Annotated in this window: 71 protein-coding genes, 1 tRNA gene, 2 pseudogenes and 2 riboswitches (1 of these 76 cut by a window edge); of the genes and pseudogenes, 30 read left to right on the top strand and 44 right to left on the bottom strand. The window is 63.3% G+C overall.

What is annotated here, in order from left to right; translation table 11 throughout:
- Positions 1 to 74: 74 nt before the first annotated feature.
- A complete protein-coding gene (locus FJ548_RS15515; protein WP_140778304.1) occupies positions 75 to 2,639 on the bottom strand; it encodes a mechanosensitive ion channel family protein in 2,565 nt (854 codons plus the stop codon).
- A 213-nt stretch (positions 2,640 to 2,852) separates the two neighbouring features.
- On the opposite strand from FJ548_RS15515, the gene FJ548_RS15510 reads away from it, so the two are divergent.
- The 5 genes from FJ548_RS15510 (at position 2,853) to FJ548_RS15490 (ending at position 9,649) form a co-directional block, all read left to right on the top strand.
- Positions 2,853 to 4,112: a sarcosine oxidase subunit beta gene (locus FJ548_RS15510; protein WP_140778303.1), complete on the top strand. Its 1,260-nt coding sequence runs from the start codon at positions 2,853 to 2,855 to the stop codon at positions 4,110 to 4,112.
- Positions 4,113 to 4,136: 24 nt separating this feature from the next.
- Entirely contained in the window at positions 4,137 to 4,433 is a 297-nt protein-coding gene (locus FJ548_RS15505; protein WP_140612346.1) for a sarcosine oxidase subunit delta, read from the top strand.
- Entirely contained in the window at positions 4,430 to 7,453 is a 3,024-nt protein-coding gene (locus tag FJ548_RS15500; RefSeq protein WP_140778302.1) for a sarcosine oxidase subunit alpha, read from the top strand. Before FJ548_RS15505 ends, FJ548_RS15500 begins: the two co-directional genes overlap by 4 nt.
- Complete coding sequence (locus tag FJ548_RS15495) at positions 7,446 to 8,033, top strand: sarcosine oxidase subunit gamma (RefSeq protein ID WP_140612350.1); 588 nt, start codon at positions 7,446 to 7,448, stop codon at positions 8,031 to 8,033. Before FJ548_RS15500 ends, FJ548_RS15495 begins: the two co-directional genes overlap by 8 nt.
- Before the next feature lie 176 nt (positions 8,034 to 8,209).
- Positions 8,210 to 9,649 carry an MFS transporter gene (locus FJ548_RS15490; RefSeq protein WP_140778301.1) on the top strand — a complete coding sequence of 480 codons (1,440 nt, stop codon included), beginning with the start codon at positions 8,210 to 8,212 and terminating at the stop codon, positions 9,647 to 9,649.
- A gap of 10 nt (positions 9,650 to 9,659) precedes the next feature.
- Here the strand turns inward: FJ548_RS15490 and FJ548_RS15485 are convergent, their stop codons facing one another.
- Positions 9,660 to 10,364, bottom strand: a complete 705-nt coding sequence (locus FJ548_RS15485) for a nitroreductase (protein ID WP_181168800.1) — start codon at positions 10,362 to 10,364, stop codon at positions 9,660 to 9,662.
- A gap of 228 nt (positions 10,365 to 10,592) precedes the next feature.
- On the opposite strand from FJ548_RS15485, the gene FJ548_RS15480 reads away from it, so the two are divergent.
- The 5 genes from FJ548_RS15480 to FJ548_RS15460 all read left to right on the top strand — a co-directional run bounded on the left by FJ548_RS15480 (position 10,593) and on the right by FJ548_RS15460 (position 18,216).
- A complete protein-coding gene (locus FJ548_RS15480) occupies positions 10,593 to 11,135 on the top strand; it encodes an XRE family transcriptional regulator (RefSeq protein WP_181168799.1) in 543 nt (180 codons plus the stop codon).
- A 95-nt stretch (positions 11,136 to 11,230) separates the two neighbouring features.
- Entirely contained in the window at positions 11,231 to 13,684 is a 2,454-nt protein-coding gene (locus FJ548_RS15475) for an FAD-dependent oxidoreductase (protein WP_140778299.1), read from the top strand.
- Positions 13,681 to 14,586: a homocysteine S-methyltransferase family protein gene (locus tag FJ548_RS15470; RefSeq protein WP_140778298.1), complete on the top strand. Its 906-nt coding sequence runs from the start codon at positions 13,681 to 13,683 to the stop codon at positions 14,584 to 14,586. Before FJ548_RS15475 ends, FJ548_RS15470 begins: the two co-directional genes overlap by 4 nt.
- On the top strand, positions 14,579 to 15,760 hold the full coding sequence (locus FJ548_RS15465; protein WP_140778297.1) for a pyridoxal phosphate-dependent aminotransferase: 1,182 nt from the start codon (positions 14,579 to 14,581) through the stop codon (positions 15,758 to 15,760). Before FJ548_RS15470 ends, FJ548_RS15465 begins: the two co-directional genes overlap by 8 nt.
- Positions 15,757 to 18,216: an FAD-dependent oxidoreductase gene (locus FJ548_RS15460; protein WP_140778296.1), complete on the top strand. Its 2,460-nt coding sequence runs from the start codon at positions 15,757 to 15,759 to the stop codon at positions 18,214 to 18,216. The genes FJ548_RS15465 and FJ548_RS15460 overlap by 4 nt, the downstream gene beginning before the upstream one ends.
- Positions 18,217 to 18,382: 166 nt before the next feature.
- On the opposite strand, the gene FJ548_RS15455 is transcribed toward FJ548_RS15460, so the two are convergent.
- The 7 genes from FJ548_RS15455 to FJ548_RS15425 all read right to left on the bottom strand — a co-directional run bounded on the left by FJ548_RS15455 (position 18,383) and on the right by FJ548_RS15425 (position 25,132).
- Positions 18,383 to 18,970: an NAD(P)H-dependent oxidoreductase gene (locus FJ548_RS15455; protein WP_140778295.1), complete on the bottom strand. Its 588-nt coding sequence runs from the start codon at positions 18,968 to 18,970 to the stop codon at positions 18,383 to 18,385.
- Positions 18,970 to 19,551: an NAD(P)H-dependent oxidoreductase gene (locus FJ548_RS15450; RefSeq protein WP_181168798.1), complete on the bottom strand. Its 582-nt coding sequence runs from the start codon at positions 19,549 to 19,551 to the stop codon at positions 18,970 to 18,972. The genes FJ548_RS15455 and FJ548_RS15450 overlap by 1 nt, the downstream gene beginning before the upstream one ends.
- Positions 19,551 to 20,954 carry an FAD-binding oxidoreductase gene (locus FJ548_RS15445; RefSeq protein ID WP_140778306.1) on the bottom strand — a complete coding sequence of 468 codons (1,404 nt, stop codon included), beginning with the start codon at positions 20,952 to 20,954 and terminating at the stop codon, positions 19,551 to 19,553. Before FJ548_RS15445 ends, FJ548_RS15450 begins: the two co-directional genes overlap by 1 nt.
- Positions 20,954 to 22,267: a cytosine deaminase gene (locus tag FJ548_RS15440; RefSeq protein ID WP_140778293.1), complete on the bottom strand. Its 1,314-nt coding sequence runs from the start codon at positions 22,265 to 22,267 to the stop codon at positions 20,954 to 20,956. Before FJ548_RS15440 ends, FJ548_RS15445 begins: the two co-directional genes overlap by 1 nt.
- A 178-nt stretch (positions 22,268 to 22,445) precedes the next feature.
- The gene (locus FJ548_RS15435) at positions 22,446 to 23,297 is read right to left on the bottom strand and encodes an ABC transporter permease (RefSeq protein ID WP_140778292.1); all 852 of its coding nucleotides are present in this window, start codon (positions 23,295 to 23,297) and stop codon (positions 22,446 to 22,448) included.
- Positions 23,284 to 24,114, bottom strand: coding sequence for an ABC transporter ATP-binding protein (locus FJ548_RS15430; RefSeq protein WP_140778291.1), 831 nt, complete (start codon positions 24,112 to 24,114; stop codon positions 23,284 to 23,286). The genes FJ548_RS15435 and FJ548_RS15430 overlap by 14 nt, the downstream gene beginning before the upstream one ends.
- Positions 24,115 to 24,127: 13 nt before the next feature.
- Complete coding sequence (locus tag FJ548_RS15425; protein ID WP_140778290.1) at positions 24,128 to 25,132, bottom strand: ABC transporter substrate-binding protein; 1,005 nt, start codon at positions 25,130 to 25,132, stop codon at positions 24,128 to 24,130.
- Between the two features lie 287 nt (positions 25,133 to 25,419).
- On the opposite strand from FJ548_RS15425, the gene FJ548_RS15420 reads away from it, so the two are divergent.
- Together FJ548_RS15420 and FJ548_RS15415 are read left to right on the top strand one after the other, a co-directional pair.
- Entirely contained in the window at positions 25,420 to 25,803 is a 384-nt protein-coding gene (locus FJ548_RS15420; protein ID WP_140778289.1) for a RidA family protein, read from the top strand.
- A 219-nt stretch (positions 25,804 to 26,022) separates the two neighbouring features.
- Positions 26,023 to 26,826 carry a creatininase family protein gene (locus FJ548_RS15415; protein ID WP_140778288.1) on the top strand — a complete coding sequence of 268 codons (804 nt, stop codon included), beginning with the start codon at positions 26,023 to 26,025 and terminating at the stop codon, positions 26,824 to 26,826.
- Here the strand turns inward: FJ548_RS15415 and FJ548_RS15410 are convergent, their stop codons facing one another.
- Together FJ548_RS15410 and cobD are read right to left on the bottom strand one after the other, a co-directional pair.
- Positions 26,827 to 27,336, bottom strand: a complete 510-nt coding sequence (locus tag FJ548_RS15410) for a tyrosine phosphatase family protein (protein WP_140778305.1) — start codon at positions 27,334 to 27,336, stop codon at positions 26,827 to 26,829.
- Positions 27,336 to 28,382: a threonine-phosphate decarboxylase CobD gene (gene cobD / locus FJ548_RS15405; RefSeq protein WP_140778287.1), complete on the bottom strand. Its 1,047-nt coding sequence runs from the start codon at positions 28,380 to 28,382 to the stop codon at positions 27,336 to 27,338. Before cobD ends, FJ548_RS15410 begins: the two co-directional genes overlap by 1 nt.
- Here cobD and cbiB point away from each other — a divergent pair.
- Positions 28,381 to 29,352 (top strand): adenosylcobinamide-phosphate synthase CbiB, encoded by a 972-nt coding sequence (cbiB, locus tag FJ548_RS15400; protein WP_140696913.1) that lies wholly within the window; start codon positions 28,381 to 28,383, stop codon positions 29,350 to 29,352. The two genes, cobD and cbiB, sit on opposite strands and share 2 nt — an antisense overlap.
- A gap of 52 nt (positions 29,353 to 29,404) precedes the next feature.
- Here cbiB and cobO read toward each other — a convergent pair whose 3' ends face one another.
- The 5 genes from cobO to FJ548_RS15375 form a co-directional block, all read right to left on the bottom strand.
- Positions 29,405 to 30,013, bottom strand: a complete 609-nt coding sequence (cobO, locus tag FJ548_RS15395) for a cob(I)yrinic acid a,c-diamide adenosyltransferase (protein ID WP_140696910.1) — start codon at positions 30,011 to 30,013, stop codon at positions 29,405 to 29,407.
- 1 nt (position 30,014) lies between these two features.
- Positions 30,015 to 30,530, bottom strand: coding sequence for a bifunctional adenosylcobinamide kinase/adenosylcobinamide-phosphate guanylyltransferase (cobU, locus tag FJ548_RS15390; protein ID WP_140696907.1), 516 nt, complete (start codon positions 30,528 to 30,530; stop codon positions 30,015 to 30,017).
- Positions 30,523 to 31,296: a CbtA family protein gene (locus FJ548_RS15385; protein ID WP_140778286.1), complete on the bottom strand. Its 774-nt coding sequence runs from the start codon at positions 31,294 to 31,296 to the stop codon at positions 30,523 to 30,525. The genes cobU and FJ548_RS15385 overlap by 8 nt, the downstream gene beginning before the upstream one ends.
- Positions 31,297 to 31,311: 15 nt before the next feature.
- Positions 31,312 to 31,491 (bottom strand): CbtB-domain containing protein, encoded by a 180-nt coding sequence (locus FJ548_RS15380; protein WP_140610503.1) that lies wholly within the window; start codon positions 31,489 to 31,491, stop codon positions 31,312 to 31,314.
- A gap of 35 nt (positions 31,492 to 31,526) precedes the next feature.
- Positions 31,527 to 31,725: riboswitch (cobalamin riboswitch) on the bottom strand.
- 156 nt (positions 31,726 to 31,881) lie between these two features.
- Positions 31,882 to 33,081: an MFS transporter gene (locus FJ548_RS15375; RefSeq protein ID WP_140778285.1), complete on the bottom strand. Its 1,200-nt coding sequence runs from the start codon at positions 33,079 to 33,081 to the stop codon at positions 31,882 to 31,884.
- Between the two features lie 230 nt (positions 33,082 to 33,311).
- Between FJ548_RS15375 and FJ548_RS15370 the strand changes: the two genes are divergently transcribed.
- On the top strand, positions 33,312 to 34,310 hold the full coding sequence (locus FJ548_RS15370) for a DUF1624 domain-containing protein (RefSeq protein WP_140778284.1): 999 nt from the start codon (positions 33,312 to 33,314) through the stop codon (positions 34,308 to 34,310).
- The gene (locus FJ548_RS15365; RefSeq protein WP_140610500.1) at positions 34,307 to 34,783 is read left to right on the top strand and encodes an isoprenylcysteine carboxylmethyltransferase family protein; all 477 of its coding nucleotides are present in this window, start codon (positions 34,307 to 34,309) and stop codon (positions 34,781 to 34,783) included. The genes FJ548_RS15370 and FJ548_RS15365 overlap by 4 nt, the downstream gene beginning before the upstream one ends.
- Positions 34,784 to 35,130: 347 nt before the next feature.
- Here FJ548_RS15365 and FJ548_RS15360 read toward each other — a convergent pair whose 3' ends face one another.
- On the bottom strand, positions 35,131 to 35,517 hold the full coding sequence (locus tag FJ548_RS15360; RefSeq protein WP_006203215.1) for a MerR family DNA-binding transcriptional regulator: 387 nt from the start codon (positions 35,515 to 35,517) through the stop codon (positions 35,131 to 35,133).
- 137 nt (positions 35,518 to 35,654) lie between these two features.
- Complete coding sequence (gene mgtE / locus FJ548_RS15355; protein WP_140778283.1) at positions 35,655 to 37,073, bottom strand: magnesium transporter; 1,419 nt, start codon at positions 37,071 to 37,073, stop codon at positions 35,655 to 35,657.
- Positions 37,074 to 37,465: 392 nt separating this feature from the next.
- Between mgtE and FJ548_RS15350 the strand changes: the two genes are divergently transcribed.
- From FJ548_RS15350 to FJ548_RS15320, 7 genes are all read left to right on the top strand, one after another.
- The gene (locus tag FJ548_RS15350; protein ID WP_140610498.1) at positions 37,466 to 38,134 is read left to right on the top strand and encodes a response regulator transcription factor; all 669 of its coding nucleotides are present in this window, start codon (positions 37,466 to 37,468) and stop codon (positions 38,132 to 38,134) included.
- Between the two features lie 124 nt (positions 38,135 to 38,258).
- Positions 38,259 to 39,449: an aminotransferase class V-fold PLP-dependent enzyme gene (locus tag FJ548_RS15345; RefSeq protein ID WP_140610497.1), complete on the top strand. Its 1,191-nt coding sequence runs from the start codon at positions 38,259 to 38,261 to the stop codon at positions 39,447 to 39,449.
- 13 nt (positions 39,450 to 39,462) lie between these two features.
- The gene (locus FJ548_RS15340) at positions 39,463 to 40,416 is read left to right on the top strand and encodes a CoA ester lyase (RefSeq protein ID WP_140696881.1); all 954 of its coding nucleotides are present in this window, start codon (positions 39,463 to 39,465) and stop codon (positions 40,414 to 40,416) included.
- Positions 40,417 to 40,460: 44 nt separating this feature from the next.
- Complete coding sequence (locus tag FJ548_RS15335) at positions 40,461 to 41,645, top strand: malate--CoA ligase subunit beta (RefSeq protein ID WP_140778282.1); 1,185 nt, start codon at positions 40,461 to 40,463, stop codon at positions 41,643 to 41,645.
- 14 nt (positions 41,646 to 41,659) lie between these two features.
- Positions 41,660 to 42,559 carry a succinate--CoA ligase subunit alpha gene (sucD, locus tag FJ548_RS15330; RefSeq protein ID WP_140696875.1) on the top strand — a complete coding sequence of 300 codons (900 nt, stop codon included), beginning with the start codon at positions 41,660 to 41,662 and terminating at the stop codon, positions 42,557 to 42,559.
- 229 nt (positions 42,560 to 42,788) lie between these two features.
- Positions 42,789 to 45,473: a phosphoenolpyruvate carboxylase gene (locus FJ548_RS15325; protein WP_140778281.1), complete on the top strand. Its 2,685-nt coding sequence runs from the start codon at positions 42,789 to 42,791 to the stop codon at positions 45,471 to 45,473.
- Positions 45,474 to 45,878: 405 nt separating this feature from the next.
- Positions 45,879 to 46,562, top strand: coding sequence for a hypothetical protein (locus FJ548_RS15320; protein ID WP_140696869.1), 684 nt, complete (start codon positions 45,879 to 45,881; stop codon positions 46,560 to 46,562).
- Positions 46,563 to 46,844: 282 nt separating this feature from the next.
- Here FJ548_RS15320 and FJ548_RS15315 read toward each other — a convergent pair whose 3' ends face one another.
- Positions 46,845 to 47,975 carry an ionic transporter gene (locus FJ548_RS15315; RefSeq protein ID WP_140696866.1) on the bottom strand — a complete coding sequence of 377 codons (1,131 nt, stop codon included), beginning with the start codon at positions 47,973 to 47,975 and terminating at the stop codon, positions 46,845 to 46,847.
- 410 nt (positions 47,976 to 48,385) lie between these two features.
- Here FJ548_RS15315 and FJ548_RS15310 point away from each other — a divergent pair.
- Positions 48,386 to 48,610: pseudogene (locus FJ548_RS15310) on the top strand (tyrosine-type recombinase/integrase); the annotation flags it as partial.
- A gap of 81 nt (positions 48,611 to 48,691) precedes the next feature.
- Here the strand turns inward: FJ548_RS15310 and FJ548_RS15305 are convergent.
- A tRNA-Leu gene (locus FJ548_RS15305) sits at positions 48,692 to 48,776 on the bottom strand.
- A gap of 225 nt (positions 48,777 to 49,001) precedes the next feature.
- Between FJ548_RS15305 and lipB the strand changes: the two genes are divergently transcribed.
- Positions 49,002 to 49,745, top strand: coding sequence for a lipoyl(octanoyl) transferase LipB (lipB, locus tag FJ548_RS15300; RefSeq protein WP_140767059.1), 744 nt, complete (start codon positions 49,002 to 49,004; stop codon positions 49,743 to 49,745).
- Between the two features lie 16 nt (positions 49,746 to 49,761).
- Here lipB and FJ548_RS15295 read toward each other — a convergent pair whose 3' ends face one another.
- Positions 49,762 to 51,012, bottom strand: a complete 1,251-nt coding sequence (locus tag FJ548_RS15295) for a site-2 protease family protein (RefSeq protein ID WP_140767060.1) — start codon at positions 51,010 to 51,012, stop codon at positions 49,762 to 49,764.
- A gap of 816 nt (positions 51,013 to 51,828) precedes the next feature.
- Between FJ548_RS15295 and FJ548_RS15285 the strand changes: the two genes are divergently transcribed.
- Entirely contained in the window at positions 51,829 to 52,680 is an 852-nt protein-coding gene (locus tag FJ548_RS15285; protein WP_140778279.1) for a tetratricopeptide repeat protein, read from the top strand.
- 341 nt (positions 52,681 to 53,021) lie between these two features.
- Here the strand turns inward: FJ548_RS15285 and FJ548_RS15280 are convergent, their stop codons facing one another.
- The 23 genes from FJ548_RS15280 to FJ548_RS15170 all read right to left on the bottom strand — a co-directional run bounded on the left by FJ548_RS15280 (position 53,022) and on the right by FJ548_RS15170 (position 77,002).
- Positions 53,022 to 53,315, bottom strand: coding sequence for a GYD domain-containing protein (locus FJ548_RS15280; RefSeq protein ID WP_140778278.1), 294 nt, complete (start codon positions 53,313 to 53,315; stop codon positions 53,022 to 53,024).
- 129 nt (positions 53,316 to 53,444) lie between these two features.
- A complete protein-coding gene (locus tag FJ548_RS15275; RefSeq protein WP_181165635.1) occupies positions 53,445 to 54,128 on the bottom strand; it encodes an ABC transporter ATP-binding protein in 684 nt (227 codons plus the stop codon).
- Positions 54,125 to 55,411, bottom strand: coding sequence for a lipoprotein-releasing ABC transporter permease subunit (locus FJ548_RS15270; RefSeq protein WP_140610487.1), 1,287 nt, complete (start codon positions 55,409 to 55,411; stop codon positions 54,125 to 54,127). Before FJ548_RS15270 ends, FJ548_RS15275 begins: the two co-directional genes overlap by 4 nt.
- A complete protein-coding gene (gene proS / locus FJ548_RS15265; RefSeq protein ID WP_140610486.1) occupies positions 55,408 to 56,736 on the bottom strand; it encodes a proline--tRNA ligase in 1,329 nt (442 codons plus the stop codon). The genes FJ548_RS15270 and proS overlap by 4 nt, the downstream gene beginning before the upstream one ends.
- A gap of 654 nt (positions 56,737 to 57,390) precedes the next feature.
- Positions 57,391 to 57,675: a DUF1467 family protein gene (locus FJ548_RS15260; protein WP_010910093.1), complete on the bottom strand. Its 285-nt coding sequence runs from the start codon at positions 57,673 to 57,675 to the stop codon at positions 57,391 to 57,393.
- Entirely contained in the window at positions 57,672 to 58,076 is a 405-nt protein-coding gene (mce, locus tag FJ548_RS15255) for a methylmalonyl-CoA epimerase (protein WP_140778277.1), read from the bottom strand. The genes FJ548_RS15260 and mce overlap by 4 nt, the downstream gene beginning before the upstream one ends.
- Before the next feature lie 116 nt (positions 58,077 to 58,192).
- Positions 58,193 to 59,863, bottom strand: a complete 1,671-nt coding sequence (locus tag FJ548_RS15250) for a ribonuclease J (RefSeq protein WP_140778276.1) — start codon at positions 59,861 to 59,863, stop codon at positions 58,193 to 58,195.
- Between the two features lie 21 nt (positions 59,864 to 59,884).
- Positions 59,885 to 60,706, bottom strand: coding sequence for a biotin--[acetyl-CoA-carboxylase] ligase (locus FJ548_RS15245; RefSeq protein WP_140778275.1), 822 nt, complete (start codon positions 60,704 to 60,706; stop codon positions 59,885 to 59,887).
- A 168-nt stretch (positions 60,707 to 60,874) separates the two neighbouring features.
- Entirely contained in the window at positions 60,875 to 62,311 is a 1,437-nt protein-coding gene (gene nuoN / locus FJ548_RS15240) for an NADH-quinone oxidoreductase subunit NuoN (RefSeq protein ID WP_140778274.1), read from the bottom strand.
- A gap of 19 nt (positions 62,312 to 62,330) precedes the next feature.
- Positions 62,331 to 63,836, bottom strand: a complete 1,506-nt coding sequence (locus FJ548_RS15235) for an NADH-quinone oxidoreductase subunit M (protein WP_140610481.1) — start codon at positions 63,834 to 63,836, stop codon at positions 62,331 to 62,333.
- Entirely contained in the window at positions 63,836 to 65,809 is a 1,974-nt protein-coding gene (gene nuoL, locus FJ548_RS15230) for an NADH-quinone oxidoreductase subunit L (RefSeq protein ID WP_140778273.1), read from the bottom strand. Before nuoL ends, FJ548_RS15235 begins: the two co-directional genes overlap by 1 nt.
- Before the next feature lie 9 nt (positions 65,810 to 65,818).
- Positions 65,819 to 66,127: an NADH-quinone oxidoreductase subunit NuoK gene (gene nuoK, locus FJ548_RS15225; protein WP_019858930.1), complete on the bottom strand. Its 309-nt coding sequence runs from the start codon at positions 66,125 to 66,127 to the stop codon at positions 65,819 to 65,821.
- A 1-nt stretch (position 66,128) separates the two neighbouring features.
- Positions 66,129 to 66,749 carry an NADH-quinone oxidoreductase subunit J gene (locus FJ548_RS15220; RefSeq protein WP_140610479.1) on the bottom strand — a complete coding sequence of 207 codons (621 nt, stop codon included), beginning with the start codon at positions 66,747 to 66,749 and terminating at the stop codon, positions 66,129 to 66,131.
- Positions 66,750 to 66,981: 232 nt separating this feature from the next.
- Positions 66,982 to 67,473, bottom strand: a complete 492-nt coding sequence (gene nuoI / locus FJ548_RS15215) for an NADH-quinone oxidoreductase subunit NuoI (protein WP_140610478.1) — start codon at positions 67,471 to 67,473, stop codon at positions 66,982 to 66,984.
- A gap of 205 nt (positions 67,474 to 67,678) precedes the next feature.
- A complete protein-coding gene (gene nuoH, locus FJ548_RS15210; RefSeq protein WP_140610477.1) occupies positions 67,679 to 68,722 on the bottom strand; it encodes an NADH-quinone oxidoreductase subunit NuoH in 1,044 nt (347 codons plus the stop codon).
- Between the two features lie 2 nt (positions 68,723 to 68,724).
- Positions 68,725 to 70,806, bottom strand: a complete 2,082-nt coding sequence (gene nuoG, locus FJ548_RS15205) for an NADH-quinone oxidoreductase subunit NuoG (protein ID WP_140778272.1) — start codon at positions 70,804 to 70,806, stop codon at positions 68,725 to 68,727.
- A 73-nt stretch (positions 70,807 to 70,879) separates the two neighbouring features.
- Entirely contained in the window at positions 70,880 to 71,575 is a 696-nt protein-coding gene (locus tag FJ548_RS15200; RefSeq protein ID WP_140610475.1) for an NADH-ubiquinone dehydrogenase, read from the bottom strand.
- A 62-nt stretch (positions 71,576 to 71,637) separates the two neighbouring features.
- Positions 71,638 to 72,942: an NADH-quinone oxidoreductase subunit NuoF gene (gene nuoF, locus FJ548_RS15195; RefSeq protein WP_140610474.1), complete on the bottom strand. Its 1,305-nt coding sequence runs from the start codon at positions 72,940 to 72,942 to the stop codon at positions 71,638 to 71,640.
- 10 nt (positions 72,943 to 72,952) lie between these two features.
- Positions 72,953 to 74,254, bottom strand: a complete 1,302-nt coding sequence (locus FJ548_RS15190) for an NADH-quinone oxidoreductase subunit E (RefSeq protein ID WP_140778271.1) — start codon at positions 74,252 to 74,254, stop codon at positions 72,953 to 72,955.
- Entirely contained in the window at positions 74,255 to 75,445 is a 1,191-nt protein-coding gene (locus FJ548_RS15185) for an NADH-quinone oxidoreductase subunit D (RefSeq protein ID WP_140778270.1), read from the bottom strand.
- A 9-nt stretch (positions 75,446 to 75,454) separates the two neighbouring features.
- Complete coding sequence (locus tag FJ548_RS15180; protein WP_140696837.1) at positions 75,455 to 76,060, bottom strand: NADH-quinone oxidoreductase subunit C; 606 nt, start codon at positions 76,058 to 76,060, stop codon at positions 75,455 to 75,457.
- A gap of 4 nt (positions 76,061 to 76,064) precedes the next feature.
- Complete coding sequence (locus FJ548_RS15175; protein WP_015317338.1) at positions 76,065 to 76,646, bottom strand: NADH-quinone oxidoreductase subunit B; 582 nt, start codon at positions 76,644 to 76,646, stop codon at positions 76,065 to 76,067.
- Positions 76,637 to 77,002 carry an NADH-quinone oxidoreductase subunit A gene (locus FJ548_RS15170; protein ID WP_140610469.1) on the bottom strand — a complete coding sequence of 122 codons (366 nt, stop codon included), beginning with the start codon at positions 77,000 to 77,002 and terminating at the stop codon, positions 76,637 to 76,639. The genes FJ548_RS15175 and FJ548_RS15170 overlap by 10 nt, the downstream gene beginning before the upstream one ends.
- A 329-nt stretch (positions 77,003 to 77,331) precedes the next feature.
- Between FJ548_RS15170 and FJ548_RS15165 the strand changes: the two genes are divergently transcribed.
- The 5 genes and pseudogenes from FJ548_RS15165 to cobG all read left to right on the top strand — a co-directional run.
- Positions 77,332 to 78,531: a winged helix-turn-helix domain-containing protein gene (locus tag FJ548_RS15165; RefSeq protein ID WP_140778269.1), complete on the top strand. Its 1,200-nt coding sequence runs from the start codon at positions 77,332 to 77,334 to the stop codon at positions 78,529 to 78,531.
- Between the two features lie 29 nt (positions 78,532 to 78,560).
- Positions 78,561 to 78,766, top strand: a riboswitch (cobalamin riboswitch).
- A 37-nt stretch (positions 78,767 to 78,803) separates the two neighbouring features.
- Entirely contained in the window at positions 78,804 to 79,232 is a 429-nt protein-coding gene (locus tag FJ548_RS15160) for a DUF1636 family protein (RefSeq protein WP_140778268.1), read from the top strand.
- Between the two features lie 2 nt (positions 79,233 to 79,234).
- Entirely contained in the window at positions 79,235 to 80,272 is a 1,038-nt protein-coding gene (gene cobW / locus FJ548_RS15155) for a cobalamin biosynthesis protein CobW (protein ID WP_140778267.1), read from the top strand.
- Positions 80,273 to 80,290: 18 nt separating this feature from the next.
- Complete coding sequence (locus tag FJ548_RS15150) at positions 80,291 to 83,941, top strand: cobaltochelatase subunit CobN (RefSeq protein ID WP_140778266.1); 3,651 nt, start codon at positions 80,291 to 80,293, stop codon at positions 83,939 to 83,941.
- Positions 83,938 to 84,347, top strand: a pseudogene (gene cobG, locus FJ548_RS15145) (precorrin-3B synthase); its annotated part runs 1,048 nt beyond the window's last position; the annotation flags it as partial. The gene FJ548_RS15150 and the pseudogene cobG, both read left to right, overlap by 4 nt.

The raw sequence follows: 84,347 nt of genomic DNA, 5'->3' as shown, positions 1-84,347 counted from the left end.
ATCCAGCAGACATGATGAATCAGATATTCTCGCCGATGGGAATCCCTCGCGATTCCGTCAGGTCAGATTATGCTCTAGTCGGGATCGGGCTTGCGCGCCTTGCGTCCTGATTTGGCGGCTCGTTTCGCCTCGGCCGCGGCCTCTGTCTTCGCCTGTTCCTGCTCTATGAAATCGGCTTCGATCTTGTCGTCGTCAATCGGCCAAGCCTTCGCGTGCTTGGTCTCGACGACGGCTCGCGGCGTCGAAGGGATTTCGATATGCTGGTCGTCGAATTTCTCGAGCACGGCGAAGCGGACGTCGTTCTGCACAATGTTGCCATTCATCACATCGGCCAGGAAAACCCTGATTTCGAATTCGAGCGCGGCCGCGCCGAAATTGGAAAACAGCACGAAAGGTTCGGGGTTCTTCAGCACCAGCGGATGGCTGCGCGCGATCTCGAGCAGGACGGCATGGACCTGCTTGACGTCGCTGCCATAGGCGACTCCGATCTTGATGTCGATGCGGCCGAGCTTGTTGCGGTGCGTCCAGTTGCCGACAGCGTTGTTGATCAGGTTCGAATTGGGCAGGATCACCGACTGCCGCTGGAAGGTTTCGATCTCGGTGGCGCGGACGCTGATCTTCTTGACCGTGCCGCTGACGTCGCCGGCGACGATCCAGTCGCCGACCTTGAACGGCCGCTCGGCCAGCAGGATGAGGCCGGAAACGAAGTTGGACACCACATTCTGCAAGCCAAAGCCGATACCAAGGGAAAGAGCGCCGGCGACCAGCGCCAGGCTGGAGAGATCTATGCCGGCGGCCGAGATGCCGACGAGTGCCGCCAGCGCCACGCCGGCATAGCCGACCGCCAGCCGGATCGAGTTGCGCACCCCGGTATCGACCTTGCCGCGCGCCATCACCGAACCGTCGAGCCAGCCCTGGAACCAGCGCGTCAGGAAATAGCCGATGATGAAGACGACGACACCGGAGAGGATGCCGGTGAGCGAAATCGTCACCGAACCGATGGTGATCCCCGTCGCCAGCCTGTAGGCCCAGGCCTGGATATCGCCCAGCTGGAACCCCCACATCAGCAGGATCAGCGGCAGGAACACCAGCACGATCATCAGATTGATGGCGACGCTGACCACGAGGCCAAGCTGGTCGAGTGCGGTGTCTTCATAGCTGGAGTTGACCGACAGCCAGCGCCCGACAGTGGTGTTGGCGAAAGCGCCCTCCTCGCCGATCGCCTGCGCCGACAGGAAGCCGATATAAGCGGTAATGAGCGCGGTGCCGGTGACCACGACCTGCAGCGAGACGAACAGCGCAAGGCCGATATAGCCGAGCAAGGCGGCGATGATGGTGAAAAGGCCGAGTGACAGCGCCAGGTAGCGCAGCCATGCCGGCCACGGCCGCCAGCTTCCGTCGCGCGCCTTGAACGGCCGCAGCATCGCCATCAGGATCAGGATGACGCCGACGATAATGGTTGCGAGGAAACTGCGGGCAATAGTCAGCGACAGTGGCGAGCCCATCTTGTCGTTCACGATCGACAGGAAGGTGTTGAAGCTGATGACCACGGCCATTGCCGTGGCCAGGCGCACCAGCCAGCGTGCCGGCCCTGTTTCGACCGGAATGAGGCGCCAGTTCGGCAGGCGCGGCGACAGAGCCGCATTGGTCAGCCGGTTGACGCAGAACACCACGCCGATGACGCTCGCCAGCGCATTCAGAAAGAGTCCGATATCGCCGCGCAACACGTTGTAATAATTAAAGAAGAAGATCGTCGACCCAAGAAAGGCGCCGACCGCAAGCGTGGGCAGCAGGGTCGACCAGAAGGCAACCGAGAGGCGGCTGAGATAGGACGGATCCTCGTTAGTGGGGTCAGCTTCGAACACCCGCCCGAACAGACGCCTGCCGCCGACCAGCAGCACCAGGGCCAAGCCGAGCGCGACGAAGGTCGCCGCAAGAATGGCCTGGAACTTGAACTTGAAGGCGAAGCTCAGCCAGGAAGACACCGCCTTGTAGAAATTGCCGAACTCGTCGCGGGCGTCCGAAAAGACCTGCGGGCTCAGCGCGTCCGACAGCACATAGCGCTTCGTCAAAAGATTGCGGAACAGCGCGCTGCGCATATTGCCGATCTGGTCGATCAGCCCGCTGATGCGGATCGACAGGGCCTGGGCTTGCGAAATGACAGCGTTGATCTCGGCCTTTTCCGACGTCAGCGCCTGGCGTTCGGCGCTCACGATATCGGGCTCGGGCGGCTGGCCCGCGGCGGACACCGGGCCGAGTTGCTGAACTCTGGCGTTGATCTCGGCAAGGCGCGTGCGGAAGGCAAGCGCGGTATTGAGCGACTCGCGGGACAGTTCCTCAAGCTGCAGGCGGATATCGACGAGACTTGAATCCTCCTCACCGTCCTGCTGAATCTTCTTCTCGAGACCATCGGTTTTTGCCGTCAGGTCCTTGATCATCTTCTGCTGATCGGCGATCAGTCCCGGGGGGGCCGGGCTGCCACTCTGCGCTACGGGAGCCTGGCCGGCCCCTGGCGTCGCGGGAGCCTGGCTGGCCCCTGGCGTCGCGGGAGCCTGACCTGCCACCTGGGCGATGGCGCCGAGCGGCGCTGATGCGACAAGCGCGCAGACCAGAATCAGGCGGAACAATCGGAAAAGCATGATTTCTTGGCGACTCACGGGCGGCAAAGGCATTTGAAGAGCCCGTCCTTGATAAAGACGGCCATATCATGGAGCAAGCTGTCGCATCCGCCCCCTGTTTCCGCCCGATCGCCGATTCTTGAGTCGGCCAGTCGAAAGGCAATGGCGCAATATTGGCTTTGCGCTTGCGGCCTGCTCTATAGTCTGCCGCATCGCCCGAACCGGATGACAATAATGGCAGAGTACTCGGCCTTTTCGCTGCTCGCGAATGCGCTCAAGGGAAACAAGGACTGGAAGCCGGCCTGGCGCAAGCCGGACCCGAAAGCTTCCTATGATGTCATCATCATCGGTGGCGGCGGGCATGGCCTGTCGACCGCCTATTATCTTGCCAAGGAACACGGCATCACCAATGTCGCGGTGCTGGAAAAGGGCTGGCTCGGCTCCGGCAATGTCGGCCGCAACACGACGGCCGTGCGCTCGAACTATCTGCTGCCGGCCAACACACGCTTCTACGAACACTCGATGAAGCTGTGGGAGGACCTGTCGCACGAACTCAATTACAATGTCATGTTCTCGCAACGCGGCTGCTTGAACCTGGCCCACACGCCGGCCCAGTTCGACGACTATGCGAGGCGCGGCAATGCCATGCGCCATCTCGGCGTCGATGCCGAACTGATGACGCCGGCCGAGATCAAACGCCTGATCCCGGCGCTCGATATCTCCAATGAGGCGCGGTTTCCGGTGGTCGGCGGCCTGATGCAACGGCGCGCCGGCACCGCCCGTCACGACGCCGTGGCCTGGGGCTATGCGCGCGGCGCCGACCGGCGCGGCGTCGACATCATCGAGAATTGCGAAGTCACCGGCTTCCTGCGCGACGGCGACCGCATAACCGGCGTCACCACATCGCGTGGCGATATCAGGGCCAAGAAGGTGGCGGTCGCGGTGGCCGGCAGCACCGGACGCGTCATGCAGCTGGCCGGCGTCGAGACGATGCCGATCGAGAGCCACGTGCTGCAGGCCTTCGTCACCGAATCGCTGAAGCCCTTCATCGATACCGTCGTGACCTTCGGCATGGGTCATTTCTACATGTCGCAGTCCGACAAGGGCGGCCTTGTCTATGGCGGCGACATCGATGGCTACAACAGCTACGCCCAGCGCGGCAACCTGCCCATCGTCGATGAGGTGATGAGCGAGATGCTGGCGCTGTTTCCGGGTCTCGCCCGCGTGCGCATGCTGCGCTCCTGGGGCGGCGTCTGCGACATGTCGATGGACGGTTCGCCGATCATCACCACCGGCCCCCTGCCCGGCATGTATCTCAATTGCGGCTGGTGCTATGGCGGCTTCAAGGCGACGCCGGCCTCAGGCTGGTGCTTTGCCTGGACCATCGTCAAGGACGAACCGCACGACTTCAATGCCGCCTTCACGCTCGACCGCTTCCATCGCGGCCTGGTGATCGACGACAAGGGTCAGGGCGCCAACCCTCGACTTCATTAAGCAAGGCTTCATCAGGAATATACCGTGCTGATCACCTGTCCCTATTGCGGCCCGCGCGACGTCATCGAGTTCACCTATCAGGGTGACGGCAACCGCGAGCGTCCCGACCCCGCCTCGCAGAATTTCGAGGCGTGGAATGCCTATGTCTATGACCGGCTGAACCCGGCTGGCGACCACAACGAGATCTGGCAGCATTCCGGCGGTTGCCGGGCGCATCTGCGGGTCGTGCGCAACACGCTGACCCATGAGATTTCGAGCGTCGCCTTCGCGCGCGGCGACCATGGTTCGGCCTCGCGTCACAAGGCGGAAGACAAATCATGAGCCCGCGCCGCACGGACACTGGCGGCCGCATCGACCGGCTGAAGACCATCCGCTTCACCTTCGACGGCGTCGCCTATACCGGCCATGCCGGCGACACGCTGGCGTCCGCGCTGCTGGCCAAGGGCGTCACCCTGTTCGGGCGCTCGTTCAAATACCACCGCCCGCGCGGCCTGCTCACCGCCGGCGTCGAGGAACCCAATGCGCTGGTGACGGTGCTGAAAGGCGAGGTTCGCGAGCCCAACATTCCGGCGACCATGGTCGAGATCCATGATGGGCTGGTCGCCGTCAGCCAGAACCGCTTCCCGTCGCTCGCCTGGGACATCCATGCCGTCAACCAGCTCGGCGGCAAGATCCTGTCGGCCGGCTTCTACTACAAGACCTTCATGGGACCGGTGTTCGGCCCGCTGAAGGGCACGCGTTTCTGGATGTTCTGCGAGCACTTCATTCGCCGCGCCGCCGGCCTCGGCAGCGCCGGATCGGCGAAGGACCCGGCCCGCTACGAGCGTATGAACGCTTTTTGCGACGTGCTGGTGGTCGGCTCCGGCCCCGCCGGCCTGATGGCCGCCAAAGCCGCCGCCGATAATGGCGCCCGCGTCATCCTGGCCGATCTCGAGCCGCGTTTCGGCGGTTCGGCCAACTGGTCCGATGAAACCATCGACGGCGCGCCGGCAACCGATTGGGTGCGGCGCACCGTTGCCCAGCTTGAAGGCCGGGACAATGTCCGGCTTCTGCCGCGCACCACGGTCTGGGGCTACTACGACAACAACACGCTTGCCGCGCTCGAGCGGGTCAGCGACCACAAGGAACAGCCGGCCAAGGGCGAGCCGCGCCATCGCTATTGGGCGATCCGCCCCAAATCCGTGGTGCTGGCCACCGGCGCCTTCGAGCGCCCATTGGTTTTCCCGGGCAATGACAGGCCGGGCGTGATGCTGGCGCATGCGGCGCAACGCTATGCCAACGAATTCGGCGTACTGCCGGGCGAGCGGATCGCGCTGTTCACCAACAATGACAGCGCCTATCGCGCTGCCGTCGCCCTGAAGAAAGCGGGGGCCGCGATCGTTGCCGTCGTCGACGTCAGGCCCGAACTTTCGGCTGAGATGCGCAGCCTCGCCACGGAAGCCGAGGCCGAAATCTTTACCGGCCACGCCGTCGTCGCCACCGAGGGCGGCAAGGCGCTGTCAGGCATCAAGGTTCAGCGCTTCGACATGGTTACCGGCGCGCTCACCGGCGATGCGCGCAGCATCCATGCCGACTGCCTGCTGATGTCGGGCGGCTGGTCGCCGACCATCCATCTGGCCAGCCAGGCCGGTGCGAAAGCGGAATGGGATGCCGCGCGGCAAGCCTTCCTGCCGCCGAAGCCAACGCAGCAATCGCCGACACAGCAGTGGCCAACACAGCAGTGGACCGGAGCCGGCGCCTTCACCGGCAGTTTTTCCACCGTCGAGGCGATCGCCGAAGGCCGCGCCGCCGGCCTCGCGGCAGCCGGTGGAACCGGCACTCCGGCGGCCTTGCCCTCTGTCGAAGCCGTACCCGGCGACCCCGATCCGGCGCCGGTGTTCGAGATCAGGGCCAGGGGCAAGAGCTTTGTCGACTTCCAGCACGACGTGACGGCGGAGGATGTCCGGCTGGCGCATCGCGAAGGCTTTGTCTCGGTCGAGCATCTTAAGCGCTACACCACGCTTGGCATGGCGACCGACCAAGGCAAGAGCTCCAACGTTCCCGGCCTCGCTATCATGGCCGAGGCGCTGGGCAAGCCGATCCCGGAAGTCGGCACGACCCGTTTCCGGCCGCCCTTCGCGCCGGTCTCGATCGGTTCGCTGGCGGCGGAGCGCTTTGGCGACCTGAAGCCCGAACGGCTGACGCCGATGCACGACTGGCATGTCGAAAATGGCGCAACCCTCTATTCCGCCGGCCTCTGGTACCGGCCGATGATCTACGGGCTTTCAGGCGAAACGGTCGAGCAGGCCTATGTGCGCGAGGCCAGGGCGACGCGCGAAAGCGCCGGCATCGTCGACGTCTCGACGCTGGGCAAGATCGCGGTCCAGGGCCCCGACGCCGCCGCGTTCCTCGACCGCGTCTACACCAACATGTTCTCGACGCTCGCCGTCGGCAAGGCCCGCTACGGGCTGATGCTGCGCGAGGATGGTTTTGCCTTCGACGACGGTACCACCTGGCGGCTCGGCGAACAGGATTTCCTGATGATAACCACGACGGCCAATGCCGGTAAGGTGATGCAGCATCTGGAGTATTTCCTCGATGTGATCTGGCCGGAACTGAAGGTCCACGTCACCTCGGTGACCGACGAATGGGCCGGCGCTGCGATCGGCGGGCCGAAGGCCCGGCAGATTCTGGCCGCCTGCGTCACCGGCACATCGGTCGACAACGCCGCCTTGCCTTTCATGGGCATCGTCCACGGCGAGATAGCAGGCGTGCCGGTGATGATTTGCCGGCTATCTTTCTCCGGTGAAATGGCCTTCGAGGTCTATTGCGGCGCCGGCCACGGCACGCAGGTCTGGGAGGCGCTGATCGAGGCCGGCAAGCCGTTCGGGCTGGTCACCTACGGGCTCGAGGCGCTGGGCACGATGCGCATCGAGAAGGGCCATGTCACCGGCGCCGAGATCGACGGCCGCACCACGGCGCGCGACCTGCATCTCGACTGGACGTTGTCGAAGAAGAAACCGTTCATCGGATCGGCGATGATGGACCGTGAAGGCCTCGTCGCGTCCGACCGTCTGGAATTGGTCGGCCTGATCGCGCTCGACAACCGGGCGCTCAATGGCGGTTCGCACATTGTCGAGGAGATCGACGAAGCCAATCCGCACGGCTCGATCGGCCACATCACCGCCTGTTGCTACTCGCCGGCGCTCGGCAAGCATATCGCACTGGCGCTGGTCAAGGGCGGCAAGGCCAGGCACGGCACGCGTGCCCACGTCTCCGATCCCCTGCGCAACCGCTTCGGGCCGGTGGAGATCGTCTCCAACCATTTCTACGATCCGGAAGGGACCCGCATGCATGGTTGAGCGCCAATCCCCCCTCGAGCCGGAGTTTCACGTCGGCTCGCATGGCAATTTCGAACATGGCGTCGAGATCCTCCTGACCGAAACGAGCCCGGGCTCGATCGTGCAGCTCGCCGCATGGCCGGGCGAGGAGAAGAGACTGATGGCAGCCATCGACGCCGTCACCGGGCTTGCGCTGCCTGATGGCGCCGGCGGCGGTCTGAGTAACGGCGTGAAATCGGTATTCGGCTTCGCGCCAGGAAAGTTCACGGTTGTCGATGAGGCCGAAGGGCTGGCCGCGGCCTTTGCCAAGGTGGTGATGCCGGACATCGGCACGGTGACGGACCTGTCGCATGGCCGCACGGCGATTCGCCTTGCCGGTCCGAAGGCCGAATGGGTGCTGGCGAAGTTCTTCGCCATCGATTTCGCACTGCCGGCCTTCCCCATAGGCGCGGGCCGCTCGACTGCCCACCACGATGTCTTCGCCCAGATCCAGCGCACCGGCGCCGATCAGTTCGACATCTATGTCTTCCGCTCCTTCGCGCGTTCGTTCTGGAAGGCGCTTTGCCATGCCAGCGAGGAAGTCGGTTACGAAGTGCAATAGATGATGTGGCCGGACCGCCGCTTAGTCGCGGCTTCTGGCCTCAAGGCCAGCCGGTTCTGCCGCTAGAGAATCCCGCCGCGGGCGCCCATGATGTCAAAACGTGGCCGTCCAACCGGTCAAAGGGACATGAAAATCCCGTCTCAGAGTCGGCGCATTCGTTTGGTTCGAATCTCCCCATGACTGCTGAAATATCCGCCGGCGCCACGGATCGCGCCGATGTGTCGGCCAGAGCCTTACTCCTGCTGCCGCTGACGGTCGCCTGCGGCGTGTTCATGACCAGCCTCGATCAGAATGTCGTGGTGACGGCACTGCCCGGCATCGGCGAAAGCCTCGCTCGTCCACCCAGCCAGCTCGGTCTGCTGATCACCGTCTATGTCGCCAGCCTGATCATCTCAATGCCGCTCGGCGGCTGGGCCGCCGACCGCTTCGGCCTGCGCAATGTCTACTGCTTCGCCTTGCTGGTGTTCGCCGCCTCGTCGGCCCTGTGCGGGCTCTCGAACGACATCTGGATGCTGGTCGGCGCCCGCGCGTTGCAGGGCTTCGGTGGCGCGCTGATGGGTACGCTCGGCCAGGTCGTCATCCTGTCGACCTTTCCGCGCAGCCGGACGTTGAAGATCAACATGTATATCTCGCTGGCCGGCCAGTCCGGACCGTTGGTCGGTCCGCTCGTCGGCGGCGCGCTGACCACTTACATTTCCTGGCGCTGGATCTTCTTCATCAACGTGCCCTTCGCGCTAACGGCGGCCGTGCTTGCCGCCTCGCTGTTTCCCACCATGACCAAGCCGGTGCGCACGCCCTTCGATTTTCCGGGTTTTCTGCTGGTCGGCAGCGGCATGGTCCTGCTGGTCTTCGGCATGGACTCGCTGGCGGCGAAGGACGTAGCCGGAAGCATGATCGCGGTTGAGCTTGTGCTGGCCGTCGTCATTCTGACGGCCGCCTCGTTCTACTGCCTGCGCGTGCGCAATCCTCTGCTCGATCTCAAGCTCCTGCGCATCCGCACCTTCCGCATTTCATTCCTCACCGGCGGCGGTCTGGATACGATCGGCCTCAGCTCCGTCGTCTTCCTGCTGCCACTGATGTTCCAGCTCGGCTTCGGCATGAGCGCGGTGCAGGCGGGATCGCTGACCTTCGTCGCGGCGGTCGGATCGGTGGTCATGCGGTTCTTCATGCCGCGCCTTCTCAATCGCTTCGGCTTCCGCCGCGTGCTGGTCTTCAACACGCCCGTGGTCGCCGCGATGGTCGCGGGCTTTGCCTTGCTGCAGGCGACGACGCCGGTGTGGATCACGCTGACCTACATCTTTGTCTTCGGCGTGTTACGCTCCGTGCAATGGGCATCGACCGGCAACCTCGCCTATTCCGACATCGCGCCCGAACAGCTCGCCCGCTTCAGCGCGCTCTATTACATCCTGTGGCAGCTGGCGGTCGCCATTAGCGTCGGTCTCGCTGCTGCCATGCTGTCATTCCTCGCCGGCGGCGGCGCGGCCGTCGCCAGCGATTTCCGGATTCTCTTTATGATCGAGGGCGTCATCACGCTCTGCGCGCTGCTCGCCTATCTCAAGCTGACGCCGCAGGACGGTGCCCATGTCAGCGGGCATGGCATGCAGATGAACGAGTAGACCACAAGCCTTACTCGCTGAACGTCACCCACTCTTCCAACGGCACGCGATCGGTGCGGAAGGCGTTTTCCGGCTTGGACGTGTCTTCATAGCCGAGCGCCATGCCGCAAACGACGATCTCTTCGTCGGGAATGTTGAGCACCGGCCTGATCTGCCGGTGATAGGGCGCGAAGGCCGCCTGCGGGCAAGTGTGCAGGCCCCTGCCCCGCGCCGCGACCATGATGTTCTGCAGGAACATGCCGTAATCGATCCACGAGCCCTGGTTGAGGCGGCGGTCGATGGTGAAGATCATGCCGACCGGCGCGTCGAAGAACACGAAATTGCGGTCGTGTTGGGCGCGCATCCTGTCGACCTCGCGTCGGCCGATGCCGAGCGCGCCATAGAGACCGAAGCCATTGGCACGGCGGCGGGTCAGGTATGGCTCGAAAAACTGCGTGGGATAGTAGCGATACTCGTCCCAGTCGGCCTTTTCGGCCCGGATGCCGGAATTCAGGATGGCATCCGATATCTGCTGCTTGGTCTCGCCCTTGGTGACGTAGACCCGCCATGGCTGCATGTTGGTGCCGGAAGGAGCACGTGCCGCGACCGCCAGAATGGCACGGATCGTCTCGTCGTCGATCATGTCCGGCAGGAATGCCCGCACCGAACGGCGCGTTAGGATCGCCTCGTCGACAATCTCGGCGTCACCCGCGATTCGAGCGTTCTTTTCCAGCATGGGCCGTCCCTTAGCCTTTGTGTCGATCGGACGTCCCCGCTCGCCGCTCGAAGAAGCGGAGCCTTTGCATGAACCGTCAAAATCCTGCAAGCAAATCTTGAACATCGGTGAAAATCTACTTGATTTTTTCATGCTCCTGCTTTCTCATGAAATTCGGATGGAAATTTTCATGGCGAGAGCGTTTTGCCCTCCACTACCGCACGAACATTGCAGGGACCTGACGAACGCGTGCTGGCAAGCGACATCAGGGCGCTGCGCAGGGCGCGTGGGCTGACGCTCTCGGAGATCGCGCTGAAACTCGAACGTTCCGTCGGCTGGGTCAGCCAGGTCGAGCGCGGCCTCTCGACGCCGTCGCTTGGCGACCTCAGGGCCTTCGCCGAACTGTTCGGCGTGCCGATCAGCCTGTTCTTCAGCCACGACGTGCCCCAGGAAAACGAGCGCGGCGTCATCGTCCGCGCCGGCAAGCGCCGCACGCTCGGCACCAGCGAATCCGGCCTGGTCGAAGAGCTTCTGTCACCTGATCTCGGGGGCAGCTTCGAGATGGTGCGCTCTGTCTTCGCGCCGGGCGCGGAGCTGAAGACCGAGGCCCGCCGGCCGACCGAGGAAGCCGGATACATCGCCTCCGGGCAGTTCGATATCGAGATCGCGGGCGTCTGGCACCGGCTCGGCGAGGGCGATTCCTTCCGCTTCGAAGGCAAGCCCTATCGCTGGCGCAATCCTGGGACCGAGCCGGCGGTTGTCATCTGGGTGGTTTCGCCACCCGTCTACTGAATGCATGCCGCCCAAAGCCGTGCGCGGTTTTGGAACGGCGACATGCATCAAAACGAAGACAGAAGCGCAGCGCGCTTGAAGTTTGGGAGAAGAACATGGCGGGTTTGCCGAGCACGGCGCGCGTGGTGATCATCGGAGGTGGCGTTGTCGGCACCTCGGCACTCTATCATCTGGCCAAGGCAGGCTGGACCGACTGCGTGCTTCTGGAAAAGAACGAGCTGACGTCAGGCTCGACCTGGCATGCCGCCGGCAATGTTCCGACCTTCTCCTCGTCCTGGTCGCTGATGAACATGCAGCGCTATTCGACCGAGCTTTACCGGGGCCTTGCCGAGGCGGTCGACTATCCCATGAACTATCACGTCACCGGCTCGCTGCGCCTCGCCCACTCGAAGGAGCGCATGCAGGAATTCCAGCGTGCCAAGGGCATGGGCCGCTATCAGGGCATGGACATCGACGTGGTCGGCGTCGACGAGATCAAGCGCCGCTACCCCTTTATCGAAACCCATGACCTTGAGGGCGCACTCTACGACCCGAGCGACGGCGATATCGACCCGGCGCAGCTGACCCAGGCGCTGGCCAAGGGCGCGCGCGACATGGGCGCCAGGATCATCCGCTTCTGCCCGGTGACCGGCGTGCGCCGTGAAAAGGACGAATGGGTGGTCGCCACACCTCAAGGCGAGATCCGCTGCGAGATCGTCGTCAATGCCGCCGGCTACCGCGCCGCCGAAGTCGGCAGGATGTTCGGCCGCGAGGTGCCGATGATGGTGATGAGCCATCAATATATCCTGTTCGAGGAAATCCCCGAACTGGCGGCATGGTCGAAGGAACAAGGCAAAAAACTGCCGCTGCTGCGCGACGTCGACACCTCATACTACCTGCGCCAGGAAAAGAGTGGCATGAATCTCGGCCCCTATGAGCGCAATTGCCGCGCGCACTGGGCCACCCACAACGATCCGATGCCGGAGGATTTTTCGTTCCAGCTCTTCCCCGACGATCTCGACCGGCTGGAGCATTACCTGGCCGACGCGGTCGCCCGTGTGCCGATCCTGGGCACCGCCGGCCTGTCCAAGGTCATCAATGGTCCGATCCCCTACGCGCCGGACGGCAATCCGCTGATCGGCCCGATGCCCGGCGTTCCCAACGCCTTCGAGGCCTGCGTCTTCACCTTCGGCATCGCCCAGGGCGGCGGCGCCGGCAAGGTGCTGGCCGAATGGGTCACGCAAGGCCAGACGGAATGGGACATGTGGTCGTGCGATCCGCGCCGCTTCACCTCATTTGCTGCTGCACCGGATTACTGCGTCGCCAAGGGCATGGAAATCTACGGCAACGAATACGCCATCCAGTTCCCGCGCCATGCCTGGCCGGAAGGGCGCGACCGCAAGCTCTCGCCGATCCATGATCGCATCAAGGCGCTCGGCGGCCGCTTCGATGCCTATAATGGTTGGGAACGCGCCACCTGGTACGCGCAGGACGGGGACGATATCTCCGAGGAAGCGACCCTGACCTTCCGCCGCGACGGGCCCTGGCAGCATCGCGTGCGCGAAGAATGCCTGGCTGTCCGCGACGCCGCCGGCATCCTGGACCTGCCCGGCTTCTCGCGCTTCAACCTTGAGGGCCCCGGCGCCGCCGAATGGCTGAGCCTGCAGGTCACCGGCCTGGTGCCGAAGCCTGGCCGCATCGGGCTGGTCTATTTCGCCGACGACAAGGGACGCATCGTCACCGAAATGTCCGTCGTGCGCCATGGCGAGGATCGGATGACGCTGATCACCGCGGCAGTCGCACAATGGCACGATTTCGAATGGCTGAAGTCGCGCATGCCAGCGGATGCGGCCTTCACGCTGACCGACCGCACCGAGGACTATTCGACCAAGATTCTCGCCGGCCCCAATTCGCGAAAAATCCTCGCCGATGTCTGCGACGCCGACCTCACTTTGCCCTGGCTGACGCATCAAGAAACAATGATCGCCGGTCGCTGGACGAGGCTCGTGCGCGTCTCCTTCGCCGGCGAGCTCGGTTGGGAAATCCACACCAGGATCGACGACACGGCTGCCATCTTCGACGCCATCTGGGCCGCAGGCCAGAAACACGGTCTGAAGCCGTTCGGCATGTATGCGCTGGATTCGCTCAGGCTCGAAAAGGGCTACCGCACCTGGAAGGGGGATCTGTCGACTGACTATTCGATCCTGCAGGGTGGGCTGGAGCGTTTCGTCAAATGGGAAAAGCCCGACTTCCGTGGCAAGACAGCGCTGCAGAACGAGAAACAGCAAGGCGTGAAGAAACGCTTCGTCACGCTGGTCATTGAAAACCCCGGCGATTGCGACGCGCCTTACATGTCGACGCTCTGGCATGGCGGCCAGATCGTTGGTGAAACGACGTCAGGCGGCTGGGGCCATCGCATCGACAGGTCCATCGCGCTCGGCATGCTGCGCGCCGACCTGACCGAGCCGGGCACCTCTGTCGAGATCGAAATCTTCGGCGACCGGTTCAAGGCGGTCGTGCAGAAGGACGAGCCCTTGTGGGATCCGAAGAACGAGAGGCTGCGCGCATGAAGCGGGTTATCCTCACCGATGGCGGAATGGGCCAGGAACTGGTGCGGCGCAGCAAGTCGGAGCCGACGCCGCTGTGGTCGGCCAGGGTGCTGATCGACGAACCCGATCTGGTGCGCGGCCTGCATGCCGAGTTCATCCGCGCCGGTGCCCGCGTCATCACCATAAACACCTATTCGGCGACGCCCGAACGCCTGGCGCGCGAAGGCGCGGAGGACCTGTTCAAACCATTGCAGAAGCGCGGCATCGACCTGGCCAGGCAAGCGCGCGACGAGGCCGGCGACGTGGCGATCGCTGGCTGCCTGTCGCCGCTTTTCGGCAGCTACGCGCCGGCACTGACCATTTCCTACCAGGACACGCTCGATATCTACCGCCGTATCGTTGCCGAGCAGGCGGATGGCGTCGACCTGTTCCTGTGCGAAACCATGGCGTCCGCCGAGGAAGCGCGCGCGGCCGTCACTGCGGCGTCGGAAAGCGGCAAGCAGGTATGGGTATCGTGGACGCTTGCCGACCACGGTGAGCCCCGGTTGCGCAGCGGCGAGACGATTGCCGCCGCGGCAAACGCCCTCGGTGGTTTGCCGGTGGCCGCTCGGCTGCTGAACTGTTGCCGCCCGGAGGCAATCGCGGCGGCCCTGCCTGAGCTGATCGAACTTGGCGGCCCGGTTGGCGCCTATGCCAATGGCTTCACCTCGATCGAGGCATTGCAACATGGCGGCACCGTCGACGTGCTGCACGCGCGTCACGACCTCGATCCGGAGGCCTATGCCGATCAGGCGATGGGCTGGGTCGAAGCCGGCGCCCAGATCGTCGGCGGCTGCTGCGAGGTCGGGCCGGGCCACATTGCCGCGCTGCGCGACCGGCTGGAAGAGACAGGGTGTAAGATTTCGGGAGTAACAAATGCCTAGACCATCATCGCGCATTTCCGGCATCGTGCCTTCGGGCAAGGATGGCTGGGAGGTTCATTTCGCCGCCTGGGCCCGCAAGGAAGCCGGCGAAGACATCATCATGCTGTCGGTCGGCGACCATGATTTCGACACGCCTTCGCAGACGATCGAGGCCTGCGTGGCGGCGGTTCGTGGCAGCAACCATCACTACACGCCGCTGCCCGGTCTGCCCCGCCTGCGCAAGGCGATGGCCGCGGCCTCCACCGCATGCACCGGCATTGAAACAACGCCGGATCAGGTCATCGCCACGCCCGGTGGCCAGGCGGCACTTTACGCGGCCGTGCAGGCAGTGCTCGACCAGGGCGACCACGCTATCGTGGTGGCGCCCTACTACGCCACCTATCCCAACACGTTCAGCGCCGCCGGTGCCAGTTTCACCGTCGTCGAAACACCGGCCGAGGACGGTTTCCAGCCGCGTGCCGACATGATCCGCGCGGCATTGCGGCCGAACACCCGCGCCATCCTGATCAACACCCCGAACAACCCGACAGGTGCGGTCTATTCGCGCGAACGGCTGGAACAACTGGCCGAAATCTGCAGGGAGCATGACCTCTGGCTGCTGTCGGATGAGGTCTACTGGACGCTGGGCGGCGGCGAGCATGTCTCGCCGCGTTCGCTGCCCGGCATGGCCGAACTCACGCTGGTCATCAATTCCATGTCCAAGAGCCACGGCATGACCGGCTGGCGCATGGGCTGGCTGACGGGTCCGGAAGCGATGATCGCGCTGCTCATCAACCTCAATCTGGTGACCACCTACGGCCTGCCAGCCTTCATCTCGATCGCCTGCGCCGAGGCACTGGAAAACCATTATGGCGTCAGTGACATCGCCGAACGCTATGCGGCCCGCCGCACCGTCTTGCTCGACGCCTTGCGCGGCACGAACGATGTGACCGTGCGCGGTTCCGAGGGCGGCATGTATGTCATGCTCGATATCTCCGATGTCGAACCCGACGATGAGAAATTCGCCTTCGCCCTGCTCGACAAGGAGAAAGTCGGCGTGATGCCGGGCTCCAGCTTCGGCGAGGCCGCCGCCGGCCACATCCGCATCAGCCTGTGCCAGCCGGAGCCGGTGCTCAAAGAGGCGGCACTGCGGCTGCGCCGTTTTGCTTTCACCTATCGCCGCGAGGCCGCATGAATACCCCTTCCCCCAAATCCATCCCCGCCAAAGCCCGCGCCGTCATCATCGGCGGCGGCGTGTCCGGCTGCTCGGTCGCCTATCACCTGGCCAAGCTCGGCTGGACCGATATCGTGTTGCTCGAGCGCAAGCAGCTGACATCGGGCACGACGTGGCACGCCGCCGGCCTGATCGGCCAGTTGCGCGGCTCGCAGAATATGACGCGGCTGGCGAAATATTCCGCCGACCTCTACGTCAAGCTGGAAGCCGAGACCGAGGTCGGCACCGGCATGCGCCAGGTCGGGTCGATCACCGTGGCGTTGACCGAGGAGCGCAAGCACGAGATCTACCGGCAGGCCTCGCTCGCCCGCGCCTTCGATGTCGATGTACGCGAGATCTCGCCCAGCGAAGTGAAGGAGATGTATCCGCATCTCAATGTCTCCGACGTGGTCGGCGCCGTGCATCTGCCGCTCGATGGCCAGTGCGATCCCGCCAACATCGCCATGGCTTTGGCCAAGGGCGCGCGTCAGCGCGGCGCCACCATCGTCGAGAACGTGAAGGTCACCAAGGTCCACACGAAGGCGGGCCGCATTGCCGGCGTGTCCTGGGCACGTGGCGAAGACCAGGGCACGATCGAGGCCGACATCGTCATCAACTGCGCCGGCATGTGGGCGCGCGAGCTTGGCGCGCAAAACGGCGTGAACATCCCGCTGCATGCCTGCGAGCACTTTTATCTCGTCACCGAGCCGATCCCCGGGTTGAGCCGCTTGCCGGTCCTGCGCGTGCCGGACGAGTGCGCCTACTATAAGGAAGATGCCGGCAAGATGATGCTCGGCGCCTTCGAACCGGTGGCCAAGCCGTGGGGCATGAACGGCATCCGCGAGGATTTCTGCTTCGACCAGTTGCCCGAGGACATGGATCATTTCGAACCCATCCTCGAAATGGGCGTCAACCGCATGCCGATGCTGGCCACCGCCGGCATCCACACCTTCTTCAACGGCCCCGAAAGTTTCACGCCCGACGACCGCTACTATCTCGGCGAAGCGCCGGAACTGCGGGGCTACTGGATGGCGACCGGCTACAATTCGATCGGCATCGTCTCCTCCGGTGGCGCCGGCATGGCTCTGGCGCAGTGGATCAACGATGGCGAAGCGCCCTTCGACCTGTGGGAAGTCGATATCCGCCGCACCCAGCCATTCCAGAAGAACCGCCGCTATCTCAAGGAGCGCGTCTCGGAAACACTCGGCCTGCTCTACGCCGATCATTTCCCCTACCGTCAGATGGCGACGTCGCGTGGTGTGCGCCGCTCGCCCTTGCATGGGCATCTGAAGGCACGTGGCGCCGTGTTCGGCGAGGTCGCCGGCTGGGAGCGCGCCAACTGGTTCGCCCGGGAGGGACAGGAGCGCGAATACCGCTATTCCTGGAAGCGGCAGAACTGGTTCGACAACCAGCGCGAGGAACATCTGGCCGTCCGCAACAAGGTCGGCCTGTTCGACATGACCTCGTTCGGCAAGATCCGCGTCGAGGGCCGCGACGCCTGTTCCTTCCTGCAAAAACTATGCGCTAACGACATGGACTTCGCGCCGGGCAAGATCGTCTACACGCAGATGCTCAACCAGCGTGGCGGCATCGAAAGCGACCTCACCGTGTCGCGCCTGTCGGATACGGCCTATTTCCTCGTCGTCCCCGGCGCCACGCTGCAGCGCGATCTGGCCTGGCTGCGCCGGCATGTCAGCGAGGCCTTCGTCGTCATCACCGATGTAACCGCTGCCGAAAGCGTGCTCTGCGTCATGGGCCCCGATGCGCGAAATCTGATCCAGAAAGTCAGCCCCAACGACTTCTCCAACGAAGCCCACCCGTTCGGCACCTTCCAGGAGATCGAGATCGGCATGGGCCTGGCCCGCGCCCACCGCGTCACCTATGTCGGCGAACTTGGCTGGGAGCTCTATGTCTCGACCGACCAGGCGGCTCATGTCTTCGAGGCGATCGATGAGGCCGGCGCCGATATCGGGCTGAAACTCTGCGGCCTTCACACGCTAGATTCCTGCCGCATCGAAAAGGCCTTCCGCCATTTCGGCCACGACATCACCGACGAGGACAATGTGCTGGAGGCAGGCCTTGGCTTCGCGGTGAAGACGGCCAAGGGCGACTTCATCGGTCGCGATGCGGTGCTGAAGAAGAAGGAAGCCGGATTGGCCCGCCGGCTGGTGCAGTTCCGCCTGAAAGACCCGCAACCGCTGCTCTTCCACAACGAGGCGATCCTGCGCGACGGCAAGATCGTCGGCCCGGTTACATCGGGCAATTACGGCCACCATCTCGGCGGTGCGATCGGGCTGGGTTATGTGCCGTGCCAGGGCGAGAGCGAGGCGGATGTACTGGCCTCGAGCTACGAGATCGAGATCGCCGGCGAGCGTTTTGCGGCGGAAGCGTCGCTGAAGCCGATGTATGATCCGAAGGCCGAGCGGGTGAAGATGTAGCTCCATTTTTCCCTTCTCCCCTTGTGGGAGAAGGTGGATCGGCGCATGGCGCCGAGACGGTTGAGGGGTGTTGGAAGGAATGAGAGGTGTTCACTGGAGCACCCCTCATCCGACCGAGCTTCGCTCGGCCACCTTCTCCCACAAGGGGAGAAGGGAAGTCCTGCGCTCAAAACCTTTCCAGCTTCGCCCGCACCTTCGCCAGGAACGCGGCTCGTGTTCGCGGCGTCGAGGCATCCATCAGATAGTGTGCCAGGAAGAATGTCCGGCAGCGCGTCGCACATAGCGCCCGCATGCCGCGCAGCAGGGTCTTGCGGCCCGGTTGGCCGACGACGACGCTCCACCAGGTCGGCGCGCCGCAGGTGGTGATGACGCCGACCTTGGTGACATGCGTCATCAGCGACTTGATCCCGCCCTTGCCGGCCGGAAGCTTGAAGGCGATGTCGGTGGCCCACACCCGGTCGAGCCAGCCCTTCAGCATCGCCGGCAGCCCGTACCACCAGGTCGGATAGACGAACAGGATCGCCTCGGCCCAGTTGAGCAGTTCGAAATGCGGCTTCAGCGCCGGGTCCTGCGGCGCCCGCTCATTGTAGGTGCGCCGCTCCTCGCAGCCCATCACCGGGTCGAACTTCTCCGCGTAGAGGTCGAGCAGCCGCACCTCCCAGCCTCTGCGCCCCAGCACGTCGATGGCGGTGTCACGGATGGCGGCGCAAAAGCTTTCCGGCACCGGATGGCAGTAGACCACGAGGACCCGCATCAGAACGCATCCATCCTGGCCGCGACCTTGGTCATGAAGGCCTTCCGCGTTTGGTCGGTCGACAGGTTCATCGCGTAGTGCGCGAGATAAGTCACCGAGGCGCCGGGCTTTACCGTGGCGCGCAGCATGCGCTTGATCAGTCTGCGCGGCGGATCGCCCATCAAGATGGCGCGGAACCGGCTGCCGCCATAGGTGGTGACAGCGGCGACCTTCTTGACGTTGTGCAGCGAAGGCTGCACCTTGCCGTCGACCAGCTTGAACGACACGCCGGGCAGGAAGACGCGATCGAAGAAGCCCTTCAGGATCGCCGGGAAGCCGTAGTTCCAAACCGGGTAGGAAAGCACCAGCGCATCGGCCCGCAACAGGCGCTCGACATAGGGCGCAACAGCGTCCCCGGGACCGCGCTGGTTGTGATAGTCCAGCCTCTCCTTGCGGGTCAGCCTCGGGTCGAAATCCTCGGCGTAGAGGTCACAGTCGTCGATCGAATGGCCCGCCGCCCTCAGCCGCTCGACGATCACACGGTGCAGGCCGGCATTGAAGCTGGTCTCGACCGGATGGGCAAAGAGGACGAGGATGTTCATCAATCGGCCTTTTGCAGCCCCTTGAACAAAAAAGTCCGGCCCGAACGATAGTCGTAGTCCGGGTTTTCCCAGGCGATCATCTTGCCGGGGTTGAGCAGGCCTTGCGGATCGGTCTCGCGTTTGAAGGCGAGCTGCACCGCATCCGTCTGCTTCATGCCGCCCTCTTCCAGTGTGTAGCGGTGCGGGTTGAAGATCGGGCAGCCATTCTCCTCATGCAGCCGTATGATCTCATCGAGCCGCGCCTCGGTGGTGAACTTGACCAGCGGCAGGCCGAAACAGGTGATGTTGCCGTCCAGCCGCACGAATTCGAGATGCGAAAAGACTTCGCCGGGAAACATCGCGTCCATCTTCTCGACCAGCGCCAGCTGGTTGGGAAAGGGATAGAGCGACTGCAGATAGGTGATGTCGGGGTCGACGCGCAGCGCCCTCAGCGTCGTATGGTTCCAGGCCAGCTCGTAGGCCGGCGGCAAGCCCTTCTTCTCGTCCGGCGTTGCGACGGCGGCGTTGAAGATCACGTCGCCGCCGGCCCGCCGGGTGAAGGCAAGGAAGGCATCCAGCCCATGCCGCGCCACCATGACGACGCAGATGCTTTGCCCTTCCCTGAAAAACTTCTGGTGCCGCTTGAAATAGAGCTGCGGCACCGGCGCTGATATCGGCGTGATCAGCTTAGTCAGGATGCCATCCTGGCGGGCAAGCGCGTTGCCGTAGCGCGCCGCGCCCATGAAGCTGTCGAAGCCGACGATGACATCGACCCACTCATAGCCCGCGGTCAGCGGCATCTCGACTTCCGAGATGATGCCGTTGGTGCCGTAGGCATGGGTCACCTTGTGCAGATCCTCGCCGGTGAGTTCGAGCACTTTCGGCTCGGCCTCCATCGTCACCACGCGCAGCCGCAGCACATTGCCGAAATCGCGCAAGCCGCCGAAATTGATCGAGCCGACGCCGCCCGAACCGCCGGCGATGAAGCCGCCGATCGAGGCGGTGTTGTAGGTGGACGGCGACAGCCGCAACTCCTGCCCGGAATGTGCCCGCGTTGCCTTGTCGATATCGGCCAGGATGGCGCCCGGCCCGGTCACCACGCGCCCCGGCGCGATCGACCTGATCTCGTTCATTTCGGCGAGGTTGAGCACCACGCCGCCCGAAAGCGGCATCGCCTGCCCATAATTGCCGGTGCCACTGCCGCGCGGCGTCACCGGCACGCCATGCCGGTGACAGGCGGCAAGCACGCGGATCAGTTCGGTCTCGTTCTTCGGCGTCACGATCAGATCGCCGGTGACGTGGTCGAGCTGCTGTTTCAGCACCGGGCTGTACCAGTAGAAGTCGCGGCTCTTCTGCTGGACGATGGCCGGATTGTCGTCGAGTTTGATCCCGTCGAGATCGCGCTTGAGCGCCGAAATATCCATCATTCCACCATCAGTTCGTCGAGTTCGGCATAGTCGGGCAATTGCCGGTCGATCGCACGCCCGGCGCGCACGACGATGCGATCCGATTCCGGCCGGGACAGCAATTCCGTCCAGCTCCGGCCCTTAAACAGGATGAAATCGGCATCGCCGCCGGCGGCAAGCGTGCCGAAGCCGTCGAGCCGCATCACACTCGCCGGCGTCGCGGTGACCGCTTGCGGCCAATCGGCGACCGGATGGTCGAAATGCAGGATGCGCGTCGCCATGCGGTAGACCTCCAGCATGTCGAGATCGCCATAGGCATAGAAGGGATCGCGCGTGTTGTCGGATGCGACCGCGACCGGAATGCCCCTCGCCCTCATCTCGTGCAGCAGCGTCACGCCACGCCAGCGTGGGGTCGTGTGGTCAGTCCGCCGGTCCTGCAGATAGAGATTGCACATCGGCAGCGACACCACCGCCAACCCGGCCTTCGCCACCTTGTCCAGCGTGTCCATCACTTCGAGGTCGGGCTGACGCGCCAGCGAGCAGCAATGGCCGACGAGGATCTTGCCCTCGAAACCGTTCCAGAGTGCGGCCTCGGCGATCTTCTTCAGCGAGATGGCCGCGATGTCGTCGGTCTCGTCGGCATGGAAATCGAGATCGAGCCCATGCTTGATCGCCTGCGCGAAGACATGGTCGAGCAGCTCTTCCAGGTCCGGCACCATATAGGTGACGACGCCGAGCACGCCCTTGGCGGCGGCAACCCGTTTCGCCAGCCTGTCGAACCATTTCCTGTCCCGCACGCCCTCGATGCCGAGCAGGCAGGCGCCCTGCAATTCGATACGGCCGCGCCATGTCTCACGCATCATCTCAAACACCGGCCAGGAGATTTCCTCCTGCGGCGCGACGCTGTCGAGATGGGTGCGCAACGCCCTGGTTCCATGCGCGTAGGCCGAGCGCAGCGAGAAATCCATGCGCCGCGCAACATCCTGCGCATTCCAGCGGGCAGCGCGGTCGGCGCCGGCGGCATTCAACGCGCCCATGAAAGTGCCGTCGGGATTGGGTTTTCGCGGCCAGATATGGCCTTTGTCGATATGGGTATGGCAATCGACGAAACAGGGCAGCACGATACGGCCGCCAAGATCGACCGCGTCGGCCGGCGCCGGTGCGCGGGCACGCGCGGTGATGCTGGAAATCCTGCCGTCGGCGACGCTGATGTCGGCAAGCGCAAAGCCATCGCTGTCGAAGGCAGCGGCAAGGCCTGGTGTCAGGGACGCATGAAGTCGGGCGTTGGCGAGTACGAACTGGCTGGATTCTGGGATAGTCGCCGAGGTCATCGCTGCCCCTCATCCGCCTGCCGGCACCTTCTCCCCGTATAGGGACGGGGAGAAGGGAGAAGCTCCCGCGCTGACGCCCCCCTCTCCCTGTCTCTATACGGGGAGAGGGTAAGGGTGAGGGGCAGCGCCGACATTGGAACAAGCGAGCAGCCGCCACAGCACGCAAAATACAACAACGTTACCGCTCCTGCTTCAGTGCGCTCTCATGCCAGCGCCGCAGAATGAGATGCGAAATCAGGGACAGCACCAGGAAGATCAGGATTCCCGTCAGCGAAATCAGGAACAGCGCCGCGAACAGCCTTGGCGCATTGAGCCGGTAGCCGGCCTCGATGATGCGCGAGGCAAGCCCAGACGACTGGCCGGTGGCGCCGGCGACGAACTCGGCCACTACGGCGCCGATCAGTGACAGGCCGCCGGCGATCTTCAATCCGCCGAGGAAATACGGCATCGCCGCCGGCAGCCTGAGATAGCGCAACTGTTGCCAGCGGGTCGCGCCGTTGAGCTTGAACAAATCGCGCAGATTGCGGTCGACGGAGTTGAGGCCGAGCGTGGTGTTGGACAGGATCGGGAAGAAGGCGACGATCCAGGCGCACAGCAGAAGCTTGGTCGTCTGGTTGTCGACATAGATGTTGATCAGCGGAAAGATCGCCACGATTGGCGTCACCTGCAGCACGATGGCGAACGGGAAGAACGACATCTCCACCCATTTCGATTGCGCGAACAGGACCGCCAGCCCGACACCGCCGACAACGGCGAGAGCCAAGCTGAGGAAGGTGATGCGCAAGGTGACCAGCAGTGCCGAGAACAGCAGGCCGGCATCGTTGTAGAGCGTCCACAGCACCACGCCGGGACGCGGCAGGATATATTGCGGGATCGCGTTCCACACGCAGATACGATCCCACAGCCAGATGGCCAGGATCATGATCGCCAGCGGCAGCACCCAGCGGCCGATCCGCTCGAGCCGCTCCTGGCGCACCCGGCGCGCTTCCTCCGGGTCGAGCTTGAGCACCCGCTCCTCAATGGCCGTCATGGTGCGAGCCTGCTGTTGAATTGATGGCATTGACCAGCACGTCCGAGGCTTGCCGGCAAAGGGATGCATAGTCTGGCGAGGTGCGAAACACCTCATCGCGCGGATATGATGCCTCGATCGCCAGTTCGTCGAACACCCTGCCCGGTCGCGCTGCCATGACGACCACCCGATTGGAGAGAAACACGCTCTCGAAGACGCTGTGGGTGACGAAGACGACGGTGAAGCGCTCGTCCTGCCACAGTTCCAGCAGGTCGTTGTTGAGCTTGAAGCGGGTGATCTCGTCGAGCGCGGCGAAGGGCTCGTCCATCAACAGCACGCGCGGCCTGGTCACCATGGCGCGCGCGATCGAGACCCGCATCTTCATGCCGCCAGACAGCTCGCGCGGCACCGCGTCCTCGAAACCGGTCAGGTGGACCCGTGCCAGCATCTCCGTTATCGCCGGAGCAGCCTTGGCGCGGGAGATGCCTTTCAGCCTGAGCGGCAGCCAGGCATTGTCGAAGACGCTGGCCCAGGGCAGCAGCGTCGGTTCCTGGAAGACGAAGCCGATATTGGCGCGATCGAGCGAACCGCCGCCGCGCCAGTCGAGCACGCCCGAGGTCGGTGTCGACAGGCCGGCGATCAACCGCAGCGCCGTCGATTTGCCGCAGCCTGACGGGCCGAGCAGGCTGAGGAAATCGCCTTCCCGGATCGTCAGATCGACATCGCTCAGCGCCGTCACGCCATTGGAAAAGACCTTGCCGACGCCACGCAGCGCCAACAATGCCGGAGCGATGTCCGACGCATTCGCTGGCGCTTGCGCCACCTTTTCCCTTATCATGCCGGGACCCGGCCTATTTCTTCAGCTCGAGCCCGACGCCCTTGTTGACGAAGGCCAACGTATAGGCCTTCTTGATGTCGATGCCGCCGGGTGCGACCTTGGCCTTGACCATCTTGTCGTAGAAACTCTTGATCCGCGCATCCGTCATGGCGCCGATGCCGAGTTTTTCGGTGTCGCCGGAATCGGCAAGGCCGAACTTCTTCATCTGCTCGATCGAGAAAGCGATCTGCTCGTCCGTCATGTCAGGATTGTCTTTCTTGATCATGTCGTTGGCGGCCTTGTTGTCGCCGTAGAGATATTTGTACCAGCCCTTGGCCGAGCCATCGACGAAGCACTGGACCACCTCCGGCTTCTTGTCGATCGTATCCTGCATCACCTCGATCGTCGTCGAATAGGTGTCCCAGCCATAGTCGGCCAGCAGGAACTGGTTCGGCACGAAGCCGCCTGCCTTCTGGACCGCGAACGGCTCTGAAGTGACGTAACCCTGCTGGATCGACTTCTTGTTGGCGATGAAGGGAGCAGTGTTATAGGTGTAAGGCACGCGCTTGGAGGCGTCGAAGCCGAGCTCGATGACCATCCACTGGAAGAACGTCTGCACACCCTCGTCGCCCAGAATGTACTGGTCGGCGTTCTTCAGATCCTCCCATTTGTCGAGCCCCTCGCCGGGGTGAGACATGATGACCTGTGGATCCTTCTGGAAGTCGGCCGCCACGACGCGCATCGGAATGCCCTGCTGGACGGCATCGAAGGCCGACAGCAGATTGCCGCCCATGTAGAAATCGATCTTGCCGGCCAGCAGCATCGGCCGGCCGCTGACCTGCGGGCCGCCCTGCATGATGGTGACATCGAGGCCACAGGCGGCATAGGTGCCATCGGCCACGGCCTGGTAATATCCGCCATGTTCCGGCTCGGCCAGCCAGTTGGTGCCGAAGGTGACTTTCTCATTCGCCGCGGCCCCCAGCGTGCTGGCGGCCAGCAAGGCTACCACGCCCATCGAGACCTTCTGTTTTCCGTACATCGACACCACCCTTTGTTTGCTCTGGCGCTCCGCGCGCCAGGCTCGACACCAAAGATTCAAGAAGCAAGACACATGCCACTGGCGTCTCACGCCGGGACCCGCCCGCCTGCACCACAGCCATCTGCGAAAGCCGGAAAGGTCGTGCTGCACCGGAGGCATCGTGCCCATTTTTTGAACGCCTGTCCACAATCGCACCGGCGACATGCACCGCCATCTTGAAGCTGTGCACCGCCATCTGGAAGCTGTAATGAAACCCGTCCCAGGCTGACGGCAAACCGGAGATTGCCATGTTCAAGTTTCTCACCCCCAAGTCGATCAAGCCGCCCTTTGCCCGCTATAGCCACGGTGTCGAGGTGCCGGCCGGCAAGCGGCTGGTGCTGTGCTCGGGTCAGGTCGCGATCACCGCGGACGATCAAATTCCCGAGGACGCCGGCGCCCAGGCCGAGCTCTGCTTCCGCAACATCGCGGCGGTGCTCGGCGAGGCGGGGCTGGGACTGCAGGACATCGTGAGAATCAATGCCTATGTCACCGACCGCGCACATTTGCGGCCCTATATGGATGTCCGCGACCGGCTGTTTTCGAGCCCGGCGCCGGCCTCGACGCTGATGATCGTTTCCGGCTTTGCCAGGCCCGAATTCAAGGTCGAGGTCGAGGCAATCGCCGCCGGATGAGAAGCGCAGGCTTAGTGCTACGAATCGATGGGCCGATGGTCTAAGGTCAAACTATCAAAGCTCGGCGCCGCCCCTCATCCGCCTGCCGGCACCTTCCCCCGTATAGTGACGGGGAGAAGGGAGAAGCTGCGACATTAGCGTGTCCCTCTCCCCGTTCTTCACGGGGAGAGGCAAGGATGAGGGGCGGCGCCGACGCGCTTCAGTTTCTTCGAGGTCAGAATGGACAAAACAAGAAGACGCGTCTGGTGGGGTGACTACCGGACTACCGAATATGCCTCGATCGATCCGGAGGCGACGATCGCCGTGCTGCCGGTGGCGGCGATCGAGCAGCATGGGCCGCACCTGCCTGTCTCGACCGATACTTCGGTCATGAACGGCATGCTCGACACGGTCATTTCGCGTCTGCCCGACGATCTCGACATCCGCATCCTGCCGGTTCAGGCGGTGGGCAAGTCGAACGAGCATCTGCACGCGCCGGGCACCCTCACCCTGCCGGCAACGACATTGGTCGAGGCCTGGACCGAGCTTGGCCTGTCGGTCGCGCGCGCCGGTGTGCGCAAGCTCGTCGTTGTCAATTCGCATGGCGGCAATGAGGAGATCATGGGCGTCATCACGCGTGAATTGCGCGTGCGCGAAAGGATGCTTGCGGTGAAGACGAGCTGGCAGCGCTTCGGTCGCCCGGCCGGCATGTACGCCGAGCTCGAGGATCGTCACGGCATCCATGGCGGCGATGTCGAGACCTCGCTGATGCTGCATTTCCGGCCGGATCTGGTCGACATGGGTAAGGCCGACAATTTCGTTTCCAACGTCGCCAAGGCCGAGAAGGAATTCTCGCTGCTGCGCCACACCGGCACCCACGCCTTTGCCTGGCTCGCCAGCGATCTCAACCCGAATGGCGTGGTCGGCGACGCCAGCATCGCGACAGCCGAGAAAGGCCGGTTGACCGCAGAGTACCAGGCCGACGGCTTTATCGGCCTGCTGCGGGATGTGCGCAAGGCGAAGCTCGCGGAATGGCTGAAGTAGCTAGCTGTCGATCTTCAGCGCGAACGGTGTGCCCTCGAAAGCATCGGCGCCGCGCCCGATGGCCTGGATCGCCTCGATCATGCGGCCGTTGCGATCGAGCAGCGCGTCGGCTACGGCAATCAGCCTCGGATTGGGTGTCGCCGAGGGCGACAGCATCCGAAGCGTCCGAGCCAGTTCGGCCTCGTCGCGTTTCGGTGCCAGCGCGGCGGCGATGATGTAGGCCGAAGCCGTCGAGCGGCTGATGCCTGCGTAGCAGTGCACCACCATCGGCCTTGCAAGGTCCCACCGGCGCGCGAAATCGAGCAGGTTGCGCACGTGATCCTCCCCCGGCATGGTCATGCCGTCCTGCGCCACCGCAATGTCGTGCATGACCAGATGCAAATGGTTGTCCCTGGCGATCGAGGCCGGGCGGACAACCTCGGTTCCGGCGGCGAGCAGCGACAGCATGCGGTCGGCACCGGTCCTCGCCACCGTTTCCTCGACCTTCGCCAGCGAACAGACATGGATCATCATCGCGCGATCTCCCTGGCGCCATCGTCGCGCCGAGCAGCCCAGCCGGCAAGAGCCGATTCGAGCCGCCGCCATTCTTCGTCACTCCCCGGCAGGCCTGCGCGCAGGACATGCGGCCGGTCGGAGAAATGCCGCAGCAGGATACCGTGCTCGCCAAGCGCGGAAAACAGGCCGGCGGCATCCGCCAGGCCGAGATAGCGGAACAGCGTGGTGCCGCCGGCAACGGGCACGCCGAAGCGGCCGAACAGCGCGTCGAGCCGTGCCGATGCCTCCGCGAGCGATGTCCTCATCGCGTCCTGCCAGCCGACATCGGCAAGCGCGCGGATACCGTATTCCAGCGCCGGGCCGGCGACGGCCCATGGGCCGAATTGCGTTTCCAGCAGGTCCACCGTCGGCGTATCGGAAAGCGCGAATCCAAGCCGCAGGCCAGCCAGGCCAAAGAACTTGCCGAACGAGCGCAGCACGACGATGCCGCCCTGCCCGACATCGCCGGCCAGACTGTGTTCGCGCGGGCCGACATCCATGAACGCCTCGTCGACGACCAGCAGGCCGCCCTTGGCGCGCAATCCTGCGGCGAGCACCAGCAACCGGTCGCGCTCGATGACGCGCCCATCCGGGTTGTTGGGATTGACGATGATGGCAAGGTCGGCGTCGGCGAGCGCCGCAAAATCGCTGACCTCGACCACCTCGTGCCCGGCGATCGCCGCCGCCCGGGCGTGTTCGGCATAGGTCGGCCCCAGCACCAATGCCTTGCCGGGCCTCACCAGCGATGCCACGCGCGGCAACAGGATCTGCGTGCCGGGCGCCGCGACGACGTGGGCTGGCGACGGCGCGCCGTAGGTGCGGGCCGCGGTTTCCGTCAGTTCGCGCCCGCGGCCTGCTTCTGGCAAACGCGACAGCGAGGTGGCGGGCAAGTCGAAAAGCGGGTAGGAGTGCGGATTGATACCGGTCGAGAGGTCGACGAAAGGCAGCAAGGCGTTGGGGAAAAGCGCCCTCGCCCGGCCAAGACTTCCACCATGGTCCACCGCTCCTTCAAGAAGCTTCATGTCAGTCCTGATCGCTTTCCTGTCACTGGCCGTCGAATTCGTCCTGGGTTATCCGGACTGGCTGTTTCGCGCCATCGGTCATCCGGTGACGTGGTTCGGCAGCCTGATATCCTTTCTCGATCGCAGGCTCAACCGCGCCACTGATCCCGACGCGCTGCGTCGCCAACGCGGCGTCCGGGCGCTTCTGGTCATCGTGCTGATACCGGCGGTGATCGGCCTTTGCGTGCAGATCCTTCTGCTCTGGTTCGTTCCCCTGGGACTGATCATTGCCGCCCTTCTGGCGACGTCTTTCCTGTCGCAGAAGAGCCTGTATGAGCATGTCGAGGCCGTGGCGGACTCGCTCGACTCGGGTGGCCTCGCCATGGGCCGTGTCGCCGTCTCGCGAATCGTCGGTCGTGACCCGGAGACGCTCGACCGCGCCGCCGTCTGCCGCGCGGCGATCGAAAGCCTGGCCGAGAATTTTTCCGACGGCATCGTCGCCCCCGCCTTCTGGACAGGCGTCGGCGGGCTAGCCGGGGGTGCTGCCTACAAGGCGGCCAACACCGCCGATTCGATGATCGGCCACCGCACCCCGCGCCACGAGGCGTTCGGCTGGGCGGCGGCGCGCTTCGACGATTGGATCAACCTGCCGGCGTCGCGGCTGACGGCTCTGCTGATCGTGCTGACTGCTTTCCTGGTCAAGGAAGCCGATCCCCGCAACGCCTGGACTGCGGTGTGGCGCGATGCCAAAAAGCACCGCTCGCCCAACGCCGGCTGGCCGGAAGCGGCCATGGCCGGAGCGCTTGGCCTTGCGCTTGCCGGACCGCGCAGCTATGGCGGCGTGGTGGTCGACGACGTCTTCATGGGCGAAGGCGGCCGCCGCGACGTCGACAGCGGCGACATCAGGCGGGCGCTGAAGCTCTACCGCGTTGCCGACTATCTGCTGATTGCGCTGTTCGGGGTGGTCTCCGTGATTGTCATCGTGGCGTGACGGAATCAGCGAGGCTATTTCCCGAACGCCTCGCACACAGCCCGCAAAACTCTCAGAACTCGATGCCTTGCTGCGCCTTCACGCCTGCCGAAAAGTGGTGCTTGGTCAGTCCCATCTCGGTGACCAGATCCGCCGCCTCCACGAGCGCCGGCTTGGCATTACGGCCGGTGACGACGATGTGCAGACCTTCGCGCCGCGCCTTCAGTGCCGCAACGACCTTGTCGAGATCGAGATAATCATAGCGCAGCGCGATGTTGAGCTCGTCGAGCACGACCAGGCTGATCGAAGGATCGGCGATCAACTCCAGAGCCTTGGCCCAGGCGGCCTCGGCGGCGGCGATGTCGCGCTTCAGGTCCTGCGTCTCCCAGGTGAAGCCCTCGCCCATCGCGTGCCAGACGACACGGTCGCCGAAAGCAGCGAACGCGTCCTTCTCGCCGGTGTGCCACTTGCCCTTGATGAATTGGACGACGCCGACCCGCTTGCCATAGCCAAGCATGCGCAGCGCCAAGCCGAAGGCGGCCGTGGTCTTGCCCTTGCCCGGGCCTGTATTGACGATCAGCAGCCCCTTCTCGACGGTTTTGCTCGCCACCTCGGCATCCTGCACCGCCTTGCGCTTGGCCATCTTGGCGCGATGGCGTTCCGTATCCTTGTCTTCGGTCATGTCATTTCACCTTGAGCGGCAGCCCCGCCACCATCAGCAGCACCGTATCGGCGACCGCCGCGACCTGCTGGTTGAGCCGTCCAGCGTCATCGCGAAAACGGCGCGCCAGCGCATTGTCCGGCACAATGCCTTGTCCGACTTCATTGGACACCACGAACCACGGACCGCGCGGCCGTGACAACACGTCCGCCAACCGACGGCACTCGGTTGCGATATCGTGTTCGGCCAGCATGTGATTGGTCAGCCACAGCGTCAGGCAGTCGAGAAGCATCGGCTGGTTGTCGGGCAAAGCCTTGATCGCGCCTATGAGATCGAGTGGCGCGTCGATGGTCGCCCAGCCGTCGACACGCCGCGAGCGGTGCAGCGCGATGCGCTCACGCATCTCGTCGTCATAGGCTTCGGCTGTGGCGATATAGATCCATGGCGAGGGCAAAGCCGTCACCAGGATTTCGGCGTGTGCGCTCTTGCCAGAGCGCGCACCACCGATGATGAAGGTCAGCTTGCTGCGATCAGGCAAAGCTGTCGCGCAGGCTGGTGGCGGTGCCGGTGAAGCGTCCGCGAACCACGCCGACAACCACCCCGAGCACCAGCCAGAACACCAGATTGGTCAGCGTCACCGCCACCACGAACTGATGATGCAGGCCTTCCGGAATCGGAGTCTCAAAACTGTCGGGCTGCGGCGCGCCGATGACATGCGGGGCGACGATCAGCAGGACGGCAAGGATGGTCAGCGGCAGCGATCTGCGGAACGCGATCAGGCCCAGTCCGATTGAGGTCGTGACCACGGTCGCCGCCCACCAGATCTGGCGCTGCATGAGGTCGGCCGACGGCATGGCCGGCAATTCCGGCGGCAGGCCGAGGCCGGGCGCCAGTGTGAATATGGCAAAGCCGGCTAGGCCCCAGAACACGCCCTGACGCCAATTGCCGATGCCGCCAGCGAATTCCGAGACCGCCACCAGGACCAGCGCGAAGCCGATGCCAGTGACGATATTGGCAAGCACGCTGAAGCCAAAACGCTCGAAACCGTCGGCCGGAGCCCAGCCTTCGTCTTCCGCCGCCGGGACGGCTGCTTCAGCCGGTGCCGGCGCGACAGGGCTCATGGCGTTGGTATCTGCTGCTGCCGGTGCGGCGTGGTCGTGATGGTGGCCGCCGCCGGCCTGCTCATAGACTTCAGCCTTGAGGATCAGCGGCACGGTGGCATAGGCCTGCATGCAGGCGAGAACGACGCCAGCCACGAGCCCTGCGATCGCCGCGATGAACACGACGTTGCGAAACAGGTTCATGATGTCAAATCCTCGTCAGTGGCAGGGAAATGCCATCGAATGGCGATAATCGTGGGCGGCGTTGTGGACCGCATCGATGTGCGAAAAGCCGACAAAGCCAACGACGAAAATGCCGAGCAGCGCGGCAAGCGCAAGCTGCATGAGGCGCGACTGCGAGGAGACGGAGGCGCCGAGGGAGACGGAAGCGGTATTCATCTCTTGTCCTTTCGCCCTCCACCCGAGGGCATCGAAGTCATTTTCCTGTCGCCGGCAGGTCTCCTGGCTCGCGGATCAGCGCCCTTCTCCACCTTCCCGAAGAAAAATCTTCAGTGGCCTATGGAGAGGACTACCGCACACAGTTGCGGGGGCAGCCACGGCATTGGGCAAGAACTCAGCCCGCACCGTATTCCCTCTTGGCTCCAAAACGGAACCGACGACAGGCTGGACTATAGGCAGAATCGACGCCCCCGGCAAACCAAATTCCGCCAGCGACCATTGCGAATGCGCCATGTCGAGATCAGTTTGCTTGTGCCGCATTTGGCCTATTGGTACCCGGAAGCCCAAAATCGCGACAGATGTCCGCCGGAGTAGAATTATCAAGGCCGGCTAAAGCGACTTCGGCAGATAGCGCCAGGTCACGAAGCCGCAAAAAGCCGCCAGCAGGCCGAGCGTGACGAACACCGAGCCCAGCCCGAAGAACGCCAGCACGACGGAATAGACCAACGGCGGGGTCAACTCGGAAAAATCAAGATAGGTGCGATAGACCGCGGCCATCTGCGCGCGCTCATAGGAGCGCACCGAGCGCATGAAAGCGGTCGAGCCCAGCGCATCGAGCGCAATGGTGAAGAAGGCGCCGCAAAGCAGGAAGGCGCCGGTGAGCAGCGGCGCGCTCTCGCCGACCGCACCTGCCGCCAGAAGTGTGGCCGACATGGCGAAATAGGCAAAGGTCATGGTTTTGCGGCCGCCAAAGCGTTTTCCGGCCTTGCCCCAGAAGATGGCCATGAACAAAAGCGCGTTGCCGGCCGAGACCAGCAGGCCGCCGGCCAGTTCGCCCTCGCCGGTGATGACCATGAACAGCGGTCCATAGACGAAGAACGTCGTCCAGAAGCAGGAGCGGCCGAAGGCGATCAGCCAGGCCAGCCTCAGTCTCGGCTGCGCGACGAAGCGGCCGATATTGGCGAGCGGATTGACCGGACGCGTCTTGCCCGGTTGGATCGATTGGTTGTCGCTGAGCCGATAGAACCAGAACAGGGCCAGCAAGATCGTGGCGAACACCGCCACCGCGCCATGCGCGGCATAGATGCCGAAATGCGCGTAAAGAAAGATGCCGAGTGTCGGCCCACCGGTCCAGGCGAACATCGACCACGCCATGCGCAGCGATTCGGCCTGCATGAAGTCGGTCTTGCGAATGTGGTCCATGATGTAGAGATTGAGTGTGATCGACAACGCGCTGGCGCCCATGACGCGGCACAGCATGCCGGCCAGTTGTCCGGCAAGCGTGTGGGTGACGAAGAACAGCGATCCGATGGCGAGCAGGCAGGCGCCGGCGGTGTAGACCCAGCGCCGCGCAAAGCGGCGGATCAGCATCGGCATGAACAAGGTCACCGACAGGCCGAGCAGCGCAACGATCGTGTAGAGGATCGAGACGATCTGCTCATTGTGCAGGATCTCGTAGGCCTGGATCGGGATGACGCTCGACACCGTGGCGCGGGCGAAGGACTCGACCGCATAGAGCGAAGCGAAGGTGCGCGCATCCGCGGCCTTGAGGGCCGGGAGCCAGATCGGATGGCGCACATGGATGGACATTGCTTCCCCAAAGCAGAATCACCGGCCAAATCTGCCTTGGCGATTTCGGTGCCAATAAGAGGAAACCGACGCGCGTGCGGTGAAAAACGAAGCTGGTCAAAGGCTTTCCGGCGCTGGCCTAAAGCGTGATCCGAAACGGCCGGCGCGGCGCTATGCCGACGGTCCCGGCCTTCTTCTGTCTGGTTGAACCGTGATAGTCCTCGGGCGGGGCTGAATCAGATCGCGAGACCATGACCATCCATACGCCGACCGCACCCGTTCCGGAGTCATCGAAGCGCATCGCCGTCATCGACGTCGTTCGCGGCATCGCGCTGCTGGCCATGGCGAGCTACCACTTCACCTGGGACCTGGAGTTCTTCGGCTACACCGATCCGGGCCTTACCGCCTTCGGCTGGTGGAAGATCTACGCGCGCTGCATCGCCTCGACCTTTCTGTTCCTGGTCGGCGTCAGCCTCTACCTCGCACATGGCAAGCAGATCCGCTGGAACGGCTTCTGGAAGCGGTTCGCCATGATCGCGGGCGCGGCGATAGCCATTTCGGTCGTCACACGCATCGCCACGCCCGATGGCTTTATCTTCTTCGGCATCCTGCACGAGATCGCGCTTGCCAGCCTGCTTGGGCTTGCCTTCCTGCGGCTGCCCGCGCTGCTGACGCTCGTCGTTGCCGCGCTCGTCGTTGCGGCGCCCGTCTACCTGCGCTTCGAGGCCCTGGACCATCCCTGGCTGTGGTGGATCGGCCTGTCGGCAATTAATCCGCGTTCCAACGACTACGTTCCGCTGTTTCCATGGTTCGGCGCGGTGCTGATCGGCATCGGGGTGACGAAACTCGCCTCCGCCTCCGGCATGCGAGCGCGCCTGGCGAGCCTGGTGCCCGGCCGCTGGGCCAGTCCGCTGGTCTTCATCGGCCGCCACAGCCTCGCCTTCTACCTGATCCACCAGCCGCTGCTGATCGGCTGTGTCTGGCTGTTTTCGCAAGTCATGCCGGCCCAGGTCGAAACCCCGCAGGTCAATTTCCTGAAAACCTGCCAGCGCTCGTGCGAGCAGACGCGTGATGCAACCTTCTGTTCGAGCTATTGCGGCTGCATGCTCGATACGCTCGAAGGCGAGGCCTCTCTTGATCGGCTCTACAACAACGACCAGACTGCCGATTGGAGAGCCCATCTGTCCGATCTTGCCGGCATGTGCACCGCCAAGACCGAGGACAAGATGACGGAGGGAGGAACGCAATGACCGACAGCCAGCCGAAGCCCGGAGTGATACCTTGGCCACCGGTGATCTACGCCGCGGCCATCGCTATCAGCGTCATCCTCGGCATGCTCTACCCCTTGCCCTGGATCGACGATCTTCTGGGCGACATCCTGTTCGCGGCCGGCTGGGTGGCGCTGTTCGGCGCCGCGGCGCTCTGGGTCACCGCTATCCGCGCCATGATGCGGGCCAAGACCACACTCAGCCCCACCGCCCTGCCGGACCATCTCGTCACCTCGGGTCCGTTCGGCATCACCCGCAACCCGATCTACCTGGCACTCACCCTGATGCTGATCGGCGTCGCCTTCGTGTCGGGGATAGCCTGGTTCTTCCTGTTTGCCTTCATCGCCGCGTTTGTTACGCAGAAGGTTGCGATCGAGGGCGAGGAAAAGATCCTGGCGGCGAAGTTCGGCAAGAAATACCGCGACTACGCCAAACGGGTGCGACGCTGGATTTGAGGCAGCGTCGCCTGGCTCTGTAATGACAGGCTGCTGGAGCAGCGCAAGCGGATCGCATTCCGATTGGCCGAAGACCGCCCTCACTTCGTCATCCTAGGGCGGAGCAAGGAGCGAAGCGACGCGCGCAGACCCTAGGATCCATGCCGTGACGTTAAGGCTTTGCAACGGTTCAGAATTCTGCCCCGTGGCACTCTACGATCAAGGTAACGGCATAAATCCTTGGGTCTTCGCTCCGCTTCGCGTCGCTACGCCCAAGGATGACGAAGTTCGGGAGGCTCCGGCCAATCTCGAACGTCTGCGAAAAGTTTGGCCTAGACGAATGCTGAAGTCTTCGGTTGCGAGCGGGTTCACGTATTCACGCCCAGCTCCACCAGCCGCTCGACGCAGGATTCCTCGGCCTGGTCGAGTTCGGCCAGCGTCTCCTCGAGGTCGCGGCGCTTTTGCCGGAGGTCCTCGCGCTTTTCCTCGATGCGCTTGATCATCAGCTTGAGCTGCCCGACCTCGCCCGGCGGCTCCTTGTACATCTGGATGATCTCGCGGATCTCGTTGATTGAGAAGCCAAGCCTTTTGCCGCGCATGATCTGCCGGATGAGGTGGCGGTCGGATGGGCGAAACAGCCGCGTGCGGCCGCGCCGCACTGGCTGGACCAGCCCCTCGTCCTCGTAGAAACGCAGTGTCCGCGTCGATACGTCGAATTCCCGGGTCAGTTCGGTGATCGAATAATATTCCCGCATTGTCACTCCGTGCCGGAATCCCGGAGGAACGCCATGCGTCGCCCTCCGTTCCGCAACAAACCCTTGCCTCGCCGGAATCGACGCGGCACCCCACGCAAGCCTCGCACGGCATTTACGTAAAAGTCAATTGAGCCCGTTCACCTGACGCCGAACCACCAGCTTGCGAGGCCGAGGAAGGCGAAAAAGCCGACGCAGTCGGTGACGGTGGTGACGAAGACCGCCGACGCCACGGCCGGGTCGATCTTGAACCTGTCGAGCAGCAGCGGGATCAGGATGCCGGCAAGTGCGGCCGCGAACATGTTGATGATCATGGCGGCTCCTATGATCCCGCCGAGATTGGGATCGCGAAACCACGCGGCGGCGACGATGCCGATCAGAACGGCAAAGACGATGCCATTGATGAAGCCCACACCCACTTCGCGGCGGATGATGCGGGCGGCATTGTAGATGTCGAGATCCTTGGTCGCCAGCGCCCGCACGGTGACGGTCATGGTTTGCGAACCGGCATTGCCGCCCATGCCGGCCACGATCGGCATCAGCACGGCGAGTGCCACGATCCGCTCGATCGTGTGGTCGAACAGGCCGATCACCGATGCCGCCAGGAATGCCGTGACAAGGTTGACCAGCAGCCAAGGAACGCGCGAACGCGAGGTCGCAAGCACGGTGTCGGAAAGCTCCTCGTCACCGACGCCGCCCATGCGCAGGAGATCTTCCTCGGCTTCCTGCTGGATGACGTCGACGACGTCGTCGATGGTCAGCACGCCGACCAGCCGCTCGTTCTCGTCGACGACGGCGGCCGAAAGCAGGTCGTACTGCTCGAACTCCCGCGCGGCCTCTTCCTGGTCCATCGTGGCCGGGATGGCGTGGCGCGTCTCGTGCATGACTTCCTCGACCTTGACCGAGCGCTTGGCGCGCAGGATCTGGTCGAGGTCGATAGCCCCTAGCAGCTTGAAGGTCGGATCGATGACGAAGATCTGGCTGAAGCGGTCGGGAAGGTTCTTGTCCTCGCGCATGTAGTCGATCGTCTGGCCGATGGTCCAGAACGGCGGCACCGCGACGAACTCCGTCTGCATGCGCCGCCCGGCGGTCTCTTCCGGATAGTCCAGCGAGCGGCGCAGCCTGATGCGTTCGGTGAACGGCAACTGCGACAGAATCTCGTCCTGATCTTCCTTTTCAAGGTCTTCGAGAATGTAGACCGCGTCGTCGGAATCGAGTTCCTGCACCGCCTGCGCGATCTGCGCGTTGGGAAGGTTGTCGACGATCTCCATGCGGATCGCCTCGTCGACTTCGGTCAGCGCGGAAAAGTCGAAATCGGCGCCCAGGAGTTCGACCAGCGCCCGCCTTTGTTCGGGATGCAGCGCCTCGATCAGGTCGCCGAGTTCCGACTGGTGCAGATGGTCGACTTCACGCTTGAGGGTCAGCGTGTCGCGGTCGGCGATCGCAGCCCCGATCTGGGCAAGGAAGGACGAAAGCACCGCGCCGTCATCGCCATAGATGTCGGCGTGGGCCTCGTCAGCCGCCTTGGCGGAGGTCGTCTGCTTGTCCTGGTCTTCCACCAGCGCCTCCCGCCATCAGAATCCCGAAAAGGTGCCTGTCAGGTCTAGACCATGATCTTGAAAAGTGGAAACCGGTTTTGGGTCCGACGCTGAAACAAAAAGAGAGATAGGGCACAGCATGATTCGAGTTCGCAACCTGTTGCTCTAAGCCACGGAAATCCTGAATGAAACGGACACTTTCCATTGGCGATGACTTGCGCCGATGTGGTGCTGGCAGTCGAGCCCGGAACCTGTCGAATTCACGAGAACAAGATGGGCTTGGTGTTCAGGCGGCGCGACAGCGCATGTCGCTGGGGAAAGAGCACCCCTATGCAATTGGGTCAGAATTGTCATGATGCAGGTCCACGCATCGGCTGGACCGCCCAGGCCGAAACCCGAACAGCCGGAAACCCTTGAAGATCAGCTCGCAGAAACCGGACAAGGCAATCGAAGAGCGGCGCGTTCGCGTGGTCGTCGCCGAACGCAATCCGCTCGTCATATCGGCCCTGCGCGAAATGCTCGAATGCGACGGGCGTTTCGAACTTCTGGGCTCGGTGCAAAGCGGCAAGCATTTCCTGGAACTGGCAATGGCGGGCGAATTCGACGTCGCCGTCATCGGCTGGAAGCTCTCCGACATGGATGGCGCGGATGTTCTGGCCGAGGTCCAGGGCCGCAAGCTTGATGTGCGCATAACGGTGTTTTCAAACGACCATGACATCGGCATCCTGAAGCAGTGCGTGCGGCTGGGAGCCCAGGGCTACTGCTTTCAGTTCGACGATCCGGCCATCATCTTCGAGACGATGCTGGCCGTCGCGCACGGGCGCATCTGCATCCCCTTTATCGACATCAACAAGGTCAACGACACGCCGCTGGCGCTGCTCACGGTCCGCGAGCGCGAGCTGCTGGCGGTGCTCTCCGACGGCTGGACCAATCTGCAGATCGCGACGCGGACGGGCATTTCCGAGAACACGGTGAAATACCACCTCAAGAATCTCTACGACAAGCTCGACGTCCGCAACCGGGCGATGGCCGTAGCGCTCTATGCGCGCGAGAAGCGTACCCAGAAACAGCCTTTCGGGTAGGCCAAACGGGTAGGCCAGTCCCACCCGCACGCGGCAAGATCTTACCCGCCAAGGTGTGGCTTCCATTCGCCATCGAAACGAAACTCTCCGTCACCGCTTTGCTTGATCAGGAGGAGTTCGCACCATGGCCGGTTTCACCCATCTTTTCATTCCGGGGCCGACCAACATCCCCGAACAGGTCCGGCAGGCGATGAACCTGCCAATGGAGGACATGCGCGCCGCGTCCTTCCCCGATCTCACGCTGCCACTGTTCGAGGACATCAAGCGCGTCTTCAAGAACGAGAACGGCCGCGTCTTCATCTATCCATCCTCGGGCACGGGCGCCTGGGAAGCGGCGATGACCAATGTGCTCAGCCCCGGCGACCGCGTGCTGATGTCGCGCTTCGGCCAGTTCTCGCATCTGTGGGTCGACATGGCCGAGCGCCTCGGCTTCGAAGTCGATGCCATCGACTGCGAATGGGGGACCGGCGTGCCGCTAGAGCTTTACGCGGAGCGGCTGAAGGCTGACAAGGCGCACCGCATCAAGGCCGTCTTCTGCACGCAGAACGAGACGGCGACCGGCGTGACCAGCGACGTCGCTGGCTGCCGCGCCGCACTCGATGAGGCAAACCATCCTGCCCTCCTCTTCGTCGACGGCGTGTCGTCGATCGGCTCGATCGATTTCCGTCAGGAGGAATGGGGCGTCGACTGCGCGGTCAGCGGCTCGCAGAAAGGTTTCATGCTGCCCGCCGGTCTCGGCTTCCTGTCGGTGAGCAAAAAGGCGCTTGTCGCTTCGAGAACCGCCACCCACCGGCGCTGCTTCTTCTCCTTCGAGGACATGATCCGCGCCAACGATGCCGGCTATTTCCCCTACACGCCGGCGACGCAGCTGCTGCGCGGCCTGCGTGCCTCGCTCGACCTGATCGAGGACGAAGGGCTCGACGCCATCTTCGCCCGCCACCATCGTCTCGCTGAAGGCGTGCGCAAGGCGGTCGACGCGTGGGGCCTGAAACTCTGCGCCAAGGCGCCGAAATGGCATTCCGATACGGTGAGCGCCATCCTGGTTCCGGAAGGCATCGACAGCGGCGACGTCGTCAAGCGCGCCTACGGCACCTACCAGACGTCGCTCGGCGGCGGCCTCAACAAGGTGTTCGGCAAGGTGTTCCGCATCGGCCATCTCGGCTGGTTGAACGAGGTCATGGTGCTCGCCTCGCTTTCGGCGGCCGAGATGGCGCTGCTCGATTGCGGCGTGCGGCTGGCGCCGGGCTCCGGCGTCGGCGCGGCCATACAGCACTTCCGCGCCTCGGCGCAGATGCCGGTCGCCGAAGCGGCGTGAGAGGGAGCCAACGATGAGCCACACCATCAACCACCTTAAGAAATTGCGGCTGCAGCGCAGCGAGCTGGCGGTTCCCGGCTCCAGCCCGGAGATGATCGACAAGGCGGCGAACAGCGCCGCCGACTTCGTCTTCCTCGATATCGAGGACGCGGTCGCCCCGCCCGACAAGGAACGCGCCCGCAAGAACATCATCCAGGCGCTCAACGACATCGACTGGCGCGCCAAGGGCAAGACCGTCTCGGTGCGCATCAACGGTCTGGACACTCATTACATGTACCGCGACGTGGTCGATGTGATGGAACAGGCCGGCGACCGCCTGGACACGATCCTGGTGCCGAAGGTCGGCGTGCCGGCCGACCTCTATATGGTCGAGGCCATGGTCAACCAGATCGAGATGGCCAAGGGGTACAAAACCCGCGTCGGCCTCGAAGCGCTGATCGAGACCGCGCTCGGCATGGCCAATGTCGAGGCCATTGCCGCCACACCCGGCCGGCTGGAGGCGATGCATTTCGGCGTCGCCGATTATGCGGCAAGCTGCAAGGCGCGCACCGTCAACATCGGCGGCCTCAATCCCGACTATCCCGGCGACCAGTGGCATTTCGCGCTGTCGCGAATGACGGTCGCCTGCCGCGCCTACGGCCTGCGCGCCATCGACGGGCCGTTCGGCGATTTCTCCGATCCTGACGGCTACACCGCCGGAGCCAAGCGCGCCGCCGCACTCGGCATCGAAGGCAAATGGGCGATCCACCCCTCGCAGATCGCGCTCGCCAACGACGTCTTCTCGCCTCCCGAGAAGGAGGTGACGCGGGCCAGGCGCATCCTCGAGGTGCTGAAGGAGGCCGAGGCGCTCGGCAAGGGGGCGGCCGCCCTCGACGGCAAGATGATCGACGCCGCATCGGAGCGCATGGCGAGGAACGTCCTGGTGGTCAACGAAGCCATCGAACGCGCCGGCCAACCTGCTCGCTGACGAGAGTCGCGCGTCGCCACGCATGAGTTTACGGGAGGATAACAATGGACATCCACGAATACCAGGCCAAGGAACTGCTCGCCCGTCACGGAGTGCATGTGCCGCGCGGCGGGCTGGCCTACAGCCCCGAACAGGCGACCTACCGGGTGCGCGAGATCGGCGGCGGCAAATGGGTGCTGAAGGCGCAGGTTCATTCCGGCGCGCGCGGCAAGGCCGGCGGCATCAAGCTATGCACCAATGACGAGGAGATCTCGAGCGCCGCCGAAGCGATGCTCGGCCGCAAGCTGGTGACTCATCAGACCGGCCCGCGCGGCAAGCTGATCTCGCGGCTCTATCTGGAGGAAGCGGTCGACATCGCCCAGGAGCTCTATCTCGGCTTCGTGCTCGACCGCAAGGAAGAACGCGTCATGATCGTGGCCTCGGCCGCCGGTGGCATGGAGATCGAGGACATCTCAGAGAAAAAACCTGATTCCATCATCCGCGCGACTGTCGATCCCGGCGTCGGCATGCAGCGCTTCCAGGCGCGCGAGATCGCCTTCGGGCTCGGGCTGGAGGACAGCCTGATCGGCAAGGCGACCGAGACCATCTTCAGCTGCTACCAGGTGTTCCGCGACTACGACGCCTCGATGCTGGAGATCAATCCACTGGTGGTGACACGCGACGGCAACCTGGTCGCGCTCGACGCCAAGATGTCGTTCGACGAGAACGCGCTGTTCCGCCGGCCGGAAATCTCCGAACTGCGCGACAAGAGCCAGGAAGACCCGCGCGAGACCTTCGCCAGCGACCGCGGCCTCTCCTATGTCGGCCTCGACGGCAACATCGGCTGCATCATCAATGGCGCCGGCCTCGCGATGGCGACCATGGACATGATCAAGATCGCCGGCGGCGAGCCGGCCAACTTCCTCGACATCGGCGGCGGCGCCTCGCCCGAGCGGGTGGCGAAATCCTTCCGCGCCGTGCTTGGCGACAAGAATGTCGAGACCATCCTCGTCAACATCTTCGCCGGCATCAACCGCTGCGACTGGGTCGCCGAAGGCGTCGTCAAGGCGATCCGTGAAGTTGGCGTGACCGTGCCGCTGGTTGTGCGGCTCTCCGGCACCAAGGCCGAGGAAGGGCGCCGCATCCTGGCCGATTCCGGCGAGGCGGTGATCGTCGCCGACACGCTGGCCGAAGCCGCCGAAAAGGCCGTCGCCGCATGGCGTGCGGCCAACGAGAAAAAAGCAGCCTGAGGGAGGTCGAAACCATGGCAATCCTGCTCAACCGCAGCACGCGCGTTATCGTGCAAGGCTTCACCGGCAAGATCGGCAGTTTCCACGCCGAGGACATGAAGCGCTATGGCACCAAGCTCGTCGGCGGTGTCACCCCCGGCAAGGGCGGCCAGACACATCTCGGCCTGCCCGTCTTCAACACGGTCAAGGGCGCGGTGCGCGAAACTCGCGCCGAGGCCAGCATTGTCTTCGTGCCGCCGCCCTTCGCCGCCGATTCGATCATGGAGGCCGCCGATGCAGGCATAAAGCTCTGCGTCTGCATCACCGACGGCATCCCCTCGCAGGACATGATGCAGGTCAAGCGCTACATGCGCCGCTACCGCTTCGAAGACCGCATGCGGCTGGTCGGCCCGAACTGCGCCGGCATCATCACGCCGGGACAGGCGCTGATGGGCATCATGCCCGGCTCGATCTACCTGCCCGGCCGCATCGGCATCGTCGGGCGCTCCGGCACGCTCGGCTACGAGGCCGCCTCGCAGATGAAGGCGCTCGGCATTGGTGTGTCGACCAGCGTCGGCATCGGCGGCGATCCGATCAACGGCTCGTCCTTCAAGGACATTCTGAGGCTGTTCGAACAGGATGACGAGACCGATGCCGTGGTGATGATCGGCGAGATCGGCGGGCCGCAGGAAGCCGAAGCCGCGATCTGGGCGCGCGACAACATGCGCAAGCCATTGATCGCCTATATCGCCGGCCTTTCGGCGCCGAAAGGCCGCCGCATGGGCCACGCCGGCGCCATCATCTCGGCCTTCGGCGAGTCGGCGCAGGAGAAGGTCGAAATCCTGAAGGAGGCCGGCGTCGTCATCGTGCCGACACCATCCTCCTTCGGCGAGGTCGTGGCGGATACGCTGGCACGCATGAAGAAGGCTGCTTGATGGCCGACCGGCCGAAGGCCGCATAACGCGAAATGGGAAGTCTGTTTGGGGGTGGCGGAAACGCGGGTCCACGGATCGGCAGGAAACTCCTCAGAACGCTTCGACACCGCGTCCAACGCAAGCGATGCGAAAAAACAGATACTTGGAGCGGTTCGGCGTCTCACGCAGTCACTGAATCGCTCTAAGGGCGCGGCTGCAGCGCAATTGATGGACGGGTCAGGAAACCGGTTTGGAACAGAGCAGACGCATCAGATTTCGTGAGGACGAGCGCAGCCTTTTGTTGCGCCTGCTGCTTCAGGTCGCAAGCGCGCGCGAGCCGGAGATCGCCGCTGTTCTAAGCGGACGCAGGTCGCTTGTCTCGCTTGCCGCGGAGCAGCGCATCCCGGCGCTTCAGGCGAGCGGCGTGTGGTTCCAGTTGCTGACGATTGCCGACGAGTTGCTTGCCATGCGAAGGCGTCGCGAACTCGAACAAGGCGCGGGTGTCGACGAAGTGCCCGGGTCGTTCGCCAGCGTGATCGCGCAGATGGCGGCGAACGGCCACTCGGCGGGCGAAGTCCAGGCGGCCCTTGATGAGCTTTGTGTCGGCCCGACCATGACCGCGCACCCGACGGAGGCCAAACGCGTCACGGTTCTGGAAATCCACCGCCGTATCTATCGCAAGCTGACCGAACTCGACCAGCCGCGCTGGGCGCCGGACGAACGTGACCTGTTGGTCGCCGATCTGGAAAGCGAGATCGAACTTCTGTGGATGACGGGCGAACTGCGGCTGGAGCGTCCGACGGTCGAACGCGAAATCGCCTGGGGCCTGCATTTCTTTCGCGAAGTCATCTTCGAGGCGACGCCGCAGCTCTACGGCAAGCTTCAAGGCGCTTTCGAGCGTCACTATCCGGGAGAGCCGATCAGAATCCCTTCTTTCATGCGCTATGCCTCGTGGATCGGCGGCGACCGCGATGGCAATCCAAACGTGACGGCTTTGGTCACCGCCCATGCCGTGGCCGAATACCGCAATACCGCCATAGGCTGGTATCTGACACAGGTGCAGCGGCTGGTGAGGGTGCTCAGCGCCAGCTCGAACGTCATTGACCTGCCGGCCAGCTTCAAGCCGGTGCTGCAAATGGCACTTGATAAAAGCGGACAGTCGCAAGAGATCGCCATCCGCAACCCTGACGAACCGCTTCGCCAGTTCGCTTCGGCCTTGCTTGCCCGGCTGGAGGCCACGCGAGACGGCGGCCCGGCGGCGTACCTCTCGGCGGAGGCGTTTCGTGCCGATCTGAACGGCCTGTCATGCGTTCTCGAAGCAATCGGAGGGCGCGCGGTAGCCAGGCGTTTCGTGCAGCCCCTGCTTTGGCAGGTCGGAAGCTTCGGCTTCCGTACCGTCTCGCTCGACATCCGGCAGAACTCCACGGTCGTCAACCGTGTGCTGGCCGAGCTGTTTGCGCTGACAAATCCCGCAGGTCCGGTCGCGGCCGGCACACCGCAATGGTCGGCGCGCATTCGCGCCGCCTTAAGTGAGGGCAAACGGCTGGAGATCGACGCAAGCCGGCTTTCGCCGGAAGCAGGTGAAATGCTTTCGACATTCTCCGTCATCCGCGAACAGATCTCCAGCTCGGATGCCGACGCCGTCGGCTCTTTCGTTCTCAGCATGACCCGCTCGGCCGACGATCTGCTCGCGGTCTATCTACTGGCGCAATATTGCGGACTCTCCACCGCGCCTGACGGCGGCGGCACAATCAGGCTGCGGATCGTGCCATTGTTCGAGACCATCGCCGATCTGCAGGCAGCACCCGTCATCCTGAACGAATTGCTCGGCATTTCGCTGGTGAGGCGGACGGTGCGGGATTTCGGCGCGCGCCAGGAGATCATGCTTGGCTATTCGGATTCCAACAAGGACGGCGGTTTCCTGGCTTCCAATTGGGAATTGGCAAAGGCGCAAAAGCGCCTCGCTGCCATCGGCCGTAAGCATAGGGTCAGGATCAGCTTCTTTCATGGTCGCGGCGGCTCTGTCAGCCGTGGCGGCGCGCCGACCGGCCGGGCAATCGCGGCACAGCCGGCAGGCACCGTCGCCGGAGCCATGCGGGTGACCGAACAGGGCGAGGTCGTATCGTCGAAATTCGCCAATCGCGGCACCGGCCTCAACCAGCTCGAGGTTCTCGCCGCTGGCGTGCTGGCCCATAGCGTCGGATCGCCCGGCAGTGTCGAACCGAAGGAAACGCCGGAGTTCGACGAAGCGCTGGAAGCGCTGGCAGGCATGTCGCAGGCATCCTATGCCGGGTTGATGGCCGAGCCCGGCTTTCTCGATTATTTCAACCAGGCGAGCCCGGTCGCGGAACTGGCGCTGCTGAAAATGGGCTCACGGCCGGATCGCCGTTTCGGCGCCAGCGGCATTGCCGACCTGCGCGCCATTCCCTGGGTGTTCGCCTGGAGCCAGAACCGTCATCTGTTGACCGGCTGGTATGGCATCGGCAGCGCGCTGAGCGCCTTCGTCACAGTGCGCGGCGAGGCCGGGCGCGATCTTCTGGCCCGCATGTTCGAGCATTCGCGCTTCTTCCGCCTGATCGTCGACGAGGCCGAGAAGACGCTTTACCAGTCCGACATGGAGATCGCGCGGCTCTACGCCGGCCTGGTGTCCGACAGCCAAGCGGCTGGGCGAATCTACGCCCGCATCGCCGCCGAATACGAGTTGACGCGACGCCTGATCGGTGACCTCACGGGAGGCGATCTTTCCGCACGCTTTCCGATGTTCAAGCGGCGTTTCGACAATCTGCGGCGGCAGATGGATGACATTCACCGGCTGCAGGTCGAACTGCTGCGCGAAGTCAGGTCAAAGATCGGGACGGCGGATCAAAAGCGGGCGACCGACGCTCTGCTCGTATCGATCAATTGCATCTCGGCTGGCCTCGGGTGGACGGGATAGGCCCACCTTCTGCCGAACTGCCTTCGTCGCATTGCATCATCGTCCAGGGCCAATCGCCCCTATAGCGCCAGCCTTTCCGCTCCAAAGGCCGGCGCACGGGCCATGCCGGCGCTGTCTTCTCGGCGCTCGGCGAGTTGCAGCAGTCGGGCATATGGAGGCCCCGCTCAGACCTTCTGTCAGGTCAGCGACCGTCACCGACGGTCAATCTCGAGGTCGTTCGTCGGGCATCTGGAGTTGGACGGGAGCACCATCAGTACATGGCGGACGGGTCGGATCCTCACTGCTGCGATGCGCGGTAAGAGGGCAGAACCTGCACGAGGCACAAAGCTGTTCTGAGCCAGCAGGGCTCGTCGCCACGATACCGCCAGCCTATACAAGGATATGGCCGCAGGGGTGGAAGAAAAAATGGGTAAGTTGGGCAATGGATACGGGAGCGAATTTCACTTGCTCCGGTACTTGGAATTTGATCGCATCAGTCTGAACAGCGCAATTCAAACGACCACCGGCTCAGAGGACCTTGAGTGGCTCCCCGGACCGCCCGATCCGAACAATCCAGGGAAACTCCGGGAATGGAAAGGACTCAATTTCCTCAGTCATGATGTTCCGTTGCAAAGTGCGTGGCGAAAGATCTGGCCAAGCACCGGCAATCCCCCAAATTGGGATGGCGTTGGCAGGGTACAGATAGCTGGCCAATGGCAATGGCTACTGGTCGAGGCCAAAGCGCATGAAGGGGAAGTGGCTTCCTCGTGCTCGGCCTCAAGCGAGCACAGTCGGGCTCGGATTGCGGCGACCCTAGCAGCCACCAAGCAGGCTCTTGGCGTAAGCCCGGAACGGGATTGGCTTAACGGCTACTATCAGTATTGCAATCGACTCGCGGTCTTGAACTTCCTCCATAAACAGAACGTCCCGGCCCACCTCCTGTTCATCTACTTCATTGGCGACAAAAGCGGCTCTGGCCGCAATTGCCCGCAGACGAAAACTGACTGGCGTGACACCCTAGAGCGCCAGAGGAAGCATGTAGGGGTCCCAAACACCCACCCGTTGCAAGAGAGGGTGCATACCCTTTTCCTGCCCGTCCAAGCCCGATGATGTGAGGGGTCCACGGAATTAACATAATACCCTACTGCCACCGTATAGCCCGGGAAAGAAGGCGACAACTCTCAACAGGGGTAATATAATTGGTGCCCCGGCATCACCCGTAGGGCACGGCTCAACAAGCCGTGCTTTTGAAATAACCCATGTCTTTGAGCGTCAGAGCTTTACAACGACGCCAAGGCGATCGCCCAGCATTGCCGTCAGGCCAACGCGATGAGAATGGTTGGCGTCAAAATCGAAGCATGTTTTCAGGCCTTCTAGCCTTGATGAACCTGGCTACGGGATAAAAATCAGAAAAACGTAGGCCAGAAAAATAACGATATGCACGAGGCCCGTAAGGAACGTGGTTCTTTCTGTCCCAAAACTGACGGTGCTTACCGAAAGCGCCAAGATCAGAAGTACCGTGTCGCTCGCCGGAATGCCAAGAGTTAATCCCCTTCCGGTAATTAAACTGGCGAAAGCAACCGCCGGGATCGTCAAGCCTATCGTAGCGCATGCTGATCCCATCGCGACATTCAGGCCGCGCTGCAATTCATTGTTCAGTCCGGCGCGTATCGCAGACACTGCTTCAGGCATCAAGACCAGAGCCGCGATCAACGCGCCAACGATGGCATCAGCTTGTGTGACCTGAAGAGACATGAGCGCATTTTCGATGGTACCCGCAACCTGTTCCGCCAGCATTACGATCCCAATCAGCCCAGCCATCATGAGGAGTACGTTAGCGGTTATCCCATCTCGCGCTTCGGGTTCGCCGCCGTGCGAGTGACTTGATTGCCCATCCACGAAGTCGTCTCGATGGCGAACTGTCTGTGCGAAAACAAAACCTGCATAGAGCAGCACCGACAGTATGCTCACAAAAGCCAGCTGCGCGGTTGAAAAAGTGCCCGGGCCGGTGGCGCGCGTATAGGTCGGCAGGATGAGTGTTAGGACGGTCAGCGCGATAAGAACCGCCAGGTAGGCGCTTGTGCCCTGGCGAAGAATCGCCTGCTTGCGATGTTTCCATCCACCCAGAGTGAGGCACACGCCTACCACACCGGTCGACGTGATCATGACTGTCGAGAACACGGACTCGCGCGCCAGTGTGGGATTGTTGGCTCCATGCAACATCATCGAGACGATGATCGAGACTTCGATCGCCGTCACGGCGACGGTAAGCACCAGCGTCCCATAAGGTTCTCCCAACCGCCTGGCGACCGCCTCGGCATGATGGAGCACGACAAAGACTGTGACAAACAGCAGCGCACTGGAGATCGCTCCGATCAGCACTCTCACGCTCATCGCACCTTCATCAACGGACAGCCCGCTGATGTGAACTGCCAAAGCGGCTGCAAGAGCAGTTGGCGGCAGCACATATGGGACAATGGCCCGCCCGCTAGCGCGTGTGATTGATATTTCGTTGGCGTTCATTAGTGTTGCCTACGGGTGTGTCTTTGAACTCGTGCTCCGAAAAATGCCACCGTTCGTTAAGTGAAGTTGCCGTCTGACGCTTCCGTCGAGTGGGCAAAGCCTTATGGTTTGGAAGCTAGAAAAACTGCCAGCGCTACGGCCTTCCGGCGGCCGGCGGATAGAAAGATGATGTTTATCTTATAACTTGGATAGGCACTGAAATTGATTACTGGCAAATGCGAAACCTAGCAATCGGCCGACGGTCGATTGGCCGCGTTGAAAGCGGCATTCGCTACAGCCGCGCGCGCTAATCGGTACGGAACAGACGGCCGCTCGCCAATCACCTTGGCTTGCGAATCCACATTTTACTGTGAAGTCAAAGAAACTGGCTTGCCAGGGCATTGACACAGGGCCACGGCAAGCCTGTCACCAAGGAAAGCTTCGGCAACATGTTCCGCGCCGCCTGTAATGCGGCTGGCGTGAAAAAGTCAGCTCATGGCGTGCGTAAAATTGGCGCCACCCGAGCCGCCGAGGCCGGCGCAACGATGCGAGAGCTCGAAGCTTTGTTCGGTTGGACCGGTGGAACTATGGCCTCGCTCTACACGAAAACGGCCGATCGCAAGCGCCTGGCTATGGCCGCTTCGGAAAAGATCGAGAACGCCCAACGCCCGCACCCCCGGTTCAGGTGCGGGATAATGGTGAAATTTCGTAATGATTTCATTGGTCAAAAAATCGTATGGTGCGGTCGAGAAGACTCGAACTTCCACGGGTTGCCCCACAGCGACCTCAACGCTGCGCGTCTACCAATTCCGCCACGACCGCACGTGGTAGGAGCCGGAACCGACCGGCTCGCGGCGTGTAGCAAATCGTTTCCGGCGAAACAAGTGCGTGGCGAGCAATAATCTCAGGCGATTGGCATAACGGTCCACAGGATTGGGAAACTGGACGTTTGTACCCGATGTCGCCATATGGAGAGCGGACGCATGCCGCCCGGTCGCATGCTTCGGGCTTGACCCGCGGGATGCACAAGCGAAAAACGAAAAAGCCATGCCAGAACGCAGCCAGATCGCCACGTCGTTCCTGCCGCTCCCCGGTTCGGCGCCGGTCGAATGGCTGGTCGAGCCTGGCCTCACCGCCTACCCCGATGCGCTGGCCTTCATGGAGGCGCGTGCCGAGGCGATCCGCGGCGGAGCAACCGGAGAAATGGTCTGGCTGGTCGAACATCCACCGCTCTATACCGCCGGCACCAGCGCGCGCATCGAGGACCTGATCGATCCTGACCGCTTTCCGGTCTTTTCGGCCGGGCGTGGCGGCGAATACACCTATCATGGCCCCGGCCAGCGGGTCGCCTATGTCATGCTCGACCTGAAGCGGCGCCGCGAGGATGTGCGCGCCTTCGTCGCCGCGCTCGAACAGTGGATAATCGGCACGCTCGCCGTCTTCAACGTGCGCGGCGAACGGCGCGAGGACCGGGTCGGTGTCTGGGTTGTCCGGCCCGATCGCCCTGCTCTGCCGGACGGCTCGCCGGCAGAGGACAAGATCGCGGCAATAGGCATTCGGCTGCGGCGCTGGGTGAGCTTTCACGGCATAGCCATCAACGTCGAGCCGAACCTCGGCCATTTCGGCGGCATCGTGCCCTGCGGCGTGCAGGATCACGGCGTCACCAGCCTCGTCGACCTCGGCCTTCCCATTGGCATGGCCGACCTTGATCTGGCGCTCAAATCCGCCTTCGAGGACGTCTTCGGCCCCGCCGCGGCCTTGCCTGCCGAGGCTGCTCGCAAGATCGGTTGAACCTGGCGGGTTCAGCTCAAAGCAATTGCGCCGACGCCCACAGGACGCCGCAGCCATGGATGACGAACACCGCCAGCAGCGCGCCGGCCATGGCGAACCGGTCGACCGCGCGGATCGGTTCCAGTTCGTGGCGCGGCTTCACCCCGCTGCCCATGGTCAGCAGGCTGAGGATCGAAAAGACCGCTCCCGCCGCGAGCAGAAAGCCGGAGGAGAACCCGGCCTGCCCGCCAATCATCAGCAAGGCCGAGAGCAGCAGGAACGAGGCCACCGCCAGCCAGATCGGCCCTGGGCAGATCTGGCGCAGCACCTGACCGCCATCGAACTTCCACACCGGCACCAGATTGGCGATGTTGAACAGGGCCACGCAGCCTGCCAGCGCCGCGAGCAGCGCGGCGGCGCCCTTGTGCCCCTCGCCGCCGGCAAACGCGCTGGCGGCTATGACGATCGGCACCAAGAAAGCGGAGAACCCCGCCCCCATCAATGCCACGAAGGCCACTTCGAACCGGCTGTTGTAGGGCCGGCCGCCAATGGCGATGCCGCCGAGCAGCGGGATGAAGATCATCCGTGCCTTGCGGTGCCCCATCAGCCGGAACGCCGCCATGTGGCCAAGCTCGTGCAAGGCCACCACCGACGTCAGGATCGTGGCCAGCGCCAGCCCGCCGAGATGGAGACCGAAGAACGGCCATAGGATCAATGCCGACAGCACCGCAAAGCCGATCTGGCTCAGCGGATGCTCGAACCAGCCGCCTTTGCGATAACGCCCGGTCGTCGCCCAGCGCTGCAGCTTGGAGAGCTCGCGGCGCATGGCGAAGTAACGGAACACCAGGAAGGCAATGCCGCGGTAGCGGTCGGTCCGGCCAAGGGTCACCCTTGTGCCATGACCCTCGGAAACCAGTTCGGTGGTCTCCTGATAATCCTTCCAGAAAGAACTATCGAGCACGGTATCCTCGATGACGCGCATCGAAAACCGGCTGCCCTCGACAACGTCCTCAAACTTTGACCTGCGCTCGATCGGCTTGCCGTCGCGGCCTTCCCACGACAGCATGATGCGGGTCACGCCCTCCCCGTCCAGCGCTTCGGCTGACAGGATCTCACCGGACCAGCCGGCATCGCTGCCAAGCGGCCACAGCGCCTGCCAGAGGCGCTGGCGGTCCATGGCAACCACGCGGCTCACCCTGACCGTGCGCAAACCAAGCGGCATGGTCATCAAGAGAAAGATCAGCCCGAGATTGCTGGCCACGAGAATGGCCGTAACGATCGGCGACACCTGGACGTTGCTCCCTGCCTTCAGGGTACCCTAACGTCGGGGCGGCAAGAAAGGCTTAACGGGCGGAGTGGCCCTGGCCATCGAGGAAACAGCGACGGCACGCCGCCAATTCACATGGCTCCGATCCAGATCGCCATGGAAATGAGGAACGTGCTCATGCAGACAAGCGAGACGACATCCTGAACCAGATCGGTCATAACTCTCTCCTGTTGTTTGTATGTTCGTATTTTGTTCTAATTTTGTTCGAATGTCAACGACCGAGCATAGGGGGATAGGAGGAGAATTTGACACGGTTAGTGAACGGTTAACCGGTCCGGAGGGTCGTTTGACAAGGCGGTGCCAGCAGACCGTTCAAGGCTGCCGCGCCGACACGGCGCATGACGACGACGGATGGTTCTGACAATTGCGCCGCGCCAGCAGGCTTCCTGTCTCATTTCAAGACGAAGGGGCTGGCATCCGTCTTGCTCCGTAGGTGTTGCCGGTTGATCCCGGTCCTGATCGCGTACTCTGATCAGGTTGTAGGCTCGCCGGGCTTCGAGGTTGTTGGGGTCTTCGCCCGGCGAGTTTATCGGAATGATGATCACCCTATCCTGAGAGCCGCCAATGAGCCTTCAATGCGATTAAGCCGGAGCAGATCGCAATCGCCAACACGACCAGTGCCCATGTGACACCAACGCGGGAAAGTCGCCATCGGCGGCCTTGTCTCATGCGCTTTCGCCAACGGTCAGCCTGATTGGCACCACCGTATTTTCCCTTGCCTGTCACCCGCTGGCCGCCGCCTGCTTGAGGCGCGCTCAATCGGGATCGGCCTGTCCGATGTCCCAGACGACTTTGGGGAACTCGATGCATTCTTCTCATCAAAGTACCCTCGTCACTGGCAAATCTCTCATGATATTCGCGTGTGTGGCTATGGGGAGTTTTGTTATGGCTTGGCGGGTTTTTGGAATTTTGGCGATGGGCCTGATCCCGGTCGTTGTCCTTAATAGCACTTCGGACGCAAAAGCCTCCAACGGTGATATAGAGCGCTGTATTCATTCGAAGACACCGAACGACAAGGTTTACTATTGCTCGATTGCATTGAGAGGTCGACCTGGCGGAGAGATGACCGATCGCCTCCTTCTTCGAAGAGGCAATGCGCTCATGCAACTCGGAATATTTTCCGAAGCTGTCAAAGATTTCTCACGCCTCATCGTGGCTAATCCGACCGTGGCTGGCTATGTCGACAATCGTATGGCCGCCCTGCGATCCCTCGGCCTTTATCAGGAAGCACTCGCGGACGCCAATCACGCAATAGACTTGGCGCCGCACAAAGCCTTTGTCTATCACAGCCGTGGTCTTGTTTTTGAAGACCTAAAACAGTTTGCTTCTGCTTTGAGCGATTTCGACCGAGCAATTTCCCTCGATCCTAACAATGCAGGGTTCATGGTCGAACGTGCGAGGGTCAAAATGGAAGCCGGCCGTGCGAGTGAGGCTGTCGAGGACCTCTCTCTCGCCATTGCCCAGGACCCCGGCAATTTGGCCGCGCTGAAGCAGCGCGGCATGGCGCGTCTCAACTCCGCGGCAAGCGATCTTCACACCTACAGCCGGGCAGTTCCCGACGATCGGGAAGTCGCGGCTGCGATTGCTGGCATTAAGCCCGCCGCAAGTAGGCGGCCTTCAACGCCTTGATGAGAGGCGCGGTGACTTGAGCAATTCCAGGAAAAGTGTGAAACGGTTTTCCGTTCGGAATTGCGTCAAAACAAAGAGCCTGAGCAATTTCAGGAAAAGTGTGAAACGGTTTTCCGTCCGGAATTGCGTCAAAGAGTTAGAGCAGTTCACCGTTTTCGTGAAACTGTAAAGCGCTCTAACCGGATGGCATGAACACCCATGCCATTGAAGTGGCTGTCGCAGCCGATCGCCGCTGCACCATTTGGGCGGCCGGTAGCTGCCAGCCGAGGTGCAAAATTTTCTTCTATCTCCAGCCCACGGCGCCGGCTCCCATTGGTCGCGCACGGCAGCACGGCCACCGGTCAGGCCATCTTTGCCATTACCTTGGCCATATCTGCCGTGTCGAACGCCCTCAGAGTCTGAGTTCTGATGTTGCCCAGCGATGCGATCGACAGGGATAGTGCGGTCGCGGCAATGTCGTCGTCGGCTTCGGCAATCGCCACGACATCATGTTGGCCAAGCGTCCACAACAGGGTGTGTACCTTGACGCCGCTTTTGCTGGCCATCGCCTTGAAGGCCTCGGCACGCTTCTGGGTATCCTTTATGCTCTTCATACCTTGGTCTGTGAAATTCGAGAGCAGCACATAGTAAGCCATTCGTTCCTCCCACAATGGGGAGCGGGCGGGCGCTCACGGCGCGTCCGCCGTCTCCCAGAGCCTACGATAACACGTGCCGGGTGTGCGAACCACAGGCGGCCAGACACGCCATCGCACCATTTACGCAGCCTACAATGGGACAACCTTGCCGTCGGCCAGCGTGACGCGCCTGTCCATGCGCGATGCCAGCTCGTGATTGTGAGTGGCGATCAGCGCCGCGAGGCCTGATTGCCGGACCAGCGCCTCCAATGCCTCGAAGACATAGGAAGCGGTGACCGGGTCGAGATTGCCGGTCGGCTCGTCGGCCAGCAGCACCAGCGGCGCATTGGCAACCGCGCGCGCAATGGCGACTCGCTGCTGCTCGCCGCCGGAGAGCTCGGCGGGCCGGTGCGATGCGCGCTTGCCGATCTGCATGTAGTCGAGCAACTGCGCCGCGCGTTCAGCCGCTTCCTTGCGCGGCAAACCCTTGATCAGCTGCGGCATCATGATGTTTTCCAGCGCGGAAAACTCCGGCAGCAAGTGATGGAACTGGTAGACGAAGCCGACATCGTTACGGCGGATCGCCGTGCGCTCGTCGTCTGACAGCCGGCCGCAGGCCCGGCCCGACAGAATGACATCGCCGGCATCGGGACGCTCCAGCAGGCCCGCCGTATGCAGCAGCGTCGACTTGCCGGTGCCCGATGGCGCCACCAGCGCCACCATCTCGCCGCGCCGCAGCGAAAAATCGGCGCCGTTCAAAATCGTGAGCTTGCGCGGCCCCTGGACATAATGCCGCTCGACGCTCTTCAGCTCGATAATGGCCTCGGCCATCACTCATACCTCAGGGCTTCGACCGGATCGAGGCGGGCCGCCCGCCATGCCGGAAACACCGTTGCCAGGAAGGACAGGCCGAGCGCCATGATGATGACATAGGTCGTCTCGCGCGGATCCATTTTCGCCGGCAACTGGCTGAGGAAATAGAGCTCCGGATTGAACAGCACCTTGCCGGTCATCCAGGAGAAGAACTGACGGATTGATTCGATATTGAGGCAGATGACGACACCGAGCAGCACGCCGGCAATGGTGCCTGTCACGCCGATCGCGGCCCCCGTCATCAGAAAGATGCGCAGGATGGCGCCGCGCGACGCGCCCATGGTGCGCAGGATGGCGATGTCGTGCCCCTTGTCCTTCACCAGCATGACAAGGCCGGAGATGATGTTGAGCGCCGCCACCAGCACGATCAGCGTCAGGATCATGAACATCACGTTGCGTTCGACCTGAAGCGCGGAAAAGAAGGTCTCGTTGCGCTGGCGCCAGTCGACGAGGTCGATCGGCCGCTGCGCCGCTTCTTCTATCTTCGGCTTCAGCGCGTCGACATCGTCGGGATTGTCGACATAGATCTCGATCGTCTGCGCACGCCCGTCCATGTTGAAATAGAGCTGCGCCTCGGAGAACGGCATGTAGACGATGGAGCTGTCATATTCCGACATGCCGACTTCGAAGATCGCCGCGATCTTGTAGCCCTTCATGCGCGGTGTCGTGCCGAGCGGCGTCACGTCGCCGTCCGGCGAGATGAGCGTGATGGTGTCGCCCAGCGTCAGGCCGAGATTCTCGGCCATGCGCTTGCCGATGGCCACGCCCTCGCCGGCATCGAAATTGGCGAGCGTGCCCTGCTTGATGTTGCTGGCGACGATGGCGATCTTGCCGAGATCCTCGCCGCGAATGCCGCGCACCAGCGCGCCCGTGCCGCCGCCGACATTGCCTTGCGCCAGCACCTGGCCATCGATCAACGGCAGAGCATATTTGACGCCGGCCACGCCGTTGATGCGGCTGGCGACCTGCGCATAGTCCTCGAGCGGAGAATCGAGCGGTTGCACGATCAGGTGACCGTTGACGCCAAGAATGCGCGTCAAAAGCTCGGCGCGGAACCCGTTCATCACGGCCATGACCACGATCAGCGTCGCCACCCCCAGCATGATGCCGAGGAAGGAGATCGAGGCGATGACCGAGATCACCGTCTCCTTGCGCCGCGAACGCAGGTAGCGCCACGCCACCGTGCGTTCGAAGATGGAAAAGGGGCCGGCGCCCGCCGACCTTGCCATGGCCGCGTCGCTCATGCGGCGACACCGAAGCGTTTTTTCGCGTCGGCGACCGGCAGCGTTACGCGCTCGCCGGTTTTGCGATTCTTGATTTCGACCTCGCCGGCGGCCACGCCGCGAGGGCCCACGATCACCTGCCAGGGCAGGCCGATCAGGTCGGCGGTGGCGAACTTGCCGCCCGGCCGCTGGTCGGTGTCGTCGTAGAGCACATCCTTGCCTGCAGCGGTGAAGGCGGCATTGAGCTCGTCGCAGACGCGGTCGCAGTCGGCGTCGCCGACCTTCATGTTGATCAAGCCGATGTCGAAGGGGGCCACCGCCTCCGGCCAGATGATGCCGTTCTCGTCATGGCTGGCCTCGATGATTGCCGCGACCAGCCGCGACGGGCCGATGCCGTAGGAGCCGCCGGAGGCGAAATGATCCTTGCCATCGGGGCCGGTCACCTTGGCGCCCATCGGTTTCGAATATTTCTCGCCGAAATGGAAGATGTGGCCAACCTCGATGCCGCGTGCCGAAACCTTGTCGCTGTCGGGGACCTTTTCCCAGGCCGCCTCGTCATGCATTTCGTCGGTGGCGGCGTAAGGCGTCGTCCATGTCCTGACGATGTCAGCGATCTCGCCGTCATTGGCGAAGTCGGTGTTCGCGCCGGGCACGGCAAGCGAAAGATAGTCGCGATGGCAGAAAACCTGGCTCTCGCCGGTGTCGGCCAGGATGATGAATTCATGGCTAAGATCGCCACCGATCGGCCCGGTGTCGGCGCGCATCGGGATCGCCTGCAGGCCCATGCGCGTAAAGGTCCTGAGATAGGAGACGAACATCCTGTTATAGGCGGCTCTCGCGCCCTCGAAGTCGAGATCGAAGGAGTAGGCGTCCTTCATCAGGAACTCGCGCGAGCGCATGACGCCGAAGCGCGGCCGCACCTCGTCGCGGAACTTCCACTGGATGTGGTAGAGGTTGAGCGGCAAATCCTTGTAGGACTTCACATAGGCGCGGAAAATCTCGGTGACCATTTCCTCATTGGTCGGACCGTAGAGCATGTCGCGGTCCTGGCGGTCCTTGATGCGCAGCATCTCCTTGCCATAGTCGTTGTAGCGGCCGCTTTCGCGCCACAGATCGGCCGACTGGATGGTCGGCATCAGGATTTCCAGCGCGCCGGCGCGGTTCTGCTCCTCGCGGATAATCTGGCAGACCTTGTCCAGCACCCGCTTGCCAAGTGGCAGCCAAGAGAAACTGCCCTGCCCCTGCTGGCGGATCATGCCGGCACGCAGCATCAACCGGTGCGAGACGATCTCGGCCTCGCGCGGATTTTCTTTGAGGATAGGCAGGAAATAGCGCGACAAACGCATGGACTGGTCCGTGAATGAGAACGGCCACGCCAGAATCGGCGCGACGCAGGCTTGCTTGCCCCGGCTTCATAGCCATTTCATGACGGATTGGAAACCCGGCCACACCGGCACAATGCCGCGTTTCAGCCCGGAATCCTTCGGTTTCCGATCAGGCCGCGTCGGCAATGAAGCGCACCGATCGTCTTTGGGCTTGGCCTTCAATTCTTTGCGCGCGTCAATTCAGGACATGCCGTAAAGGCTGCGCCACGCCTTGCTGGTCGTTTCGAAAGCAAACCATGCCATACTATTGTGCAGTGCAGCACGAGAATGCCTGTTTCGAGGCAAAATTCTTCGTGACTTTTTCATTCGGCTTAGGCTAGTGTGCCGCGATAACCGAGAGGGCGGAGAAAAATCTGCTCTCCTACGCGGTCAAAGTCTTGGGAGGATGCGATCTAGGCGCGGTTACTCGCTGCCGCCGGAAACCGGAAACAGATCGGACGCGTTTAATTGCAAGGCCTTGTGCCTTGCATTTTTTTTGTGCAATCATCTGGTTAGCGCGGTGAGTTGCCAGGTCACATGACCTTGCGTCAGCAGGTGTATGGTCGCGAAAATGCGGCAGCATCGCGGACCGCATCCTCACGATCTCGATGCAGCGCAGCGCCCTTGCCGGGCGATCTACTTCGCTGGAGTCTGACCGAAATCCGGCACGATGTGCGGGATGTCGTTGAGGCTGTATCCCAGCCCGTGCGTCAGGCCATAGAAGATGCCCATGAGAATGGCCGTGGCGATGGTGGTGCGGATCACGGCGCGCAGCATGTGCGGCCCGCGCGGCGCGCTTGGAACAGTGCCCAGCGTCACGTCGTGATCATCATCCTGCGTGCGGACACTGAACGGCAGCACGGCAAACAGCACCACCCACCAGGTCGCGAAAAACAGGGCGGTGAACGAAACCCAGCTCATGATTGCTCCAGTTCGATCAGCGTGCCGAAGAAATCCTTCGGATGCAGGAACAGCACCGGCTTGCCATGGGCGCCGGTCTTCGGATTGCCATCGCCCAGCACGCGGGCGCCGGCGGCCTTGAGTTGGTCACGCGCGGCCAGGATATCGTCGACCTCGTAGCAGAGATGATGCATGCCGCCGGTCGGGTTCTTCGCGAGAAACGCCGCGATCGGCGAGCTCTCGCCCAAAGGCTCCAGCAGTTCGATCTTGGTGTTGCCGACATTGACGAACACCACGGTGACGCCGTGCTCCGGCAATGCCTGCGGCTCCGTCACGTCGGCGCCGAGCGTGTTGCGGTAGGCAGCGGCGGCGGCGGCCAGATCCGGCACTGCAAGCGCGACATGGTTGAGACGTCCGAGCATTGGCTTTCTCTCGAGGCAATAGGGCAGTACGGAAGACAGTCTACGAGGAGGCATCCGATCTACTCTCGGCTCCTACCCTACTGCCTTATCGCCCTACTCCCCTACTCCCTTGTTCGTCACCTGGTGACGAAAACCGTCACCAGCGGCTTCTTGCCCCAGGCTTCGTTGGCCGCGCCACGCACCGCGCGCCGCACCGCCTCTTGCACGAGGTCGAGGTCCTTTCGGCGCTGGCGAGGAATCGAATCGACCGCGCCGACGGCGGCGTCGATCATCAGGTCCTCCAGCGTTTCGCCGCTGGCATCGGCTTCGGCGACGCCGATGGCGACAAGGTCGGGATCGCCGGCCAGCTCATATTTCTCGTCGAGCACGACATTGACCGCGACATGGCCGGCAAAGGACAATTTGCGCCGGTCGCGGATACCCATCGCCTGATCCGAGCCGATCAGATTGCCGTCCTTGTAGATACGGCCGAACGGCACCTGGTCGATGATGGTCGCGGGTCCCGGCGCGAGCCTCAGCATGTCGCCGTCGCGCACCTGCGCCACCTGGCCGATACCGGAGGTCGACATCAGCGAACCCTGGGCCACCAGGTGCGCAGCCTCGCCATGGACGGGGACGCCGATCTGCGGGCGCACCCACTCGTACATCTTGCGCAATTCGCTGCGGCGGGGATGGCCGGAGACATGCACCAGCGCGTCGCCGTCCTCGATGATCTTGATGCCAAGATCGATGAGGCGGTTCTTGATCTCGAGGATCGCCTTCTCGTTGCCGGGAATGGTACGCGACGAAAACACCACCGTGTCGCCCGCCGTCAGCGACACCGATTTCATCTCGTCACGCGACAGTTTTGCAAGCGCTGCCAGCGGTTCGCCCTGGCTGCCGGTGCAGATGATCACCAGGTTTTCGCGCGGGATGAAGCCGAAATCCTCCTCGGCGATGAACTCCGGCAGGCCGTCCATGTAGCCGAGCTCGTCGGCCACGTCGATGACGCGCTTCAGAGAGCGCCCGAGCACGAGACACTGGCGGCCGGCATCGCGTGCCGCCCTGGCGATGGAAACGATACGGCCGACATTGGAGGAAAACGTCGTGACGGCGACGCGGCCCTTGGCGGCCTGGATGACGCCCTTGAGGCCCTCGCCGACGGCGACTTCCGAAGGCGAATCGCCTTCCCGCAGCGCATTGGTCGAATCGCAGATCAGCGCCAGCACGCCCTTGTCGCCATAGGCGCGAAAGCGCGCCTCGTCGGTCTTGGGACCGATGGTCGGCTCCGGGTCGATCTTCCAGTCGCCGGTGTGGATGACGGTGCCCGCCGGCGACGTGATCGCCAGCGACATCGGCTCGGGAATGGAGTGCGCGACCGGAATGGCTTCGATCTCGAAGGGGCCGACGGTGAATTTCTCGCCGGCGCGGTAGATCGTCAGCGGGATCTTCGGCGCGCCCTGCTCGCCTTGCCGCTTGGCTTCCAGCAACCCGGCGCTGAACGGCGTCATCCATACCGGCGCCTTCAGCCTCGGCCAGATGTCGAGCAGCGCACCATAGTGATCCTCATGCGCGTGGGTGATGACGATGCCGCGCAGATTGGCGAGGTTCTCCTCGATGAAGCGCGTGTCGGGCAGGATCAGGTCGACGCCCGGATGCGCGGCGTCCGGAAAGGTAACGCCGACATCGATGACAATCCATTCGCGCGCGCTCGGCGGGCCGTAGCCGTAGAGGGCGAAGTTCATGCCGATCTCGCCAACGCCGCCGAGCGGCACGAAGACGAGTTCGGCGTTTTCCGCTTTCGCCATGATTTTTCCCTTCCAAGCCCATTATACCCGGGCGGATGCAACCGCGCCGAAATGCACATCGCCGGCGGCGATCGTCACAACAGTCCCCTCATCGTCGCGGATCACGAAACGACAGTCCTCGTCAATGGTCTCGAACACGCCACGCACCACATTACCGTCAATTCTGACAGCAACCTCACCGCCAAGTCCCGCTGCGCGTGTCAGCCAACGCCGCCTGACGGCGGCAAGGCCGCGCCCTTCATCCCACAGCCGTGCATTCTCGCTCCACGCATCCGACAGCGCCAGGAACAGTGTTTCCGCGTCGCAAGCCGCACCGAGCGCGTGCAGCGATGTCGCCGGATAAGGTACGTCCTCGGGGTGCGCCACGACATTGACGCCGATGCCGACCGCGACCGCGAAGCGGCCGCCGTCCAGAACGGCCGATTCCAGCAGGATGCCGGCGAGCTTGGCGCCGGAGGCAAGCACGTCGTTTGGCCATTTCAACTCGAAACGGTTTTGTCCCTGGCTCGCGCCATCGAGCCCGATGGCGATGCGGCGCTTGGGCACCACCGCGTCGAGCGCATCGGCAAGCGAGAGGCCGGCAACGAAACCCAGCGTCGCGGCAAGGCGGAGCTCACCACCGGTGATGACGAGCAAGGTCGCCGCCAGATTGCCTTCGGGCGACACCCAGGCGCGGCCGCGCCTGCCGCGCCCGCTTTCCTGCTTTTTGGAAACCACCCATAATCTGCCCGGGTCGCCTGCCCGGGCATGATCGAGCGCCACCGTATTGGTGGAGCCGATGCTGTCATGCGCTTCGAGCCGGAACCCTTCCGAGACTGAGGTTGGAGCCAGCCGAAATGCCATACTAGTGGTCCGATTCTAACATTCGCATCCCGTTCCAGCAGCGCAGTGAGCGAATGTCAGAATCAAAGGACCACCAGCCAAATATGAGTTTCCAGTGGAGTTTTCAAATTTGACATTCGCGCACCACTTGGTGCGTCCCGAGAGGCGAATGTCAAACTTACTCACCAGCTAGAAGAAGGTCTTGGCGGCGGCTTCGGCATAGGTGCCGATCGGTCCGCCGATCAGCACATAAAACAGCACGAAGGCGCCGGAGACGCCGAGCACGAGGCGCAACTCGCTGGCCATCGGCACGAAACCGCCAACCGGCTCATCGAACCACATGATCTTGATGATGCGCAGATAATAGTAGGCGCCCACCACCGAGGCCAGAACGCCGATGATGGCCAGCGCGTAGAGGCCGGCATTGATGGCGGCGAGGAAGACATACCACTTCCCCCAGAAGCCCGCGAGCGGCGGAATGCCGGCCAGCGAGAACATCAGGATGGTGAGGATCGTCGCCATGATCGGATTGGTCGAGGCGAGGCCCGCCAGGTCGCTGATCTGCTCCACATTGCCTTCCTTGCGCCGCATGGCGAGGATGAAGGCGAAGGTGCCGAGCGTCATCACCAGGTAGATCAGCATGTAAATGGCGACGCCGCGCACGCCAGCCTGGCTGTTGGCGGCAAGGCCGACCAGCGCGTAGCCCATGTGGCCGATCGAGGAATAGGCCATCAGCCGCTTGATGTTGGTTTGGCCGATAGCCGCAAAGGCACCGAGCGCCATGGAAGCGATCGAGATGAAGACGATGATCTGCTGCCAGTCGGATGCGATCGGCTTGAATGCGCCCATGGTGACGCGCACAATCAGCGCCATCGCCGCCATCTTCGGGGCGGCCGCCAGGAAGGCGGTCACCGGCGTCGGCGCGCCCTCATAGACGTCGGGCGTCCACATGTGGAACGGCACCGCCGAGATCTTGAAGGCAAGGCCGGCCAGCACGAAGACCAGGCCCAAAACGAGGCCAAGCTGACGCCCGCCGCCGCCGAGTGTGGTGGCGATCTCGTGGAAGCCGGTATTGCCGGTGTAGCCGTAGACCAGGCTGATGCCATAGAGCAGCATGCCGGACGACAGCGCGCCAAGGACGAAATACTTCAGGCCGGCCTCGGTCGAACGCAGATTGTCGCGGTTGATCGCCGCCAGCACGTAGATCGCCAGCGACTGCAGTTCGAGGCCGAGATAGAGCCCGATCATGCCGTTGGCCGAGATCATCAGCATCATGCCGAGCGTGCACAGCAGGATCAGCACCGGATATTCGAACTTGTCGAAACGTTCCGCCTTGGCAAAGCGCATCGACATGATCAGCGTCACCGCAGAGCCGACCAGGGCCAGCACCTTCATGAAGCGGGCGAAGGAATCCTGGACGAAGGCGTTGCCATAGGCATTGCCCTGCCCGGTCGAAAAGATCAGCCAGGCGCCTGATATGACCAGTACGGCGACACCAAGGCCAGTCACCGTATTGGCGGTGTTGGAACGGGAATAGGCTCCGACCATCAGCAGCGCGAGCGCACCGATGGCAAGGATCAGCTCGGGCGTCGAGAGCGACAGGCTGGAGAGAAGGTCCGGCGTCATGGTTCGCAAAACCCTTGGGTTAATTCGCCGCCGCGGTCTGCGCGGCGCCGATGGATGCGGTGACATTGGTGACGAGCGACTTGACCGATTGGGCCGTCGCGTCGAAGACGGGAGCGGGATAGACGCCAAAGAAGATGACCAGCACGACCAGCGGGTAGATTATTGCCTTCTCGCGCGGCGACAGATCGAGCAGCCCCTTCAGGCTGTCCTTGGTCAGCGCGCCGAAGATCACCCGGCGATAGAGCCAGAGTGCATAGGCGGCCGACAGGATGACGCCGGTGGCGGCGAAGAACGCCACCCAGGTGTTGACGCGGAACACGCCGAGCATAGTCAGGAACTCGCCGACGAAGCCGCTGGTGCCGGGCAGCCCCACATTGGCCATGGTAAAGACCATGAACACAGTGGCGTATTTCGGCATGTTGTTGACCAGTCCACCATAGGCGGCGATCTCACGCGTGTGCATGCGGTCGTAGATGACGCCGACGCACAGGAACAGGGCGCCGGAGACGAGGCCGTGGCTGAGCATCTGGAAAATCGCGCCCTGCACGCCTTCCTGATTCATGGCGAAGATGCCCATGGTGACGAAGCCCATATGGGCGACGGAGGAATAGGCGATCAGTTTCTTCATGTCCTCCTGCATCAACGCCACCAGCGAGGTGTAGATGATGGCAACGACGGACAGGGTGAACACCAGCGGCGCGAACATTTCGGACGCCAACGGGAACATCGGCAGCGAGAAACGCAGGAAGCCGTACCCGCCCATCTTCAAGAGGATAGCGGCCAGGATCACCGAGCCGGCCGTCGGCGCCTCGACGTGCGCGTCCGGCAACCAGGTGTGCACCGGCCACATCGGCATCTTCACCGCGAAGGAAGCGAAGAAGGCAAGCCACAGCCATGTCTGCATATTGGCCGGGAAACTATGCGTCAGAAGCGTCGGAATGTCGGTCGTGCCGGACTGGTAGAACATCGCCATGATGGCGAGCAGCATCAGCACGGAGCCGGCAAGCGTATAGAGGAAGAACTTGAACGAGGCATAGACGCGCCGCTTGCCGCCCCACACGCCGATGATGATGAACATCGGGATCAGGCCGGCTTCGAAGAAGACGTAGAACAGCACGATATCCAGCGCGCAGAACACGCCGATCATCAGCGTCTCCAGCAGCAGGAAGGCGATCATGTAGGCCTTGACGCGCTTCTCGATCGCGTCCCACGACGCCAGGATGCAGAGCGGCATCAGGAAGGTCGTCAGGATGACGAACAGCATGGAAATGCCGTCGACGCCCATATGGTAGGAGATTCCGGAGTCGAGCCAGGCCGCCTTCTCGACGAACTGGAAGCCGGCTTGCGAATTGTCGAAGCCCGTCCAGATGAACAGCGAGACGATGAACGTGAACGCCGTGGTCAACAGCGCGATGGCGCGGATGTTGCGGCGTGCGTTTTCGCTGTCATCGTTGATGAACAGGATCAGCAGAACACCAACCAGCGGCAGGAAGGTGACCAGCGAGAGGATTGGCCAGGCGGTCATCAGAGCATCATCCAGGTGACGAGTGCGGCAACGCCGATCAGCATGGCGAAGGCATAGTGGTAGAGATAGCCGGTCTGCAGCTTGACGACGCGGTTGGTTACATCGACGACCCGCGCCGAAATGCCGTCCGGACCAAGGCCGTCAATGATGGTGCCGTCGCCGGTCTTCCACAGGAAATGGCCAAGACGCTTGGCGGGCCGCACGAATAGGAAGTCGTAGAGTTCGTCGAAATACCACTTGTTGAGCAGGAAGGCGTAAAGCAAGCGATGGTTGGCGGCGACGCTCGGGGGCAATTCCGGCGAGCGGATGTAAAACTTCCACGCCACCGCCAGGCCGATCAGCATGGCGATGAAGGGCGACAGTTCGACCCAGAGCGGCAATTCGTGGATCTCATGCAGGATGTGGTTGTCCGGGAGCGTGAACAGCGAGGCCTTCCAGAATTCGGCATAGCCCTCGCCGATGAAGGCGCCGTGGAAGATGATGCCGGCAAACAGCGCCCCGGCCGCCAGCACGTAAAGCGGCCCGAGCATGACTGGCGGCGATTCATGGACGTGGTGCATCACCTCATGGCTCGCCCGCGCCTGGCCGTGGAAGGTCATGAAGATCAGCCGCCAGGAGTAGAAGGAAGTGAAGCAGGCGGCGATGACTAGGAGCACGAAGGCAAGGCCCGCAACCGAATTATGGCCGGCGAAGGACGCTTCGACGATTGCGTCCTTGGAGAAGAAGCCGGCGGTACCGATGACGGTCACCGGAATGCCGACACCGGTCAGCGCCAGCGTGCCGATCACCATCATCCAGTAGGTGGTCGGGATCAGCTTTCTCAGGCCGCCCATCTTGCGCATGTCCTGTTCGTCGGAAACGGCATGGATGACCGAGCCCGAACCGAGGAACAGCAAAGCCTTGAAGAAGGCATGCGTGAACAGATGGAAGATCGCAGCCCCATAGGCGCCGACGCCCAGCGCCACGAACATGTAGCCGAGCTGCGAGCAGGTCGAATAGGCGATGACGCGCTTGATATCGTTTTGCACCAGACCGACGGTCGCCGCGAAGAAGGCAGTGAAGGCGCCGATGAAGGTCACCACCGTCAGTGCCGAATGCGACAGTTCGAACAGCGGCGAAAGCCGCGCCAGCATGAACACGCCGGCCGTCACCATGGTGGCGGCATGGATAAGCGCGGAGACTGGCGTCGGGCCTTCCATGGCGTCCGGCAGCCAGGTGTGAAGCGGCACCTGCGCCGACTTGCCCATGGCACCCATGAAGAGCAGCAGGCAGACGACGGTCATCGCCGTCTGCTTGTCCAGCGCATGGCCAAGGAAGGTCAGCACGGCGGCGCCCTGCGGCGCGCCTTCAGCCGGAATGAATGTTGCCGCATTGGCGAAGATGGTGCCGAGATTGACCGAGCCGAACAGCACGAACACGCCGAAGATGCCGAGCGCGAAGCCGAAATCGCCGATGCGGTTGACGACGAAGGCCTTGATGGCCGCGGCATTGGCCGAGGGCTTCTTGTACCAGAAGCCGATCAGCAGATAGGACGCGAGGCCCACCCCTTCCCAGCCGAAGAACATCTGCACGAGGTTGTCGGCCGTCACGAGCATCAGCATGGCGAAGGTGAACAGCGACAGATAGGCGAAGAAGCGCGGCCTGTCCGGATCGTGATGCATGTAGCCGATCGAATAGATGTGAACCAGCGCCGAGACGGTGTTGACCACCACCAGCATCACCACGGTGAGCGTGTCGATCCGGAGAGCCCAGGAAGCCTCCAGCCCGCCGGACTGGATCCAGCGCAGCACCGGCACGGTGAACACCTCGCCATGGCCGAAGCCGACGGTGAAGAAGGCGACCCACGACAGGACAGCTGATATCACCAGGAAGCCCGAGGTGATGTATTCCGATGCCTTGGCGCCGAGCGAATTGCCGAGCAGGCCGACGATCAGGAAGCCGAGCAGCGGAAGGAAGACGATCGCTTGATACATGATAGCCCGTCAACCCTTCATCATGTTCACGTCTTCGACCGCGATCGAGCCGCGGTTGCGGAAGAAGACGACGAGAATGGCTAGCCCGATCGCAGCCTCGGCCGCCGCGACCGTCAGCACGAACAGCGCGAACACCTGGCCGACCAGATCGCCAAGTGCGGCCGAAAAGGCGACGAAATTGATGTTGACCGCAAGCAGGATCAGCTCGACCGACATCAGGATGACGATGACGTTCTTGCGGTTCAGGAAGATGCCGAACACGCCGAGCGTGAACAGGATCGCCGATACGGTCAGATAATGTGCGATGCCGACGACCATCTCAGACTCCTTCGCCCGACTTGACCTTGCGGATTTCCATCCCGGTCGCCGCGGTGCGGGCGACCTGGGCTGCGATCGACTGCCGCTTGACCCCTTCCTTGTGGCGCAGCGTCAGCACGATCGCGCCGATCATGGCGACCAGCAGGATGAGGCCCGAAACCTGGAAGTAGTAGAGGTAGTCGGTGTAGAGGATGTCGCCCAAAGCTGCCGTGTTGGAGCGGGCGGCGAGATCCGGAATGGGCTTCGAGACCGCCGTGGCGAGCTGCGGCGCGAATGTATAGCCGCCCAGCACCACAATCAGTTCCGCCGCCAGGATCAGCCCGACCAGCGCACCGATCGGTGCGTATTGCAGGGCGCCTTCCTTCATCTCGGCGAAGTCGACGTCAAGCATCATGACGACGAACAGGAACAGCACCATGACCGCGCCGACATAGACGACGAGCAGGATCATGGCCAGGAATTCGGCGCCGGTCAGCATGAAGAGGCCGGCGGCGTTGAAGAAGGTCAGGATCAGGAACAGCACCGAATGCACGGGGTTGCGCGACGAAATGACCATGAACGCCGACGCCACCGCGACAAAGGCGAAGAGGTAGAAGAAGGCCGCCTCTAGTCCACTCAGCATGGGGTTCCCCCGGGGTTCCTAATTCCGACTCCGTCCCGACTCCGGTCCGAATTCGCGTGTTCCTTAGACGGGCGACGTTGCGCCGTCCACTTTCTTGTTCCTTCTCCCCGTTTACGGGGAGAAGGTGGCCCGAAGGGCCGGATGAGGGGCAGCGCAAAGATTGGCGACCTTGGCGCCGCCCCTCATCTGCCTGCCGGCATCTTCTCCCCGTAAACGGGGAGAAGGACGCCAATCACCGATAGGGCGCGTCCAGCGAGATGTTGCGCGCCAGTTCGCGCTCCCACCGGTCGCCATTCGCCAACAATCTGTCCTTGTCGTAGTAGAGCTCTTCGCGCGTTTCCGTCGCGAATTCGAAATTCGGCCCCTCGACAATGGCGTCGACCGGGCAGGCTTCCTGGCAGAAGCCGCAATAGATGCACTTCACCATGTCGATGTCGTAGCGCACCGTGCGGCGCGTGCCGTCATTGCGGCGCGGACCGGCCTCGATGGTGATGGCCTGCGCCGGGCAGATCGCCTCGCACAATTTACAGGCGATGCAGCGTTCCTCGCCGTTGGGATAGCGGCGCAGCGCATGCTCGCCACGAAAACGCGGGCTCACCGGCCCCTTCTCGTGCGGATAGTTGATCGTCTCCTTCGGCGCGAAGAACTGGCGCATCGACAGGAAGAAGGCGCTGACGAAATCCTGCAGCAGCAGCGATTTGGCGGCCTGAGCTAGCGCGTTCATTGGCCGCTCCCATACAGGTTTATTGCAATGAAATAGCCCGCACATCCAAATAGGATGGGCGTCACGACACGAAACACAAATGTTATCGGCTTTACAGCGTCCGCACTTAGTTGCTTCAAAATACGAGGCAGCAGAACCAGATATTCGAACAACGCGATAAGAAGGCCGACAATTGCTCCCAAAAAGCCGACAGACAAATTACTCATCACGCAAACCCCGCGATCTTGAGGAAGGCGGCGGTGGCGACCACCATGAACAGCGAGATCGGCAGGAACACCTTCCAGCCAAGCCGCATCAACTGGTCATAGCGGTAGCGCGGCACGAAGGCCTTCACCATGGAGAACATGAAGAACATGAAGCAGATCTTCAGCACGAACCAGATCACGCCGGGCACCCAGGTGAAGGGCGCGAAGTTGAACGGCGGCAGCCAGCCGCCGAGGAACAGGATGGTGGCCAGCGCGCACATCAGCACGACGGCGACATATTCGCCGAGGAAGAACAGCAGGAACGGCGTCGACGAATATTCGACCATATGGCCGGCGACCAGTTCCGACTCGGCTTCCACCAGGTCGAAGGGCGGGCGGTTGGTCTCGGCCAACGCCGAGATGAAGAAGATGACGAACATCGGCAGCAGCGACAGCCAGTGCCAGTCGAGGAAGGTGTTGGGCAGGCCGAGCTTGGTGCCCAGCCCATCCTGTTGCGACATCACGATGTCGGACAGGTTGAGCGAGCCGACGCACAGCAGCACGGTGACGATGACGAAGCCGATCGAGACTTCGTAGGACACCATCTGCGCTGCCGAACGCAGCGCGCCGAGGAAAGGATATTTCGAGTTCGACGCCCAGCCGCCCATGATCACGCCATAGACCTCGAGCGAGGAGATGGCGAAAACATAGAGGATGCCGACATTGATGTTGGCGATCGCCCAGCCCTCATTGACCGGAATGACCGCCCAGGCCGAGATCGCCAGCACGGCAGAAACCAACGGCGCGAGGAGAAAAACGCCCTTGTTGGCGCCGGACGGGATCACCGGTTCCTTGAAAACGAACTTCAATAGGTCGGCGAAGGCCTGCAGCGTGCCCCACGGGCCGACGACGTTCGGGCCGCGACGCAGCTGCACCGCCGCCCAGATCTTGCGGTCGGCATAGAGCAGGTAGGCGACGCCGATCAGAAGCACGACGATGAGGAGCACCGACTCGGCCAGAATCCAGAGCGCCGGCGCCACATAGAGGAAGAAGAAAGTGTCCATGCTTATTCCGCCGCCTGCTTGAAGCCGCTCTTGGCCAGCGCCGAGCATTCCGCCATTACGGCAGACGCCCGCGCGATCGGGTTGGTCAGGTAGAAATCCTTGACCGGCGAGGTGAACGTACCCTTGTTCAGCCGGCCGCCGAGCTTCGCCACCTTGGCGATGTCCTCGGCATTGCCGGCCGCGACCTGATCGATGCGGGCAAGATGCGGGTACTCACCGTAGAGCTTGTGGCGCAGTTGCGGCAGCGAATCGAACGGCAGCTTCTTGCCCAGCACATCCGACAGCGCCCGCAAAATGGCCCAGTCCTCGCGGGCATCGCCCGGCGCGAAGCCGGCGCGGTTGGTCTGCTGCACGCGCCCTTCGGTGTTGACGTAGGTGCCGGACTTTTCCGTGTAGGCAGCCGCCGGCAGGATGACATTGGCCCGGTCCGCGCCGGCGTCGCCATGGGTGCCGATATAGACGACGAAGGCGCCGCCGGTCTTGCCCATGTCGATCTCGTCGGCACCGAGCAGGAACAGCACGTCCGTTTCACCCAGCATGCCGGCGACGTTCTTGCCGCCCTCGCCCGGCACGAAGCCGAGATCGAGGCCGCCGACACGTCCGGCCGCGTTGTGCAGAACGGCAAAGCCGTTCCAGTCGGCGCGGGCGGCGTTGACGGCAGCGGCAAGCCTTGCCGCCTGGCCGAGCACGGCCGCGCCATCGGCGCGCGCCAGCGCGCCCTGGCCGACGATGATCAGCGGATGCGTCGCCTTCTTCAGCGTCTGGAAGAACTTGCCATTGCCCTCGGCCAAATCCTTCAGCGAGTCCGGCCCGGCGCCCAGCAGTTCGTAGTCATAGCGCGTGTCGCCGATCTCGCCGATGACGCCGACCGGCAGATCGCCGATCCGCCAGCGCTTGCGGATGCGGGCGTTGAGCACCGAGGCTTCGAAGCGCGGATTGGCGCCAATGATCAGCACCGCATCGGCCTGCTCGATACCCTCGATGGTCGGGTTGAAGATGTAGCTGGCGCGTCCCAGCGCCGGATCGAGCGCGGCACCGTCCTGACGGCAGTCGACATTCTTCGAACCGAGCGAGGCCATCAAGAGCTTCAGCGCGTAGATTTCCTCGACCGCGGCGAGATCGCCAGCAATGGCGCCGATCTTGTCGGGCGATGTCTTCGACACCGCGTCCTTGATCGCGGCGAACGCTTCGGCCCAGCTTGCCGGAACCAGCTTGCCGTCCTTGCGCACATAGGGCCGGTCGAGGCGCTGCGTGCGCAATCCGTCCCAGATGAAACGGGTCTTGTCGGAGATCCACTCCTCGTTCACCTGCTCGTTGACGCGCGGCAGGATGCGCATCACTTCGCGGCCACGGCTATCGATGCGGATCGCCGAGCCGACCGCATCCATCACGTCGATGGATTCGGTTTTGGTCAGTTCCCACGGCCGCGCCTGGAAGGCGAAGGGCTTGGAAGTCAGCGCGCCGACCGGGCACAGGTCAATGACATTCCCCTGCAGCTCCGAGGTCATCGCCTGTTCGAGATAGGTGGTGATCTCGGCATCCTCGCCGCGGCCGATCAGGCCGAGTTCGGAAATGCCGGCGACTTCGGTGGTGAAGCGGACACAGCGCGTGCAGTGGATGCAGCGGTTCATCACCGTCTTGACCAGCGGACCGATATACTTGTCTTCGACCGCGCGCTTGTTCTCGTGATAGCGCGAGGAATCGACGCCGAAGGCCATCGCCTGGTCCTGCAGGTCGCACTCGCCGCCCTGGTCGCAGATCGGGCAATCCAGCGGATGGTTGATCAGCAGGAATTCCATCACGCCTTCCCGGGCTTTCTTGACCATGGGCGTGTTGGTGAATATTTCCGGCGGCTCGCCATTGGGGCCGGGGCGCAGGTCGCGCACGCCCATAGCGCAGGAAGCCTGCGGCTTGGGCGGCCCGCCCTTCACTTCGATCAGGCACATGCGGCAATTGCCGGCGATCGACAGCCGCTCATGGAAGCAGAAGCGCGGCACTTCCGCGCCCGCGTCCTCCGCCGCCTGCAGCAGCGTGTAGTGGTCGGGTACAGTGATTTCTTTCCCGTCGACCTTGAGCTTTGCCATTCGTCTCAAACCCCTGCGGATTTCCCGCAATCTCATTTCCCGGGCGCGGCTGACGCAGCGCCCGACATTTCATTCAGGTCTTCGCGGCCAACGCCGCCGCCTGGGCAGTCCATTCGTCGCGGCCGATGCGGCCGTTGAACGACAGATAGTCGTCGACCCAGGCGATCTCCTGCGGCGACCACGCGGCGATCTGGGCGAACGTCCAGATACCGAGACCGTTCAGCACCTTCTCCAGCTTCGGGCCAATGCCCGATATCGCCTTCAGATCCGAAGGCTTCGCCGGCTTGTCGATTGCCTTGGGCTGGCGGAAATCCTCCGGCAGCAGCACATCGGCGGCCTCATCCGCTGCCGGACCGGCATCAGCCACCGGCGCCGTGGTGGCGGCTTCCTTGGCGGCGATGTCCGTGACTTCCTGCGCGAAGGACTGCGCCTCGGCAATCAGGCTCTTCGCCGTAGCCCGCGCCCTGATGGAGGACGAGTTCGCGTCCTCGAATTGATCGACGCGCGCCTCGAAATCCTCGATCAGCGGCTGCATGAGGCGCTGTGACGCCTCGGCGGCCCCAGAAAGCGCGCCAATCCAGACGCCGAACGCGTGGTTGGCGAACCCGATGCCAAGCGCCGACATCGCCGCCGCGCCCGCGACAGGGTGCACGAGAAGGTTGACGGCGCTGGCCATCTCCTTCGGCATCATCCTGGTCAGGTCCTGGTTCATTTTCTCGAGCTGGTCCAAATTGGGCATCAATGAGTAGGGTGTCGAATACGGCGCCATAGAAGTTCTCCTGGTCGTTCTTCGTTTGCCCCGCCCCGTTATTCCCGCAGTCGCAAATTCTTCTATTCCGCCGCCACCATCACCGGTTCGGCCCGGTGCGCGTTGCGCGAAAACTCGTCGATGCGCCGCTCCACCTCGCCGCGGAAATGCCGCATCAGACCTTGGATCGGCCACGCCGCCGCATCGCCCAGCGCGCAGATCGTGTGACCCTCGACCTGCTTGGTGACATCCAGCAGCATGTCGATCTCGCGCTTCTGCGCCTCGCCGCGCACCAGGCGCTCCATCACCCGCCACATCCAGCCGGTGCCTTCGCGGCATGGCGTGCACTGGCCGCAGCTCTCATGCTTGTAGAAGTAGGACAGCCGCGCGATCGCCTTCACGACATCGGTCGACTTGTCCATAACGATGACGGCCGCCGTGCCGAGGCCGGATTTGAGGTCGCGGAGCGCGTCGAAATCCATCGGCGTGTCGATGATCTGCTCTGCCGGCACCAGCGGCACCGAGGCGCCGCCCGGAATGACGGCAAGCAGATTGTCCCAGCCGCCGCGAATACCGCCGCAATGCGTCTCGATCAGCTCACGGAACGGGATCGACATCGCCTCTTCGACGGTGCACGGATTGTTGACGTGGCCGGAGACGCAGAACAGCTTGGTGCCGACATTGTTCGGTCGGCCGAAGGACGAGAACCATGCCGCGCCACGGCGCAGGATGGTCGGCGCCACAGCGATCGATTCGACATTGTTGACGGTGGTGGGGCAGCCATAGAGGCCGACATTGGCCGGGAATGGCGGCTTCAGCCTGGGCTGGCCCTTCTTGCCCTCGAGGCTTTCCAGAAGCGCCGTTTCCTCCCCGCAGATATAGGCACCGGCGCCGTGGTGCATATAGACGTCGAAATCGTAGCCGGAGGTGTTGCCCTTGCCGATCAGCTTGGCCTCATAGGCCTCGTCGATGGCGCGCTGCAGCGCCTCGCGCTCGCGGATGAACTCGCCGCGCACATAGATGTAGGCGGCAACCGCCCCCATGGCGAAGCCGGCGAGCAACGCGCCCTCGACCAGCGTGTGCGGGTCATTGCGCAGGATGTCGCGGTCCTTGCAGGTGCCGGGCTCGGATTCGTCGGCATTGATGACCAGATAGCTCGGACGGCCGTCGCTCTGCTTGGGCATGAACGACCATTTGAGGCCCGTCGGGAAGCCGGCGCCGCCACGGCCGCGCAGGCCCGACGCCTTCATCTCGTTGACGATCCAGTCGCGCCCCTTGGCGACGATGCCGGGGGTGTTGTCCCAGGCGCCACGCGCCATCGCGCCGGCCAGCGACTTGTCGAAGAGGCCGTAGATGTTGGTGAAGATACGGTCTTTGTCCTGAAGCATTGTTCGTCCCTCAGACCGGCTTCTTGCCGAAGACGCAGATGTATTCGGCGACGCCGCCCTTGGCGAGCGCCTTGGCCTGCTTGACCCAGTCGTCCCGGTCGATGCGGCCTTGGAAGGAGAGATAGCCGTCCACCCACTCGCACTCGGCCTTCTGCCACGAAGCGACCTGCGCGAAGGTGTAGATGCCCAGCGAATGCAGGATGCCCTCGATCTTCGGCCCGACGCCGGAGATCAGCTTGAGATCGTCGACCGAAGCCGGGCGCTCGATGCCGGCCGGACGGTTCTTGTCTTCGAGCGAGGGCTTTGCCGTCTTGGCGACAGGCTGCTTGGCTTCCGGCGACTTGAAAGCGCCGGCCGGTTCGGACTTGGGCTTCGGCCCGCTGCGCGGCTTCGAAACCGCCTCGACTTCCGGGGCCGCTTGATTGGCGTTAGCGGCAGAGTGGCGCGGCGGTCTGACGCTTGCCGCCTTCTCATCGGCCAGCGCGACCTTGACCGGCGAGGGTGTCGTCATCGCCGGGCTCGTTTCCAGCGCATCGGTCTTCGGCTTGCTGGACTTCGATGGCGCGACCGGAGCCGTCGGTGCCGGAGCAGCAGGCGGCTGCGAGACAACGACTGCAGGCGCGCTCGCCGGAACGGCCGCAGCCTTGGCTGCTTTCGCCGCCGCCCTGGCTTCCCTGTCCCGGGTCGATTTCAGGATCGCTTTCTCGCTTGTCAGCGTCGTCAGGCCCGAGGCCGGTTCGGAGCCTGTGCGGCCGTTCTGCGGTCCTGGCGGCACCGAAGCCCCCTTGCCCGCATCATAGAGATCGATGATCTCGGCCAGCCGTTCGGGCGTCAGGTCCTCGAACGTATCCTTGAAAATCATCACCATCGGCGCGTTGACGCAGGCGCCGAGACACTCGACCTCCTCCCATGACAAGGTGCCCTTGTCATTGGTGTGGAACTGGTCGTGGTGGATTTTCGAGCGGCACACATCCATCAGCGCTTCGGAGCCGCGCAGCATGCAAGGCGTGGTGCCGCAGACCTGGATGTGAGCGCGTGTGCCGACTGGGTTCAACTGGTACTGCGTGTAGAAGGTCGCGACTTCGAGCCCGCGGATACGGGGCATGCCGAGCATGTCCGAAATCGTCTCGATCGCCGCCTTGGTGACCCAGCCTTCCTGCTCCTGCGCCAGCATCAGAAGTGGGATGATCGCCGACTGCTCGCGGCCCTTCGGGTACTTCTTGATCCATTGCTTCGCCGCTGCCGCGTTCGCCCTGTTGAAGGCGAAGGAGGCTGGCTGGACGCTGGCTTCTGCGAGACGGCGAACTGACATTTAGCGATCGACCTCACCAAACACGATGTCGAGGGAGCCGAGGACGGCGGTGACGTCGGCCAGCATGTGGCCGCGGCACAGGAAATCCATGGCCTGAAGATGCGCGAAGCCGGGGGCGCGCAGCTTGCAGCGATAGGGTTTGTTGGTGCCGTCGGAGACCAGATAGACGCCGAACTCGCCCTTCGGCGCCTCGACGGCCGCGTAGACCTCACCGGCCGGTACGCGGTAACCTTCGGTGTAGAGTTTGAAGTGATGGATCAGCGCTTCCATCGAACGCTTCATCGCCGCACGCTTCGGCGGCACGACCTTGCCGTCGAGGTTCGACACCGGACCGGTGCTTTCCTTGCCGAGCAGAAGATCGACGCATTGGCGCATGATCCTGGCCGACTGGCGCATCTCTTCCATGCGCACGAGGTAGCGGTCGAAACAGTCGCCGTTCTTGCCGATCGGGATGTCGAAATCCATTTCCGAATAGCATTCGTATGGCTGCGACTTGCGCAAGTCCCACGCCGCCCCCGAACCGCGCACCATCACGCCCGAAAAGCCCCAGGCCCAGGCGTCGGCCAGCGACACCGTGCCGATGTCGACGTTGCGCTGCTTGAAAATGCGGTTGCCGGTCAACAGCGCATCCAGATCATCGATCGACTTCAGGAACGGATCGATCCATTTGCCGATGTCCTCGATCAGCTTCTGCGGCAGGTCCTGATGCACGCCGCCCGGGCGGAAATAGGCTGCATGCATGCGCGAGCCGGAGGCGCGCTCATAGAACACCATCAGCTTTTCGCGCTCGACGAAGCCCCACAGCGGCGGCGTCAGCGCACCAATGTCCAGCGCCTGCGTCGTCACATTGAGGATGTGCGACATGATGCGGCCGATCTCGCAATAGAGCACGCGGATCAGCTGGCCACGCTTCGGCACTTCGATGCCGAGCAGCCGCTCGACGGCGAGCGCAAAGGCGTGCTCCTGGTTCATCGGTGCGCAGTAATCGAGCCGGTCGAGATAGGGCACGGCCTGCAGATAGGTCTTGTGCTCCATCAGCTTCTCGGTGCCGCGATGCAATAGGCCAATATGCGGATCGACGCGGTCGATGACTTCGCCATCGAGTTCGAGAACCAACCGCAGAACACCATGGGCGGCGGGGTGCTGGGGCCCAAAGTTGATGTTAAAATTGCGGACGGAGGTTTCGGCCATTCTGGCGCCTCAATTCGTCTTGGCTTTTTCGTCTCCAGGCAGCACGTAGTCCGTGCCTTCCCAAGGAGACAAAAAATCGAAATTGCGGAATTCCTGCTTGAGCTCGACCGGCTCGTAGATGACGCGCTTGGCTTCGTCGTCGTAGCGCAGCTCGACGAAACCGGTCAGCGGGAAATCCTTGCGCAGCGGGTGACCATCGAAACCGTAGTCGGTGAGGATGCGGCGCAGGTCGGGATGGCCCGAAAACAGCACGCCATAGAGATCGTAGGTCTCGCGCTCGAACCAGTCGGCGCCGGGATAGACGCCGGTGATCGACGGCACCATCGTCTCCTCGTCGGCCTGCACCTTGACGCGGATGCGCACATTCTGTTTCGGCGACAGCAGATGATAGACGACGTCGAAGCGCTTGGCCCGCGACGGATAGTCGGCGCCACAGATATCGATGATCGAGATGAACTGGCAGCGCGCATCGTCACGCAGGAAGGTCATCACTTCGACGAGGTCGCGCGGTTCGACATGAATGGTGAGTTCGCCATAGGCGAACACCGCGTCCGAGATCCGTCCGCTCATTTTCTCGCCGAGATAGCTCGACAGTTCGCTCAGTGATGCGGCCATGGATTTACCGTTCGATCGTGCCGGTGCGGCGGATTTTCTTCTGCAGGAGAAGAATGCCGTAGAGCAGTGCTTCGGCGCTCGGCGGGCAGCCGGGCACATAGATGTCGACCGGCACGACGCGGTCGCAGCCGCGCACCACCGAGTAGGAATAGTGGTAATAGCCGCCGCCATTGGCGCAGGAGCCCATCGAGATGACGTAGCGGGGCTCCGGCATCTGGTCGTAGACCTTGCGCAGTGCCGGCGCCATCTTGTTGGTCAGCGTGCCGGCGACGATCATGATGTCGGACTGGCGCGGAGACGCACGCGGCGCCACGCCGAACCGCTCCGAGTCATAGCGCGGCATCGAGGTGTGGATCATCTCGACCGCGCAGCAGGCGAGGCCGAAGGTCATGAACATCAGCGAGCCGCTGCGCGCCCAGGTGATCAGCGCCTCTGTCGAGGTGACAAGAAATCCCTTGTCGGCGAGCTCATTGTTGATTTCGAGGAAAAAGGGATCGTCCTCCCCCACCGGCCTGCCGGTGTTGGGATCGATAATGCCCTTGGGCTTCGGCGCGACGAGGGTGCCTGAACTGTCGTTCAATCCCATTCCAGCGCTCCTTTTTTCCATTCATAGGCAAAGCCGATGGTCAGCACTGCCAAAAACACCATCATCGACCAGAAGCCGAGCATGCCGATCTTCGAGAAGGACACGGCCCAGGGAAACAAGAAGGCCACTTCCAGGTCGAAGATGATGAACAAGATCGACACCAGGTAGAAACGGATGTCGAATTTCATGCGGGCGTCGTCGAACGAGTTGAAACCGCACTCGTAGGCGGAAAGCTTTTCAGGATCGGGGTTGCGGTAGGCCACCAGAAACGGCGCCGCGATAAGCGCGATGCCGACGACCGCCGCCACTGCGATAAACAGGACGATGGGCAGGTACGAACTGAGAAGTGCGTTCATGCAGCGGCTTTCCGTTGGCGCCAATCCACTTTTGTTACAGCACCGGACCTTAATGCGGAAGCGTGACAGTTTAACCGCTGAACCGTTTTAAGGGGCCTATGCTGCAACGCGGCGAGGGTTAGCGCAGCACTTCCAGCGAAGCAAGTCAAACCTTGTTCAAAACGCCGGGCTGGACGGCATAACGGAAGAAACTGGTCCGATGCGCTCCTGTTTGATTTCCTTCACTTTCTACTCCACTTTTATCTCCTGACATATCTACCGCCATTTGCCTGCTAGCATGCCGGAATCACCGGCTAAAATCCGCAAATCGATCAGGGCAAGGGCTCCCGATGAAGGAAAAAATCTCGCTCGCTATGGCCCGGCGCATCGCGCTCGGCGCTCAGGGCTTTCTCGACCCCCGCCCAAGTGGCACGCCGGACCGCCGCCACTTCGCCCGCGTGCTCTCCCGCACCGGCCTGCTGCAGATCGATTCCGTCAGCGCGGTGGTGCGCGCGCATTATATGCCGCTTTATTCGCGGCTTGGCCCCTACCCGCTCGCGCTCCTCGACAATGCCGCCGTGACGCGCAAGCGCACGGTGTTCGAATATTGGGCGCATGAAGCCTCGTTCCTGCCGGTCGAGACATATCCCTTGATGCGCTGGCGCATGCAGCGCGCCGAGCAAGGCGAGGAAATGTATCTGGGCCTCGCCAAATGGGGCCGCGAGCACGCCGCCTACATCGAAGAGATCTATCGGGAAGTCGCCGATCGCGGCCCGATCGCCGCCTCGGCGCTTGAGGGCCAGAAAGGTTCGGGCGGCTGGTGGGGCTGGAGCCACGCCAAGCACGCCTTCGAATGGTTGTTCTGGGCCGGCCGCATCACCACCGCGCACCGCCGCGGCTTCGAGCGCTTCTATGACCTGCCGGAGCGCGTGCTGCCGCAAGCGATCCTCGATCTGCCGGTGCCGGCGGCCGAGGACGCGCATCGCGAATTGCTGCGCATTTCCGCCCGCGCCCATGGCGTGGCTACAGCCGGCGACCTGCGCGACTATTTCCGCCTGTCGCCCGCAGACATGAAGGGCCGGCTGGAGGAACTGGTCGAGCTGCGCGAGTTGCTGCCGGTGCGTGTCGAGGGCTGGAACAAGCCGGCTTACCTCCATAGAGATGCCCGTCTCCCGCGCAAGATCGAAGCGCGCGCCCTGCTGGCACCGTTCGATCCGGTCGTCTTCGAGCGCTCGCGCACCGAGCGGCTGTTCGATTTCCATTACCGCATCGAGATCTACACTCCGGCCGAAAAACGCCAGTACGGCTACTATGTCCTGCCCTTCGTGCTTGGCGACAGGATCGTCGCTCGCGTCGACCTTCGGGCCGACCGACCGGCAAGCGTGCTGCGCGTGCCTGCGGCCTATGCCGAGCCCGGAGCGCCGCCTGAAACCGCCGCCCAGCTCTTCGAGGAATTGAAGCAGATGCAGGTCTGGCTTGGCCTTGAACGTATCGACGTGACGCCCGCCGGCGATCTGGGCCCGGCGCTGGCCGACATCGCCATGTCGTAGCCGCGCGTTGACACAGCTGCCTGCAAAAGCCTAAATCCGCTCCAGACGGTCCCCTGCCCGCAACGGCTGGGGCTAAGAGGGAATGCGGTGCGGGATTTCGGTCTCAAATCCGCGGCTGTCCCCGCAACTGTAAGCGAAGAGCCAAGGCCGAAAGCCACTGGGAGTTCCCGGGAAGGCGGCTAACCAAGGCGATGACCCGCGAGCCAGGAGACCTGCCGTCTGCGACAGAAGAATCCGATCGCCCGGCGGGTTTCCGGGCAAGGAGCCCGGTTTTGGACCACAACGGCAGTTTTTCGGCTGGTGCAGCGGATATATCGTCCGCCGATGGCGACGCCTTGTCCGGCGTCACCGTTATCGTCTGCGCGTCCTGCCGCGACGAAACCGGCTCCGACGCCCATCCCCGCGCCGGCGAACTCCTGGCACAGGACACACGCCGCGCCGCGGCATCCGAGCGCGTCCGCGTCCGCACGGTCGAATGCCTCGGCAACTGCAAACGCCGGCTCAGCGCCGCAATCCTGCGCGACGGCTGCTGGAGTTATGTGTTCGGCGACCTGACCACGGGCAGCGGCGCCGACCTCGTTACCGGCGCCAAACTCTTCGCCACCTCGAGCGACGGCCTCATCCCTTGGCGCGGCCGCCCTGATTCCCTGAAGCGCGGCCTCGTTGCCCGCATCCCTCCCCTCGACCTGCTGAAAGACTGACCATGACCGCTTCCGTCTCCCGTGTTCCCTGCACTGTCGTCACCGGCTTCCTCGGCGCCGGCAAGACGACGCTGGTCCGCCATCTCCTCGAAAATGCCGGCGGCAAGCGCATCGCGATCATCGTCAACGAGTTCGGCGACATCGGCATCGACGGCGAGATCCTCAAGGGTTGCGGCATCGACACCTGTCCGGAGGAAAACATCGTCGAACTGGCCAATGGCTGCATCTGCTGCACCGTGGCCGACGATTTCGTGCCGGCGCTTGACCGGATCCTGTCGCTGACGCCGAAAGTCGACCATATCCTGATCGAAACTTCGGGCCTCGCTTTGCCCAAGCCCCTGGTCCAGGCCTTCCAGTGGCCGACGGTGAAGAGCCGCGTGACCGTCGATGGTGTGATCGCTGTGGTCGACGGCCCTGCACTGGCAGAAGGCCGAGTCGCCAACGACATGGACGCCCTGCAGGCGCAGCGCGCCGGGGATGACAGCCTCGACCATGACGACCCGGTCGAGGAAGTGTTCGAGGACCAGATCGCCTGCGCCGACCTGATCATCCTGTCGAAGAGCGACCTGATGGACGCCGCCGGGTCGGCCCGCGCCAACGCCATCGTCAACGAACATTCCGCCCGGGCCGTCAAGATCGTGCCGACGTCCCATGGCAAGGTCGATCCCTCCGTACTGCTCGGGCTCGGCCTCGCCGTCGAAGACGACATCGAGAACCGCAAGTCCCATCACGACGGCGCATTCGACCACGAGCATGACGACTTCGACACCTTCATTGTCGACATCCCCTCGATCGCCAATCCGGACGAGCTGGCAAAACGCGTCGCCGACGCCGCCGAACAGGAAAACGTGCTGCGCGTGAAAGGCTTCGTCGAGGTCGGCGGCAAGCCGATGCGGCTTTTGCTGCAGGCCGTCGGCCCGCGCGTCAACCATTACTACGACCGCGCCTGGACCGCCGAGGACGACCGCCGTTCGCGCCTTGTCGTCATCGGCCTCAAGGGGCTGAACCGCCCGGCAATCGAACGTATCCTCGCCGGCTGACTTTCGGGCACGGCCGCGATGCACATCCTCACCACGACCTCCGCCTCGCTCGACGATCTCGCCGAGCCGGTCGATCTGCGGCAGGCGCCGGCGGATATCGTGGCCCTGTCCTTCACCGATAGCGACCTCGCCGGCCTGGCGGCCGCGTGGAAGGTGGATGCCAACCGCCTGCCCTCGATGCGGCTGGCCGGGCTGCGTGACCTTCGCCATCCCATGTCCGTCGACCTCTGGATCGACAGCGTCGCCCGCCACGCCAGAGTTATTCTCGTCCGCATCCTCGGCGGCTACGACTGGTGGCGCTATGGCTGCGACCAGCTTGCCGCGACCGCCCGCGAGCGCGGCATAAAACTGGCGCTGCTGCCCGGCGAAAGCCACGACGAGGATCTCAGGCTGATCAAAGCCTCGACGCTGCCGCGCGAGGAGCTGGATGCGCTGCTCGGCTATTTCCGCGAAGGCGGCCCGGCCAATATGAGTTCGCTGGTGCGGAGGTTGGCAGGGCTGGCGGGACAGGATGAAGCAGCAGCCGCGCCGGTAACCGTTCCCAAAGCGGGCTACTACGAGCCAGGACGTGGCGTCGTCGAGTGCGGCGTCCCCCTCCCCCTCCAGGGGAGGGTCCGGCCGCAGGCCGGGGGTGGGGTCGCCGGTGAAGTGCGCCGACCTCAAGAAACGCCCTATCCAGTCGCACCGACCCCACCCGGCCCTGCGGGCCACCCTCCCCTCGAGGGGGAGGGAAAGATCGTGCCTATTCTGTTCTACCGCTCGATGCTGCAGGCCGCCGATGTCGCGCCGATCGATGCGCTTTTCGACGCCTTGCAGCAGCGTGGCATCACCCCCGTGCCGATCTTCGTCTCCAGCCTCAAGGACCCGGCATCCCTCGCGTTCGCCGAAACCGCCCTCGCCAAACTGAACCCGGCCGCCATCATCACCGCGACCGCTTTCGCGTCCGGCGCGGAGCCCGGCATCGAAACCCTGTTCGATCGCGCCGGCGTCCCCGTCTTCCAGGTCATCGTCGCCACCACGCGCCGCGACGTCTGGGAAAAGAATCAGCGCGGCCTGGCACCCGCCGACCTTGCCATGCATGTCGTGCTGCCCGAACTCGACGGCCGCATCCTCGCCGGCGCCATTTCCTTCAAGGGCGAAAGCGATGTCGATCCGGCACTTGGCCACCGCGCTTTCGCCAACCGGCCGGAACCCGATCGGATAGCGCAGGTGGCCGACCGTGTCGCGGCCTTCATCAAGCTGCAGGGCACGCCCCGCGCCGACCGCAAGCTCGCCATCCTCATTCCGGATTACCCGAGCGCCCCCGGCCGCACCGGCTATGCCGTCGGCCTTGACGTGCCGTCCAGCGTGCTGGCCATGCTGCATGACCTCAGCGACCAGGGCTATGCCGTCGACGGGATTCCGCGAACGCCGCGCGCGCTGCTGGACTTGCTGGAGTGCGGCGAAGAAAGATTGGGGCTGGAGGACTATCTCGGTCTTTCGATGGATCTCCCACCCGAGGCACTCGCTGCTGTAACGGCGGCCTGGGGAAAACCAGAAGATGAGGCAGGTTTGCGCGAGGCACCCCCCTCTGTCCTGCCGGACATCTCCCCCGTAAGGGGGGAGATTGACCTTTCATCTCGGCTTTCGCCAATCGCCAACATTGTAGAGGGAGTGCCGGCGCCCAAACTGCCGATCTCCCCCCTTAGGGGGGAGATGTCCGGCAGGACAGAGGGGGGTGTTCAAGCGCCGGCCTCGGCGAAATTCCCCTTCCGCGCCGCGAACTTCGGCAACATCACCGTAGCGCTCGCCCCGGATCGCGGCCGCTCCGCCGACCGCCGAGCCGACTACCACGACCCGACGCTCCCCCCGCGCCATGCGCTGATCGCCTTCGGTCTGTGGCTCCGGAAATCGCAGAGCGTCCATGCCCTAATCCATGTCGGCGCCCACGGCACGCTGGAATGGTTGCCCGGCAAGACGGTGGCGCTCTCGCAAACCTGTTTTCCCGAGATCGTCACCGGTCCCCTGCCCGTCATCTATCCCTTCATCGTCTCCAACCCCGGCGAAGCGGCGCAGGCCAAGCGGCGCATTGCCGCCGTCACCCTTGGCCATCTGCCGCCGCCGCTGACCGGCGCTGGCCTGGATGAAGACCAGCACCGGCTCGAACGCCTGGTTGACGAATATGCCCAGGCCGACGGCCTTGACCGCCGCCGCCGCGACCGTCTGGCCAGGCTGATCGTCGACACCGCGCAAAAGACCGGCCTCGCCTCCGAAGCCGGTGTCGCCAAGACCGATGCGCCCGACGAGGCATTGCGCCGTATCGATGCCTGGCTATGCGACCTGAAGGATTTCGCCATCAAGGACGGGCTCCATATCTATGGCCGCGCCTCCGAGAAAGAGCCCGACGCGATGCGCCGCCAGAGCGCGAACGCCGAGAAGGCCGCGCTGCTTGCCGCGCTCGATGGCCGCCACGTCAAGGCCGGCCCTGCCGGCGCACCCGCGCGTGGCCGCTCCGATGTGCTGCCCACCGGCCGCAATCTGTTCACGTCGGACCCGCGCACCATGCCGACGCCGACCGCCTATGACCTGGGCAAAGCGGCGGCCGAGGAGGTCGTTCGCGCCTACACGCAGGCGCATGGTGACTGGCCCCGCTCGCTGGTGATCGACCTCTGGGGTTCGGCCTCCCTGCGCACCGGCGGCGAGGAGATCGCGCAAGGCCTGGCTCTGATGGGCTGCCGGCCGCAATGGGACACTGCCACCGGCCGCATCACCGGCATCGAGGTGCTGCCGCCGGCCACGCTTGGCCGCCCCCGCATTGACGTCACCTGGCGCATATCAGGCCTGTTCCGCGACATGTTCCCGACCCAGATCGCGCTCATTGACGCCGCCGCCGGCGCCGTCGCCGCGCGTGACGAGGACGATTCGGAAAACCCGCTCGCCGCGAAGACCCGCGCCGATGGCAAGGTCAGCCCCCGCATCTTCGGCACCTCGCCCGGCACTTACGGCGCCGGCGTCGAGGAGTTGATGTCGAGCGGCGACTGGGGCGCGCGCGAAGAGATCGGACGTGCCTACCTCGATGCCACCTCGCACGCCTATGGCGGTGCCGGGGGCGAAGGCATCTCGGCGCCCGGCGCTTTCGAGGGGCGCATCGCCGAGGCCGATCTTCTCGTCCACACCGGCGACGATCCCGGCCGCGACATTCTCGAAGGGTCGGCCGATGTCGCTTTCATCGGCGGCTTCTCGGCCGCGCTTGCGGCTATCGGCCGGAATGCCGACGTCATCGTGCTCGACACGACCGATCCGCAAAAGCCAAAGCCGCGCTCCGTCGGCGAAGCGATATCGCGGGTGGTGCGTGCCCGCGCCGTCAATCCACGCTTCATATCAGGCCAGATGCGCCATGGCCCGCGCGGCGCATCGGAATTCGCCGAAACGGTCGACCGGCTGGTCGGCTTCGCCGAGACCACCCATGCCATTTCAGGCGCGCTGATCGAGGCCGTGCACGACGCGTATGTCGGCGATCCCGAAGTTCGCGCCTTCATCCTGCGCGAGAATCCCGCCGCCGCGAAAGTCATCGCCGAACGCTTCCTGTCGGCGCGCCGGCGCGGTCTCTGGCACCCCCTGCGCAATTCGATCGACGACGACCTCGCCGCGCTGATAGGCGAGGCTGAGGCGCTTGGGGTGGCGGCATGAACGCCTTTCCGCGCCGCGGGGCCTGCCCGGCCCTGTCCGCGCCGATGCAGACCGGGGACGGGCTCTTGGTGCGGCTCAACCCGGTCGCTGGAGGATTGTCGCCGAAGCTGTTGATCGAGGTCGCAGAATCCGCCCTGCGGCACGGCAACGGCATCATGGAGGTGACGGCACGCGGCAGCTTGCAGATACGTGGGCTGACAACGGAAAGCGCACGGTCGCTGGCGGCGGAAGTCGACGCGCTGGGCATCGCGGTGCGTACCGGCGTGCCGGTCGAGACCGGGCCGCTCGCGGGCATCGATCCCCAGGAGATCGCCGACCCGCGACCGCTGGCTGAGCGGATCAGGGGCGCGATCGAGAACGCCGGGCTGACGGCAAGGCTTGGCCCGAAGGTTTCGGTTGTCGTGGA

Source organism: Mesorhizobium sp. B2-4-17 (genome assembly GCF_006441275.1).
GTDB lineage: Bacteria > Pseudomonadota > Alphaproteobacteria > Rhizobiales > Rhizobiaceae > Mesorhizobium.
This window is presented reverse-complemented; position numbering and strand designations above follow the sequence as displayed.

Excerpts from the sequence above, each read along its gene's own strand:
- FJ548_RS15515 (WP_140778304.1), bottom strand. The coding sequence starts at position 2,639 with ATGCTTTTCCGATTGTTCCGCCTGATTCTGGTCTGCGCGCTTGTCGCA.
- FJ548_RS15510 (WP_140778303.1), top strand. The coding sequence starts at position 2,853 with ATGGCAGAGTACTCGGCCTTTTCGCTGCTCGCGAATGCGCTCAAGGGA.
- FJ548_RS15500 (WP_140778302.1), top strand. The coding sequence starts at position 4,430 with ATGAGCCCGCGCCGCACGGACACTGGCGGCCGCATCGACCGGCTGAAG.
- FJ548_RS15495 (WP_140612350.1), top strand. The coding sequence starts at position 7,446 with ATGGTTGAGCGCCAATCCCCCCTCGAGCCGGAGTTTCACGTCGGCTCG.
- FJ548_RS15490 (WP_140778301.1), top strand. The coding sequence starts at position 8,210 with ATGACTGCTGAAATATCCGCCGGCGCCACGGATCGCGCCGATGTGTCG.
- FJ548_RS15485 (WP_181168800.1), bottom strand. The coding sequence starts at position 10,364 with ATGCTGGAAAAGAACGCTCGAATCGCGGGTGACGCCGAGATTGTCGAC.
- FJ548_RS15475 (WP_140778299.1), top strand. The coding sequence starts at position 11,231 with ATGGCGGGTTTGCCGAGCACGGCGCGCGTGGTGATCATCGGAGGTGGC.
- FJ548_RS15470 (WP_140778298.1), top strand. The coding sequence starts at position 13,681 with ATGAAGCGGGTTATCCTCACCGATGGCGGAATGGGCCAGGAACTGGTG.
- FJ548_RS15465 (WP_140778297.1), top strand. The coding sequence starts at position 14,579 with ATGCCTAGACCATCATCGCGCATTTCCGGCATCGTGCCTTCGGGCAAG.
- FJ548_RS15460 (WP_140778296.1), top strand. The coding sequence starts at position 15,757 with ATGAATACCCCTTCCCCCAAATCCATCCCCGCCAAAGCCCGCGCCGTC.
- FJ548_RS15455 (WP_140778295.1), bottom strand. The coding sequence starts at position 18,970 with ATGCGGGTCCTCGTGGTCTACTGCCATCCGGTGCCGGAAAGCTTTTGC.
- FJ548_RS15450 (WP_181168798.1), bottom strand. The coding sequence starts at position 19,551 with ATGAACATCCTCGTCCTCTTTGCCCATCCGGTCGAGACCAGCTTCAAT.
- FJ548_RS15445 (WP_140778306.1), bottom strand. The coding sequence starts at position 20,954 with ATGGATATTTCGGCGCTCAAGCGCGATCTCGACGGGATCAAACTCGAC.
- FJ548_RS15440 (WP_140778293.1), bottom strand. The coding sequence starts at position 22,267 with ATGACCTCGGCGACTATCCCAGAATCCAGCCAGTTCGTACTCGCCAAC.
- FJ548_RS15435 (WP_140778292.1), bottom strand. The coding sequence starts at position 23,297 with ATGACGGCCATTGAGGAGCGGGTGCTCAAGCTCGACCCGGAGGAAGCG.
- FJ548_RS15430 (WP_140778291.1), bottom strand. The coding sequence starts at position 24,114 with ATGATAAGGGAAAAGGTGGCGCAAGCGCCAGCGAATGCGTCGGACATC.
- FJ548_RS15425 (WP_140778290.1), bottom strand. The coding sequence starts at position 25,132 with ATGTACGGAAAACAGAAGGTCTCGATGGGCGTGGTAGCCTTGCTGGCC.
- FJ548_RS15420 (WP_140778289.1), top strand. The coding sequence starts at position 25,420 with ATGTTCAAGTTTCTCACCCCCAAGTCGATCAAGCCGCCCTTTGCCCGC.
- FJ548_RS15415 (WP_140778288.1), top strand. The coding sequence starts at position 26,023 with ATGGACAAAACAAGAAGACGCGTCTGGTGGGGTGACTACCGGACTACC.
- FJ548_RS15410 (WP_140778305.1), bottom strand. The coding sequence starts at position 27,336 with ATGATCCATGTCTGTTCGCTGGCGAAGGTCGAGGAAACGGTGGCGAGG.
- cbiB (WP_140696913.1), top strand. The coding sequence starts at position 28,381 with ATGTCAGTCCTGATCGCTTTCCTGTCACTGGCCGTCGAATTCGTCCTG.
- cobD (WP_140778287.1), bottom strand. The coding sequence starts at position 28,382 with ATGAAGCTTCTTGAAGGAGCGGTGGACCATGGTGGAAGTCTTGGCCGG.
- cobO (WP_140696910.1), bottom strand. The coding sequence starts at position 30,013 with ATGACCGAAGACAAGGATACGGAACGCCATCGCGCCAAGATGGCCAAG.
- FJ548_RS15385 (WP_140778286.1), bottom strand. The coding sequence starts at position 31,296 with ATGAACCTGTTTCGCAACGTCGTGTTCATCGCGGCGATCGCAGGGCTC.
- FJ548_RS15380 (WP_140610503.1), bottom strand. The coding sequence starts at position 31,491 with ATGAATACCGCTTCCGTCTCCCTCGGCGCCTCCGTCTCCTCGCAGTCG.
- FJ548_RS15375 (WP_140778285.1), bottom strand. The coding sequence starts at position 33,081 with ATGTCCATCCATGTGCGCCATCCGATCTGGCTCCCGGCCCTCAAGGCC.
- FJ548_RS15370 (WP_140778284.1), top strand. The coding sequence starts at position 33,312 with ATGACCATCCATACGCCGACCGCACCCGTTCCGGAGTCATCGAAGCGC.
- FJ548_RS15365 (WP_140610500.1), top strand. The coding sequence starts at position 34,307 with ATGACCGACAGCCAGCCGAAGCCCGGAGTGATACCTTGGCCACCGGTG.
- FJ548_RS15360 (WP_006203215.1), bottom strand. The coding sequence starts at position 35,517 with ATGCGGGAATATTATTCGATCACCGAACTGACCCGGGAATTCGACGTA.
- FJ548_RS15345 (WP_140610497.1), top strand. The coding sequence starts at position 38,259 with ATGGCCGGTTTCACCCATCTTTTCATTCCGGGGCCGACCAACATCCCC.
- FJ548_RS15340 (WP_140696881.1), top strand. The coding sequence starts at position 39,463 with ATGAGCCACACCATCAACCACCTTAAGAAATTGCGGCTGCAGCGCAGC.
- FJ548_RS15335 (WP_140778282.1), top strand. The coding sequence starts at position 40,461 with ATGGACATCCACGAATACCAGGCCAAGGAACTGCTCGCCCGTCACGGA.
- sucD (WP_140696875.1), top strand. The coding sequence starts at position 41,660 with ATGGCAATCCTGCTCAACCGCAGCACGCGCGTTATCGTGCAAGGCTTC.
- FJ548_RS15320 (WP_140696869.1), top strand. The coding sequence starts at position 45,879 with ATGGGTAAGTTGGGCAATGGATACGGGAGCGAATTTCACTTGCTCCGG.
- FJ548_RS15315 (WP_140696866.1), bottom strand. The coding sequence starts at position 47,975 with ATGAACGCCAACGAAATATCAATCACACGCGCTAGCGGGCGGGCCATT.
- lipB (WP_140767059.1), top strand. The coding sequence starts at position 49,002 with ATGCCAGAACGCAGCCAGATCGCCACGTCGTTCCTGCCGCTCCCCGGT.
- FJ548_RS15285 (WP_140778279.1), top strand. The coding sequence starts at position 51,829 with ATGTCCCAGACGACTTTGGGGAACTCGATGCATTCTTCTCATCAAAGT.
- FJ548_RS15280 (WP_140778278.1), bottom strand. The coding sequence starts at position 53,315 with ATGGCTTACTATGTGCTGCTCTCGAATTTCACAGACCAAGGTATGAAG.
- FJ548_RS15270 (WP_140610487.1), bottom strand. The coding sequence starts at position 55,411 with ATGAGCGACGCGGCCATGGCAAGGTCGGCGGGCGCCGGCCCCTTTTCC.
- proS (WP_140610486.1), bottom strand. The coding sequence starts at position 56,736 with ATGCGTTTGTCGCGCTATTTCCTGCCTATCCTCAAAGAAAATCCGCGC.
- FJ548_RS15260 (WP_010910093.1), bottom strand. The coding sequence starts at position 57,675 with ATGAGCTGGGTTTCGTTCACCGCCCTGTTTTTCGCGACCTGGTGGGTG.
- mce (WP_140778277.1), bottom strand. The coding sequence starts at position 58,076 with ATGCTCGGACGTCTCAACCATGTCGCGCTTGCAGTGCCGGATCTGGCC.
- FJ548_RS15250 (WP_140778276.1), bottom strand. The coding sequence starts at position 59,863 with ATGGCGAAAGCGGAAAACGCCGAACTCGTCTTCGTGCCGCTCGGCGGC.
- FJ548_RS15245 (WP_140778275.1), bottom strand. The coding sequence starts at position 60,706 with ATGGCATTTCGGCTGGCTCCAACCTCAGTCTCGGAAGGGTTCCGGCTC.
- nuoN (WP_140778274.1), bottom strand. The coding sequence starts at position 62,311 with ATGACGCCGGACCTTCTCTCCAGCCTGTCGCTCTCGACGCCCGAGCTG.
- FJ548_RS15235 (WP_140610481.1), bottom strand. The coding sequence starts at position 63,836 with ATGACCGCCTGGCCAATCCTCTCGCTGGTCACCTTCCTGCCGCTGGTT.
- nuoL (WP_140778273.1), bottom strand. The coding sequence starts at position 65,809 with ATGTATCAAGCGATCGTCTTCCTTCCGCTGCTCGGCTTCCTGATCGTC.
- nuoK (WP_019858930.1), bottom strand. The coding sequence starts at position 66,127 with ATGGTCGTCGGCATCGCACATTATCTGACCGTATCGGCGATCCTGTTC.
- FJ548_RS15220 (WP_140610479.1), bottom strand. The coding sequence starts at position 66,749 with ATGCTGAGTGGACTAGAGGCGGCCTTCTTCTACCTCTTCGCCTTTGTC.
- nuoI (WP_140610478.1), bottom strand. The coding sequence starts at position 67,473 with ATGAACGCGCTAGCTCAGGCCGCCAAATCGCTGCTGCTGCAGGATTTC.
- nuoH (WP_140610477.1), bottom strand. The coding sequence starts at position 68,722 with ATGGACACTTTCTTCTTCCTCTATGTGGCGCCGGCGCTCTGGATTCTG.
- nuoG (WP_140778272.1), bottom strand. The coding sequence starts at position 70,806 with ATGGCAAAGCTCAAGGTCGACGGGAAAGAAATCACTGTACCCGACCAC.
- FJ548_RS15200 (WP_140610475.1), bottom strand. The coding sequence starts at position 71,575 with ATGGCGCCGTATTCGACACCCTACTCATTGATGCCCAATTTGGACCAG.
- nuoF (WP_140610474.1), bottom strand. The coding sequence starts at position 72,942 with ATGCTTCAGGACAAAGACCGTATCTTCACCAACATCTACGGCCTCTTC.
- FJ548_RS15190 (WP_140778271.1), bottom strand. The coding sequence starts at position 74,254 with ATGTCAGTTCGCCGTCTCGCAGAAGCCAGCGTCCAGCCAGCCTCCTTC.
- FJ548_RS15185 (WP_140778270.1), bottom strand. The coding sequence starts at position 75,445 with ATGGCCGAAACCTCCGTCCGCAATTTTAACATCAACTTTGGGCCCCAG.
- FJ548_RS15180 (WP_140696837.1), bottom strand. The coding sequence starts at position 76,060 with ATGGCCGCATCACTGAGCGAACTGTCGAGCTATCTCGGCGAGAAAATG.
- FJ548_RS15175 (WP_015317338.1), bottom strand. The coding sequence starts at position 76,646 with ATGGGATTGAACGACAGTTCAGGCACCCTCGTCGCGCCGAAGCCCAAG.
- FJ548_RS15170 (WP_140610469.1), bottom strand. The coding sequence starts at position 77,002 with ATGAACGCACTTCTCAGTTCGTACCTGCCCATCGTCCTGTTTATCGCA.
- FJ548_RS15165 (WP_140778269.1), top strand. The coding sequence starts at position 77,332 with ATGAAGGAAAAAATCTCGCTCGCTATGGCCCGGCGCATCGCGCTCGGC.
- cobW (WP_140778267.1), top strand. The coding sequence starts at position 79,235 with ATGACCGCTTCCGTCTCCCGTGTTCCCTGCACTGTCGTCACCGGCTTC.
- FJ548_RS15150 (WP_140778266.1), top strand. The coding sequence starts at position 80,291 with ATGCACATCCTCACCACGACCTCCGCCTCGCTCGACGATCTCGCCGAG.